General features: G+C 55.9%; 86 protein-coding genes and 2 pseudogenes (1 of these 88 cut by a window edge). 46 read left to right on the plus strand and 42 right to left on the minus strand.

Annotation, left to right across the window (positions count from 1 at the left end; all coding sequences use genetic code 11):
• From AC2FH6_RS18905 to AC2FH6_RS18945, 9 genes and pseudogenes are all read left to right on the plus strand, one after another.
• Positions 1-55, plus strand: the end of a protein-coding gene (locus AC2FH6_RS18905) for a hypothetical protein (RefSeq protein WP_496703932.1). It extends 398 nt beyond the left edge of the window; only the last 55 of its 453 coding nucleotides appear in the window; the start codon falls outside the window, past its left edge; its stop codon occupies positions 53-55.
• A gap of 71 nt (positions 56-126) precedes the next feature.
• Positions 127-816 carry a DUF2189 domain-containing protein gene (locus AC2FH6_RS18910; protein ID WP_496703933.1) on the plus strand — a complete coding sequence of 230 codons (690 nt, stop codon included), beginning with the start codon at positions 127-129 and terminating at the stop codon, positions 814-816.
• A 4-nt stretch (positions 817-820) separates the two neighbouring features.
• Complete coding sequence (locus AC2FH6_RS18915) at positions 821-1,123, plus strand: TehB family protein (RefSeq protein WP_496703934.1); 303 nt, start codon at positions 821-823, stop codon at positions 1,121-1,123.
• Positions 1,120-2,745: a cytochrome-c oxidase, cbb3-type subunit I gene (gene ccoN, locus AC2FH6_RS18920; protein ID WP_496703935.1), complete on the plus strand. Its 1,626-nt coding sequence runs from the start codon at positions 1,120-1,122 to the stop codon at positions 2,743-2,745. The genes AC2FH6_RS18915 and ccoN overlap by 4 nt, the downstream gene beginning before the upstream one ends.
• 4 nt (positions 2,746-2,749) lie before the next feature.
• Positions 2,750-3,481, plus strand: coding sequence for a cytochrome-c oxidase, cbb3-type subunit II (ccoO, locus tag AC2FH6_RS18925; protein ID WP_496703936.1), 732 nt, complete (start codon positions 2,750-2,752; stop codon positions 3,479-3,481).
• The gene (locus AC2FH6_RS18930) at positions 3,478-3,639 is read left to right on the plus strand and encodes a cbb3-type cytochrome c oxidase subunit 3 (RefSeq protein WP_496703937.1); all 162 of its coding nucleotides are present in this window, start codon (positions 3,478-3,480) and stop codon (positions 3,637-3,639) included. Before ccoO ends, AC2FH6_RS18930 begins: the two co-directional genes overlap by 4 nt.
• Positions 3,636-4,508 carry a cytochrome-c oxidase, cbb3-type subunit III gene (gene ccoP, locus AC2FH6_RS18935; RefSeq protein WP_496703938.1) on the plus strand — a complete coding sequence of 291 codons (873 nt, stop codon included), beginning with the start codon at positions 3,636-3,638 and terminating at the stop codon, positions 4,506-4,508. The genes AC2FH6_RS18930 and ccoP overlap by 4 nt, the downstream gene beginning before the upstream one ends.
• Complete coding sequence (locus AC2FH6_RS18940; protein WP_496703939.1) at positions 4,492-4,659, plus strand: hypothetical protein; 168 nt, start codon at positions 4,492-4,494, stop codon at positions 4,657-4,659. Before ccoP ends, AC2FH6_RS18940 begins: the two co-directional genes overlap by 17 nt.
• Positions 4,660-4,931: 272 nt before the next feature.
• Positions 4,932-5,048, plus strand: a pseudogene (locus AC2FH6_RS18945) (alanine dehydrogenase); the annotation flags it as partial.
• A gap of 212 nt (positions 5,049-5,260) precedes the next feature.
• Here AC2FH6_RS18945 and AC2FH6_RS18950 read toward each other — a convergent pair.
• Complete coding sequence (locus tag AC2FH6_RS18950) at positions 5,261-5,722, minus strand: Lrp/AsnC family transcriptional regulator (RefSeq protein ID WP_496703940.1); 462 nt, start codon at positions 5,720-5,722, stop codon at positions 5,261-5,263.
• A gap of 127 nt (positions 5,723-5,849) precedes the next feature.
• On the opposite strand from AC2FH6_RS18950, the gene putA reads away from it, so the two are divergent.
• Together putA and AC2FH6_RS18960 are read left to right on the plus strand one after the other, a co-directional pair.
• Entirely contained in the window at positions 5,850-9,323 is a 3,474-nt protein-coding gene (putA, locus tag AC2FH6_RS18955; RefSeq protein ID WP_496703941.1) for a bifunctional proline dehydrogenase/L-glutamate gamma-semialdehyde dehydrogenase PutA, read from the plus strand.
• Between the two features lie 10 nt (positions 9,324-9,333).
• Positions 9,334-10,761 carry a Glu/Leu/Phe/Val family dehydrogenase gene (locus AC2FH6_RS18960; RefSeq protein WP_496703942.1) on the plus strand — a complete coding sequence of 476 codons (1,428 nt, stop codon included), beginning with the start codon at positions 9,334-9,336 and terminating at the stop codon, positions 10,759-10,761.
• 335 nt (positions 10,762-11,096) lie between these two features.
• Here the strand turns inward: AC2FH6_RS18960 and AC2FH6_RS18965 are convergent, their stop codons facing one another.
• From AC2FH6_RS18965 to AC2FH6_RS18975, 3 genes are all read right to left on the minus strand, one after another.
• Positions 11,097-12,050, minus strand: a complete 954-nt coding sequence (locus tag AC2FH6_RS18965; protein WP_496703943.1) for an autoinducer binding domain-containing protein — start codon at positions 12,048-12,050, stop codon at positions 11,097-11,099.
• 188 nt (positions 12,051-12,238) lie between these two features.
• Complete coding sequence (locus tag AC2FH6_RS18970) at positions 12,239-13,528, minus strand: helix-turn-helix domain-containing protein (RefSeq protein WP_496703944.1); 1,290 nt, start codon at positions 13,526-13,528, stop codon at positions 12,239-12,241.
• A gap of 365 nt (positions 13,529-13,893) precedes the next feature.
• Positions 13,894-14,352, minus strand: coding sequence for a hypothetical protein (locus AC2FH6_RS18975; protein ID WP_496703945.1), 459 nt, complete (start codon positions 14,350-14,352; stop codon positions 13,894-13,896).
• A gap of 419 nt (positions 14,353-14,771) precedes the next feature.
• Here AC2FH6_RS18975 and AC2FH6_RS18980 point away from each other — a divergent pair, with 419 nt between their 5' ends.
• The 20 genes from AC2FH6_RS18980 (at position 14,772) to AC2FH6_RS19075 (ending at position 31,498) form a co-directional block, all read left to right on the plus strand.
• Positions 14,772-15,128: a hypothetical protein gene (locus tag AC2FH6_RS18980; protein ID WP_142638830.1), complete on the plus strand. Its 357-nt coding sequence runs from the start codon at positions 14,772-14,774 to the stop codon at positions 15,126-15,128.
• A 48-nt stretch (positions 15,129-15,176) separates the two neighbouring features.
• On the plus strand, positions 15,177-15,590 hold the full coding sequence (locus AC2FH6_RS18985) for a thermonuclease family protein (RefSeq protein ID WP_496703946.1): 414 nt from the start codon (positions 15,177-15,179) through the stop codon (positions 15,588-15,590).
• A 766-nt stretch (positions 15,591-16,356) separates the two neighbouring features.
• Positions 16,357-16,953 carry a lytic transglycosylase domain-containing protein gene (locus AC2FH6_RS18990; RefSeq protein ID WP_496703947.1) on the plus strand — a complete coding sequence of 199 codons (597 nt, stop codon included), beginning with the start codon at positions 16,357-16,359 and terminating at the stop codon, positions 16,951-16,953.
• Complete coding sequence (locus tag AC2FH6_RS18995; RefSeq protein ID WP_271951197.1) at positions 16,950-17,246, plus strand: hypothetical protein; 297 nt, start codon at positions 16,950-16,952, stop codon at positions 17,244-17,246. Before AC2FH6_RS18990 ends, AC2FH6_RS18995 begins: the two co-directional genes overlap by 4 nt.
• 3 nt (positions 17,247-17,249) lie before the next feature.
• Positions 17,250-17,528: a VirB3 family type IV secretion system protein gene (locus AC2FH6_RS19000; protein ID WP_496671821.1), complete on the plus strand. Its 279-nt coding sequence runs from the start codon at positions 17,250-17,252 to the stop codon at positions 17,526-17,528.
• On the plus strand, positions 17,521-19,887 hold the full coding sequence (locus AC2FH6_RS19005) for a VirB4 family type IV secretion/conjugal transfer ATPase (protein WP_496703948.1): 2,367 nt from the start codon (positions 17,521-17,523) through the stop codon (positions 19,885-19,887). The genes AC2FH6_RS19000 and AC2FH6_RS19005 overlap by 8 nt, the downstream gene beginning before the upstream one ends.
• Positions 19,884-20,018, plus strand: a complete 135-nt coding sequence (locus AC2FH6_RS19010) for a hypothetical protein (protein ID WP_496703949.1) — start codon at positions 19,884-19,886, stop codon at positions 20,016-20,018. Before AC2FH6_RS19005 ends, AC2FH6_RS19010 begins: the two co-directional genes overlap by 4 nt.
• Positions 20,018-20,764: a type IV secretion system protein gene (locus AC2FH6_RS19015; protein WP_496703950.1), complete on the plus strand. Its 747-nt coding sequence runs from the start codon at positions 20,018-20,020 to the stop codon at positions 20,762-20,764. Before AC2FH6_RS19010 ends, AC2FH6_RS19015 begins: the two co-directional genes overlap by 1 nt.
• A complete protein-coding gene (locus tag AC2FH6_RS19020; protein WP_496703951.1) occupies positions 20,761-21,261 on the plus strand; it encodes a hypothetical protein in 501 nt (166 codons plus the stop codon). The genes AC2FH6_RS19015 and AC2FH6_RS19020 overlap by 4 nt, the downstream gene beginning before the upstream one ends.
• Complete coding sequence (locus AC2FH6_RS19025; protein WP_496703952.1) at positions 21,258-22,310, plus strand: TrbL/VirB6 family protein; 1,053 nt, start codon at positions 21,258-21,260, stop codon at positions 22,308-22,310. The genes AC2FH6_RS19020 and AC2FH6_RS19025 overlap by 4 nt, the downstream gene beginning before the upstream one ends.
• A 17-nt stretch (positions 22,311-22,327) precedes the next feature.
• Positions 22,328-22,972: a VirB8 family type IV secretion system protein gene (locus tag AC2FH6_RS19030; RefSeq protein WP_496703953.1), complete on the plus strand. Its 645-nt coding sequence runs from the start codon at positions 22,328-22,330 to the stop codon at positions 22,970-22,972.
• Complete coding sequence (locus AC2FH6_RS19035) at positions 22,972-23,793, plus strand: TrbG/VirB9 family P-type conjugative transfer protein (protein WP_496703954.1); 822 nt, start codon at positions 22,972-22,974, stop codon at positions 23,791-23,793. The genes AC2FH6_RS19030 and AC2FH6_RS19035 overlap by 1 nt, the downstream gene beginning before the upstream one ends.
• The gene (locus AC2FH6_RS19040; RefSeq protein WP_170722696.1) at positions 23,793-24,476 is read left to right on the plus strand and encodes a hypothetical protein; all 684 of its coding nucleotides are present in this window, start codon (positions 23,793-23,795) and stop codon (positions 24,474-24,476) included. The genes AC2FH6_RS19035 and AC2FH6_RS19040 overlap by 1 nt, the downstream gene beginning before the upstream one ends.
• 11 nt (positions 24,477-24,487) lie before the next feature.
• Entirely contained in the window at positions 24,488-25,312 is an 825-nt protein-coding gene (locus AC2FH6_RS19045) for a TraB/TrbI/VirB10 family type IV secretion system protein (RefSeq protein ID WP_496703955.1), read from the plus strand.
• A gap of 203 nt (positions 25,313-25,515) precedes the next feature.
• Positions 25,516-26,529 (plus strand): ATPase, T2SS/T4P/T4SS family, encoded by a 1,014-nt coding sequence (locus AC2FH6_RS19050; RefSeq protein WP_496703956.1) that lies wholly within the window; start codon positions 25,516-25,518, stop codon positions 26,527-26,529.
• A gap of 12 nt (positions 26,530-26,541) precedes the next feature.
• On the plus strand, positions 26,542-26,700 hold the full coding sequence (locus tag AC2FH6_RS19055) for a hypothetical protein (protein WP_496703957.1): 159 nt from the start codon (positions 26,542-26,544) through the stop codon (positions 26,698-26,700).
• On the plus strand, positions 26,693-28,585 hold the full coding sequence (locus tag AC2FH6_RS19060; protein WP_496703958.1) for a type IV secretory system conjugative DNA transfer family protein: 1,893 nt from the start codon (positions 26,693-26,695) through the stop codon (positions 28,583-28,585). The genes AC2FH6_RS19055 and AC2FH6_RS19060 overlap by 8 nt, the downstream gene beginning before the upstream one ends.
• Positions 28,586-28,665: 80 nt before the next feature.
• Positions 28,666-28,863: a YqaE/Pmp3 family membrane protein gene (locus AC2FH6_RS19065; protein WP_496703959.1), complete on the plus strand. Its 198-nt coding sequence runs from the start codon at positions 28,666-28,668 to the stop codon at positions 28,861-28,863.
• A 460-nt stretch (positions 28,864-29,323) separates the two neighbouring features.
• A complete protein-coding gene (locus tag AC2FH6_RS19070; RefSeq protein ID WP_496703960.1) occupies positions 29,324-29,662 on the plus strand; it encodes a carboxymuconolactone decarboxylase family protein in 339 nt (112 codons plus the stop codon).
• A gap of 216 nt (positions 29,663-29,878) precedes the next feature.
• Complete coding sequence (locus AC2FH6_RS19075) at positions 29,879-31,498, plus strand: sigma-54-dependent Fis family transcriptional regulator (RefSeq protein WP_496703961.1); 1,620 nt, start codon at positions 29,879-29,881, stop codon at positions 31,496-31,498.
• A 66-nt stretch (positions 31,499-31,564) separates the two neighbouring features.
• Here AC2FH6_RS19075 and AC2FH6_RS19080 read toward each other — a convergent pair whose 3' ends face one another.
• The 16 genes from AC2FH6_RS19080 to AC2FH6_RS19155 all read right to left on the minus strand — a co-directional run bounded on the left by AC2FH6_RS19080 (position 31,565) and on the right by AC2FH6_RS19155 (position 47,436).
• On the minus strand, positions 31,565-33,142 hold the full coding sequence (locus AC2FH6_RS19080) for a GMC family oxidoreductase (protein WP_496703962.1): 1,578 nt from the start codon (positions 33,140-33,142) through the stop codon (positions 31,565-31,567).
• 12 nt (positions 33,143-33,154) lie between these two features.
• On the minus strand, positions 33,155-33,748 hold the full coding sequence (locus AC2FH6_RS19085) for a hypothetical protein (protein ID WP_372580200.1): 594 nt from the start codon (positions 33,746-33,748) through the stop codon (positions 33,155-33,157).
• 31 nt (positions 33,749-33,779) lie between these two features.
• Positions 33,780-34,481 (minus strand): lipoyl protein ligase domain-containing protein, encoded by a 702-nt coding sequence (locus AC2FH6_RS19090; protein ID WP_496703963.1) that lies wholly within the window; start codon positions 34,479-34,481, stop codon positions 33,780-33,782.
• Complete coding sequence (locus AC2FH6_RS19095; protein WP_496703964.1) at positions 34,478-35,167, minus strand: 2-oxo acid dehydrogenase subunit E2; 690 nt, start codon at positions 35,165-35,167, stop codon at positions 34,478-34,480. Before AC2FH6_RS19095 ends, AC2FH6_RS19090 begins: the two co-directional genes overlap by 4 nt.
• Positions 35,164-35,397 (minus strand): biotin/lipoyl-containing protein, encoded by a 234-nt coding sequence (locus AC2FH6_RS19100; RefSeq protein ID WP_496703965.1) that lies wholly within the window; start codon positions 35,395-35,397, stop codon positions 35,164-35,166. Before AC2FH6_RS19100 ends, AC2FH6_RS19095 begins: the two co-directional genes overlap by 4 nt.
• A gap of 70 nt (positions 35,398-35,467) precedes the next feature.
• A complete protein-coding gene (locus tag AC2FH6_RS19105) occupies positions 35,468-36,493 on the minus strand; it encodes an alpha-ketoacid dehydrogenase subunit beta (RefSeq protein WP_496703966.1) in 1,026 nt (341 codons plus the stop codon).
• A 21-nt stretch (positions 36,494-36,514) separates the two neighbouring features.
• Complete coding sequence (locus AC2FH6_RS19110) at positions 36,515-37,501, minus strand: thiamine pyrophosphate-dependent dehydrogenase E1 component subunit alpha (RefSeq protein ID WP_496703967.1); 987 nt, start codon at positions 37,499-37,501, stop codon at positions 36,515-36,517.
• Between the two features lie 382 nt (positions 37,502-37,883).
• The gene (locus tag AC2FH6_RS19115; RefSeq protein WP_496703968.1) at positions 37,884-38,921 is read right to left on the minus strand and encodes a hypothetical protein; all 1,038 of its coding nucleotides are present in this window, start codon (positions 38,919-38,921) and stop codon (positions 37,884-37,886) included.
• An 86-nt stretch (positions 38,922-39,007) separates the two neighbouring features.
• Positions 39,008-40,843 (minus strand): relaxase/mobilization nuclease domain-containing protein, encoded by a 1,836-nt coding sequence (locus AC2FH6_RS19120; protein WP_496703969.1) that lies wholly within the window; start codon positions 40,841-40,843, stop codon positions 39,008-39,010.
• The gene (locus AC2FH6_RS19125; RefSeq protein ID WP_496703970.1) at positions 40,840-41,259 is read right to left on the minus strand and encodes a hypothetical protein; all 420 of its coding nucleotides are present in this window, start codon (positions 41,257-41,259) and stop codon (positions 40,840-40,842) included. Before AC2FH6_RS19125 ends, AC2FH6_RS19120 begins: the two co-directional genes overlap by 4 nt.
• A gap of 472 nt (positions 41,260-41,731) precedes the next feature.
• The gene (locus AC2FH6_RS19130) at positions 41,732-42,148 is read right to left on the minus strand and encodes a hypothetical protein (RefSeq protein WP_496703971.1); all 417 of its coding nucleotides are present in this window, start codon (positions 42,146-42,148) and stop codon (positions 41,732-41,734) included.
• A 413-nt stretch (positions 42,149-42,561) separates the two neighbouring features.
• Positions 42,562-43,164 (minus strand): class I SAM-dependent DNA methyltransferase, encoded by a 603-nt coding sequence (locus AC2FH6_RS19135; protein WP_496703972.1) that lies wholly within the window; start codon positions 43,162-43,164, stop codon positions 42,562-42,564.
• Positions 43,165-43,411: 247 nt separating this feature from the next.
• A complete protein-coding gene (locus tag AC2FH6_RS19140; RefSeq protein ID WP_496703973.1) occupies positions 43,412-43,948 on the minus strand; it encodes a hypothetical protein in 537 nt (178 codons plus the stop codon).
• Between the two features lie 177 nt (positions 43,949-44,125).
• On the minus strand, positions 44,126-45,991 hold the full coding sequence (locus tag AC2FH6_RS19145) for a ParB/RepB/Spo0J family partition protein (RefSeq protein ID WP_496703974.1): 1,866 nt from the start codon (positions 45,989-45,991) through the stop codon (positions 44,126-44,128).
• A gap of 221 nt (positions 45,992-46,212) precedes the next feature.
• A complete protein-coding gene (locus AC2FH6_RS19150) occupies positions 46,213-46,617 on the minus strand; it encodes a DUF3768 domain-containing protein (protein ID WP_496703975.1) in 405 nt (134 codons plus the stop codon).
• Positions 46,618-47,142: 525 nt separating this feature from the next.
• A complete protein-coding gene (locus AC2FH6_RS19155; protein WP_496703976.1) occupies positions 47,143-47,436 on the minus strand; it encodes a WGR domain-containing protein in 294 nt (97 codons plus the stop codon).
• Positions 47,437-47,626: 190 nt separating this feature from the next.
• Between AC2FH6_RS19155 and AC2FH6_RS19160 the strand changes: the two genes are divergently transcribed.
• From AC2FH6_RS19160 to AC2FH6_RS19170, 3 genes are all read left to right on the plus strand, one after another.
• Positions 47,627-47,842, plus strand: coding sequence for a DUF6429 family protein (locus tag AC2FH6_RS19160; RefSeq protein WP_496703977.1), 216 nt, complete (start codon positions 47,627-47,629; stop codon positions 47,840-47,842).
• Positions 47,843-47,957: 115 nt separating this feature from the next.
• Entirely contained in the window at positions 47,958-48,365 is a 408-nt protein-coding gene (locus AC2FH6_RS19165) for a hypothetical protein (protein ID WP_496703978.1), read from the plus strand.
• Between the two features lie 142 nt (positions 48,366-48,507).
• Entirely contained in the window at positions 48,508-49,305 is a 798-nt protein-coding gene (locus AC2FH6_RS19170) for a hypothetical protein (RefSeq protein WP_496703979.1), read from the plus strand.
• A 152-nt stretch (positions 49,306-49,457) separates the two neighbouring features.
• Here the strand turns inward: AC2FH6_RS19170 and AC2FH6_RS19175 are convergent, their stop codons facing one another.
• From AC2FH6_RS19175 to AC2FH6_RS19235, 13 genes are all read right to left on the minus strand, one after another.
• Positions 49,458-49,775, minus strand: coding sequence for a bactofilin family protein (locus AC2FH6_RS19175; RefSeq protein WP_496703980.1), 318 nt, complete (start codon positions 49,773-49,775; stop codon positions 49,458-49,460).
• Between the two features lie 292 nt (positions 49,776-50,067).
• Positions 50,068-50,319, minus strand: a complete 252-nt coding sequence (locus AC2FH6_RS19180; RefSeq protein WP_496703981.1) for a ParB N-terminal domain-containing protein — start codon at positions 50,317-50,319, stop codon at positions 50,068-50,070.
• A 364-nt stretch (positions 50,320-50,683) separates the two neighbouring features.
• A complete protein-coding gene (locus AC2FH6_RS19185) occupies positions 50,684-51,577 on the minus strand; it encodes a dihydrodipicolinate synthase family protein (protein WP_299076695.1) in 894 nt (297 codons plus the stop codon).
• Positions 51,578-51,587: 10 nt separating this feature from the next.
• On the minus strand, positions 51,588-52,556 hold the full coding sequence (locus AC2FH6_RS19190; protein WP_281995180.1) for a D-2-hydroxyacid dehydrogenase: 969 nt from the start codon (positions 52,554-52,556) through the stop codon (positions 51,588-51,590).
• Positions 52,549-53,895 (minus strand): MmgE/PrpD family protein, encoded by a 1,347-nt coding sequence (locus AC2FH6_RS19195; protein WP_281995179.1) that lies wholly within the window; start codon positions 53,893-53,895, stop codon positions 52,549-52,551. Before AC2FH6_RS19195 ends, AC2FH6_RS19190 begins: the two co-directional genes overlap by 8 nt.
• Entirely contained in the window at positions 53,892-54,635 is a 744-nt protein-coding gene (locus tag AC2FH6_RS19200; protein ID WP_299076704.1) for a maleate cis-trans isomerase family protein, read from the minus strand. Before AC2FH6_RS19200 ends, AC2FH6_RS19195 begins: the two co-directional genes overlap by 4 nt.
• Positions 54,632-55,714, minus strand: coding sequence for a pyridoxal phosphate-dependent aminotransferase (locus AC2FH6_RS19205; RefSeq protein ID WP_281995177.1), 1,083 nt, complete (start codon positions 55,712-55,714; stop codon positions 54,632-54,634). The genes AC2FH6_RS19200 and AC2FH6_RS19205 overlap by 4 nt, the downstream gene beginning before the upstream one ends.
• The gene (locus AC2FH6_RS19210; RefSeq protein WP_281995176.1) at positions 55,711-57,360 is read right to left on the minus strand and encodes a hydantoinase B/oxoprolinase family protein; all 1,650 of its coding nucleotides are present in this window, start codon (positions 57,358-57,360) and stop codon (positions 55,711-55,713) included. Before AC2FH6_RS19210 ends, AC2FH6_RS19205 begins: the two co-directional genes overlap by 4 nt.
• Positions 57,357-59,456, minus strand: coding sequence for a hydantoinase/oxoprolinase family protein (locus AC2FH6_RS19215; RefSeq protein ID WP_281995175.1), 2,100 nt, complete (start codon positions 59,454-59,456; stop codon positions 57,357-57,359). Before AC2FH6_RS19215 ends, AC2FH6_RS19210 begins: the two co-directional genes overlap by 4 nt.
• A gap of 626 nt (positions 59,457-60,082) precedes the next feature.
• Positions 60,083-60,328 (minus strand): hypothetical protein, encoded by a 246-nt coding sequence (locus tag AC2FH6_RS19220; protein ID WP_496690100.1) that lies wholly within the window; start codon positions 60,326-60,328, stop codon positions 60,083-60,085.
• A gap of 14 nt (positions 60,329-60,342) precedes the next feature.
• Positions 60,343-60,813, minus strand: coding sequence for a hypothetical protein (locus tag AC2FH6_RS19225; protein WP_496703982.1), 471 nt, complete (start codon positions 60,811-60,813; stop codon positions 60,343-60,345).
• A gap of 757 nt (positions 60,814-61,570) precedes the next feature.
• Entirely contained in the window at positions 61,571-61,924 is a 354-nt protein-coding gene (locus tag AC2FH6_RS19230) for a hypothetical protein (RefSeq protein WP_496703983.1), read from the minus strand.
• Positions 61,925-61,983: 59 nt separating this feature from the next.
• Positions 61,984-62,235, minus strand: coding sequence for a hypothetical protein (locus AC2FH6_RS19235; protein WP_496690098.1), 252 nt, complete (start codon positions 62,233-62,235; stop codon positions 61,984-61,986).
• Between the two features lie 345 nt (positions 62,236-62,580).
• On the opposite strand from AC2FH6_RS19235, the gene AC2FH6_RS19240 reads away from it, so the two are divergent.
• Positions 62,581-62,997 carry a hypothetical protein gene (locus tag AC2FH6_RS19240; protein WP_496690097.1) on the plus strand — a complete coding sequence of 139 codons (417 nt, stop codon included), beginning with the start codon at positions 62,581-62,583 and terminating at the stop codon, positions 62,995-62,997.
• A 172-nt stretch (positions 62,998-63,169) separates the two neighbouring features.
• The gene (locus tag AC2FH6_RS19245) at positions 63,170-63,370 is read left to right on the plus strand and encodes a hypothetical protein (RefSeq protein ID WP_496690096.1); all 201 of its coding nucleotides are present in this window, start codon (positions 63,170-63,172) and stop codon (positions 63,368-63,370) included.
• 55 nt (positions 63,371-63,425) lie between these two features.
• Here AC2FH6_RS19245 and AC2FH6_RS19250 read toward each other — a convergent pair whose 3' ends face one another.
• Positions 63,426-64,157, minus strand: coding sequence for a Crp/Fnr family transcriptional regulator (locus AC2FH6_RS19250; protein ID WP_496690095.1), 732 nt, complete (start codon positions 64,155-64,157; stop codon positions 63,426-63,428).
• Between the two features lie 155 nt (positions 64,158-64,312).
• Between AC2FH6_RS19250 and AC2FH6_RS19255 the strand changes: the two genes are divergently transcribed.
• Positions 64,313-64,549: a hypothetical protein gene (locus AC2FH6_RS19255; protein WP_496690094.1), complete on the plus strand. Its 237-nt coding sequence runs from the start codon at positions 64,313-64,315 to the stop codon at positions 64,547-64,549.
• Between the two features lie 577 nt (positions 64,550-65,126).
• Here AC2FH6_RS19255 and AC2FH6_RS19260 read toward each other — a convergent pair.
• From AC2FH6_RS19260 to AC2FH6_RS19270, 3 genes are all read right to left on the minus strand, one after another.
• Positions 65,127-65,258: a hypothetical protein gene (locus tag AC2FH6_RS19260; RefSeq protein WP_268952749.1), complete on the minus strand. Its 132-nt coding sequence runs from the start codon at positions 65,256-65,258 to the stop codon at positions 65,127-65,129.
• Between the two features lie 98 nt (positions 65,259-65,356).
• A complete protein-coding gene (groL, locus tag AC2FH6_RS19265) occupies positions 65,357-66,979 on the minus strand; it encodes a chaperonin GroEL (protein ID WP_496703984.1) in 1,623 nt (540 codons plus the stop codon).
• 307 nt (positions 66,980-67,286) lie between these two features.
• Positions 67,287-67,538, minus strand: coding sequence for a hypothetical protein (locus AC2FH6_RS19270; RefSeq protein WP_496690092.1), 252 nt, complete (start codon positions 67,536-67,538; stop codon positions 67,287-67,289).
• 540 nt (positions 67,539-68,078) lie between these two features.
• Between AC2FH6_RS19270 and AC2FH6_RS19275 the strand changes: the two genes are divergently transcribed.
• Positions 68,079-69,335 (plus strand): class I SAM-dependent methyltransferase, encoded by a 1,257-nt coding sequence (locus AC2FH6_RS19275; RefSeq protein WP_496690091.1) that lies wholly within the window; start codon positions 68,079-68,081, stop codon positions 69,333-69,335.
• 407 nt (positions 69,336-69,742) lie between these two features.
• On the opposite strand, the gene AC2FH6_RS19280 is transcribed toward AC2FH6_RS19275, so the two are convergent.
• Positions 69,743-70,630, minus strand: a complete 888-nt coding sequence (locus AC2FH6_RS19280) for a LysR family transcriptional regulator (RefSeq protein ID WP_496703985.1) — start codon at positions 70,628-70,630, stop codon at positions 69,743-69,745.
• Between the two features lie 164 nt (positions 70,631-70,794).
• Between AC2FH6_RS19280 and AC2FH6_RS19285 the strand changes: the two genes are divergently transcribed.
• The 4 genes from AC2FH6_RS19285 (at position 70,795) to AC2FH6_RS19300 (ending at position 75,305) form a co-directional block, all read left to right on the plus strand.
• Positions 70,795-71,415: a glutathione S-transferase family protein gene (locus AC2FH6_RS19285; RefSeq protein WP_496703986.1), complete on the plus strand. Its 621-nt coding sequence runs from the start codon at positions 70,795-70,797 to the stop codon at positions 71,413-71,415.
• Between the two features lie 87 nt (positions 71,416-71,502).
• Positions 71,503-73,158 carry an FAD-binding oxidoreductase gene (locus tag AC2FH6_RS19290; RefSeq protein WP_496703987.1) on the plus strand — a complete coding sequence of 552 codons (1,656 nt, stop codon included), beginning with the start codon at positions 71,503-71,505 and terminating at the stop codon, positions 73,156-73,158.
• Positions 73,159-73,211: 53 nt separating this feature from the next.
• On the plus strand, positions 73,212-74,558 hold the full coding sequence (locus AC2FH6_RS19295; RefSeq protein ID WP_496703988.1) for a dihydrolipoyl dehydrogenase family protein: 1,347 nt from the start codon (positions 73,212-73,214) through the stop codon (positions 74,556-74,558).
• 42 nt (positions 74,559-74,600) lie between these two features.
• Positions 74,601-75,305, plus strand: coding sequence for an SDR family NAD(P)-dependent oxidoreductase (locus AC2FH6_RS19300; protein WP_496703989.1), 705 nt, complete (start codon positions 74,601-74,603; stop codon positions 75,303-75,305).
• Between the two features lie 167 nt (positions 75,306-75,472).
• On the opposite strand, the gene AC2FH6_RS19305 is transcribed toward AC2FH6_RS19300, so the two are convergent.
• Positions 75,473-76,396, minus strand: a complete 924-nt coding sequence (locus AC2FH6_RS19305; RefSeq protein WP_496703990.1) for a LysR family transcriptional regulator — start codon at positions 76,394-76,396, stop codon at positions 75,473-75,475.
• Between the two features lie 101 nt (positions 76,397-76,497).
• Between AC2FH6_RS19305 and AC2FH6_RS19310 the strand changes: the two genes are divergently transcribed.
• The 3 genes and pseudogenes from AC2FH6_RS19310 to AC2FH6_RS19320 form a co-directional block, all read left to right on the plus strand.
• Positions 76,498-77,484 (plus strand): sterol desaturase family protein, encoded by a 987-nt coding sequence (locus tag AC2FH6_RS19310; protein ID WP_496703991.1) that lies wholly within the window; start codon positions 76,498-76,500, stop codon positions 77,482-77,484.
• A 10-nt stretch (positions 77,485-77,494) separates the two neighbouring features.
• Positions 77,495-77,785 (plus strand): hypothetical protein, encoded by a 291-nt coding sequence (locus tag AC2FH6_RS19315; protein ID WP_496703992.1) that lies wholly within the window; start codon positions 77,495-77,497, stop codon positions 77,783-77,785.
• A 12-nt stretch (positions 77,786-77,797) separates the two neighbouring features.
• Positions 77,798-78,265, plus strand: a pseudogene (locus AC2FH6_RS19320) (3-methyl-2-oxobutanoate hydroxymethyltransferase); the annotation flags it as partial.
• Between the two features lie 92 nt (positions 78,266-78,357).
• On the opposite strand, the gene AC2FH6_RS19325 reads toward AC2FH6_RS19320, so the two are convergent.
• From AC2FH6_RS19325 to AC2FH6_RS19335, 3 genes are all read right to left on the minus strand, one after another.
• On the minus strand, positions 78,358-78,837 hold the full coding sequence (locus tag AC2FH6_RS19325; RefSeq protein WP_496688766.1) for a hypothetical protein: 480 nt from the start codon (positions 78,835-78,837) through the stop codon (positions 78,358-78,360).
• 651 nt (positions 78,838-79,488) lie between these two features.
• Entirely contained in the window at positions 79,489-80,079 is a 591-nt protein-coding gene (locus AC2FH6_RS19330; RefSeq protein WP_496703993.1) for an isochorismatase family protein, read from the minus strand.
• An 18-nt stretch (positions 80,080-80,097) separates the two neighbouring features.
• Positions 80,098-80,829, minus strand: a complete 732-nt coding sequence (locus AC2FH6_RS19335; RefSeq protein WP_496703994.1) for a pirin family protein — start codon at positions 80,827-80,829, stop codon at positions 80,098-80,100.
• Positions 80,830-80,919: 90 nt separating this feature from the next.
• Between AC2FH6_RS19335 and AC2FH6_RS19340 the strand changes: the two genes are divergently transcribed.
• A complete protein-coding gene (locus AC2FH6_RS19340; RefSeq protein ID WP_496694316.1) occupies positions 80,920-81,822 on the plus strand; it encodes a LysR family transcriptional regulator in 903 nt (300 codons plus the stop codon).
• The last annotated feature ends 184 nt before the right edge of the window (positions 81,823-82,006 follow it).

Genomic DNA, 82,006 nt, shown 5'->3' on the forward strand with positions numbered 1-82,006 from the left:
GGGTCTGTGGACTGCCTCTCGTTCTAACGCCTTTAAAGTACAGGTGGAGGCCTGAGGATGGATACGCCTGAAGTCCCAAATGAGTTTCAAAAAGCCCGGATCGTTGTTGAACCACCACATGAGGTCGTGCGCCGCTGGCTGACTTTGGCAGTAGCTGATTTCCGCGACCATCTTGGGGCGTCATTTTTCTACGGCGCTTGTCTGTTTGCCCTGGGTTGGATCCTACTGCTGGGGCTGTGGTTGTTCGACCTGGGGTGGATGATACTTCCTGCGCTGGCTGGTGGTATGCTGATAGGTCCGCTTGCGACGATCGGACTGTATCGGATCAGCAGTCGGGCGCAGGGCAGGGGAGATGATCGCGTCGCCTCACCTGGCCAAATATTTCTGGCCGGTACTATCCTTATGGTGTTTGCCTTGACATGGATAAGAGCAGCAACGCTGATTTTCGCTGTCTTCTTCGGTCTGGTTCCCTTTCCAGGTTTCGGCGAAACTATGAGAACCCTGTTTGCAACTCCTCAAGGCATCTCGACTGTTATTGTAGGCGGCATCATTGGAGGGCTGTTCGCGGCACTTGGGTTTGCGATTTCAGTTTTCTCCATCCCTATGTTGGTTAACAGAGAAATGGACTGCTTTTCGGCAATGGGTCTCAGTTTCAACGCCACGACTTACAATTTTAAGCTGATGATCTGCTGGGCGTTTGTCGTCTGTGTCGCAATCTTGATTGGATTGCTGACCGGCTTGGTGGGGCTGATCTTCATATTCCCAATCCTCGGTTATGCGACCTGGCATGCGTATTGCGATCTGTTTCAAGGATAATGTCATGAATCTCTCCCTGCCCAAAAACGTCGAGAAATATGCGCAGACAAAGGTCTTTACCCAGGAAACGGTTCCTGCCGCACTGTTGAAGGATCATAGTACCAAGCCCAAATCCTGGGGGTTGATCGTCGTATCTGAGGGTTCGCTTGATTACACGCGTATCCACCAGCAGCCCGAGCGGGTCGTAGAGGGCCAGACCGCCGTGATTGTCCCGCAAGAACTGCACAAAGTGAACCCTGTTGGAAAAATGAAGTTTCATGTCGAGTTTTATCGTGAGGTTTCGACCGTGCAGGAGACTGGGAAATGATCAGATCAGTGAGGTACTTTTCCCACGTTCCAAGTCTGCTAGCTGTCTCAGCAGTATTCATACTCGGTGTTGCGATCCTTGGTTGGGGGGTTCCGATCGGCTACGTTCTGCATGGATGGATCATTGCGATCACAGCAGGTTGGGGCCTTATTTATCTGATCAACAAGTTGTCGGACCCCGCTCCAGATATCCCGCTGGCTTATCAAGACGAGGTTATCAAATGGGGCGTTCTCGCTTGCTTTGCTTGGGGGTTGATTGGTTTTACAATCGGTGACGTGCTGGCATGGCAACTGGCGATCCCAGCACTGAATGGTGACATGTACTGGAGCAACTTTGGTCGCATCCGCCCGATCCATACCACAGCAGTTATCTTTGGGTTCGGCGGTAACGCATTGATTGCGACCTCGTTCTACGTTGTTCAGCGTACCTCACGCGCACGTTTGGCCAGTGAAACTTTCCCATGGTTCGTGTTTGGCGGGTATAATCTATTCGTTCTGCTTGCAGTGACCGGTTATCCGTTGGGCATCACCCAATCGCGCGAATATGCCGAGCCTGAATGGTATGCGGATTTGATCCTACTGGTCACATGGGTGGCCTATCTGTGGCTATATCTACGCACGCTTGCCCGCCGGGCAGAACCGCATATCTATGTTGCGAATTGGTATTATCTGGGCTTCATCGTTGTGATTGCGATGTTGCATATCGTCAACAATCTGGCGATACCCGTCTCGATCTCATACCCTAAAAGCTACTCGTTGTTTGCAGGTGTTCAGGATGCCATGACGCAATGGTGGTACGGTCACAACGCCGTAGGTTTTTTGCTGACTGCTGGCTTTCTGGGGATGATGTATTATTTTCTACCCAAGGCTGTCGGAAGGCCCATCTATTCATACCGCCTGTCGATCATTGGGTTCTGGGGTATTACGTTTCTCTATTTGTGGGCCGGATCTCATCACCTGCATTACACCGCTCTTCCAGACTGGGTGCAATATCTGGGCATGACAATGTCGATTATCCTACTGGTGCCCAGTTGGGGTTCGGTTTTCAACGGAATTCTCACACTGAACGGCGCTTGGGACAAAGTCCGTACTGACCCTGCCGTGCGATTCATGATGGTGGCGATCCTGTTTTATGGTCTCGCAACGTTCGAAGGGTCATTTCTGGCAATTCGACCGGTGAATACGCTTAGCCATTATACCGATTGGACAGTGGGGCACGTGCATGCCGGTGCGCTAGGATGGGTGGCATTTATCACCTTCGGAGCGATGTACAAAATGGTCCCCTGGGTCTGGCAACGCGAGGGCACCTATTCGTTGCGGCTGGAGGCCTGGCACTTCTGGCTCGCCCTATCCGGTACGTTGATTTACGTTGGCGCTATGTGGAACAGCGGCATCACGCAATCCCTGATGTGGCAGACTTACAATCCAAATGGCACCTTTGTTTATGCCTTCATAGACACTGTGGATGCGATGCATCCCTACTATGTGGCACGTGCGGTCGGTGGTTTCCTCTATCTGCTAGGTGCCTGCATCGGGGCCTACAATATTTACCGAACCGTTAGCGGTCCAAAAAAAGCAGAAACCAGCCCGGCCCAACGCCCGCTAATGCAGCCGGGAGAATAATAACATGAGCACACGCCATCAGAAACTAGAACGCAATTCCATTGGCTTTGCCATGGCGATCCTTTTCGTTGCTTCGTTGGGAGGGATTTTTGAAATCGCCCCGCTATTCACCATCGAAAACACGGTTGAAAAAGTTGACGGCATGCGACCATACACACCGCTGGAACTTGCGGGCCGGGACATCTATGTCCGCGAAGGTTGCTATGCCTGCCATAGCCAGATGATCCGGACTCTACAGTCAGACGTCGACCGTTACGGTCATTTCAGCCTTGCGGCAGAAAGCATGTACGACCACCCGCACCAATGGGGTTCCAAGCGAACTGGTCCAGATCTTGCGCGTGTCGGCGGCAAGTATTCCGACGACTGGCATGTCCTGCATATGGAAAATCCTCGAGAGGTGGTCGAAGGTTCAGTCATGCCTGGTTATGCATTTTTGTCGAACACCCGGCTTGCAACCGGGCATCTGTCCGCTTCACTAACCGCGCTGCAACGTACAGGCGTTCCCTACACGGATGAACAAATCGCCAACGCAGAAACAGACGCTAGAAATCAAGCCGATGTCGACGCCTATTTCGAAGATGACCTGAACGAGCGTTATGGCGGGCTGATTCAGGTCCGTGATTTCGACGGCCAACCGGATCGACTGACTGAGATGGACGCGCTTGTCGCTTATGTTCAGATGCTCGGTACTCTGGTCGATTTCGAAGCTGTGGACGTTGAGGAGATTGCTCGATGACACATGATGCGGTGCTTGTTTTCTCCAAGACCTGGGGGGCCATCTACCTGGCAGTTGTGTTTTTTGCGGCAGTGGTTTGGACTTATTGGCCTTCTCGAAAAGCCATGTATGACAAAGCGTCGGTTTCGCCACTATCCTCCGAGGAGATCGATAGATGACCTCAGAGTTAGACAAGAAAACCGGGCAGCACACTACTGGCCACGAGTGGGATGGTATCAAGGAACTGAACACCCCGGTACCACGGGCCATATCGATCTGGTTGTGGCTGAGTATCGCGGTCGCTGTGATACTGTGGCTCTTGTACCCGACATGGCCATCGATGAGCGGATATACAAAGGGTCTGCTTGGGTATTCTTCGCGCTCGGAAGTTTCTGCGAAGGTAGCGGAAGGACGATCGCTCAGGCGAGAAGCCTTTACCCTAGTTTCGCAAAGTGAATTGGCTGAATTGGTAGAAAACAGAAGGTTAAGGGATCGATATAGCGATACATTTGGTGTCCTTTATCGGGACAATTGTGCGGCCTGCCATGGGCGTGACCTGAAGGGTCAATACAGTTTCCCAGATCTCACAGATGGTCACTGGTTGTGGTCGGGAACTCCCGAGGAAATTGAATTCACAATTCAACACGGCATAAATCACACAAGCGATGAGACGCGGTACGCAGAAATGCTGGCGTTCGGGCGGGACGAGATGTTGCCATCCAACGAAATCGACGATGTCGTTGAATTTGTTCTGAACATCTCCGGGCAGGAGCATGATGCAGAAGCATCGGTACGTGGCACAGAGATTTTTGCGGATAATTGTGCGAGTTGTCATGGTGACAATGGCGCCGGAGGTTTGGAAATCGGTGCACCAAGTCTGACGGACCACGCCTGGATTTACGGCGGTTCCCGAGAGGCCCTACATGAAACGCTCGAATATGGGCGTGCAGGTGTGATGCCGGGATGGCAAAGCCGTCTGACGCCCGAAGAAATCAAAATGCTGACCCTCTATGTATTGTGGGCAGGTCAAGATGACCGACAGAACTGAAAAGGAGCCGAGGTTTCGGACTGCGATGTACATTTTGATCGCATGTCTGGCGCTAGCGTACTTTTCGATGAAAATCTGGCATATCTGGCTGGCTTTTGAAGCGTTTGAAGGTCAGGAACTGCATCAGGACACCAATGGGGCGGCCAAATGAATATGACGGCTCTCCCTATCAGGAACCAGTCCGATGGGTACAGACTTGGTTCATTGTTTGGTCCAAGGAAACATGTTCGCCAACAGTAGATCACGTTAAAGGATTGGGGTCAGTTCGGCTGCAAAATTTTTGAGTTGCTTGTTTGAGTTAGCTCTGAACGACATAATGTACGGAAAATCTTTCAAGCTGGCGCCTTACATGATCTCTTTCAAGCGGCGTTATTTTCAAAAACATGTTGTTCTGCAAACAGACTATTTCTACTAACGATATTCGGTCTACCGATTCTTAAGGCGATGAGTTAGGTTGCCGGCCGTATGTCCTTTCAGGTTGGCGCATCGGCTTTGGAGATATCTCACGGCGGTCGCGGCGTTTTATTGGGTGGTGTGCCTATGTCCGTCGTCAGAGTTTTTGGCACTAAGAGCGGCGTAAACTAAGGGAGGGTTTGGTTCATCTGGTTGATTTAATTATGCGGCGTGCATGCGGTGATGCAAGCGTCGCGCTTAGAGTGTCATTTCGCCCCGACCTACAAACGGAGCCTAGTTTTGAGTGCGCCGAAGTTGACATCGTTGCGTGTCGTCAAGACGGATGTATTGCGGTGGGCCTAGTAGGCGTTATCTTTGACAGCTTCCATTGAAATATGCGTCGAAGTGTTGCCGACAAACGGTAAGGAAGACACGGTTTCACCCAGAACCTTGCGATAGTTCTTCATATCTTTCGTTCGCACTTTCAGTAGGTAGTCAAATGCACCTGCAATCATGTGGCACATCTCAATCTCGGGCACATCGCGAACGGCATTATCAAACGCCTTTAGTGCAGGTTCAGTGGTATCTGTCAGTTTGACTTCTATGAAGGCCACTTGCTCGACCCCAAGCTCACGCGGGTTCAACACCGCGCGAAACCCTAGAATGACGCCATCCGCAATCAATCTTTTTAAACGCACCTGGCAGGGGCTTTTGGATAATCCGACTCTGTTGGCAAGCTCACTAACCGTTAACCGGCCATTTTTACTTAAGATTTTCAGAATCTCTATGTCGTGACGGTCAATTTTCCCTGAATTATCCACTTTTCAACCCTCTTAGTCTGCAAACTCTAGGAGATAAAACACTCTTACCCTGATTTTGCAAGAAATAAGGCACAAATACTGTTGAGTGGGCGGTATACAGAACATCACACCGCAAGGAGGGATGATCATGAGTAATTTGCCTGCAATTCGCGACGCGATCCGCGACGCGAACCTTCAAGACGACGCAAGAATCATTCAAGTCTTGCTGGACGAAGCCAACATATCCGCGGGCGAGAAAACAGGGGCGCATGTAAGAGCGGTTGAGCTGGTTCAATCCATTCGCTCCGATGACAATCCAGGCCTGATGGAAGTGTTTTTGGCCGAATATGGGCTATCTACGAATGAAGGCGTTGCATTGATGTGCCTGGCCGAGGCGCTGTTGCGGGTGCCAGATGCGGAGACCATCGATGCGCTCATCGAAGACAAAATAGCGCCTTCGGCTTGGGGAGAGCATCTCGGGAAATCAAACTCTTCTTTGGTGAATGCCTCGACATGGGCACTAATGCTCACAGGCAAAGTTTTGCAAGATGGAACCGGTGTCACCTCAGCGCTGAGGGGAGCGGTCAAACGATTGGGTGAACCTGTCATTCGTGTGGCCGTCGGTCGTGCCATGAAAGAAATGGGCGCGCAATTTGTGTTGGGCCAAACCATTCAAGAAGCAGTAAAGCGAGGGAAGAAGAAGGAAAGACAGGGCTATACCTATTCCTACGACATGTTGGGAGAGGCAGCGCTGACCGCAGGGGATGCGGAAGATTTCTTTACCTCTTATAAAAATGCGATCCAGGCTTTGTCGGGTGAATGCACATCCGCTGACATTCGCGAAAACCCTGGAATTTCCATCAAACTCTCTGCGCTGCACCCGCGTTATGAAGTCGGGCAGAAAGTGCGCGTGTTACAAGAGTTAGTCCCTCTGACTCTGGAGTTGGCGCAACAAGCCAAGTCGGCGGGCATGGGATTAAACATTGATGCTGAAGAAGCGGATCGTTTGGACCTGTCGCTCGACGTAATTGAAGCTGTCTTGCGTGATCCATCACTAGCGAATTGGGATGGTTTTGGCGTGGTGGTGCAAGCCTACGGTAAGCGTGCTGGAAAGGTGATTGACTGGCTAAACACATTGGCGACTGAACTTGATCGTAGAGTCATGGTCCGCCTGGTGAAGGGCGCATATTGGGATACAGAAATCAAACGTTGTCAGGTTGAAGGCCTGCAAGGTTTTCCTGTTTTCACCCGAAAAGTCGCCACCGATATTTCATATATTGCCTGTGCCAAAAAGCTACTGGGCATGACTGATAGAATTTATCCACAATTTGCCACTCATAATGCACACACCGTCGCGAGTATTTTGGAACTGGCGGATGATACCACTTGTTTTGAGTTTCAGCGCTTACATGGGATGGGCGGGTCCTTACATGATTTGGTGCTGTCACAACATGGCACACGCTGTCGGATTTATGCTCCGGTTGGTGCCCACCGTGACCTTTTGGCCTATCTAGTTCGCCGGCTGCTCGAAAACGGTGCCAACTCATCTTTTGTGAACCAGATTGTTGATGAGACAGTTCCAGCTGAAGTAGTGGCAGCAGATCCATTTGAAGAGTATTCCGCAGATGCCAAAAACGCGGCTGTGATCGAGCCCAAGGCGCTCTGGGGTGAAGAGCGTTTGAACTCCAGAGGTTGGGATTTGCACGATCTGGACGATATTGATGACATTGAAGCAGCCCGCTCGCCATTCCGTTCGCATATCTGGTCGACGGGCCCGATTATTGCAGGGGAAGTGAAAGGTGCCTCGACGCGCCAAGTGATCAACCCAGCTGATCACACCGATACGGTTGGTGAAGTCGTTCAATCTGCCCCTGAAGATGTAGAAATTGCGCTGGAAAGTGCGGCCAAATGGGATGCGCCAGCACAGAAACGCTCAGAAGTTCTGAACAAGACTGCAGACCTTTACGAAGAAAACTTTGGCGAGCTTTTTGCAGCTTTAACTCGAGAGGCTGGTAAGACTCCACTGGATGCTATCGCAGAGCTGCGCGAAGCAGTAGACTTCCTGCGGTACTACGCTGCCCGCGCCATTGAATTGACGCTGCCTGCTCGCGGTATCATCTCATGCATCTCACCGTGGAATTTCCCCTTGGCGATTTTCACGGGTCAAATCTCGGCCGCACTGGCGGCGGGCAATGCGGTCCTGGCAAAACCAGCGGATCCAACGGCAATTGTTGCCTCAATCGTCGTGCGCCTAATGATAGAAGCGGGCGTTCCGGCATCAAGTATTCAACTATTGCCGGGTCGTGGGTCGGTGGTCGGTGCGCGGCTGACTTCAGATGCGAGGGTCAGTGGGATCTGCTTCACCGGGTCGACAAACACTGCGATGACAATCAACAAGTCGATGGCAGAAGAAATTGCCCCTGCCGCGCCTTTGATCGCTGAAACAGGCGGGTTGAATGTCATGGTCGTGGACAGCACTGCGCTGCCGGAACAGGCAATCAAAGACATTGTCGCTTCGGCTTTCCAGTCTGCTGGGCAGCGTTGCTCGGCACTGCGGCTTCTATATGTGCAAGAAGATGTCGCGGCAACATTTGAGGCCATGCTCTATGGCGCGATGGATGAACTGGTGGTGGGCAATCCCTGGAATTACAGCACCGATGTTGGTCCAGTAATCAACGAGGGAGCCCAGATTGAGATCAACAATTACATTGCCGCAGCCCGTGCTGAAAGCAGCGTACTCAAACAGCTGGACGCCCCACGGGAAGGTACTTTCGTGCCCCCAACTGTTGTTCGCGTGAACGGCATTGCCGATCTGAGTAAAGAGATTTTTGGTCCGGTGTTGCACATTGCCACCTATCAGGCTTCCGAACTGGATGCAGTGATCGAGGCAGTCAATGCCTCAGGGTATGGTCTGACTTTTGGTATGCATACCCGCATTGATGACCGGGTCGAGCAGGCAACCTCACAGTTGAATGTGGGGAATATGTACATCAATCGAAACCAGATCGGGGCCATCGTTGGGTCTCAGCCTTTTGGCGGCGAAGGTCTTTCAGGCACCGGACCTAAAGCGGGTGGCCCGTCTTACGTTAAACGATTTGCCCAGCCAAAAGTTCGCAGCCTTGATGTTGGAGATGCTCCCGTCGCTAACCTTGCCGCTGTGCAAAAAGCCCTTGCAACAGCTCCAAGACCTGCGCGCACCCCACTCAACCGTCAAGAACTGCCGGGACCAACAGGTGAAAGCAACGTCTTATCGACCTATGGGCGGGGTGTGTTCCTATGCCTTGGGCCAACAGCTGAGGCCGCAGCAAAGCAGGCTAAAATGGCTCGGGAGAACGGATGCTCGGCGGTCATTGTGGCTCCTGGAGCGACAGGCTTAGGTGCAGCGGATGGCAGGCTTGATCCCGCTCAGTTGGCACAGTTGGTCGGGTTTGATGCTGTAGTGAGCTGGGCACCAGAAGATGACTTGCGCCAAATGCGTCGTGCATTGGTGAACAAAAAAGGTGCCCTCATTCCATTGATAAACGACGAGAATTTTGCAGACCGATGCCTGTTGGAGCGTCATATCTGTATCGATACCACTGCAGCCGGGGGCAATGCCTCACTGCTGGCACAGGCAAGTTAGGAAAAACCCAATGACTGAGACAGCGGCGAAAGCAAACTCGTTTCTGGAGAATGTAAATGCAATGTACGCTAAAGCGGAGGTTCTATGCGACCTTCCCGATGGCGTCTCGGAAAAGATCCGTGTGTGCAATTCGACCTTTGTAACCAGGTTTGGCGTACGCCTGCGTGGCAAGCTGTTTACGTTTGAAGGTTGGCGCTCTGTGCATTCCGATCACACAAACCCGTCCAAAGGGGGGCTACGGTTTTCGGCTGACGCCAATATGGATGAGGTCGAAGCGTTGGCCGCCCTGATGACCTATAAATGCGCATTGATGCGTCTGCCCTTTGGCGGCTCGAAGGGCGGATTGGCGGTCAATCCAAACGATTGGGATGAGGTCGAGATGGAAAAGATCACACGGCGTTTTGCCCAAGAGTTGATCAAGCATAACTTCCTCAGTCCAGCCATGAACGTTCCTGCTCCTGATATGGGAACCAATGAACTGAATATGATGTGGATCGCGGATGAATACCGCCGTCAGCGACCGCAAGATATCAATGGGCTTGGCTGCGTGACCGGCAAGCCCATTGGCGGCGGCGGTATCGAAGGTCGAACAGAGGCTACCGGGAGAGGTGTGATCTATGCCATCAAAGCATTTTTCAACTCGCAGCCAGATCGGGAGCGTGCCGGGTTTGCTAACGCTGAGTTGTCCGGACGTCCGGTTATTATTCAAGGGTTGGGCAACGTGGGCTACCACGCTGCGCTTTTCTTGTCAGAAGAAGAAGGCTGCCGCATTATAGGTGTAATTGAACGTGATGGAGCGGTGATCAATGAAGATGGTCTCGATATTCAGACGTTGAAAGCGCACATTACTGCAACCGGTGGGGTATTCGGATTTGAAGGGGGGAAGTTTGTTGAAGATGGAGCATCAGTTCTAAACCACAGCTGCGATATCCTGATCCCGGCTGCCAGTGAAGGCGTGATCACTTCTCATAATGCGCCGCACATAAAGGCACGGTTGATTGTTGAGGCTGCCAATGGCCCCACGACTTTTGCAGCAGATGAAATCCTGCGTGAACGTGGGGTCGAGATAATTCCCGACCTGTTCGCCAATGCTGGCGGTGTTGTAGTCAGTTACTTTGAGTGGGTCAAAAACCTGACGCATATCCCTTTCGGCCTGATGGAACGCCGTCACCACGCACAGGACCATCAGCTAATGGCCCGAACCATGGAACAAATGACTGGCATGGCATTCCCAGAAGAGCATTCTCGCGCGTTTCTCGCGGCCCGCCATGAGATTGATTTGGTGCGATCGGGGTTGGATGACGTAATGCAAACTGCCTTTGCAGAGATCTCGCGGCTTCGCAATGATGCAACGAATGGCGCACATGATTTCCGAACGGCAGCTTATGTGATGGCGATCAATGAAGTGGCGATGGCGTACAAGGCCAAAGGGCTCTGATGGCTTCAACGAATTTGGTGAGGATAGTTCGCGGGGCGGAGGCTGGAAGTTGCTTCTGTCCTCTGCTCATACGTTAGGGGCAGAAAGCGTCAGGGTTTTCAGTTTTTGACCACCCGTCGCGCGTCAGTGCCGCAAACGCAACGCCGCAATTTGGCTTCAAATTGCGGCGCCTGGATCAGCAAATTTTCCAAAAACGGCAAAGATCCTAAGCCCTTGAACTTTAAGGGTTACATTTAAGATTTGCGGCTACACGTACAGCCGATGATAAGGGAAATTATGTGAAGTCTGCACATCCTCACTTTCCAATAGCGCGAAGAGGGCACCGCCGACCGCGATCAAAGATATCTGATCCATAGGGCTTGATCGCCTGAGTCTCCGACCACTTCGGAAATTTCAGCTGGGTTTAGGCCAAATTCCACTACCAGATCCTCGGCCTGAGCCGATTGGAAGCTATCGAGACTTCGTACAATCCGGCCATCTTCGAATGCGATCAATTCGTGTGATCTGCCAGACCACCGGACGATCCCGCCGCAAAGCGTCCGGTGTTCCATATCAACCAGTTCTGCCACGGGATCGGCAAAGAAATCACTCCATTTGAGAAACCCCGTACTGACTGCACGCGCAACCGCTTGTTCGCTCGTCTGGCTCTTCAACTTGGTGGTGATCGAGGATATCAGCACATCCACCGTTCGGGAGGGCTTGCCCGTTTGGCTGGCAATGACAGACGGCACCAAACCCGACGCGAGCATTTTCAATACATCCAGCTCATCCCCAGACAGGGAGTCCGACGGGAAATTAAAAACGGTTTCGATGACGTCCAGCGCGAGCAGATGCAGAATTTGGGCTTCGTGGCGAAGGGCAGGGAGCATTCTCGTGATCAATGCCTCCCATTCGGGGCGAGGTGCATTGGATGTGACGGTAAACACACCACGCTCGCCAAAAGGATTGATGACCGGAATAGTCATGCCATTGCGACCAACGCCAAACCGTCTGGCAGCCTCAAAAAGCGCTGCATAGTCAATTTTGTTGTCGAATGCTGTCCAATCAATCGGAGCGATCATAGTGGCACCGAACCGAATGAGGGGATCGGCAAAGATCAGGTCGTTTTCGATATAGTGTCTGGTCCATTCAGCCGGAAACGTGGCGCAACCGTGAACGATGTTTTGCGACTTGTCGATATGGGCATAAGAAGCATTCTCAAATCCATACCTGCTGCAAATCTCCTGAAGGCGTGCCTCGCCGGTTTGCCTGAAATCCAGTTCAGAAGTGCCAATATCTGCAATTTTCATAGATCGTCTTTCTGTTCCGCGTTGGCGTCGAGGTCGCATAGCAACCTAAAGCTGAACAAACTACTCGGGAATTCCCGTAGCCAATCACAGATTTGAATACAGTTCTGTTCTGGAGACGGAAACAGAGCGGAAACCTGCCGATGAGGTACGTGAATTTGAGCATCGAGCGGTTCAAAAACCCGACACGGCTAAATTCGGTTCTTGTGGTCTTGCCGTTGCCCGTCTTCCTCCTCCCGGGCTCTTCGCGCCAGCAACCCTATGAAACTGGAAATCAGGTTCAGTTCACCTCGTTCATCGGCCTTAACCATGCCCCGGAGATATCCTCCCGGATTAACCACCGGTGGCAGTTTCGGGTCACTCAGCCTCGCATCCGTGATCACCCCAGCCAGGATTGCCCCCATGATGGTCAGACGATCAATCGCCGTAAGCCAGGCGGAGACATTGGTGCCAATCTCCGACAGCCGGGACCAAACACCGGTCTCAATTGCATAGAGGCTTGGACAGGAATTCTGCTCTCCACCGCCGGCGATATCGATGTGCATGCGCAACTCGGTTGATGCCAGTTCATATAGAACACGGTTATTCACCCGCGGTAGCTTTTGGGCCTTGCGCGGTTCAGTACCCGCCGGATGATTGCTTTCTAAGCAATGCGCAGGGCTGTGAGGCCCGGAGCCAGAACAAATTGGTTCCGAGGCTTCAGCCGCGGGCATTGTTGCTTCGCCATCGGCGTTACAGGACAAAATTTCTTCTTCAATTTGATCTTGTATATGGGACCCGATACCGGCTTCGGGCCCACCCGAAATTTCACCACGTTTAGCGACATGCCCTTCGATCCTTTTCCAAAGGTTGTGAGCTGCCTGAACATGTGCCCTGAGCTCATCCAACGACAGGTATTTAAGCTTGTCAGAACGTGGCCATGATCGAAATTCAACCATCATGCCCTCGACCTCTTCAGATGGGCAAGGGAGTGAATGAAGCACCGCCAGGCTGTGTTTAACATAACGGTAAAGCCGTGATCGATCCCCGCGCAACGCATCATGCTCTTTCTTCTCAGACCTATATTGCACCTCCGCGTCGAGCATCTCGGGAAAAAGGTTCAGGGCTGGGGTCAGGAAGAGACCAAGCCCCTTGCGCTTGCATCGCGCGCCATTTGCGCCAAGCCTACGTTCGATCAGGCCAAGCTTTTCTAGCTGGCGTTCGTGATTGTGAATTGTCCGATCTGTTAAGCCACGCCCGGCGATCAGCGTTTCCTGGCGCGCGTAGCAAAAGGGTTCCAGAGACGGGTCACGAAACGCGGAAGGAGCGATCATATCGATGATGATTTCGAAGGTGCGAATGCACTGGGCCGACACGCCTCTGATCTGGGCATAACTCACGCAGAGCTGCCGAAAACTGTCACGGTTCCAGCTCTCAGGAAGGCCGTTGTGGAAGCGCATTTTTTGGAGATTTCGGGCGGATGAGATGTGCCGAAAGCTCATGGTTTCGACCTCATTGAGCAGGGGCTGGGAAATTCACTGTCGCTTCTTGAAGTTGTGTTATCGGATTGGGTGAGATTTTTCATGGTGGGCTTCTCATTGTGGAAGCAAGGCGGGTCGAACCTCAGCGAAAGACAAAGAAATACCGTTCGCACAGGTGCGTTTATCCTTGTCAGAATTTTGGGAACTTCCTATAAATCAGGTGATCAAACGTGACTTAGGAAGATCCCCGCTGAGGCCCCGCCTTGCGGGGGTTTTTTGTTTTGGGATTGGGGGTTTCCTCTGGGCAAGACGGCCTGGTTTCCAACTGTGGCTGGCAAATTCACTGACATTTGCAGGCGAAACACGTCGTCCCGCTGATAAGCATGTCAGTACCGGATGAGTTCGTAATCGCTGAACCCAAATGTGTCGGTCCACTCGACACCAACGCCGCGGAAGTAGCTGGGAGGCTCACAGCGATTGCCAAGGGGCAGCCATGCTGGGATTGGCGCAGGAGCGCGATCTGACCAGTGAAAGCTCGCGTTGTCGTCATATGTGCCAACCACAAGATCAAGCGAGCGCTCGCAATCGCCCTCTCGCGAACGACGGCGATAGCTATAGTGGCGCACATCCCAAACTCTGATGGATCTGAAAACGTCGAAATCGGGTGAGGAAAGATCGACGCTGATCGGAGTAACCTGCGACGACGTAGTGCTTTGCCCGTAGACGGCTCGTGCAGCTTCCGAAGAAATTGAAACGTCCAATATCCTTGGCCCCAGAGCACTGTCAGATGGAAGCTCTGGAACAGGATTGGCACTATTGCGCTTGATGGCTTCCAACCTTTCCATAGGACTCACGCCTGAGGAGCTTTCTGACGCGTTCATCGGACAGCGCCACAGTTGGAGCGGGGGTTCGACCGGGTAGGGTGTGATGCGCCGAATGAACTCCGCCTTGGCTGCGACGCAGTCGGGCGAAGCGGGCCAGCCTCCGGCGAGGCAAAGGAATATGGCACAGTCAATTGGATAGGCACTGGCCTGCGTGGCCGGCAGTGCAGCGAGTGCAACTGCAAGGGCCTTTGCGCGAGTTCCATTTCCGGATTTTGAGTGTTTCAAGATGGTTTCTCCTGATTGCGAATCGCTTAAGCAATATCCGGCCGATATATTTCTGACAATCCTATATCGTATATTAGCGTACTTTGTTATATTGACGTAGATTGTGTTTTAGTCCACAACTTTTGGATGTAGAAGACGGCCCATAGGGGGTCGTCATGGCGGACAACAAGAGACAATACACTGTGGTAACCATCGAGATGGTCCGGGGCCTGAAAGAAGATCAGGTTCCCTTTACGTGCCGCTACGAATTTATCGGACTCGCTTCCCTTGGACGACCTAAGTACCACTGCATTTACAGCTCTCCGAACTATGTCGGAGCCTTGTGCAAGTCGAAGATCTCTCGAGCGGGCGCTGAGCCCAGAGAGTTCGATCTTTGGCCTGGGCTTTTTAAGCATCACCAGGAATTTGGCGACGGGCGTATTCTCTGCGTCAAATCAGATTACACGATCGAGTCGATTACCCCAGAGGGTCTCGAAGCAGCTCAGGCCTTGGACGCGAAATCCAAAACCTGATCGGTCACGTTCGAGAACCCGGCTCATCAAAATACTGGGGCAGGGCGCATGAAACGGCTCTTGCTTCTCAGCGCTACACTCGCGTCCTTGTTCTTTGTTGCGTTCTGGATTGAACCAACCAAGCGAACAGAGACTCTAAGCTCATCTGAGGTGATCGCCGTTGACGGTGACACAATCGACCATGGTGAAGACCGGTACCGGCTCGTTGGGTTTGATGCACCTGAAACCTTCCGTGCGCAATGTGAAGCCGAGAGAGCTTTGGGTCTGAAAACCAAGGACCGCCTGACGGAGATCATTCAGGCCAACGGGTACGTGGAACTGGAGATTGAACCGGAACTGGACAAGTACGGCCGCTTTCTGGCGATCGCACGCGCCGGCGGAAAACAGGTTGGATCCATCCTGATTTACGAGGGTCTCGCGCGACCATACAGCGGTGGTAAACGCCAGGCCTGGTGTAGCTGAAGGAGAGGGTCAAACAACGGCTTGATGACCAATAAACGAAACTAATGAGCAATGAGCGGTCCTGTCGATTGCGCCAACAACCGACAGGACAAGAAACGCCCCAAATCCATCCGGGCATTCCTCAAACATCAAGAAAGAACTGTACTATGGTAAAAACAGTGGTCCTAGATGCCGATCCTAGATTGGACAGCACCGCGCCAGAGTCAATGGGTGCAACCGCGGACAAAGTATCTGACGTCCGACCGCTTAGCGCTGTCTGACGATTGAGGCGAGCGGGACATCCCCGACACTTTGGTCAGACCTTCAGGCTGATTGATCCAAACTGAACGCTGGCATTCTACGAAGCCCGCGAAGGGCTCAGTGCTGTGTTCCGGCATCCAATTTCCTGCTGCTCAGATGATCTGACTCCGGGCCTCATAATAGTAATTATGTAAACTTTACTGACCCATTTTTGAAAGGCGGAAAGGCGATCACAGTGGCCACTGACACTCCAAAAAACTCCGAAATTGGCCCCGGTTTTCTTCGCGAAGCGCTCTCTTCGATGCAAGTGGTGTTACGCCGAAGAGAGAATGCGACCAGGTGGGGATGGAACTGCACCCGGCACACAACCGCCACTGACTATGAAGCAGGTGCGGTATCTCCAACGCTACTCGAGTCAAACCATTCAAAACAATGTGAAATCAATTCAGATAACATTAATGTCATTTTGACACTTAGGAAGTTTCGCCGGTTCTCAGTCTCGTTTCTCGTGCTGTGGGTCACGACGATGAACCCCGCTTTTTCCCAGGTCATCGAATACGAACCCGATGGCAGCGTGTTTCTGAACGGTGCGCGGGCAGAAATCGTTGATGGCGTGGTTAAACCAATACGGATGCGGGAATACGAGCTGGACGAACAGGCGCAACCGCCCAAAGCCAAGCCACAGGAAAAGATCGAGATTGCGGGCAAGGCACCGCGGCCTCGCAAAGCCTCTGGTGGCTGGTCGCAGGACCGGATCGTCAAAGAAATTCACGCAGCGGCGGAACGGCATGACGTTCCGACCGAATTGTTCATGGCACTGGTCTGGCAGGAAAGCCGGTATCGGGCTGATGCCCTGTCGCCCAAGGGTGCCATCGGTTTCGCGCAGCTCATGCCGGGAACGGCAAAAGACCTGGGCGTGGACCCAAAGAACCCTGCTGAAAATCTCGACGGTGGCGCTCGCTATTTGGCAGCGCAGTACCGTGAGTTTGGAGACTGGAAACTGGCGCTTGCTGCCTACAACGCCGGTCCCCATCGCGTCGTCCAGTATGGCGGCATCCCCCCCTTCACCGAAACCCGCGACTACGTGCGGATCATCCTAAGCAAAGTGAGTAAAGAACTATGAAAAGACCCCCCATGAAACGGCACCACTTCATCCAACAAGTGGCATTCTTTGCGCTGACAATGACCATCGTCAGCGCAGCACCGGCCTCCGCTGGCTGGCTGCAGGATGCCATTGGCGATTTCATCAACGAGACACTGGCCGACTCGAAGGTCGTAGGCGTGAGCCTTGCAGCAGTTGGCTTCATCTGGGGCTGTCTGGCCTACGTGTTCGGCTGGGGTTCGCTGAAAGGCCCCGTGATCGCAATCGTCGTCGGTGCAGTTATCGGCCTTGCTGACACCTTCATCGGAGCCTGATTCATGGCGCGCCGCAATACGGTCTTTCGCGGCCTGAGCCGCCCCGCAGAATGGGGCGGCCTGCCCGTGATCTATCTCTTGGTGATCGCGGGTATGACCATGCTTGCGTTCTTCTCGTTCGGAGTAGCGCCAGCAATCATTGCGGGCTTTGTTTTCTATACCGGGCTGCGCCTCTTTTACGAATGGGAACCGGCATTCTTCCGCATCCTGTCCGTGACGCTCTCCAAGACACCACGCACCAAAAACCGTCAGCACCACGGGGGAGATTTCTATAGTGCCTAAGCCTGCTTCAAAGGATCTGTTTACCCTCGCTCGCTCGTTGCTTGAGCCGAGCTGGCGTAAGGATGAAATGCACCTCTTTCAGATGTTGCCATATGGCTATGTCGTGGACGATGAGGTCATTTCCACACGTAACGGCGGACTGATCGCCGCTGCCGAAATTACCGGAATCAACGCAAACACTCTGGACGAAAACGAATTCGAGTTTTTGGCCGAGCGTTTTGAACGTGTATTGCGGACCACTCCAATTGAGGTCGCATTCTACGTTCATCGAGTGACCGTGCCCGCTGAGACAGGGCATGTCATCACGGACACAACCGGCTTTGCTGGTGCTGTGGCTGAAGCCATGCGGTCAGCCTCGCTCGATGCAGAGTTGAAAGAACGCAAGATCATCATCAGCGCCATTCTCCAAAAGGGGCAGAATGAGCGGGCAAGACAGATGTTCGGCATGTCGTCTGGAACGATAGACGAGGAACGCTGCGAAATGATCGAACAGCTCGACGGTGTTTTCACGACATTGGCGGGCACGTTGGGCGAGGCCCGTGTGCGCCGGCTGAAGCTCAGCGAGGGGCGTTGGCTGGGTTACTATGGAATGCTGTTGAACGGTCGGTATCAGCCGATCATTCACACGAACATTGCAGAACCCATCGCCTTCAACATGCCGCAAGAGGATGTGCTGTTTCAGGGCAAGACCGGCAATCTGGTCACGGGCGACGATCAGGAACGCTCTATCCGTGCGTATTCCCTGAAGAATTACCCGATGGCGTCGTTCCCCGGTATTTTCGACGGGCTGGACCTGCCGGTTGATGTCGTGATTTCCCAATCGTTCCTGCCGATCAGCCGCTCACAGGCGCAAGAAATGGAGCGCCGTAAATCGGGTCAGATGCGCTCAGCTGGTGACAAAGCGAAGTCGTTGGAAGAGGACTTGTCCATTCTGGCGGATGGCATTGCATCGGGCACGATGTCTCTGGGAAAGCACCACCTTTCGATCTGCGTGTTCGGGACTGAGGAAGATCTGAAAACCGCCGAAATACACATCATCGGTGAAATCCAAATTTCAGGCGGTACAGTGAAGCGCGAAGCGATGTCGGCGCGGGCGGTGTATTTCGCGCAGCACCCCGGCAATTTCGCGTTCCGTGCCCGTGAAGAACTGATCACAGATCAGAACTTTGCAGACATGGTTGCGTTTCACATGCGGCCAAAGGGTCTGCCTGAGAACAAGCTGCCTTGGCCTGGGCCTCTGGCGACGTTCCCGACAACGCATGGCGACAGCTACGATGTTTCGCTGCATTTGCCCAAGACAAGCTCGGATGCGGAAAACCTACCATCCGGCCATACCATCGTTCTCGGCCCAAACGGGTCAGGTAAGACTGTGATTGCGATGTTGCTGGCGACATGCGCTGTCGCTCAGGGCGCGCGGATCATTGCGTTTGACAAAGACCGGGCGATGGAATCCCCCATGCGTGCGCTCGGTGCGCAGTACACCCGCGTCCGAGTTGGTGAGCCAACCGGCATGAACCCGTTTCAGACCGAGACGGATGAGGCTGGGCAAAGCTGGCTGGCAAATTGGGTCACGGCTTTGATGAGCTATGACGAAAAGCTGACCGCCGAACAGAAAGATGAGATCACACAAGCCTGCCATACCAACGCAACCCTGCCCCCACAGCTTCAGAACTTCGATTCACTGGTGGATCGGTTCAAAGCCTTTGATGACGGCAAGAACCTATTCAAGCGTGCAAGCGAATGGGCGGGCAATGGGCGGCAGTCCTGGATGTTTGGCGAGGGAGGCACAGATCCTTTCGCCTCTGGCGACCGGCATCTTGTGTTCGACATTTCCGAGGTTCTGGATGACGAGCTGGTCCGGCTGGCGTGGATCAGCTACGTCATGCGGCAGATCGAGCGCCGGTGTGCCTCTAAGGTGCCGACTGTCTTTGTCATTGATGAAGCATGGGTGATCGCTGGCAATCCCTACGGCGCGGACATCCTCAAGAACGCCTACACCACATATCGGAAGCTGAACGTCATGATGATGATGATGACGCAGATCCCGGATCACATCCTGTCATCGGCGGCCAGTAAGTCGATCCTGGAAAACACCAGCACGCAGCTCTTGTTCCCATCCCGATCCGGCAATGAAGCAGATTACCGGGCAATCGGTCTGAATGATGCAGAGCTGGGCGCATTGCGGGCGCATTTTGGCGACCGCGTAATGCTCATGAAAAAGGGTGATGAGAGTGTCTGGCTCGATGTCGATGTCGGCGCACTCGGCCCCTTGCTTCGTGTTCTGAGCGGATCAGACGGCAAGTCGTTCCCTGATCCGGAATGGCGTCAAAACCCCAACTTCTGGAAGGAAATCACATGAAATCTCGTCTTGTAATCGCCCTCGGTGTTCTGGCCGCCGTCGCCGCCTGCACCAACACCTATTCGGGATATCGCAGCAAATGCGCCTGCGACTTCGAGCGCATGAACCCCACTGATTTGGAGCTTGTCTGATGAACGTCCTGAAAACCCTTCGCACCACTGCAACCGTCACCGTTCTGGCCGCCCTGCCCGTCATGGCATCGGCCCAGGGTGTTCCGACCATCGACGCCACAGCCATTACACAAGACGCCGCCAACTCGGCAAAAGAAGTTGCTGAAATGGTTCGCCAGTATGAGCAATTGTTGCAGCAGTATGAAAAGCTCGAACAGCAGCGCGCCATGCTGGAAAACTCCTTTAAAGCCATTACTGGCTTGACTGACCTGGACGAGTTCAACAGCCGCAGCTTTCTGAAACTGGCAACCGCAGCCGACACCTTCGGTTATGCGCTTGATGCGGCAGAGGGTGGTATCTCCGGCCTGCCCGATGTCGCTGCGCAGGCGATGGAACGCCGCTCCATCAATCTGGGTTTGGGCGACGGCATCCTGTCTGAGTTCAACGGCTCGGACGTACCAGCTCGTCGCATCCTCTCAGAACGTGGTGGTGCTGGCCTGATGGCGTCTGCTCTGGGTGAGAACGGTTACGACATGGCCGGTCAGCTTGCAGAAGATGCGGAAGAACTGCGCAGTGAAATCGGCCAGCAAGAAGATCTGAAGGAGGCCATCGACTACAATACGGCGGTTTTGATGAAACTCCTGCAAGTTGAAATTGAAATCTTGCGCGCAACCTCGGCTAATGCTGTAGCGACTGGCACGGATCTGGCTGCAAACGCAGCGGATCTAAAGACGCTTAGCAATTACGCAAGAGGAGAATCCCAATGAAAAGCCGCACAACATTCGCCCTGACCACACTGACGGCGGCGCTTTTAGCGTCGTCGGCCAGTGCTGAGGCCAGACTGCCGTTTCCCCCCAATGTTGATTGGACATTCGGGGAATATCGGACCTGTCTTGGTTACTCGGGCGTCCGAGCGTTCAAAAAGCCTTTGAAGGAATACGGGGTTGAACAACTCGCCAACGCTGGTCAGGGCGCAGATCAACAGTATGTCGTCGGCAACTGGACCGATGCCATTCTGAATGAGCAAGTGATTGCCGCACATGAATTTGCCATTGAGCAATGCCGCCTGCGCAAAGCCGATGAAGCATTCAGCACTGAATGCCCGCTCGGGAACCTTAGCCGCGAAGCTGCAATCGAGTTGGCGGGCGCGGACCAGGACGATTTCTGGTCGAAGCCATCCAGCGAACTCAAAACGCTCAAAGACGCGCAGCAAGAACGCTTGGAAGCGCTGCGCCCTGTAATTGAGGAGGCTTGTGGGCCGTGATTCAGGATTTCGTCAGCTCGATTGAAACAGCAATCAGCAACTTTTCTCAGCAAGCATACACCAGTCTTGCGGCGGATCTCGCATCCGCCCTCTGGGCAATTGCTGCGCTGATCTTCGTGGCGATGCTGATCAACGGCGTACTTCAGATCAGAGAAATAGGGTTCGGTGGTTATATCGGCTGGATCATTCGGGCGACGATAATCATCGGAATGGCCTCAAGCTGGTCCTTTTTTCAGCCAATCTATCAAGGCGTTCAAACCTTGCCGGACAGCATTGCTGGGGCGCTCACTGGCACCACAAATGTATGGCAGGCGCTCGATGAGATTGCGCTTCAATGCTTTATTATGGGTCAAACAGCCATCGAGAACGCCACGTGGGGCTTGAGTATTACAGGCGCGATCTTGTGGGTTGTCGGGGCGGTTATCGTCGCCTTTGGCACTGGCATGGCACTTATCGCCAAAGGCGGCATGGCAGTCCTTCTCGGTTTGGCACCAGTGTTCATCGCAACGCTCTTAAGCTCGGCAACAGCAAACATCTTTGCGGCCTGGGCAAAAACGACCGTGGGCCTCGTCATGGTGATTGTAGTGTTGACCGGGATTGTCTCGCTGATCCAAGCGCTTTTCGCTTCGGAACTTGGTTCCTTGTCTGATGTAAATGACATGGAAGCCAGCGGACGTTTTCTTGCAATCTGCATCGTGGCTATCGTCATGCTCACGCAGATCCCGTCGCTCGCGGGGGGAATGTCGGGTGCAATCGTGTCGGCATCCTCGGGTCTCGCCGTGGCAACCGGTGCTGTTGCAGCCGCAAGAAGTGCGTTGGGCACTGCCAGCGATGGCGCGCGTGGTGCTGTGGCCGGAGGCAAAACCGCCGCCGCAATGGCTTCCGCAGCACGCGACGGGACCGGGGTTCGTGATAGCGCCTCGCGCGCAATGCAAGCGCGTCGGGACATTGCACACAGAGCCCGCAATCAGGATGGGACGGCTCGTCAGAGCTACGCCGCTGATCGTTATCGGCAGAGCATTCGAGCTGCCCGAGAAAAATCTTCGTAAACAGAGGTACAGAGCAAATGTCACACGTGACAGATCACGAAAAAGAACTCTTTCTGGGCGCACGCCGCGATGCCTTCAAATGGCAGCTATTCGGCATGGTCGGCATGGCAATGGGCGTGGCCTCCATGATCGGGTGGGCAATGCTCCTTCCTCTGAAGGAAATCCGCGCGGTGCCATTCTCCATTGATCCGGATTCCAAACTGCCGGTTCTGCTTATCGAGAAGGTCGAGGAATTGGAACCTTCTGAGGCGATGGCGTTCCGCGAGGTTGCAAACTATGTGCGCGACCGGGAAACCTATGATGTCCAGGACAACAACGAGCGCCTGAAATCAGTTTTGCGTCGGTCTGATGAGCTGGCGGAAACGTCTTATCGGGATCTTTGGAACGGTTCGAACGATAGTCATCCCGACGAAATCTATACGCCCAAGACAAAGGTGCAGACCGAAATTCTCGGCGTGTCTCCCGTCAATGACGAGACGGTCCAGGTGGAGATCCGCAAGTCGCTGATCGTTCCGAACCAACCAGCCGCCTCGGCCCGGTACGTGGTCACAGTGACTTACGGGTTTGAGGAGAAAATCGTGACGTCGATGGATGAGCTTCTGGAAAACCCATTCGGCTTCGTCGTCACCAATTACCGCGTAGACGCAATGGGAGACATCTGATGCAGCGTGGTTTCAAGACACTCACAACCGCGACTGCCGCAGCCTTGGCTCTCTCTCTGCCTGTTCTGGCGGAAATCACGCCAACACCGGATGGGAAGAACGCGGATCATCGCATAACGCATTTCCACTATGTCGAGAACCAAGTGTACCGCATCCCTGTGGGCGAACGCCTGATCACATACGTCCATTTTCCGCAGGGTGAAACCGTCCGCAGCATTGGTGCGGGCGACACTGAAAGTTTTCAGATCACCCGCCTGCAGGAAGGTCGTGTGATCGCGTTCAAACCGGAAATCCTCAACTCGGATTCCAACCTTACGGTTTTGACCAATCGCGGCTCGTACAACTTCTATCTGGTTCCTGCTGAAACTACCGCTGAACGCAAAAGGGTGCCGTTCCGAGTCACCTTCTATAACAACAATAAAGGTGGAACCACGACGACCCGTGGCAAGGTGGCTCGAAGCGAACCCAAGCCAACCGGGCGGTTCGTGAACCAAAACTATTCGCGGTCGGGCAAAGCAGATTTCGCACCCACGGCGGTTTGGGACGATGGCGTTCATACGTACATGCAAATCCCGCAGGACGAGGAACTACCGGGTATTTTCCGTGTATTGCCTGACGGTCGGGAGCTGATGGTAAACACCACAGTGAAAGAGCGCGGCATTATCCAAGTGCAGGGTCTTTCCGATCTTTGGACGCTGCGCATCGAGGATAACTCGATTTGTGTTCGCAACGATGGCGACAATTACCAACAGGCAAGCGCACGCGGCCAGACTGGTAGACCTATCACCTCACAAACAGTCAAACCGGGGGGCAGCAAGTAATGAACCGCGAAAACACAATTGCGGCACGTGCGGCGGCTGAACAGCCGCCCCAACGTGTCCGAAAGAAGTTTGAGCCAAAGAAGCTCATGGGCGTCGCCCTCGCAGGTGCCGTATTCTTAGGTTTCGTGTGGTTTGTGCTGGGTGACGAAAGCAAGGGGTCACGTACAGGCGTAACAGTTGATGCCCTGCAACAAGGCGGCGGTGAGCGTTACGGGCTTATCACGGCTCGGGGTCCAGAGGTCGATGAACCGGAACCCGACGCACTGCCTGAGACAATCGCTGTTGCCACCCCGGACGCTGCGCCAGTCCAGATCGACTCCGAAGGGTTGAAGCAAGCTCTGAAAACTATCGAACAGCAGAATGGCCGGATCTCCGATCTTCAAGGCGAGCTGACCGACGCAAAAGTTTCGCTATCAGAAAAAGACAGTGAAATCGCTTCGCTCAATCTGACCAACGAGCGTTTGGAGGTCAGATATGATGAGCGCGAGAAGAAGTTTCAGACAGAGCTTGCCCAAGCTGTTGCTGATGCTGAGGCGCGGGCACTCGCCAGCATGAGCCATCTGCAAACCCAAGGTCTAACCGAGGACGAACGGCGCAGACTCGAAGAACTCAAGCGGATGCGCGAGCGCCAGAACCAGTCGGACGGAATTGTGTTCGATGAAAACCCATATGGCAGAAACTAATGGAGCTGACGATGAACAGAACAGCACTCTCCCTCGCCCTGGTCACGTTGGCCTCAAGTGCAATGGCCCAGGAACAAAATTACCAACCCATCAACAGCGGTTCGCAGCCGATCATTTTCCAGCCCGCGCAACCGGCACCGCAGCCTGTGCAGGTTCAGCCGGAAAGCACTCGCCTGCCTGAAGAACAGCGCGGCTATCAGGAAAACCCGAACACGACATGGCAAAACAACTTGGTCGAAGAATACCCGCCCATCGTGGGGGCCTCGATCATTGACGAACCGTCCCGCACGCTGACTCAGGGCACGGTTTTGACTGCCGTGTTTGGCGGGGCCGTAAGCTCGGAACTTCCGGGTAGTGTGGTGGCGACGATCACGCGCGGCGTCTATTCGATGGACGGTACAAGACTGCTCTTGCCACGCGGATCTAAACTCTATGGCGAATACCGCGCTGATACAAAACTGGCGCAAACGCGGATCGCTGTCGTTTGGAGCCGGGTTATCACGCCGGATGGTTTGTCTGCGCAAATCGGCTCAGCCGGGACGGATGGTCAGGGCCGGTCTGGCGCAACCGGACGCGTTGATACGCACTTTGGTGAACGGTTCGGGACTGCAGCGTTGCTCTCAATCATCGGGATCGCGCCGGTCGCGCTGGTGGCCGACAACGATAGCAGCAATTCGGTGCAAACAGATCTGGCAACGCAGGTCGGTTCAAATCTGCAGAATGCCACTGCAGCGGCGTTGGAGGACTATTTGCGGATCACGCCAACTATCTATGTGGATCAGGGAAGCCGCATCAACGCCATCCTGCAGCGTGACGTGGTGTTCGACAACTTCTGAGACAGAACCTCTGATGCGGCCGTATCGTCGGCCCTTCCGGTCGCTCCCTGCACAATTGAATGCTGTAGCGGCCTTTTGACGCGAATTCAGCACTTTTGGGAATCAATGAATCTTATGTGGGTGCGTTCGCGTTCGAGGCAAAGCCGAGAGGCAGCGAAGGCAACCTCCACTGTTCCAAAAAGTGCTCTGCCAAGGATAAAAATATGAGCGGGCGAAACGGCAACGGCCTTCTGGAATACTACACCGAACAGATCGAGCATCTGTTACATGACGAAAACCTGAGCGAGATTTCCGTGAACCCAGATGGAACGGTCTGGGTTGAGGAAATGGGCACTACCCACATGACCAGAACAGACATCACTCTGACCAAGGATGATGTTGAGAATATCGGGCGGTGTGTGGCTGGGTTCAGCGACGTGACTTTCGGAGAAAAAAAGCCAATTGCAACGGCCAATGTCCCGACAAAAGAGGGCAAAGCTCGGGTGCAGGTTGTTATCCCACCTGCGACAACCGGCGTCGGGTCAGTGGCGATCCGCCTGCTCCGCGTGAAAAGCGTTGACCTGGGCGCGTTCAGCTTCGCCAGCCAAAAGGCCGCATTGGCAGAAAACAACGACCACAGCGCACTTGAGAATGCTCGGGCGGCGCTTGCAGCGGGCACGATGGGCTTTGACGAGCTGGCCGACCTCTCGATGCAAAGCAAATGGAATGTGATTATTGCGGGCGGTACATCGTCGGGCAAAACCACCGTCTTGAATGCGATGTTGAAGCGCGTCGATCCAGGCGAGCGGATCGTGACGATTGAGGAAGTGGCAGAATTGGACATCGAGCAACCAAACTCGGTTGACTTGCTTGCTGATCGTTCCGAAGAAAATGGGCCTCGATCCCCGACAAAGCTGCTTGAATCTGCGCTTCGCCTCCGGCCTGATCGGCTGATTTGCGGGGAAATCCGGGGGGACGATGCGAATATGTTCCTGGAGCTGGTGAACACCGGCCACGATGGATCCGTTTGCACCATGCACGCAAACTCGCCCGTTGATGCCATTGGACGCATGAGCAAAATGGTGCGGCGCGGATCTCCGACTGTCCAAAAGTCAGAGGTGGTTGATGACATCAGAGCCACCATTCACATGATTGTTCACATGAAGAAAATCGGAGACGAGCGGAAGGTCAACGGCGTGATTTTCCCGCCTCTGATGACCGCTGACCAACTTATCTGAAGGAGAACCAAAATGAAGAAATTCGAGTGCCGCGACGCGCTATTGGCGGAAAGAGACAACACGCGCGAGACGTTTGCGGAGCTGGGAAAAGAGGGTTGGGAAATGATCGGCGTGGTGCGCGCCGAATTTGGTACCCGGTGCTTTTTCAAGCGTGAGCTGACGGATGGCTGAGTTTCAGGATCTACCAAAAGGCAAGAAGGTAGCGATAGCCGGCACAATGGGCTTTATTGCTACTTCAGCTTGTGCGGTGTTGGTGGTCGGCCTGGTCATCGAATACTTAAACACGAAGGGCTTCCGGGGGCTGGACATCTGGGCGATACCGGAAAAGTTCATGGCACGGCCTGCAGAAGAACAACAGGTCATCGGGCTTGTGGCCATTGTGGCCGTCTGCGTTCTGACATTTGCGTTTGTGGCCGCCGCTTTGCGCGGCCCGTCGACCAAATACGGGGATGCGGTTTTTGCGAAAGCGCCTCAGCTCGTCACAGAAGGATACGCGGCACCTCTGAAGCTGAAATCAAAACTGGACAGTGAAATCGTTTTTGCCAAGTTCGGGCCACCAAAAGAGAAAAACGCGATTTTCTATAAGCCCGGTCCAAGCGTGCAGAAACCACATGCGATGTTCATTGCGCCATCGGGTTCGGGTAAAACGAGCGGCTTTGTGATCCCCAACATTCTGCGGTTCAACGGCTCCTGTGTTGTCCTGGACATCAAGGGCGAGATCTTCCAGGCGACCGGCGCACGACGCGCGGCCATGGGTGATGAAGTCTTTGTGTTCGACCCTGAGCATCCCGAAAAGAGCAACAACTATAACCCTCTGCGCCGCGCGGCGCGGGCAGACAACCTGGACCGGCGTTGGGAAGAAGTAATCCAAGTCGCAACCCAGATGTTCGACACGCCCAGCTCGTCCGCTCAAGGCTTTCTAGGCGGCGTCGAAGGTATGTTTTGCGCAATGGCGATGTTGGCGATCAAGCGGAACCGTCCGTACATTTCCGAGATCCTGCGCCTGGTCAAAACGACCAAGCAAAAGGACTATGAGAAGATGGCCGAAGAAGTGGGCTATGCCCGGGCAGCAGATGAGTTCCTGAATCTTGCAGCCGAAGAATCCAAAATCCTGCGGTCAACGATTTCGGTTATGAACAACTCCGGCCTTCAGCTCTGGCGCAACCCATCTGTAGCAAGAGCCACGCAGGGCAATGACATCAACTTTGAGGATCTGCGTCGGCGCCCCACCTCGATCTACTTTTCTGTGCCGGGGAAAAAGGTCAAAGAGTTCCGGACACTCATTCGCCTGTTCTTCCTCGATCTGGTGAACACAATCGAAACCGTTGAGCCGGGCGAAGATGAGCCGTTCAAGGTGCTGATCCTGCTCGACGAGTTTCAGCGTCTCGGCCACCTTGAGCGCGTCATTGAAGCGTATGACACCATGCGATCGTTCGGCGGTCGGATCATCGTGATTTCGCAAACGCTGTCGCGCCTGCAGGACATCTATGGGCATGAAGGCGTGCGGGCGATGCTGGCAAACGCCGGGACGCAGATGTTTGCAGCTTCTGAGGATTCAGAGGTACGCGAACACGTTTCCAGGTCCATCGGTGACAAAACAGTAGTGAGCAAATCGAAGTCTCGAGCGCTCGGAAAAATGGAAATGGGCAGCATATCGGAACGCGAGGAAGGCATTCGCCTGCTCCGGCCCGAACACGTTGGTCGATTGCCGGAGAATGAGGTTGTGCTGATCCGAGAAGGCAAAATGCCGGTGATTGCAAACAAGATCAGGTACTTTGAAGATCCCTATTTCATGCAGTTCTTGGGTGGCGAAAGTCCGAAGATCAAAGGCACACACCTCAATCTTGCTGCAGAGCAGGCCAGGGACACAGCAAAGGCGTTGGCTGAAGCGAAACCGGCCCCTGCCCCGGTGAAAGAGGTTTCGGAAAAAGATCAGGAACTTCAGGCGGCATTTGATGCGCAGCGCACGGTCGCAATGCGGAAAAGCCGGTCAGCGAAAGATATGGCGATGGAGAAAATGAAAGCCAAACGGCCAGAAAGCAGTGCCTCCGCTTGACGGGGGTGCTGTTTCAGTAAATCTGCGTTTAACCATGATCGTGAGAACATAACGGTCTAACTATCAGAAGGTCATTTAAGATGAGATTGATACTCGCGATTTTGCTTCCGTTTGTGGTGTTCTTTACGATCAGACGCCCATTTCAAGGCTTTTTCTGCCTGCTCCTGCAACTGACGCTCATTGGCTGGATTCCAGCCGCGATTTGGGCTGTATACTCGCTGAGCCAGTACAATACGGACAAGAAGATCAAGGCTGCGACGAACAGGCTGGGTGATTAATTTTGTGTAGAACTATCGAGCTGCAATGACAGGGTAGTAAGGAATTTCTGAATAAGTTGTATTAAGAACCGACCCTTCATCACTTCAAAGACGAATTGGTAAGAAGCGGACAAACCGTTCTTTCGCCGCGTGTCCACCAATGGCTGGATCGGTCGGCTGACGGACATTGCGCGAACTTGTGTTAGCGCGAGCCAAATAAAATGGTGCTTTCTTGAAGACGGAGCATGGCGTGTTCCGAGGTTTCCACATCCGAATACAAATGTGGCTTTGTAGAACTGTCTCATTTGGCGCCGAATGAGACAGTTTCCAGCGAGCCTATGCAATACTCATTTCAGAGGTTTCGCGCTTCTAGGCGCCCGGCAATACTTGTTTAGTAAGATAGGGACAAGAGCGAGGCGCGATCGTATGCAGCGTTCATTTGCATCGTGCGTCTCCTAAAGTTTGATGGAGAACTCTGAAATTGACGGCGACTTATAAAGACAACGCAGTATCAATCGACAAGCGTGTGGGAGCTCTTTTCAAGGCCGCTCCATCAGTCATGACGCCCTACAGCCAGCTCGTTAAGGCTGCTTCCGCTGACAGCGCATTGGACAGCAAAACCAAAGAACTAATGGCGTTTTCAATATCGATTGCAATCAGATGTGAAGACTGCATCGTGTTCCACCTGCGCTCAGCATTGAACCATGGCGCCAGCCAGGATGAGGTGATTGAAGCGATTTCGGTTGCGATTGAGATGGGCGGCGGCCCTTCTGTTGTCTATGGCGGCCGTGCGCTGAAAGCGCTTGAGGATTTGGCATAGTTTCCCGCCGAAGAAGCGCCAAATTGGACAGGGCGCCCATTTTGAACAACAATTGCCCGTGGAGATGAAGTATTTTGAATGGCTGACAATCGAAAGGGTTTCGCCGTGTCAGGGTATATGGACAGGTCGTCGGTAGACAGTCTGCTCCGATCCTCAAAAGATCGGAGCCGGTCACAACATAACCTGTCTTCAAACGCCAAATCTCCTATCTTGCGGTTGCAGGCTGACGAAATTGCCTATCGCAACGAGAAGTTTCTCGATCAAATTGGCGGTGCTGTGTCTGAGGTCGACAATTCCGCCCTGCTGCCAAGTCGTTCGAGATATTGCCTACTGATCACCGACTCCGATGGGATTGTGATCGAATCCTATGTGCCGGAGGGTCTGGAAGCCGAGTTTCAAAGAAGTGGGCTTGTCCGGGGTGGGGTCTGGGATGAGCGTGTCGCCGGAACAAACGGTATCGCGATGTCGTTGCAGAGCGGGCGTGTTCTGACGGTGCTGGGTGATGAACATTTTTACAACTGCTTTCATGATTTCAGCTGCAGTTCGGCACCGCTGACCGATGCGGAAAACAACCTGATCGGCACCATAACCCTAGTCGGGGCCGCGCACCGTCGGCAGGAAGAGCATGCACTTTGCGAACAGGTGGTCAGGCGCGCGTCGCGGCAATTTCAGACGCGGCTTTTCCGAAATTTTCATGCCGACAAGCTAACGGGCCGGGTGTTGTCGCGCGATCTTAAAACACGGAGAAGTTTTGAAACTCTGGTGGCATGTGACGAGGATGGAATAGTGATCTCGCATTTGCCGCTATGGCGCGACAGCGCACTTCCTTCCGAGCATCAGAACCTGGCAGGGCAACACATATCCGATCTTAAAGATCTGGAAATCACGCTGCGAGGACCCGCCACGGTGCCACCACGACGCCGGGTAACGCAACCCAATACGCCACGCATCTCAGCCCGGGTGGAAAAAGAAACAACACTTGGTCGTTTGATTTCAGAGGGCGGTGGCCTTGCAGTTCTTGCCGATCGCGCGCGCAAAATTGTCGCCCATCGTGTACCGCTGCTTATCTGTGGTGAGCCGGGAGTTGGTGTGGATGGGTTTGCAAGAGCCCTGCTAGAAGAACAATCCCTGATCTCACCGATGGGGCTGACACTCGATGCGGCCAAAAGTGGAGTGGAGGCTGACCTGAAAGAAGCCCTAGAAAGCCTGGATTTCCTCAGTGAATATCCCGTCGACAACGTGGTTCCAACATTAATCTTGCGAAATATCGAGAGCCTACCGCCGCAAGCGCAGATCACCCTAGAACGCTTCCTTGATGTTGACCCGATGGTGGCACAAACGAAGGCAGAACCTCCTGTGGTGCTGTTTACGACAGACAAGATCTGGGCTGATCTGGAAAGCGACAGCACGATTCCCAAAAGCCTGCTCTACCTGTTGGGCCAATCGGTGGTGGAGCTGCCTCCGATCGCGGCACGGGACCTTGAAACCGTCCTTGAAAACGTTGCCGCGGAGAGTTTCTCAAACCCACTCGAAATTGCTGACAGCGCCCAGGATATGCTGGTCGGTTACCACTGGCCGGGCAACCGGCGTGAAATGCACTGCGTATTACGAGAGGCGGTGATCTGCGGCAATGGAAGACGCATCAATGTAACCGATTTGCCTGCGCGCCTGCTGGCAGAGCGCGAAGAAAACACCAAAACCCTGACGCGGGCTTCGCTCAAGGATGCACTTGACAGCACCAACTGGAACGTCTCAAAGGCGGCGCGTTTGCTGGGCAAGAGCCGTGCAACGGTTAATCGCTGGATTGCCTCCGAAGGGTTGCAACGGCCCGAATAGTCCTCGTCAAACAAATACGGCCGGGCACGAGGGCCCGACCGTATTCAGGGAGGTATTCTCCGACACTCAGATGTTCTGGGCGTTCATCTCCTGCGCGATGTATTCCGCCTGCCGGATGGCCAGGGCCACGATGGTCAGTGTCGGATTACAGGCTGCTGAAGACGTGAACTGACTGCCGTCCGAGACAAACAGGTTGTCGATATCATGCGCCTGTCCGTAGGCATTGACCACGCCCTTGGATGGGTCGGCATGCATCCGGTTGGTGCCCATGTTGTGGGTCGCCGGATAAGCGGGCAACTCATACACATCCGTGGCACCAACGGCCTCGTAAATCTGGGCCGATGTCTCGTACATATGAGCCGTCATCTCGTAGTCGTTGTTATGCGGTGTCTTTGAGATGATCGGCACCGGCAGCCCGTATTGATCCACCTCGCTGTCGTGAAGCGTGATCGCGTTGCGCTCCTGCGCAAGGTCCTCGCCCAGCACCCAGACGCCCGACATCCGGTCGTAGTTTTCCAGCGCGCCTGCCACGCTGCGGCCCCACCCGGTATTGCCAGGCTCCAGGAAAGCCGCCATGAACGGCAGGCCGAGCGACAGGAATTCGAGGTAATATCCGCCACTGAACCCGCGTCCTGCGTCGTGATAGACCTCGTCACCAACGATGCCAGCGACCGAGGTGCCGCGATACATGTGCACCTTTTCGGGCAGCACGGCGTAAACTCCTCCGGTGGTGTGGTTCATGTAGTTCTTGCCGACCTGACCCGAGGAATTGGCAAGCCCGTCGGGGAACATGTTCGACGCTGAATTCAGCAGCATCCGCGGGCTTTCGATAGAATTGCCCGCTACGCAGATCACCCGCGCCTTCTGGCGGTGTTGATTGCCGTCCTTGTCGGCATAGACAACCGCGTTGGCCTTGCCCTGATCGTCATGTTCGATCTTCAGCACCATAGCATCGGTGCGGACCTCGCAATTGCCGGTGTCTTCGGCGCGCGGCAGTTCGGTATACATGGTGGACCATTTTGCACCAATTGCACAGCCCTGCATGCAAAACCCAATCTGCTGGCAGGCGGGGCGGTCATCGCGCTCGACCGAGTTAATCGCCATTGGGCCCGACCGGTAATCGCTGCGCCCGGTCCGGCGGCAGCCTTCGGCGAGCACGCGAAACCCATTGTTCCAGGGCAGATGTGGCATGCCGGTGGTCTTGCCGGTGACGCCCATCTTCAGTTCGGCTTTTTCGTACCAGGGGGTCATTTCCTCCAGATCGACTGGCCAGTCTTCGACATTTGCACCGTCGATTTCACCGTAGGTGCTGCGGGTCTTGAACTCGAAATCCTTGAACCGCAGGGCCACGCCCGCCCAGTGGATTGTCGAACCGCCATAACCTTTAACCAGCCATGTGGGCAATGTGGGGTGGTTCACCGCGCCGTGCCAACCGCCACCGGAATAGCGTTTGTCGAGCCAGGAAATCTTCTGGAACATTGCCCATTCGTCGTTTTCGATATCGCCCAGATCAAAGCGTTTGCCCGCTTCCAGAACGACCGACTTGACGCCCTTCTGGGCCAGTTCGTTGGCCAGTGTGCCGCCGCCAGCGCCAGAGCCGATGATGACGACAACACTGTCGTCGTTGAGGTCAAATTGTGCCATTTTGCTTCTCCCTTAGCTCTGGACGTCAGCCATGCGCTCCTCAAGGGTCGGACCCTCGGGAACGAATGTGATGTCGGAAAAACCACGGTCGATGTAACCGCCATGCTCTGCGGAAGACCCCTCGTAGCCCAGCAGAGGCCAGACATCCTTGTTGTCGTAAATGCCGAAATAGGCCGTCCAGCGGACACCCTGGAAGAAGCCCTCATGCTGGAAATGCCTTAAAAGACCCTCGCGCGCGTCCGGATCTTCTATTTCGACATAGGCAACCCCGAAGAGTTCCTGCGCCTTTGCATCGATCTGATCTAGACCATCGGTAAGGCCCTTAGCCATGTCTGCATCTGCCTCGGCATTGGTCATGATGGTCGTTGCAATGGCTTCGTAATGCGACAGTTGCAAAATGTCGGGGTGCGGGTAGATATCCTGCACCATGCGCAGCAGGTTTGCACCCTGTGCCTCGTTCAACACGCTTGATGCCGCAAAAGCTGCGCCACTCAGCATGGCATTAGTGGTGATGCCGGCCATGGTTGTCGTCATCAGGAACATGCGGCGGCTCATAGCCACGCGGTCCTCGTCCGATTTGCCTAGCCGGTGGAAACGAATAGTCATTTTCTTCCTCCCAGTGGGTTTTATTGAGCGGTCAGGCCGCCTTTACTTCACGGGGCATTAATGCAGACAGCCGGTCCTCCGCGGCTCTGATCAATGCTCCGGGAAAGCTCTTTTGTTGAAGGGGTGCCCCCGACATGAGGGTGGTGATCGTGGTGTGGGCATCCGGTCGTAGAAGCAGCTCAGATGGGAAAGCCGCCTGATGTATCAGGCAAAGCTCGGCCCAGTGACCTGGATCAGGGAGGCGCAACAGGATCGCGGCATGCAGCAGCGCGACGCGGCAGTCTTGAGTGGCCCGTACCCTTTGCGCCGTTCCGGCAAGTTTGCATCCGTCCACCAACACGTTCCAGGTACCGTCACAGAACGAACCGGGGCGGGCACCTGTCTGTGCATCGATGTCAAAGCGGGTGAGCGTCTCGGCCAAGGTACCACAGATCAGGCGATATCCATCCTCCATGGTGAAGTCCGGCCCGCAGGGCAGAACCATCGCAAGGTTCAGCGTACATGGCCCTTGTGGAACGATGCCGCCACCACTGCCGCGCGTCACAACCTGGTACCCAGCGGCCCGGGTGTCGTGTATATGCGCCTTCATCGCCGCACGCCGCGCCAATGCTGCGGGAAGTACAAGCGCTTGATCTTCGGCCTGCCACAGCAGCATGGCGGGTTTGCACGCCTGAAACATGGCTGTCTCACGTGCGATCCCATCTTCAGCAGTGGCAAATGGGGCAATAATCATGGCACGAATTCCTCGATCGTTGTGCAAAGATCGGTCAGAAACGCGGCGGCAGGTGCACCGTCGATGGCTCTGTGGTCGAATGTCAGTGACAGGCCAGCATAGGGCTTCCAAACCACATTTTCTCCATCCCGTACTGGTGTGTCCACGGTGCGCCCGATACCCAGAATGGCGATTTGGGGCGTGTTGATGATTGGGGTGAATTGCTCCACCCGACTAAGACCTAGGTTGGAAATCGTGAAGGTGCCGCCAGTCATTTCAGGCACGGTCAGCTTGTTTGTTTGTGCTCGCTGCGCCAGATCGCGCCGCGCGGCACGCAGCTCCGGCAGGCTCATGCGGTCCGCTCCAAAGATCGCGGGCGCGGCCAGCAGGTTGCCCGGCAGCGCAATGGCAACACCAAGATCGACAGCATCAGCCAGATGCACTTCACGCCCTTCGACCCTGCCATTGATGTCAGTATGAGTTTTGAGAGTCCGGATCGTCGCCCCCATCAGCAAATCCTCGACCGATAGAGGATTCCCTTCACCCTTGAACTGCGTCTTGGCCGCCAGAAGTGCTGTCATGTCGGCTCGGGCATGGTGGGTCAGCTGGGCGGCATCCCGCAGTGAAGCGCTCATCTTGTCGGCAATCATGCCGCGCGCGCCGCGCAGAGGCACCACCGTTGGCTCTGTGACGGTTTGCACGGTCACGAGACCGCTCCGATCACATCGCCCTTGGCCGCAACCTCATCCTGCGCCTTGGCTATGCCTAGCGTGCCGGTGGCAGGGGCAGTGATCTCGTATTGGACCTTGGCTGTCATGATCTCGGCGATCAGCGCACCCTCGGTGACCTGCGCTCCGTCACTGGCCAGCCAGGCGGTGATGACGCATTCTTCGTCGCCGTCCCAAAGGTCGGATGGAATGATGATATCGGTAGCCAATTGGCAGTCTCCTCTTGCGGCCACCCCGCCATTCCAGGGTGGCATCTGCTTGTAATGGGTTTGTCCGAGGTCAGGCCGGAACCGGCGCTCCACAGATCTCACGCGCGGCGGCGGCGATCTTGTCCGCATTAGGCAGGCAATGCTGTTCCAGAACGCGGGCAAACGGGATCGGCACATCCGGATAGGCGATGCGCTTGGGAGGTGCCTTCAGATCCGCCATATTGCTTTCGGTCACGGTCGCAATGATTTCGCCCGACACTCCGTAGCTGTGGTAATCCTCGTCAACCACGATCAACCGCCCGGTCTTTGCGATGCTGGCGCGGATCGTGTCGCGATCCAGTGGCACCAGAGACCGCAGATCTACCACCTCGGCACTGATACCCTGATCGGCCAACCTTTCCGCCGCTTTCAGCCCGTGATGAACGCCTTGCGCAATCGATACGATGGTCACGTCGCGCCCTTCGCGGGCAATCGCGGCCTTGCCGATTTCGACTTCATAGCTTTCTTCCGGCACATGCACGATAGCGCCCGCTTCGGTGCCAAGCCAGCCCATACCCTGCAGCCCCTTGTGATACATGTAAATCACCGGATTCGGGTCGCGCAGCGCCGCTGTCATCAGCCCCTTGGCATCATAGGCATTGGACGGACTGACCACTTTCATGCCGGGTAGATGGGCAAAGCTGCCATAGAGACATTGCGAATGCTGCCCTGCATCGGAATAGCCACCCCCGGTCGAGGTCATCAGCACCATGGGTACGTTGAAATTCCCGCCCGAGAAATAGGTGTTCTTGGCCATCAGATTGTAAATCGCATCAAAGCAGACGCCGAAGAAGTCAACGAACATCAGTTCGACAACCGGCTTCATGCCATCCTGTGCCGCCCCCACAGCAGCACCGATAAACCCTGTCTCCGAAATTGGCGTGTCGCGGACCCGCTCCTTGCCGAACTCTTCCAGCAATCCTCGGGTGTTGCCAAATACGCCGCCTAGTTCCGCGATGTCTTCGCCCATGACGAACACGCTCGGGTCATCGCGCATTTCCTGTGCAGTGGCCTCGGCCATTGCTCTGGCAATTGTAAGTTTACGTTCATTTTCCATTATCATTTCTCCCTTGGCCTATCAGGCGAACACCGCTGTCAGCGCGTCTTCAGGTTTCGGATCGGCGCTTTCGCGGGCAAAACTGATTGCTTCGTCCACAGCGGCCTGTGCCTTGGCTTCCAATGCATCCAATTCCGCTTCGGTGAAGTCACCGTCAGCCAGGAGCTTGGCGCGCATTGCCGGGATCGGGTCCTTCTCGAAAAGTCCATCCTTTTCACCCTCTGGGCGATAGCCTTCGGCATCGCCCATAAAATGTCCGGCCAGACGATAGGTTTCGACCTCGATTAGCGTCGGACCTTCGCCGCGACGCGCCCGCGCGATCGCTTCACCGGCAACCTCGTAGATCTTCATTGGATCGTTGCCTGGAATGTAATGGCCGGGAATACCGTATGCCGCCGCCCGGTCCGAGTTGCGCTGTATCGCGGTCGAGGCCTCTTTCGACACAGAAATGCCCCAGGCATTGTCCTCGACCACAACGACCATCGGCAATTTCCAGACCGCCGCCAGGTTCAAGGCCTCGTGAAAGGCCCCCTGATTAGCAGCACCTTCACCGATAAACGACACCGCGACACCCGGCTTACCCTGGATCTGACGCGACAGCGCCGCCCCGGCCGCAGGCCCCATGCCTTGAGCGATAATCCCCGAACAAGCAAAGTTCACATCGGCGTCGAAGATATGCATATGGCCACCGCGCCCGCCAGACAGGCCCGTCGCCTTGCCGAAAATTTCGGCGGCCATCTTCTTCAGATCCACACCCTTTGCGATGGCCTGATGATGCGGGCGATGCGTCGCGGTCACGATATCTTCGGGATTCAGATGGGCACAGACACCAACCGCCACCGGTTCCTGTCCGTCTGACAAATGCATCTCTCCGGGGATTGGCCCGTCCGCCATGTTGAAAACCGGCGACTTGCCTTCCATGTAGATTTTCTCGATGGCGTTTTCGAAACGACGGCTGGTCACCATCTTTTCATACATCCATGCCAAGGTGTCTTTTTCTGGCTGCATTGTTCCTCTCCTCCTTGTCGAAGAAAAGGCTGATGCAATCTTTGTGGGTTGAGTATCGTTTTTCTACGGCGACGTGCCTCGTCGGAAAAACTGTCTCATCTAGTACGAATTGAGACACTCATTTGGACAGACATGCGCCAAACAGCATTGCAGTAAAGAGTATTCACTGATGAGTTTGGTCGACTGTTTTGTGAGTCGAGACCGTCCGCCATTCGGCTACGACCACACCACTGATGAGTTTTGTTCCCGCGTTTACAACTGCGTCCGCTGCGCAACGCACAATTCCCATTGGTGCACCGCGCAGCATCCGTTGGTATGGGCTCATTTGCCCCTTTCGCCGCGCGCTGCTTGAACGGCGGCTCTACCCAAATACTATGCTTCCCTAAAGTCTGTGACCGTCATCTTCATGGACGTGGGTGGCCTGTTCGTGGCTATGGGCAATCTCTTGTACCACTGCGGCAATCTTGCTGGATGAAACTTGGTGCAGCTCACCGACAACGGCCTCGGCGCGCTCGTAGCTGTCCGGAACACCTTGGCTGTTAAAATGGGCGGCAGCGGTGGAAATGTCCGCGTCTCGCCAAGTCGCCGTGGTGCCGACTGAAACGCTGTCATGATCGTTGTAGCGGGCCAGGAACTTGTTTCCATCGAGTCCGAAGCTGTTGGCGGTTGCAACAATGTCGTCACGCACTGCCAGCCATTTTTCGGCCTCGGACGGGTCCAGGTTGTCTAGCTCGGCTGCATTCATGGATGTGGTGTAACTGTCGTCAGCAACAGTGTACGCCTGCAGGTCGGTGTCGTATGGGCGTAGCTCGGCAACATCGCCCTTCAGCTCTCCGATCTGCACGTCCATTGCGGCACGCAGATGCGGATCTTCGACCTCTCGTGCAAGAGCCTCCATGTTCTCGATGGAGTTCACGATGTCCTTGGTCTGCTGTTCGTAGTTCTCGAAACCGGCCTGACCCAGAGCGGATTGCATATACTGAACATAGCGATCACCGGGCGACTGGTAGTCGTCGGAATCCTGAAAACCTTTGTCGCCGGACAGATCCGCAAGGGACGAATAGTAGGGGTGATACAGATCGTATTCCTGAGCATCGGTCATGTGCTGAGAAACCAAAGCCTGCATATCGTTCAGATCAACCGGCTCCCCTGACCGCTCCGCAGCCTCCAATTCGATTTTCAATTCTTCGACCAGATTTTGCTGCGCCATGTGTTCGTCAACACGGCGCTTGGCCTGGTCCTCGATGTCGAAGCTGTTTGAAGCGATGGCTGCACGATCATAGCCCATCGCCTGCTGCTCTTTCATGATGGTGTCGATCTGCTCTGAAACGCGATCCTCGCGCGGGGCGGATTGATCAAATTGGGAAAAGGGTGCGAAGTGTTCAACTTCGTTCAAAAGATAGTCTGTACGGGAAACCATAGTTTTTCCTTTGCGAGTTGATGGATAACTCAGTGATGGATCTGCCTACGGCGTTGGCGCACTCATCAGGCAGACCGGGTGATGTCCTATAGGCTGTGACCGTCATCGTCACCGCGCCCTTGCAAGAGCGGGTGCGTTGCGTGGGCGTGAACCTCTGAGAGTTCTTCTGAGATTGCGATGATCTTGGAAGAAGCAAGCTGGTGCAGCTCGTCAACAACGGCCTCTGCGCGGTCGTGGCTATCCGACAATCCTTGAGCCTTGAAGTGGGCCGCTGCGGTCGAAATGTCGTCGCTGCGCCATCCCATTGTAGTGCCCAAAGTGACGTTGTGATGGTCGCCAAAGCGGGCAACGAACGCCTCGCCATCAAGGCCGTAGCTGCTGGCCGTGTCGGTGACTTCCTTGCGGATCGCCGCCCACTTGTCGGCCTCTGGATAATCCAAGACATCCATTTCGGCGGCGCCCATTCCCATCATCGTTGAATAGCGGCGGTCCTCGATGATGAACGCTTGAAGGTCTGGGTCGTTAGAGCGCAGATCCGCGACATCGCCCTTCAGCTCTCCAATCTGAATATCCATCGCGACACGCAGATGAGGGTCGTCAACCTCACGGGCAAGCCCTTCCATCTTGTCGATGGATTGCAACAAATCTTTGGTCTGAGTCTGGAAGTCCTCATAGGCCCCCTCGCCCAAGGTGTCCTGCATATAGACCTCGTAGCGGCGTGCTGCCGGGGCATAATCAGCGGACGCCTGGAACTCCTTGTCATCGACAATATCAGCAAGGGCAGACAGATACGGATGGCTCTGTTCGTTGTCCCGAACGTCGCTGATATGGGCAACAACCTGAGCCTTCAGCTCGGGCGCGATTGTTTCCTCAGAACCGCCTAATTCGATGTGTCGCCGCAAGTTGCTCATGACATCGGGGGACACATAAGACGGGTCTCCCAGCTCACCGTAATCATCAAAATGATGGGCTTGGTCTAGTAGATGTTCCATTCTCGATACCATAGGTTCCTCTCCTTCAACGAGCATGATGGCGTACTCTTCGATCCGGTCTTTGACGGCGTTGGCGCGCTCGTCAAACAGATCCGACATTCTTGCGATGGATAGAGTCATCACATCAGCGGCCATGTCGCGGGCCGTAACTTCGACTTCCGGGGTGCTTTCAACAACCGACATTCCGGCCTGAACTTTCCACGTGTCGGTCACAACTTCCTGCCGCAAACCGCGCTCAAGACGGGTCGTTGCGGTCAGCTCAATTCCGTATTCCTCTGCAACCTCGACCTGGATAGCGCGCTGAACGTCGATGTTCATTTCACTGCTCATTCCCATAGCGAGCCACTGCCCATGCTCGACGCCTCGGTTGTTCACAACGATGTGGACATGGGGGTTGTCAGTGTCGTTGTGGAAGACGGTCAGATAGTCCCAGGTATCGCCAAAATCACCGCTTCCAAACAAACGATCAGCGAATTCCAAACCGGCCTCGTGAGCGGCGTCCGGATAGGTGCCTTCGGGAAAAGAAACGATCATGTGACGGGTGTAACCGTAGTTGGTTTTCCCGTTGAAATCCTCGGCCCAAGTCTCGATCAAATCACTGACCTGATCCGCATCGAGCGGGGTCACGCCATTGTCTCGAATGTCCAACACGCCCTCTGCCCTGACGGTCAGATAGTTGATCTGGCGGCGCAGCTCATGCGCGTTTTTTACCCCGCCTTTCCGGACGTGTTTCACAACAGCCTCGGGCTTGCCAACCACGGCACCAAGCCGCGCCTTGATGGATGAGGCCCGCGAGATCAGGAACTTCATACGCTTAGCTGTCTGCAGCTGCTGATTGATCCGCTTGGAACGATCGACACCTTTCTGAGCCTCACGGAAGGCAAGTTCCAGGAAGTCTCCGGCTGTCAGACCGTGGGCTGCGGCGTTCATTCTTCAGGTGCCCAATCGTCGTCACGCAAGATCCGGCGAATGGCGGAATCTGGCTCTCGGTTTCGGCGGGCCGCTGTGATCATCGCCTTCAGGTCTTGCCGGTGCTGGATGATCGCGCGATGGAGATTTTCGACGTCGCGCCGGTCGTCATCCGTCCAGATCACCGTGCCGCGCTTGGCAGATTTCGCAAGTTGATTGAGATTGGTGTATCCACCCTGAACCTGCCGCAAGTGCTTCTGCCAGAGATCGACAACAGCGGGGTCCGGATCGAGATAACCGATCAACCGGTAGATCAGACGCTGGATGATCTGATTGCGGCTCTTGGCCCCCAGCACGGTCACAGCCGATTCCAAACGCTCCAGCGCATCCAGTGGCAAACGCACGGAAAAGACGGTGGTGTCGGCGGGCTTGCTCAATGTATACCTATGGTTGTATTTTGAGTTTGTAACACAACTACCTTATCCTGTCATACACTCCAAGAGGAAACCGGGGGTGATTTTAGAAATCCGCATTTTCTCAAATCGCCCTCGGAGCAGTTTTGCTCTTGGAGGCAATCTCCACGCCGGGAAAAGGGTCCCGCCCCTTTTCCAGCCAGCAGGCGTGGGTGCCGGTGGACCGGCGCAGGGCAATCATGCACCGCATGGGCTGCACGAACAGCGCCCGTCACATACCGGCACGTTCAAGTTCAGTATGGCATTTTCCGCGCGCCTCAGAGCGCTCAGTTTCCCGCCGCATGCGCGGCGGGTGTGGCAGGGTTGAGAGCTGCCGCACCGCGGAAGGTCACCGCCCCTGCCCGGTCCTTGGACCGCGCGCCACACGTGGCGCATCTGTGGTCCGGGTTTTGGCCGGAGCAGAAGAAAGGGCGGCTTGTGCCGCCCTGCCCTTATGTCATTCGGTGACGGGATCGTCATCGGTGCGCTTCGGGAAGGCCACCATCTCGACGCCGGGGAACATGCTGTGCTTGACCTGGATCGAGGTGATGTTGCCAGTCTCATCGGTGTTGACGAAAAGAACCCCGCAACGATCCCAGAAGTTTTTGCCTTCTTTTTCACCGGTCTTGACGTTCAGTTTCAGAGTTTGAGTTGCCATTGTTTGATCCTCGCTATGACGTGTTTCGGTGAACATGGGAAAAGCGGGCATCAAGGGGACGTCAGCAGGGAATTTGGTCCGCGCGGAATGCGCCGCAGGCGCAGGGGAAATTCCCTGTTGAAGCGCGGCGCTCGGTCGGGCGCCGCGCGTATTCCCCGACGGCCCGCTTATGTTCATCCCTTCAGAAACACGGCAGCCGAGGATCATCTCAGGCAACGGGTTTGAACCTGTCAGACCAAGTGAAAGGAAGGACGTTCTGGGATCGCTGCGTGCGGGACATCTGAACAAAACGATGTGGTGAACGGCGGCAACATCACCTCGGTCCGACACGGGCGCGGTGTACAGTTCCAAGTTCGGGTGGCCTTTCTGAGCCAGTATGACCCTCGTAGCAAGGAATGGAGGACCGCCGACGGTGCAAGTCGCCCTTTTTAAATGGCGGAGGCCAAAGACCGGACGGTCCGGCCCTGGTCCGCGCATGTGCGGAACAGGTGATCAGACGGACTCAATTTGGCGAGGTGGAATCTGACCAAAAAACCGGCGCTAAGTCTCTAAGTTGAACTTTGCTGCCCGAGCCATACCAAAGGTCGGTTAATTGGAAGCAATGGTTGTTCACTCATCCAAACGCAAAATCATTCCGCATTTCGAATCCCCGCTCCAATCAGAACAGGCATGACCTTCTCATCAGATTTGAACTCGAATATCCGTTCGACCCGAATTGAACCAAGCCTTGCCGCCTCAAGCGCGGCCCTCATTTGATTCAGCGTCAATCCGAAACCGTCATCACCTTTCGCTTGCCAATCCCACTGCACGAACTGCCCGCCCTTATTGAGCAATCCCGCCAGTAGGGCCACGGCTCCACTGTAATCCGGGAGAAAAGCGCAAACGGAAGAGGCGCAGATCAAATCGAAACCTGAGAACCCGGTCTCCAAGCCCCGAACATTTCCCGCCAGCATATCTCCGTGAACGGCCCTGACATTGGGCAGGTTTTTTGCCTTCAGGACCGCGATCATGTTTTCTGAAGTATCAACCGCGACAACGTCCGCCACATGCGGTGCAATTTTCTCCGCCAGCAATCCGGTGCCACATCCAAAGTCGAGCACGCGCTTTGATCGCCAATCCGTCCCACGAATATCCAGATGCGCGTCAAGCGAGGCAAAAGCGCGACTGGCGTAAAATCTGACGTCGCTATTGTCGTCCCAACCATCGGCGTAGTCGTTCCAGTCGTCGGTCATATCGCTTGCGATTCCTTATGGATTTGGGTCGGCTCCAACCTATGTGCGCTGAGTCGGATGCGCCAATGGGAACCCGCGACATTGTCCAGATTGAAGACAACAGTCAATATGGGTTCGAAACGTTCATCGGAGGCAAACAACGCAGCCTCGGAGAGGCCTCTGCCGACGGTCTTGCACACAAGAAAGAGGCCCACCGAAGCGGGCCACACGTTTACCCAAAGGGAAGTCTCGAGGTATTGAAGACAGGCTAACGCTTGCGCGCGCGATCGACAACACCGTCGGCTGTGATCGTGGCAATGCGATCCTCGGTGCGTCGGGTCATTTCCACCCCGTCACCCGTCATATGCGCCTCGGCAAACTCGGTGAACTTGAAGATACTGCCATCAGCTTCAACATGGGTTTCATCTTCCGCTGAGCGACGCTTCACCGAGCCGTCATGGCGAATTTCAATGATCGTGTTGTCGGCCATTCGGACCGTCACGGAATGCGCGTCCACGGCCACACCCTGCCACCACATGTCTGCGTCCCGGCGCACAACGATACGGTTTGGATGCAGCTTGATCTGCACGTCTTGTGCAGCTTCCGGATCAGCGGCTTTGACAACAACGATGGCCTCTTGCGCGCTGGGGTCACCATGGATCGAGGCGCTCCCGTTCTTTGGCGGCCAGAGATTTGGCTGTTCGCGCGGCTTGCCCTTCTGATCCGTATGAAACCCGACAAACATCTGTGCGGATTTCCAGACGCGGCGGGCGGCTTTCTCGAGCTTGTTCGATGAGGTGTCCATGGGTCTATCCAAATCCATTTTGGCGAAAGTACCACCTTTAAAAGTAGGCTGGGTGGCCGACCTCTGATAGCTATGCGCGACGGAGTGTTCGCGCAATGCCACTTTGAGTTCTCATCATTGAGACTGACACAGCCAGAGATTGATAGGCAGGGCGCAACGCGCCCTGCCCTGTTGGGTTCAGAAGCAATCGGGCACCCACGCATCGATCCGGACTTTCTGTGCCTCGGTCACACCCAGTGCCGCCTGATGCTCACTGTCGTTGAACAACTTGTGCATCGCTTCGTTCTTCGCACCTTTCTTGGATTTCGCGAAGGCTTTGAACATGTCGGTGTCGACATGCAGGTCCAACAGGTCCTTGTAGAGATCATCAAGCTGCCAGCCTTTCAGGCGCTTGAAGCAGTTCTCAGCCGAAGGGGTCCAGATCGCGCGGATGCCGGCACCAATCTCAGCCTCGATTTCGCCCATGAACTCCGGGCGTTGGGTCAGGAACCGCCGAGCAAGAAAAACTGTGATCTCACCATTGCGGGTCTTCTTGCCCAGATCACGAAACGCCCTGAACGCCTCCACGCTGCCTTTCGCGGCCATCTTGTGGAGTTGGTCATAAGCTGCCTCTGCAGCCTCATCCCGCTCCCCGCCAAGGCGTGGATCAAGACTGAACAAATCGTCGATCTCAGGTGTGTTCCGCTCAGCGCCACCATAGCCGAACCCAAACAGGGTGCTGGTCCGACCGGATGCCGGGGTTGCGGAGAAGGCAAACAGGCTCAACACATAGTCGGGCTTGTCCAGAAGGGCCGTTTGAACCGCCGCCAGCCGGATCGCCACCATGTCGTCGATGAACTTCTGCGAATAGGTCGATTTTGGTGTCTCTACGGTCTCTGGCTCTTTGACTGGGGTCAGAACACCGGCCTCAATGGCGGCCTGCACTTGCTCCGCCGCGACATAGGCCGATGACGTTTTGATCTCACCATCGTTGCCGACATAGAAAAACACGCCGGACAGCTTGCGTTGATCTTCGGAATAAAACGGTGCGGCATAGTCTTCGAGCGCGGCTAGTTCCTTCTCGCCACCCGCGTCCAGAGCCTCACCCTCATAGAGTTCGGCAAGTTCGTCATACCGCTCGGCCTGTTCTGTGGTGAACTCTCGGCTCACCATCTCCAAACGGTGCATGCCTTCACTTCCCGAGAACCCATAAGGAATGTAGCTGTCTTCATGGGTGTCCACCCAGTCCCAGCCATCCGCTTCACGCAGCTTCGCTGCTTCTGCCGCAAGCTTCTCAGCAAATAGGCGGTCCAGTAGCGCGCCTTCATTGAATAGGGTTTCATCGGCAAAAAGATCAGCGGTGACCGTGCCACCGGCTTTAACATAGGCTTCCTGCCCCACAAACACAGCCTTGCGGCTGGTGCTGCGGACAGCCTCAGATGTTAGGGCCTGTTTGACATCATGTTCACTGAACCACCGACACTCTTTTGCCTGTTCCAGCACGTTCAGAATTTCCTCTTCTTCGGTGCTGACGGTCATGGCCTTGGCCAGACCCATACTGATCTCGCCCGCCTTGAGCGCGTCCAATACAGCGACGGGCAGACCGGCCAGTGCGAGGCGGCGGCGCACATGGGCTTCGGTCACACCAAACGCATTGCTGATCTTGGCGACAGACAGGGATTTCTCGGCCATCCTGCCATAGGCGCGGACCTCGTCCACCGGTTCCAGTTCCTCGCGGGCGGTGTTTTCCGCATTGGCCCATTGTTCGGCCACAAACGGGTTGTCTGTGACTTTCACGGGGACCTGTGCCAGATCGGGGCGTTCAGTCACGGCGATATTCAGAGCCCGCAAGCGGCGACCACCGGCGACGATGGCGACTTTGCCATCCGCATCACGCAGACCGCTGAGGTTCTGGATCAGGCCGCACATGACCAAACTGTCAGCCAGCAGAGCTATGCCTTCGTCGGCAACCTCCTGTCGTGGGTTCAGATCAGACAGGTAGAGATCGGGCAGGGCGATGGTTTCGATGGTTTCCGGTGCGGTGAATGTTTCAACTTTGCTCATGGGGCAAATCCTTGTTTGCGTGTGTTGCTTCGTGTTAAGGGTGCCCTACCCCTTCCGGGGTAGAGCGGGGCCGCTTAGGCGGCTGCGTGTTGTTTCAAGAAGGCGAGGCCGATCTTGGCGGAGAGACCTCCCTTCTTGACCAGCTCAACGGCTTCGCGCCGTCGTTGCTGCAAGGTTTCCTGACTTATTTTCATCACCCCCTTTCCGAGTTGCGTTGGAAATCAGTATTCGCTGGGGCACATGATGGTCAGGACGCGGCGGGTCACTGCGGGATCAAACGGGCGGTCAGAGCCGTATGTGTAGTCCGTGTCGTAAAGATCGATTTTCCAAAACAGCTTCTGGCCGCTGATCGTCACCGTTCCGAATGTGTGATCGCCATAGGGGTCATTGTCCTCATCAAACTGGTCATCCGACGCCACTGCAGCCAATGCCGCAGTCTGAAACTCCACCCCTTCGCCTGACACGCCGGACGTGACGAAGACCTGTCCCTGAATGCCTTTGGAGTGCATCTCAATCGCCGCATTTGGATCAATCAGGGCTTTCCGAAACAGGTCATTCTGGGCCGCAATCTCTGCCGCCTGAAGGTTCGTGTCGTTCTCGATGTCTTTTGTTGCTTCACTGTTCAAAACCGTCTCTCCTTTTGTGGCGCGACCTCCGGGGTTGATCCCCTTTTGGTGCTGGTTTTGAGCCGAGCCCTGAAAGGGCGTCGTCTCTAAAACCTGCCATGTGGCGAACGCGGAGAGGGGCGAGACAGAACAAATCGACAAGGGTGGTGCGGCCCGCAGCGCCCCGCGCGAGGACACGGTCTTGTCTATTTGTCTTGTCCGAGGGGGGAGGCCGCGCCTTCCCCCTGACGTCGGGTGGCGTTTGGCTTGTCCAAATCCCGCCTGACCAACAGAAAAGCCAAAGGATCTTGGATCCCGCGGGAGCGCAAAAGGGATCGAAACCCGATCGGGCAGATCACCACGGCATGGACCGACCATGATCCAAAGCCCCTGCCCCGGCTCGCTGGAGACGGTTCAGGGGCTACTGGCTCAGGGAGATCATGCTGGGGTGTTCTGGGTGAAAGCCGGCATGCCAGCTGGAACCTAGAGCCCGGTCACGAGCCGACAGGCTCGGGATTTGCTATGGAAACAATTTGCAGCCCGAAGTCACTCACCGACCGTTACGTAGCCTCGTCTGCGCTTTTGCTTTTCGAGGTTATGGAGCGCCGCAGCAGCCTGGGCTTCGTCTTCGTACGTCACCATCATGGCTTGCCCGTTTGTGCCAATACGTCCCCATGTACGAAGAACGGACACTTCCCCAAACAGCGTCGGCTGCAGCTCTATTCCGTAGTACCGTGCCATGTTGACGTCCGGGTCCACATGGATCAGGTGGACAGGTGTGGTGTCTGACAGCTCCATGCTCCCAGTATTGCTTGGCACAATCCAGCTGTCCAATGACATTGCGATATCTATTCTCTGGGAGCGATTCATACCCGTGGTGTGAGGCGGCACGGGTTTCACCCGGCCTTATCAATCTGGTCGCACCATATGCGAGCTGAAGATCTTTGCAGTCCCTCCGTTCGCCGGATCAGGGTTGACGAGCCCGGCCCTTGTCGCGTCCGCTGTAGTTATGGACATAGATGAGAACAAGGTGGATGAAGCAGTCCTGGCGCTGCTCTGGTTGACGCTGCATGACGAGCGCCGCGCGTGGAAAGGTTTTGACTGGGACGCGCTTGATCGCCTGCACCGCAACGGGTTGATCCTGGACCCGGTTGGGAAGGCAAAGTCGGTGGTGCTTACTGATGAAGGCCTACGCCGCTCCGAAGCACTTTTTGCGGAGCTTTTTGGGCGGGAGTCAAAGAAATAGCATTCACCGCGACAAGACCATCCATGTAACGCAGATCTGCACAAGCTTGTGGTCTGGCTGGCGGTTGCAATCTGCGCTAAATCGCCCCTGTCCGGCGAACAGGGAGAAGCTGACGATGACAACGGGGAACGATCTTGGTGGGCTCATCGGATTTGTCACCGGTGATGAGATTTGGCACGAGCGGCTCGCGGACGTGTTGGACGAGCATTTTCTGCCAGCGCTCGAAGCCTTTGATCTCGATTTCGAGGATTTGGGCGACCTGCTGGGCGATGACTGGCCAATGGTTCTGTGGGGCGGTGGCCTTGAAGACTTGCTGGGCAGGACATTCGGACCGGACGCCGAAAACGCTGCAGATGCCTATCTGAAAGGGAGAGGTTCCAAGGAGAGTGCGCAGACCCGCGCCTATATCAAAGGATTGCGGGACGCGCCGGTCAGCCGTTATGAGGTGAGCGAGATAGACCCCGGCAGATCCATGGTGCTGAAGGACCTGCTTTCGGGCGCAGAGCCAGTCACCGTCCAGTAACGCAGCGCGACGCAGATGTTGCAGCGGTGGGATCGCATCGCAGCTCGGGTTGTCACGCAGGGGGGGTCATAAAGTGATCTCGGGGGCGCGGCTTCCCTTCGAGCCAGAAACTGTCGCTTTTTTTGAAGATGGGCTCCGCTCCGTGTTGGAATTGAACCTCGACGATGAGCTGAGGCTGACACAGGATCAGCTACACCGTTCCGCACCCCTTTTCACAAATGCCTGGCTCTTCGCACATCTGCCGAACTTGCTGGACCCGGAACCACCACAAATCAGCAACATCGATGGTGACGACCTTCTCTTTCACGAGATGCGCTTCCCGCTCGCCAGTAAGGTGACGCAAAGCCCGAGCTCGCAAAGACTGTCCCAGTCCGCAGAACTCGTGGTCTCTGGTCAGAAGGATTGGACCTGGCTTGACGTCGGCAACCCGTCCGGCAACACCCGTGGCACCGGCCTTGTGTTGGACAGGTCAATGTCAGGGGCCTCAGTGCTTGGGTCCCTGGACCTGAAAGGCAAGACACTCACACTTTCTGTAAATTCTGCAGCGCGCGCCGATCGCGGCGAAGCCTTGGTCCGGGACCTCCTGGAGGATCTGGTAAAGTCACCGCTGACATCAATCCAGACCGTCGAACAGATGATGGCGGATGACAGCCTGAAAAGCGAAGTGGCAGAAGAAGAGGACATCCCCCCTGCCCTTGCCCGTCAGATTGCCCACGAACATCTCGACCATCACTACCGCGACACGCTTGATCAGCCGATCCCGGCCCTTGGGGACAAAACACCGCGCCAGGCCGCTTGCAGCACGGCGGGCAGGAAGAAAGTCATCGACTGGCTGAAGACATTCGAAAACCGCAGCGCCCGTCAGACTGGCTCCCCTGTTGCAGACTATGATTTCAGCTGGATGTGGGACGAGCTGGACCTGTCAGACCACCGAAAATGACAGATAGACTGAACAATAGAGCCATTCTACGGAAGCAGTTTGTTAGGCAGCTTCCCTGAAGATACGCATCGAGCCATTCAAGTTTCACTCTGAACCAGGCAATCGCATTTGTCTGAAGTGTAACCATGATACTGGTCGTTGGCAGGCATGCCCTACTGCCCGCCCGCGATGTTAACTTTGCCCACAACCTTCGCTCCGCTTTCAGTTGCCATCGTCTTGGCCGCTACATCAGCTCGAATTTGTGCGCTCGATGCAATCTTCAGATCGTCGCATTTCAGGCTTCCCTGGTGCTTGCCATCAATAATGATCTTCTTGGCCGATAGTTCACCGTCGACCGACCCGCCAACCTGAACAATGATTGTCTCAGCGCTAACGTCGCCAACCACTTGCCCTTTGACCTGGATGCCTCCCGCACTTGAGTTGAGATTGCCTTCAATTGTCAGATCTTCTTCAATGATTGAGCTTGCCACGTTGAAACCCTCTGGATGAGACGTTGGCAACCTTAGAAGGAAAGTCGCTGCTTGAACACCTTCCAATCCTAACCATCGTCGTGCTGCTCAAGCGTTCATTTTTTTGGCGAGTTCCACCTAAAATCGAAGGTTTCGGAACGGTCGTCGCGACATGTACCGTATTTACCGATCGGCCAATTCAGCCGCTCATCACTTGATCTTGCGCTGCGGTACGGCTTCCTCAGAACGGACTTTCGCGCTCAGCGTATCAATTGGTTAGGTTTTCAGGATGAAACCTGCAATTTGGATACATTCAGTGTAGCTGAGCGTGAACCAGAAATCCTTCGACTTCAACTTCACCAATAGCGCGCAAAGCCTCAAGCCGGTGATATCCTTCGACAAGAATGTAACCGCCGCCCTTATCGGCGCGCAGGCGTATGGGCGTGGTTTGGCCGTTTTCCATTATATCGTACGCGATGCGTTCGACTTTGGCGGGATCCAGAGTTTTTCTCCGTTTGACCGGAATGCGAACGTCACAAATGGCATATTTTTCTTTTATAGGCATGATCTCAATTTGCGCGAGAGGGCAGCGTATAGGCAAGCACTTCGGCCACGATATCCACCAATTTCCAATTTTGTCTCATGGCGCCGCTAGATAACAGCCTATGTATAAGCGGCCATGAGTTCGTAATTTACCGAGCATTTAGCCAAATCGAGGGCATCTTGGTGAACCGCCCAGAGCCGACTTTGAGCAATGTGTCTAATTGCTGCGGTCGAGCCCGCTTAGCGGCCATTCGTTGCGCTGCCAAAATTTGTGTCTGTTCCAACTCACAGTCTGCGGACGTAACTGCCACCCAACTGGAATAGGTAAATGCCGGGTATCGCGCAATCACGGACATTGCCCTTGGCTCTTTAGGGAGGTCCTGCGGTTAGCGCGGAAGTGTGGTGGCCAGTCTCGGTCCGGCGGCCGGATCGGCATTCATGTGCGGGGGGCGCAGGTTGAGCCAGCGCTGGTCGTTTGACCGGTGGGCCACCAGGCTTTTCAATCCACAGATCAACCCTTCCTCCTGTGCTGCTTTGCGATGGGTTTCCAGTCCCGGTTGCAGCGTGTCTGCTCCGCTCTGGTCACCATCCCGCACAGCTTCATACATGGCCCTGATCGCAGTGATGTTCGAATTGCAGCTTGCCGAAATGCAGCCGCCTGCGCCGAGCGCCATTGCTCTGGCCAGCAGTGTTTCAGAAGCAGGAAAGACGGATAGGCCCGGCGCCGCCCGGATGACGGAGGCGGTATTGTCCCAGTCACCCGAGCTGTCCTTGTAGGCCACCACATGGTCGGGAAAGGCCTCGTTTAACCGGGCGGATAGGGCCGGCGATATCGGCACCCCCGTGTTCTGCGGGATGTTATAGAGGATGATCCGCGGGGCCTTGTCCCCCAGGGTTTCGATCAACTGGCCGTAGTAACGATACAGCCCCTCGTCGTCGGGCGGGTAGAAAAACGGCGGCAGGACCATCGCCGCAGCACAGCCCAGATCAGCCGCATGACGGGTAAGCGTGACGGTATCTTCGAGATTGCATAGCCCGGTGCCCGGCATAAGCTGTTCGGGCGGCACTGTGCCTGATGCAACAAGCTGTTCGAGCACGCCCATGCGTTCACTCATGGTGTTCGAGCTAGCCTCGCCGGTGGTCCCGAAAGGCGAGAGGTAATGTGCACCGCCCTCCAGACAAAACGCGGCATGGTCCAGATAAAGGCCCTCTGCGATGGAAAGGTCATCCTCATAGGGGGTGAGCAGCGGGGTCACGACCCCTGTCAAGCGGGCTTTCAAAGCGTTTCCTTCAATACCCACGGGCCGGGTCCACGATATTGACCAGCCCCTCGCCGCGCATCCAGCGGCCGAGGTTTTGTAGGAATAGTTCGAACGAGGCTTCTTCCCATTCGGCAAAGACTGACGAACAATGCGGTGAGATGATCACATTTTCCAGCGCCCATAGCGGGCTTATCTCGGGCAGGGGTTCGGTCTCGAACACGTCGAGTGCCGCCGCCGCCACATGCCCGACGCTCAGTGCATCGTAGAGGGCGGTCTGATCCACCACGCCGCCACGCGAGACATCGGCGAAGATTACGCCGGGTTTCATCGCCGCGATCTCCTGCGCGCCGATCAACCCGCGCGTTGCGGGGATAAGCGGGGTCGAGACCGCGATGAAATCCGCGTGCGGCAAAAGGTCGTGCAGATCATCCGCCGCGTGCACCTCATCGACATGTTCCATCGGCTCTGGCCGGGCGCGGGTCCCCAGAACCTTCATACCGAAAGCCCTGGCGCGCGCCGCCACCGCCTGACCGGTATGACCCAGCCCGATAATCAGGAGCGTCTTGCCCGCCAGCGGCCTGACTGTGCGGGCATTCCAGACCCGCGCGTCCTTGTCCTGTTGCAGGCCCGAGATATCCAGCGTGAAATGCAAAAATCCGCCGAAGATGTATTCCGCCATCATCCCGGCCGCCACGCCCGCAGCATTTGTAACGGTGGTCTTCTGAGGGTCCCATTGGCCGAAATGGTCAGTACCCGCCCCGCCATTGGCGACCCAGCGCGGGCCACCCGCGCCAAACAGCGCGTCGCGCGGAAAGCCCGGAGTGCCTGCGAAGCGAACCGAGTAAACAATTTCGGGCCGGTAGCTGTCGATCAGGGCGGGAAGCGTTTCGTAACTGTTGCACTCACGATATTCCGCCTGCGGGAACGCGGCGCGCAACCATCGGGCAAGCGGCGCCGTATTGCTGTTATGCAGAACAATACGCGGCGTGTCAGACATGGTTTTCCTCCATAGACGCACGAACAAGTGCTGTCAGTTCACTGAATTTGGCTTCCGGCTGCATCAGCCGCTCGCGCATCTCCCAGAGCGCCGTGACGCGGGGCTCTGGGTGTGCGGCGGTCATCATGCGGAATTTTGCCTCGACCTCGCTCATGTCCATGGGCGCTTCGGGTCCGCCACGCGCGTGCACGTCGCCTGAGGCAAGCCTGCTGCCGTCCTTCAGCGTCACAATGACATCGGACCACCGCCCGGCGGGAAAGCGTTTGCTGTGCCGATCTTCCTCACGCACTGCAATCAGCGCCAGCATTTCGGCCACCTTCGGGTCGCTCAGGGCTGTACCGGTAATGTGCCCCGGCCCGATCCGGCCATGCACCAGCATCACGGCCAGCGCGAAGGGAAGGGAATACTGGGCCTGCGATGTGGTTGCGGGCATGCCGGGGAACAGCGCCGCGGCCTCGGAAAATGTGTTCACCTCGATCCGGGTCACGTCGCCTGCGGAGAAACCGTGATCCCGCATCAGACCGGACAAAGCATCAAGCGCCGCATGCGCCCAGCGGCAGATCGGATAGGGCTTGATGTAGTTGTGCTCGATGGTCCAGACCTTGCCCAGATCAGACCAGCAATCTTCCACCTCATCAGCCTCGACAGTGATAGCAGGCGCACCGGTAAAACCGTCCATCGCCAGCAACGCCGCCATCGCCCCCACCAGCGCGCCCATACCTGACCCATCGTGCAACATCGTCGGATTGGCGATCTCGCGCATCATCTGGCTGCGCGGGCCGTGGTACTCGGCAATCCCGAGCGCCTGGCGCAGCTGGCCGGGATTTGCGCCCAGCAGACGGCACCCCAGCGCCGCCACGCCCAGCGCGTTCCATGCCCCGGATGTGTGATAGTCGCTAACTGTTGCATGCAAGGCAAAGGCTGCTCGGGAAGCGACCTCATAGGACATGACGAGCGCAGATAGTGCATCGCGCGCGGAAAGCTCTGGTCGGGCTTCGGCGAAGGCAAACAGTGCGGGCACCACAGCGCAGCCGATATGACCCTTGGTTGGATTGAGGCCATCGTGGGCGTCGAGGTTGTCGATCTGGGTCGCAGCGGCAAAGACGGCACCGGGGATTGAGGCGCGGCGGCCATCGAACATCAAATGGGCCGCGTGTTCCGGGGCACCTGCGCCGTGAAAGGCAAAGGCGTGATCGCGCGCAATCCGTCCCGCCTCCATATGCGCAGCCCCTGCCGCCACGCCGAATGTGTCGATCAGCAGCGTCGCGGCCACGTTAAGCGCGCTTTGCGGCATGTCTTGGCCCGCAAGCACGAATTCGGCGATCCGGTCAAAGTTCATAGCCGTTCCCTTTCCAGTAACTGGCCATATCCCGGCAGGGCTTCGCTGATACCGGCAAGCTGCATGGCCTGAAACATCATCGCCTGGTTCGAGCTGATCACCGGCTTGCGCACTTCAGCCTCCAGACGGCCAATGCTCTCGACACTCCGCATGTCGGTGCAGGACAGCACAATTGCTTCGGCCTCTGGATGGTCGGTGGCAAGGCCCAGGTCGAACACCGCCTGCGGGTCCAGATTGCCCTGTCCGTAGTTGTCCAACGCATCGCTGACCTCGGACCGGGCCACGGTTTCAAAACCGGTCTCGGCCAGAAATCCGACGGCCAAGTCGTTGATCGCAGATACGTAAGGCGAGGCAAAACCGATGCGGTTCACGCCCAGAGTTTGCAGCGCATGCACCAGTGCCCCGGCTGCCGTTACGGTCTCGGCCCCACTATCGGCCTTGATCCGTTCGGCAAGCGCACGGTCGAAGGCCGGGCCATGGGTCAGCGTGGCCGAGGTACAGCCATAGAGGATCACATCCGGGCGCACACCCTGCAACAGGTGCAGCGGTTCATCCAGATCAGCCGCGCCCAGCCCGTGCATCTGGTCCGCATCCGGGATCTCGTCCTGATCATAGCCCCCCATACGGGCAAAATGCATGGACACGCCGTCAGGGCGTAAAAGCGCCATGTCAGGTTCGAGATTTGTATTGGTGAAGGGCACCAGAATGCCGAACCGGGCACGTCCGCGCGATTGTGTCATGTCTTTTCCCCCTCTGCCCTGCGTTCCAGAATCCCGGCGGCGATGTCGATATCTACCGCGACACCGATGGTCGCGCGTAGGCAATCTGCAAGCCCAGCCCCGCCTTGCGGACGCAGAAACACACCCTCCGCACGAAGGGCTTCGTCAGCGCGGTGCGCCTTCTCCGGGCTTGCAAATCGGATCAGGATGAAATTGGTGAAACTCTCTGGCACGTCCAACCCGGCCTGCATCAGCCGTTGGCGCAACCCATCGCGCAGTCTCACCGTTTTCTGACAGGTCGCACGCATATAGCCCTGATCCAAGAGTGCGGCTTTTGCGGCCGCCTGACCGGCAAGCGAGATGTTGTTGGGGTTCATCACCTTGCGGATCTCGCCAGCAATCTCCGCCGGGAACAGCCCCCAACCCACCCGCATACCGGCCAGCCCATATGCCTTGGAGAAGGTGCGCAGTACCACCGTATCGCCATGTTCGACCAGATCGAACATGGGCTCACCCAGATGATCGGCAAATTCGCCGTAGGCTTCGTCGATCACCAGCAGGGTATCGCCCGACAAGCCCTCGCGCAGACGAACAAGGTCTGCGCGTGAGATACGGGTGCCGGTGGGGTTGCCGGGATTGGCAACGAATACGATGCGGGTGTCGGGCCGTACAGCAGCCAGCAGAGCATCGACCGAAACGCGCCCGTCGCATTCAGGGGCCACATCAAAGCGCGCCTGCACCAGCTGCGCGGCTGTTCGGAAGAAGGGATAGGCGTGCTGCGGGGCCAGCACCGCGTTTTGCTCATCGGCAAAAGCCTGCACGAGGCAGGCGATCAGCTCCATCGAACCGTTGCCGCACAGGATACCTTCTGCGGGGATGCCGTGCAGACCAGACAGCGCCAAACGCAATTCGCCCCAGTCCGGATCGGGATAGAGATGCCCTGCCTTCAGCGCTTGCGCACCGGCCTCGATGGCAAGCGGGCTGGGTGGGCGTGGGCTTTCGTTCTGAGACAGCGAGATCAGGCGCTTTACCTCGGGCGCGTTCAGTTGAGCCAGGGCATAGGGCGACATGGAGGCTATATGGGCAACGGGGCTGATCATGGCTTCATCCCATAGACTTCGCGCGCCACCTTCCGGCTTATCAAACCTTCCTCAAGGTCACGCTGAACATCTTCGCGCGGGCGATCCTGCGGATTACCAAAACCGCCACCGCCCGGGGTTTCGAAGATCAGAGTTTCACCTGCCTTCACCCGGACCTCGCCCTTGCCGGGCAGGTCAGGCCCTTCCTGGCCAATGCGGATGCGTCCCGGCGCACCGTTTGCTGCGCCAAACCGCCCGCGTGCGGGGTTCAGAACCCGTTCGACCGAAAGAAACAGCATGAAATCCTCATCTACCGCAGATCGCATCTCGATATGCTGACCCAGCCCGCCGCGTGTCCGCCCGGGCCCACCACTGTCGGGCTTGAGCTCGCGCCGGGTGATCAGAACCGGCGCGACCGCCTCGGTGGTTTCCACCTGCGAGCCCCAGACGCCCGAGGGAAAAGCGGTGGCCGACAGCCCGTCCAGACCAGGCCGTGCGCCAGTTCCGCCGCTGAACACCAATTCCAGCGCGAATTGTGTGCCGCCCTGCGAAACCGCCTCGGGAGTGTGGCGCAGCGGCAGGTTATACATGCAGGATGCGCCCTCGGCAGGCACCTGATCCGGCAGAACCTGTGACAGGCAGCCATAGACCAGATCGGGTGTCATCTGGCCCAGCGTGTGGCGCATGGCCACCGGCGCAGGCGGCTGTGCGTTCAGGATGCAGTTTTTTGGCCCGATGACACGGAAGGGTGCGAGCGAGCCCGCGTTGTTGGGAATATCCGGCCCGATGATGCAGCGAAGGGCAAACACTGAATATGCAGTGGCATAGTTGAGCGGCACGTTGATGCCCTTGTTCGACAGGCCCGATGTGCCGGAGAAATCCAGTGCAACGCGATCCTCGGCAATGGTCAGGGCAGCATGCAGATCAATCTCTTGCTCATATCCGTCCACTTTCAGAACATTGTGCCATGTCCCATTGGGCAATTCCGCGATGGCCTCAATCGTACCGCGATATGAGGTGTCGATGATGTAGTCGGCCAGTTCATCCAGATGGTCGATGCCGAACTCATCCATCATGCCCGCAAGCCGCTCCGCGCCGGCCTCGCAACAGGCGATCAGCGCATAGATGTCGCCCTCGTTGGCGACGGGTTCGCGCGAATTGGCTTTGACGATCTCCATCAGGAGGGAGTTCAACATACCCTCGTCCATCAGTTTGCAGGGCGGGATGAGCAGCCCCTCGTCATAGATATCCGTGCCCTCTGGCCCCATGCCAAGCCCGCCCAGATCGACCAGATGCGAGGTGCAGGAGGTAAAGCCGACCACGCAATCTTTATAAAACACCGGCATCATCAGCAGGAAATCGTTCAGATGCCCCGAGGCAATCCAGGGATCATTAGTCAGATAAATGTCGCCGGGCTTCATATCCTGAAGCTGAAACCGGCTGCGCAGGGTCTTTACCGCCTCGGCCATGGTATTGATATGACCTGGCGTGCCAGTCACGGCCTGGGCGAGCATCCGGCCTTGCAGATCAAAGATGCCGGCGGAAATATCGCCGCATTCGCGCACGATGGGGGAAAAGGCGGCGCGGATCAGCGCCTGACCCTGTTCCTCGACCACGGCCAGAAGCCGGTTCCACATGACCTGCAGGCGGGTGTCGGTGGTGCTCATTGGTCGCCCTCCCGGTTGCGTGTGAGCCAGATATTGCCGCCGCCATCCACGTGCGCCGCGAAATCGGCACTGACGAATGTGGTAGTCTGCGGCTCGATGATCAGGGCGGGGCCATCAAGATGGTCGCCGGGTCTGAGCACCCCGCGCTCATGGATTTCCGCCTCGCGCCATTCACCGGTGACATCGCACAGGACGCGCCGCTGCCCGGACGGTTGCGCGGGCTGTTTCACGAGGATTTCGGGGTAATGCTCCAGCGCTGGCGGTTCGGAAGCAACCTCAAGCGCCCAGTTCAGGATCTCGATCTTCATGCCCGGCACAGCGCGGCTGAACTGGCGGCTGTATTCCTCCTCGAAGGCGCGGCGAAGTGCAGGAATATCCGTCTCTTCCAAAGCCCGGTCAGGCAGCGGGATTTCAATCTCGTGCCCCTGCCCGTGATAACGCATGAAAGCCTGCCGCCGCCGGGTCAGCAGGCCCTCTGGCGCACCTGCCCTCACCACGGCCTCGGCCTCGACGATCATTGCGCCAAAAAAGGCGTTGAGCCCATCCAGATCAAGCGTCTCAAGTGTGCTATAGCGCGAGCGGATGATCTCGAAAGAGACCGGCGCGAACAGGAACCCCACTGCCGAGCCGACCCCGGGATCGCGCGGGATCAAAATGCGGTCAACCTGCGCACGCCGCGCCACCCGGGTGGCATGCAGGGGGCCATTGCCGCCAAAGGCGATCATCAGCCACGCGTTCAGATCCTTGCCCGACTCCACCGCGTGCATTCGCCCTGCGGCGGCCATGTTCTCATCCACGATCTCGCTGACCCCATAGGCGGCCTGTACGGCCTCAAGCTCCAGCGTCTGCCCGACGCCCAAGGCAAGCGCCCTTTCCGCCGCCTCCATGTCGATCCTGAGCCGCCCTTCGGCAAAGCGTCCGGGTTCGATCAGCCCCTGCATCACGTCGGCATCGGTCACCGTCGGCTCGGTTCCGCCCTTGGCAAAGGCGGCGGGTCCGGGCTCGGACCCCGCGCTCTCTGGTCCGACCTGCAGGCGGCCCAACCGATCCACATGGGCGATCGAGCCGCCGCCCGCGCCGATCTCGATCATTTCGATCACCGGGATGCGCACCGGCATGCCCGAGCCCTTGATGAACCTCGCCGCGCGCGCGATTTCGAACTTGCGCGCGGTCTGCGGACGGTATCGGTCGATCAGACACAGCTTGGCCGTCGTGCCCCCCATATCGAAACTCAGCACCTCGCGCTCGCCGGTCTCGGCAGCGATGCGCGCGGCCAGAATGGCCCCTCCAGCAGGGCCGGATTCCACCAGCCGGATCGGCAGACGCGCGGCGGTTTCCATCGTCGTCATGCCACCGCCCGCGGTCATCATCAGGATCGGGCAAGTCAGCCCCTCATTACTGAAACGTGCCTGGAAATCGGTCAGGTAGCTGGCCATCTGAGGCTGGATATAGGCGTTGGCGATGGTGGTTGAGAGCCTGTCGAATTCACGCGCCTCGGGGCTGACCTCATGCGATAGCGAGATCACCAGATTGGGCATTGCCGCCAGCAGAAGATCGCGCAGCCTCAGTTCATGTGCCGGGTTGGCGTAGGCATGCATCAGACAAATCGCTACGGCTTCGGTGCCACAGGCCGCTAGTTCCCCAGCCAGTCGGGCAACGCCCTCCTCATCGAGCGGTTGCAACACCTGCCCACGCGCATCCATCCGCCCTCCGATGGTAAAGGCACGCGAACGCGGCACGATCAGATCAGGTTTGACCAGGTTAATATCATACTGGCTGTAGCGGCGTTCATAGGCGATCTCGAGAATATCGCGGAACCCCTCACTCGTCACCGTGGCCACAACCGACCCGCGCCGCTCGATCAGAGCATTGGTGGCCAGTGTCGTGCCATGGATGAAGCCGCCGATTTGCGACCAGTCTGCCCCTGTCGCGGCCAACACATGTTCGGCACCCGCAAGCGCCCCAAGGGTCGGGTTTTCAGGGGTGGTCGGTGTTTTGGTGGTGGCAAGGATATGCCCCTGCCCATCAACCAGGACTGTGTCAGTGAAAGTGCCACCAATATCGACGGCAAGGCGTAACCCGTTCGTGTTGTGCATGTAGAGAAACCAAAAAAGCGGGAAAGTCAGAAGAGGTGTGGATACCCGGTTCAGCAACTGCTGAATCGGCCAATAGGCAGCTTCACGTCATACCACGAGATCACAGCCGATTGCCCGACGTCCCTGGTTTACCATCATGCATTGCGCCATATTTGGCCGCTCTCGCTCTTTCCAACTTCAGAAAGGCTGCCCGAGCACAGGACGGGCTGTCAACAGAAATGTGAACCTGTCCAGCAGGCACTCGCGATCGCAGTGTTACTTGCAGATGGCAGCAACCAACTCACATATCAGTGTTCGTTCTCAGGAAATTTTCCCATGACTAATGTCCGGTTTCACCAGTATTTCACACCTTCGGGCAAGCTGCAGCATTTGTTATTTTGGGCTCACGGCCGCCGTTAGATCGATCGCAGCATCTTGGCCAGAAAGTGCCACAGCCCCTAGCAAGGACGGCCCAAAGCTGCCATTCATCGGGTCAGGCCACGCCGCAACGCAGCTTCATCAAACCGGCCATTCGCTGCGCGGGCGAGATCCGTGCGTCGTGATAGGTAAGCACCGCGGACGAAGGGGGCTTTCGCATTATCTCGGACAACGACGCCAGGCAACCCTAAAAACAACCAAGGGATCTATCACGACCGGCCGCCAGAGCGGCGGCGACCTTGACCGACGCCTTCCGGCACAGCCGCGCGCCAAGCTGAGGTGCCCTTGCAGCGGGAACAGATGCGCTCGCCAAAACCTTCACTCCAGAAAGAGGATTTGCAGCGCAAGCAGAACCGTTCCTTGGGCGCATCTGCAAGCGCACGCTTTGGCGGTTCCGAGACGATGAATTCCTTCTTCTTTTGCATCAGTTCCTCGCGTATCGTTGATTCAGGCATTCGCTTCTTCAACCTCATTCGGGCATAGGCGAAGTGGACTGTTGGCATGGCATCCCTTCATTTTCGGCGTTCTGAATTTCAGAGCTGTCCTGCGAAAAAACTTGCGGGGTATCGTCTTTGGAACTTTGGTCAACGAGATCGATATTCTCCCGTGTTGTCCGCGATCCCGAGTAAAGATGGCGCAATTGGGCCTCGGATACCCCGTCGGCCTGCATCACAAGCTGCACCATTGGGTCTGCCAGCATTTCTTCCAGAAAAACATCAGACAGCTCTCTTCCTGAAAGCTTGTCCTTCGCGCGGGCATTGTCGAGATCAATCAATGAAACGGTTAGGCTCCGGGTTAATCCCGGATGGGAAAAGCGTGGATGCAGGTGGACAACAACCGAAGCCTTCCAAGCTTCCGGGTTTTGGTGATCCGGAGGCGAGGCGAGTTCGGTCTCGATTTCATACTCGCCGGCGGGGAGCGTTTCTGCGAAACCGGGCACTGTGAATGGCCCGTCGAAAACTGCGATGGTCTTGCTGAATTGGTCATCCATTGCGGTGGTCCTTTCGATTAAGGGCCAGGTAGGGCTCGTCAGCCCGCTCCGGCGCGACTCTCGGGATTTTTCGAGATTGGCTGAACCGGCCTTTGCCGCCCTGATTGTCGGTTTCCTTATTCGACGGTTCAGCAGGACGGCAGACCTAATAGCCAGGTCATTGAAAGACTTGATCCCAATCGATTTCGGATTTTCCACTGAGACCTCGGTGCGTCGGTCAGACCCGAAAATTCGCACGTAGCCTATCAGTATATGGGGTTTGAAGTGCCGATTTACTACGGCGCGTTGCCAAGCAAATCAGCACACGAGGCTCGGTATCGGACCAAGGAGCGCTATTTGAGAAGTTACAACAACTTCAAATTTAGGCAGGCTTCGCTATCCCCGTTAGTTTTGGCAAGTTTTCCTTGCATAATCGAATTCTCGCGACATCCGGCGCGTTTGTTTCCCCAATAAGAGCGCTGTAGTTCATGCCTATTTTCATTTCGGACCTGACGGGCCCGGTTGGTTTGGCTGAGCCGGTGTGATCGCTTGTTGCGCTGCGATAGATTGTACCTGAGGGAAATTTCAGACTGCTTGCATCGGTATCCCGCTTTCTAACATCAAGGGTCGAACAGGTTCCATGGTCACTTTCCAGTTGCAATCTAAGCATCCCACTGACCGTAGCAAACCAGTGTAAATTGATGAGGGCGGCATTAACGCAATCATACTAAGATGCATCAAGGTTCAGTCCTTCAATGCACGCTTTGGCGAGATCGCGGTTCGGGGAATCGGAACCAGGCATGGTCGCCCAACCCGCATCCATCACGGCGTCGCGTCGCTTGTACGACGTGGCAGCCTGGATCGTCGCGAGCTTTGCTAAACGCTGATTATCCGTGCGGGACATGTCGTGGCAAATTGGCACGAGCGCCGCGATCACCTGGTCCCGCGCCATTTTGCTTGCCAACTTGTTCGCGCTTCCGCCGGTCATCCAGCCGCCCCAAGAGAATCCAACGACGCCGACAAACACCGCGCCGAGCAGTGCGCCATACATACCGGGTTTCAGCCATTCAGGATTGGTCATATCAAGTCCTCCAGCGGAGAAAGCGCCGCTTCGCTATGTTGAATTGTTTCACAACGGGCCTAGTCGCAGGCAATGGCGTGCTCCAGATCCTTTTGTGTTGTCATGTGCATCGTTGTTTGACCGACATGACTCCCTCGACCCCTGACCATTAAGTAGGTCGCAGTGCGTCGGTAAGCCTCAAAGCTGAGGCCCTGCAGCAACTCCTCCTCGAAGAGAATTTCATACGCGCCAGCCGGAAACACGATGTCGCTGTTTCCCAACCTGAAGGCATTGGTGAACGTCACCTTTGACCTGATCGAACGCGTGAGCATCCCATACCTCCGTTGAATTGATCGCTGGATTTCCGGTACCGACCATGGTCGGCCGCATCAGTCCAGATGCCCCGTCAAGTCACAGCACTTAGGGCTATATTATTCCCAACCCATGGGCTTTATGCTGATCGAAGTTAGCACCCATCAGGTTCTTTACTGTCAGGATGTGAGCAACAGCCTCACCCCCAACAACCGGGGCTTGAAGGTGGCGCATTCAGGTAGATGCAAGTCTGTGCGCCTTGCAGCAATCAAGCAATATTGAATGCGGTATCCAACGCGTTGGTCGGTATCTTTGTCCCAACGATTTTTGTCGAGCGCCGCTCCCCTAGTCCGAAAGGAAAAATCATGTCTGTATCAGATGTTCTTCGCCCGGATGGCTCCGACTACGACCCTTTCCTGCTTGCAGAAGTGGGTGAAGACAAAACCGGTGCAACAGTCACGGTTTTGTCAGCCCTTGCGCGTCTCGGGCTCGAGCCTTGGACCGAGGCTCGTGAGCTTGCACTTCTGGGCCGCGATGCAGCGCATGCCCGGCTGAAAGCACATCTTTCAACAGTCAGGGATGTACCCACGCTTGATCATGCGAGCGGCAGTGTGGCGACAAAGTTGGTGGCCTTGTTACCTAAGCGCGTGTCGCATCGCGTTTCGAAATTGCCTGAGACAATAAAGTATACCGGCCCCCGGATCCCGATCTATTGGATGCTGATTTCACTCATGGGCGCTCTGATACTTGCGCGGATCTTTTATCTGGCTCAAGCGGGCTAACCTGCGTCAGTACGAAGGCGCTCCGAAACCCGTTAGGTAACATGTGTCCGCTGTGTATTTGGTTGGCATTTTTTTTGAGTATCTGAGGGGCGCGGGGAACATGGAGTTCCCCAAAAGAGCTGTATGAGTCTCGTGCTTCTTATTCTCGGACCGTCCAGGAAAGGACATTCCAATGAATGATGAAGACCAGAGTCAGGAAAACCACACCGTCAAACACATGGCCTCCGTCAAGGCCGCCTGGGACCAAGCGCCTGAAGGCCCCAAAAAGGCGACGGCATTGAAACACTATCAGGCCGCTGAAAGTGCCCATGAAGCCGAAAATGACGAAGAGGCTCACAAGAAACTCAAGGAAGCCAGTCGGGCGCTGATGTAACGTCACGCGTTGGAGATGTAAGCAGGATCGTCCAAAACCAGATTGTGGGACCCAATCAGGCCAGAAGTGGCCGCTTCTGATCCAGATACGCTGGATCGAAATCCGCCAGTTTAACCAGACCCTCATAGTTATTGAACGTCACAAACCCATCCCGAAATGTAACCAACTCGTCCTCCCTGAGTTTGCGCAGGACGCGGTTGACGTGAATGGCGCTCAATCCCAGTGCATCGGCAAGATGGTACTGTGTGAGCGGGCAGGCATAGCCTTTCTTGCTGCCCATCCCTACAAGCGACAGCCTGACTCCTAGTTCCAGTAGGAAATGTGCCATGCGCGCATCCGCATCACGCCGTCCAAGCCCGACAAGATGTTCGACAACCATCGCTTCGTCGCGTGACACGGCCCATAAAATTGCAGTGGCCAGCCGAGGTGTCTCTGCGAAGGTTTGCAAAAGATCACTCACCAGAACCTCGGCGGCTTCGATATCAACAATCGGCTCAATGCCATGGTCTGACGTGTGCAACAAAACGCTGCGCAGCCCAAGGAAATCCCCTGGAATCTGGAAATCGACGATTTGGCGTGATCCGTCAGGCTGAATCTTATATGAAACAACCCAGCCAGCGGCGAGGATATAGGCAGCCTGTTCCGATTGTCCCTGATGAACAAGATCTCGGCCAGCCTCAAAGGTTCTCCTCCGCTGGTGCAATTGTTCCAAAACGGCCAGTTCCGCCTCTGCCAAGGCAACAAATGCCGAGAGTTTCTGTGTTAGCGGGCTGGTGTTGGTGTTCATCGTTGGATTTCCCCGAGCCTGCAAAGACTCTACGAAGAATTTGGTATTGAGGCTACTTTCGATCAGTCCAAAATACCAAAACTCATGTGACAATAGAAAAACCATCACCACCTCGCCTGGTCACGAATCCAATGACTTTAAAAGGAATGACCCCAATGTCAGACCACCAAGATCCCGCAGGCATGGCTGCACTCTCGATCTGCGAGGCTCTTCTACTTGCCTTGAACGATCTCAATCTTCTTCAGGAACGTGAGATCGTCGGGGTTTTGCGCGATGCTGCCGTGACCCACGAGTGTGCCAATGGTTCGGAATTAGAGCTAGAAACCCATTCGGCAGTCGCCAAATTGATCAACGAGATTATTATCAGCGGTAACTTTTCGCGCCGATCTTAGATCACGCGGCCGGGTACTTGGACGTCCTGTTGTTCGTGTTTCTACCGACGATGCTCCTCGCTGCAATTGCCGGCATGTGGTTCTTTTACATGCAGCACCAGTTCGAAAAAGCCAGTTGGCAGCGGGAGCATGATTGGAACGTTCAGAATGCGGCGCTTGAAGGTAGTTCAAACTAAGCACTGCCCGGAATGCTGAGCTGGATCACCGGGAAAGTCTGAGTTCACCATGTTCATAATCTGGCCAGCCGTATCCCGTTCTATCGTCTTCTCGAGGTCCTTCGAGGTCATGACGTCCTTGCCAACACCCGGCGCAACACTCTCTGCGATAGCTTGCGCTTCACAAGCCTCGCGCTCTGGGAGGAATCCTAACGCATCGTTATAGTGAGTTTTGAATCAATCCGGGTATAGATCAGAAACTTCAGAAACCAAATTGCGAAGCATGCCAAAGCGGCGCTCCAATGGCCTTCGGACACCATGGGCCGGAGTTGCGGCTATTACCCATGTCTCCATCCCTTCCTGACGACGCGAATCCTGCACGCTCCGCCTTAGTTGCAATCTTCGTCTTGCGACTATGAAAATTACTTTTTCTTACTCCCTATCTTGACCGGCTTCTGACCCTTTGAGAAATCGGCCGTCGCCACGATTTTTTCCTTTGCTTTCTTTGGCTTTTTAACCTCGCGGTTGCCGCGCCTCTTGTCACCTTTTGACATCTGAGTTCCTTTCAGGTTGGTTTCTCTCAATACGTTTGCATGTTACAGATCGACCGACTGCATTGAGGTGGTCCCGTAGTTGGGTCAAAAGACCTGCGTCACGCCCTCAAGGGTCCCAAATCTGATGCAGTTCCAGACCTGTAGGGTTTTTGTGCGACCATCGCCTCGGTTGTGATCAGAAGGCTTGCAATCGACGCCGCATCTTCCAGAGCAACCCGGACAACTTTGGTGGGGTCAATGATCCCCGCTGTCAGCATGTCGACATAAGTTTCCGTTTGAGCGTCGAACCCGAAGGATGGGTTTTCGCTTTCGATGATCTTTGCCGCGACGACCGATCCGTCCACGCCGGCATTTTCGACAATCTGACGCAGCGGTGCCTGGATTGATCGCCGGACGATCCTGATGCCGGCATCCTGGTCGGAGTTGGCACCTTCAAGGGTCGCAAGCGCTTTGTCTGAATGGAGCAGCGCAACACCACCGCCTGGAACAACACCTTCCTGAACCGCCGCGCGAGTGGCGTTCAACGCGTCGTCAACCCGATCTTTGCGTTCCGTTACCTCAATCTCCGTGGCCCCTCCGACCCGGATGATGGCGACCCCGCCTGTCAGTTTAGCAAGACGACTCTGCAGCTTTTCCCGTTCGTAGCCGGTCGTCGTATCTTCGATTTGGGAGCGAATCTGGGCGACCCGTGAAGTGATTGCTGATTTGTCGCCCGCGCCATCAATGACGGTCGTATCGTCCTTGGAGACGACGACTTTCTTTGCGGCACCGAGCATGTCCAGCGTGACGGTTTCAAGTTTGGTCCCCAAATCGGTCGAGATCACTTGACCGCCCGTCAGGATCGCGAGATCCTCCAGCATCTCCCTGCGGCTATCCCCAAACCCAGGCGCCTTCACGGCGGCAACTTTCAATCCGCCACGAAGCTTGTTGACCACAAGCATGGCCAGCGCATCGCCCTCCACGTCCTCGGCAAGAACCAGAAGCTGCTTTTCGGCTTCCATGACTGCTTCGAGCAACGGCACCATGTCGGCAAGAGACGACAACTTGCTCTCGTGGAACAGGATAACGCAGTCTTCCAGCTCTACGCACATCTTGACCACATTTGTTATGAAATATGGGCTAAGGTAACCGCGATCGAAATTCATACCTTCGACCACTTCGGTTTCGGTCTCCAATCCCTTGCTCTCTTCAACCGTGATTACGCCTTCAGTGCCGACCGCAGCCATCGCATGGGCGATCTGACGGCCAATCGCTACATCTCCGTTGGCGGAGATAGCCCCTACCTTCGCAATTTCAGCACTGTCGCCAACCGGTCGGGACAGGTCCTTGATCTTTGCAACGACGACCCGGACAGCTTGTTCAATACCTCGCTTCAGATCCATCGGATTCATGCCAGCGGAAACGGCCTTCATCCCTTCCTTGACGATTGCCTGAGCCAGAACGGTAGCAGTGGTTGTGCCATCGCCAGCCTCTTCGTTGGTGCGGGACGCGACTTCCTTCACCATCTGGGCTCCCATGTTTTCAAAGTGATCCGGAAGCTCGAATTCTTTGGCAACAGTAACGCCATCCTTAGTGATACGCGGGGCACCGTGGGATCTGTCCAAAATGACGTTACGACCTTTGGGACCAAGAGTTATCCTGACGGTGTTCGCCAGCATGTTGATCCCTGTTAGGATTCGGTTGCGCGCATCAGCACTGAATTTGACGTCTTTGGCGGACATGTCGGGAACTCCCTGAGACAAGGATTGGATGATGGTCTGCAGCGTCGGAAAAGACCGACTGGTCCATGGTCTTTTCGTCTTCGTCGAAAAGGCGACGTCGAGTGAATGGCCTCGAAGCACTTTTTTTTAGGTTTGCCGAGCAGAACAGCACTGGACGGAGGCGTGCTGATCGAGTGAGTTTCATTCGGGCGGGAGCGGTGGCGGTTTCTTTTTCGGGTCCACTTCAAAGGTCGGGAGCCAAACCACTACCGCGCGGTGTCACAAACATCGAACCGTGTTTTTGGTGACTATGATCGCGTTAATCAAGTCAGCAACGGCCTGATGGCATTTTGTTTCCAATCCTATTGTTGGAGCGTTTTCGTGAGCCGTCGCCGCGGCGCGTAATACCCTCGCGACATGGCGTTCCGGAAGCAATTTTTTGATTATTCAAGGAGAGCGACGGTGCCTCGCTGGTCGAGAGTGCCGCCATTCCTGCAAACTCTGTTGGGTCAGACATCATGGGCGGTTCCTGTTGCGTGAATTCATCAGGATCAGAATTGGGCCCGATGAATTCAAACATCGTTGCAGAATTTTCTGCATGTTGGACTGATTGAAAGCAGCTTCACGGCGAATTTTCTTATGAAATTTTCGTCGCACTTAGAGTACTCAATAAAAACAAGCGAAAACAGGCCTCTCATTCGAAAACTATCTGCAATCGTCGCTCTTTCGGGTGCTGAACGGTTGTTTGCAAACTTTTAAAACGGCCAGAGTTAGCGACATGCTGGACACATTTGTCCAGCGATCACAGCAAACAACCGAAAGCCCGAAGTTGTAGCGCTAGAGAACTGCTTCATTCAGATCATATGGACGACTTCGATGCCATCCGGCTTAGCGGGTGCGGATGCGAAGGATCCGAACACACACATGCGCGGAACACACAGATATGTTTAGTCCATGCGGCAGGAATTCAGCGCAGGGCGCTTTTTCGATTATGCTCGCGCGGCGATCATCGGCGAGTATTTGGGAACATACCTAATCAATGTGGCATGATCTACGCGCATGACCGACTGCTCTGCGGGCTAAGCGGACATAATATGCTCCTTCAACTTGTGCCATCGCCATGGAGTGTAGTCTAATCTTGGGAGCATTGGAGGATGTCACATTGTGGGTGTCGTTGCTTGACCGCCTTTTGAACAAGATCATCCAGGAAGGTGAGCTTGCGGTGACTTGGCCGGATGGGCGTTGTAGCACCTATGGCCGCGGAAAAGGGCCCAGTTCAGCCATAACCCTCCACGACAAAGCGCTTCCGCGCAAATTGGTAATGAACGGCGATCTCGCATTGGGCGAAGCCTATATGGATGAGACTCTAACAATTTCGCAAAACGATTTACGCGGCTTTGTTTCGCTAATTGTGCGCAATGCAAACAACTATGGTGGTGGGCGTTACGGCACGTCGGTTACAGGGCTGCGCAAGTCACTTAGACGTATCGCACAGTATAATCCCGTTCATATCGCGCGCAGAAATGTCGAACATCATTATGACCTTTCCGCTGATCTCTATGAGCTTTTTCTTGACCAGGACCTTCAATATACCTGCGCCTATTTCTCAGACCCGGGGCAAAGCATCGAAGAGGCACAGGAAGCAAAGAAGGCGCACATAGCTAAGAAGCTCTTAATCGAGCCCGGAATGACAGTGATGGATATCGGATGTGGTTGGGGCGGCATGTCCATTACCTTGGCGCGAGACTATGGAGCGAAGGTGGTTGGTGTGACCTTGTCCAAAGTGCAGTTGGAATATGCAAAAAGCAGAGCCGAAGCGGCAGGTGTCGGGAATATGGTCGAATTCCGCCTGATCGACTATCGGGACGTCAACGAAGAATTTGACCGTATCGTTGTGGTCGGAATGATGGAGCATGTTGGTCGGCCCCAATATCCAACTTTTTTTCGCAAGCTGCGTGAGAATCTGAAACCGGATGGCGTCGCATTGGTGCATACAATCGGTCGATCCACCCCACCCGGTCGAACGTCACCATGGATTCACAAATACATTTTTCCCGGCGGATATGCACCATCAATGTCCGAAGCCATGAAGGAGATTGAAAAGCAGGACTTGGTGACCACAGATGTTGAAGTCTGGCGCGGCCACTACACGCGAACGCTTCAATGTTGGCAGGAAAAGTTCGAGGCCAATCTGAAATCGATCCGCGACCTCTACGATGATCGGTTTCTGCGAATGTGGCGATACTATCTGATCGTATCCGAGATGGCCTTTTCGGAACAGGGCATGGTAGTCTTTCAATTTCAGCTAAGCCGAGGTCAGATGGTTGTACCTGTAACCAGGGATTATCTGAGCAAAACGTCTAATCACTCGGGTTGAGGGTCGTGGGAGTCAGCGGTTCTAAGATACGGCGAAGGAGCCTGTGCGGGCATCGAGAACAATAGAACTTAACGTGAAAACATCGAGAAAAAAGGGTTCCGCTTTGGGCTTAGATCGGTCATCGACAGGCAGTACAACTTCACCTTTCTCAGACAAAACCTGACTGTCGCGCACCGGCCCAAAGGAGACCTTCACCGATCAGTTGCGCGCTGCGGTGCGGCTCCCGCATTGCGGACATTCGTGCAAAGCGCAGCATTTACGAGGGATTACACATTTGGTTAGCGGGGAAAATTTAGCTTTCGCCTCAAGTACCCCAATGACTGTTTACTGCAGGGAACTAGATTGCAGTGAACACGGCTGACGTCGAAAAAACCTCCCATTTCAAAGCGGTGTGACTTCGCCTTTCCTCAATAGGACCTGAAATAGCTTGCCAGATGATCTATTAGCGCTCGTACACGTGCGGTCAGATGGCGATTGGGCGGATAAAGCGCGTAAAGCCCGAAAATTTCTGTCTCATACTCGGGAAAAAGCTGTTCCAGCGATCCGTCCACCAGACTCCGGGCAATGGCATATTGCGGACAGCGCGCGATGCCGAGCCCCGCAAGCGCCATGTTCGCAATCGCGGCCGGCGCGTTGGCATGAAAGGCACCGGCCGTCTTGACCACAAAATCCCGGGCACCGGTGCGGAACCGCCAGGCGGTGGCATCCGCCGGGTTTTCGTCGATCAGGCAGCTATGGGTGGCAAGCGCCATCGGATCGCCGGGATGGCCGTTGGCGGCCAGGTAGGCCGGTGATGCGCAGACTATCAGCGGCATATCCGCCAGTTTCCTAGCGATCAGGGTCGAATCCGGCAGCACGCCGATCCTGACGGCCAGGTCAAAACCCTCCTCCACCAGGGCGACCCTGGCATCAGAGAGCCTGAGATCGATGTCGACATCCGGATGCGCCTTCATGAAGGGTGCGAGGGCCTGGGTCAGATTGGTGCTGCCGAACCCGGTCGGTGCGGTCAGGCGGATCGGGCCGGCCAGGGCGGATTGCCTTTCTTGTACCAAGTCGTCGAGTTCGTCGATCTGTTCGACGATCGGTCGGCAGCGTTCAAGATAAGCGATCCCAACATCCGTGAGGGCGACGCTTCTTGTCGTCCGGTTGAATAACTGGGTCGAAAGCCTGCCCTCGAGCTGCGCCACATATTTGCTGACCAGCTTGGTCGAGAGGCCAAGACGTTTGCCCGCGGCGGTGAACGAGCCCTCCTGCGCCACGGCCAGAAAGGCGCGCATCGTATCAATCGTATCCACTGCAACGCTCCTTCGTCGTTCTGTTGATGGATTATTATACCCAATTTGTTCATAGTTATTGAATAAGGTATGCGATTATCAACGAATGGGCCATATGGCATGTTTCTACCTGTGAGTACTGCACCAGTGCTCAGCCAAGGAAACCCCTCCGAAAGGTAAAACCCATGCCAAACGCCATCCGCATTCACCGTCATCCTCTTTCCGGCCACTCGCACCGGGTCGAGCTTTTCGCCAAGCTCGGCGGCATCAATCATGAACTGGTCGATGTCGACTTGATGGCTGGCGAGCACAAGAAGGAACCATTTCTGTCGCTCAATCCGGCCGGGCAAGTTCCCGTCATCGAAGACGGGGACGTGACCGTTGGGGATTCCAACGCCATACTGGTCTATCTCGCGCGGAAATATGCCCCCAACTGGCTGCCCGCCGAACCCATCCGCGAGGCCGAGGTCCAGAAGTTCCTGTCTCTGGCTGCCGGCGATATCGCCCATGGCCCGGCAGCCGCGCGGCTGGTCACCGTCTTTGGCGCCCAACTGGACGTCGAACGCCCCAAGGCGGTGGCCAAAGCCGCCTTCGCGCGTCTCGAAGCGCATCTGGAAGGGAGCGACTGGCTGGTCGGTGGCGCACCGACAATCGCCGATGTCGCGATTTACAGCTACACGGCGCATGCGCCTGAGGGGAACGTCTCGCTTGCCGACTATCCCAATATCCGCGGGTTGCTGAGCCGTGTCGAAGCCTTGCCGGGCTTCGTCCCCATGCAAGGCACCAAGGTCGGCCTGGCCGCCTGAGGAATCCATGCGCCCGGTCCGATGACCGGGCGCAGTCTAACTCGTCTGCAGTCACCAGAACGCCATCCCGGCGCAAGGAGAATTCCGATGCCTGACACCATTCAGAGCGACATCAGCATGTCCCCGTTCCACCAGGGCGAACACCTGGCGCAGGAGCGGCTAGGTGTCCGCGGCATCGAAGACTGGGCCCGACAGGTTGTCCGCGATCACCTGCCCGAACAGCACCGCGAGTTTCACACTGCCCTACCGTTCCTGGTCGTCGCCGCGCGGGACGGGCAGGACCGGCCCTGGGTCACCTTGCTGGAAGGGCCCGAGGGATTTGTCACGTCACCCGACAATCAGGCGCTTTCGATCAGTGCATTGCCCGGACCGGGTGATGCCCTGCACGACAACATTCTGCCTGGCAGCGATATCGGCATTCTCGGCATCGAACTGGCCACCCGGCGCCGCAACCGTGTCAATGGCCGCGCGGCCGGGGTCACCGCCACCGGGTTCGACTTTCGCGTCGACCAGAGTTTCGGCAACTGCCCGCAATACATTCGCGAACGAAACTGGCACCGTGAAGCAGGTGCTGTTCGCTGCGAAACCACAAGAGGCAGGCGGCTGACAACCGAGCAGGCCCGATGGATTGCGTCCGCGGACACGTTTTTCATCGCCAGCGGCTATCGCGGCGAGGGCGAAAGCGCGACCTTCGGGATGGACGCCTCGCATCGCGGCGGCGACCCGGGTTTCGTCGCGGTGCCGGATGACGGGCGGCTGCGGTTTCCGGATTACGCGGGCAACAACCATTTCAACACGATCGGCAATATTCTCCTTGATCCCAAGGCCGGGCTTCTGTTCGTCGATTTCGCAAGCGGCAGCTTTCTTCAACTGACCGGCAAAGCCTCGATCGACTGGGACAGCGATGCGCTCGCCCGGTTTCCCGGCGCGCGCCGGCTGGTGACGCTGGAGATCGACGAGGTTGTCGAGACACGATCGGCAGTCAGCCTCAGATGGGCAACGGATGCGGATTCGGTCCGCTCAATCCGGCTTGTCGAAAAGGCGCCCGAGAGTGCCGATGTCACCTCTTTCGTCTTCGAGGCGCGGGACGGCGAACCCCTGGCCGGGTTCGAACCGGGTCAGCACCTGCCGATCGAGCTTGACATTCCGGGGATCGGCGAACCGATCAGCCGCACCTATTCGCTGTCCAACGGGCCGAATGAATATCGCTACCGCATTACCGTGAAACGCGAACCGAAAGGCATCGCCTCCCGGTTTCTGCATGACCATCTCGAACCGGACGCGATCATCAACAGCCGCCGGCCCGCGGGGGATTTCGTGATGACCTGCTACAAGTGCCCGCTGGTTCTGGTCAGCGCCGGCGTCGGCGTCACGCCGATGATGAGCATCCTGCAGGCGGTTGCGAGCGAGCGAGGCAACCGCCCGGTCTGGTTCGTGCATGGCGCAAGAGACGGACAGCATCACCCGCTGGCGCAGGAGGTTCGTGACCTGGCGTCTAGCCGCTCGGGCATCACCGTGCATGTCGCCTACAGCCAGCCCGGCCCGGAGGACGATATCGCGGTCGATTATGACAGTCACGGACGCATTGACGGAGCGCTGCTGGCGCGGCTGATCAACAATGTCGACGCGCATTACTTCATCTGCGGGCCCACAAAATTCATGGGCGCTTTGCAGGCGGATCTGCAAGGCCGTGGCGTACTCCCGGAACACATTCACACCGAAAGTTTCGGCCCCGCGGGGTGATCGCGCCCGATCAACCAAGACGGCCGGGGCCATAGCTCCAGGAGAAAAAGAAAATGGCTAAATCATATGATATTGTGATTATCGGTGGCGGCAATGCCGGGTTCGGCGTGTCGGCCATCGCCCACGAGACGGGCAAGTCCATCGCCTTTGTCGAAGCGCGCGATTTCAGTGGCACCTGTCCCAACCGCGGCTGCACCCCTAAGAAAGTGCTGGTCGCCGCTGCCCACCCCTTGCATGAGATCAAGCAGGCCCCGGTGCACGGTATTAACGTCGGCGAACCAAGGCTCGACTGGGCCCGGCTGATCGAGCGGGAAAAGGACCTGATCGGCTTCATCCCGGACGCTATGCTCGGCCTGGCCGAAAAGCGCGGCGACGTTTATCGCGGTTTTGCCAGTTTCACCGGCCCTAACAGCGTCGCGGTCGACGGGCAGGTCATCACCGGCAAGGATATTGTCATCGCGACGGGATCAAGACCCAGGCCGCTGCCGATCCCCGGCGCCGAACACATGATCACCTCGGACGAGGTTCTGTCGGACCCGACGCTGCCGGGCGAGGCCGTGTTCATCGGCGGCGGTGTCATCGCGATGGAGTTCAGCCATGTCTATGCGCGCGCGGGCGTCAAGGTGACGATCCTCGAAGCGCTGCCGCAGCTCCTGCCGCGTCTCGATGCTGATGCCGTCGCCGCGCTTCGGGCCGAAACCGAACGCCTCGGTGTGAGCGTCAAGACCGGGGTATCGGTCACGGCGATCGAGAAGAAAGGCGACGGTCTCACGGTGCAGTTTTCCCATGATAGCTGCGATCAAAGCTTCAACGCCGAGCGTGTCGTCAACGGCGCGGGCCGCATCGCCAATATCGACGGCCGGAACCTCGAGACCGGGGATATTGCTCATGACGGGCGTCGCATTCTCATCGACGACACGTTGCAATCGACCTCGAACCCGTCGGTCTGGGTTGCCGGTGATGCACTGGAACACTCCCCCGAGCTGTCTCCGATTGCGACTTACGAAGGCCAAATTGTCGGCCATAACATCGTCAACGGACCAACCAGAAATCCGGATTACAGCGTGATCCCCAGTGCGGTCTACACGGTCCCGACACTCAGCACGGTCGGGCTGAGCGAAGCCGAGGCCAAAGAAAAAGGCCTCGATGTCGCCGTGACAGTATCAGACATGTCGGGCTGGTTTTCCGCCAAGACCTATGCCGAAACAGCAGCCTTGTCGAAAGTGCTGGTCGACAAGATCAGCGACCGGATCGTGAGGGCCCATGTTCTGGGTCATCACGGCGAGGAACAGATCCATCTCTTTGCCATGGCCATGCGCCACGGCATTTCCGCCAGCGACCACAAGTCCTCGCTCTATGCCTTCCCGACCTTCGCGGCGGACATAAAGTCGTTGATCTAGCGGAGCCGTCGGCGGAGCAGCCATCGTAGAAGGAGAATTCTCATGGAGAACAAAGTCTGTCTGATCACCGGTGTCGGCGATGGCACCGGTTCATCCGTCGCCCGCCGGTTTGCGCGCGACGGCTATCGCGTGGCCCTGCTGGCGCGCAACAAGGACCGGTTGCGCGATCTTGAAAGAGAGTTGCCCGGCTCGAAGGCCTTTGCCTTCGACCTGGAGGATCTCGATCAGCTTGCCCGCGTTTGCCGCCAAGTGAAGGAGAAGATGGGCACGCCCGAAGTGATCGTGCACAACGCCGTTCGCGCCACCTTCAAACCCTTCATGGAGGTCGACCCCACGGAACTGGAACGCAATTTCCGGGTCAACACCACAAGCCTGCTTTACATGGTGCGTGAATTGACCCCGGCAATGGTTGAACGTGGCAGCGGTGCCATCGTGGTCACGGGCAATACCTCGGCCTTGCGCGGGGTCCCCAATTACGCGCTCTTTGCCCCGACAAAGGCGGCCCAGAGGATCTTTGCCCAATGCCTGGCCCGGGAACTGGGGCCAAAGGGCATTCATGTAGCCTATGTGGTCATCGATGCCGCCATCGACACGCCCTGGACCCGTATGCCCTTCAACCCGGACGCGCCCGAAGATTTCTTCAGTAAACCCGATGCCATAGCAGAGGAGGTGTTCCATATCGCCCATCAAGACCGATCTACTTGGTCGTTTGACATAGAACTGCGACCCTACGGTGAAAAGTGGTGAGCGACGGACGGCCCGTTCCTGCTGTTCGTTTCCCTATCTCGCTGCCGCGGTGCGGCTCGCCGAAACAGCCATTCGCTGCACGCGCAATTATGGAGGCCTGTCAAACTCACACATCGCGGACACAGCACCATTTCGCTGCATGCGCCCCAATGGTCGCTTATCTCGGACTAGCTCGAAATAACACATCGAGTTGGCCCAGATGCAGTGAAGTGATCGCGGCAGGCTTGCGCGAATTCTTTAACGATCCGCCTTGGGCGCGCGCGGTCGTAACCGAGGGCCAGCGTCAATGGTGGCAAGGTATCTGAAATCGGACGGGCGACGACGGGCGAGCCTCCGTAGGTTTCGGATGTCAGCGGCAGCATGTTCAGGATGGCGCACCCCCTGCCTGCGGCGACAAGGCAGCGTACCATTTCGGTCGAGTTCGCATAGGCCGAGACGGGCGCTTGCCGTGTTCCAGATTGAAACAGACCTTCGTAATAGGAGGCGGCCACGGGACGGTTCAGCACGATCAAGGGTTCCTTTGCAATCTGAGCCATCGTGACTGCATCCTGGCCTGCCAATGGATGGGACTCTGGCAGCAAGCAATACGGGGGTGCCGCAATCAAAGTGTCAAATTCGATGGAAGGCCGAACACCTTCAGCCACAAACAAACAAACATCATATCTCCCCTTGAGCAGCCCATCCTGTGCCTCATCATTGTTACATTCTTCCAGCTCAAGGGTGATATCAGCTCGGTTTGGCAAGAGCGCATCAAAAACTTGCGGGAGGAACGCGGGCGCGATGGGAGCATAGTAACCAATCTTCAACGTTCCGCTTTGCGACTGTTTCAGCTCCGTTCCTTCAATCAGAAGAGACCGATAGTCCTCCAATAGGTGTTCGCATTTTCGCGCCACATCTCGCCCAGCCGCATTCGCCTGGATTCCTCGCGCGCGCTGGCGGATCACAAGGGTCAGATCGAATTCCGCTTCGACCTGATCAATCGCGCTGGAAACTGCGGAGGCCGCAATGTTCAGCTCCGCCGCCGCTTTTACGATGCTCCCATGACGCAGGGCAGTCGTGAAATACTCCATTGCTTTAAGGGTCAGTGGCATTTCTATCTCTGAATTTGTGATAATGATGATCTTTTAATACTATTTTTCCGTCGAAACAAATCGTGCAAAAATATACGTGCTGTTAATATCGGAGGCGACTGATGTCTGACGCACCACTCAAAGGCTGGAACCACACGCCAAACGTGCCGCTTCAAGTGTCACCCTTCTTCAGTTGGCCGCAGCGCCCAATGGCGATGGTGAAGTGGTTCTGGAACTCTTGGTTCTTCATCACCGAACGATTGATCGTGGTCGCGATCGCCTGCATATCGTTCTATTGGTTTCAGCCACCGTTAGAAGAAACGCAAACGCTTGCCGTCGGGTGGATTGCACAGATGTTCATCCGCAATGTTGCGTTGATGACTCTCGTGGCCGGAGGATTGCATCTTTATTTCTACACCTTCACCAAACAGGGGCAGAAGCTGAAGTACGACCCGCGCCCCCTGATGAAAAACGGGCGGCAGTTCACGCTAGGCGGGCAAATCCGCGACAACATGTTCTGGACCATCGCCAGTGGCGTGACAATTTGGACATTCTATGAGGTGCTGATGTTTTGGGCGATGGCCAATGGCTATGCCCCTATGCTGACATGGGCCGCGCACCCGATCTGGTTCATTGCCCTGTTCCTGCTGATACCGGTCTGGGAGAGCTTTTATTTCTACTGGATTCACCGGTTTCTGCACATCCCGTTCTTGTACAAGCACGTGCACGCGTTGCACCACCGTAACATCAACGTCGGCCCATGGTCAGGCATGGCGATGCATCCCGTCGAACACCTGATTTTCCTTGGGTCAGTGTTGATCCATTTTGTGGTTGCCGCACACCCGCTCCACATCCTGTTTCACCTGCAATACTACGCGCTGACGGCTGCGACAACACATACGGGCTTTGAAGGCATGTTGGTAAAGGACAAGAACCGCCTGAAGTTGGGGACGTTCCATCACCAGATGCACCACCGTTATTTTGAATGTAACTACGGATCGCTCGAACTGCCGTGGGACAAGTGGTTTGGCTCGTTCCATGATGGCACTGTCGAATCTGACGCGAAAATCCGCGAACGCCGCAAGAAATTTACAAACGGGGCCAAATGATATGGGTGGCATGACGGTTAAGGACCTACTGGACGCTAAAGGCAAACGCACAATTGCATATGTGCAAGTTGCCCGTGAGGAAGAAGCGATTGCGGCCGCGCAGGCAGGCATAGACATGATTGGCACAGCCTTTGTGTCAGAGCGGTCCCATTTCGCCAAAGTTGTGCCTGAAACGCATTTCCAATTTGGCCTGCCTTGGGGCAAACATGCAGATGCGACAGAGGCTTTGCGCGATACTATGGACGCAATGATGGCAGGTGCGCAGTCGGTCTATTGCGGCTACAGCCCGCGGATAGTCTAGGCACTTGTTCGCGAAGGTATTCCCGTCATTTGCCACGTCGGACTTGTGCCACCCAAAGCCACATGGACAGGCGGCTTCAAAGCTTTCGGCAAGACAATGGAACAAGCCAAGATGATCTGGACGCAAGTTCAGGAGTTCGAGAACGCCAGTGCGTTCGCCGTAGAAATGGAGATCGTGGCCGCAGGTCTTGCAACCGAGATCACCAAACGCACATCAATGCTCACGATGTCGCTGGGTTCGGGCAGTGGATGTGATGCGCAATATCTGTTCTTGGCTGATCTGTTGGGCGAAAACCGTGGCCATATCCCGCGCCATGCGAAAACCTACCGTAACTTCGCCGCGGAGAGGGACAGGCTGCAAGATGAACGTGTCGCCGCCTACCGTGAATATATCGCAGACGTCACGAACGGAGGGTTTCCTAACGCCAACCAAATCATGAACATTGACGATGAGACACTCGCGAAAGTCTTGGAGACGTAAACTCGAATGCTTCAAAGCGGCCATTCATTTGCCGTGCATCATTTTGAAGTTTGGGCTCTCAGCGGACATTCGAGAGTTCACAAATAGGAGGCCTAGTGGAAGCCAAAAACCTTTGTTAAAGCCGCAACAGCGGTCGCCAAGAAAATAAGTAGCCAGAGCCTACTTGGCCGATAGTCTGTCGAGAAGTACCGAACTCTTCTTTGGCTTGCTGCAAATCGCTCTTGCTCCCAACCACCTGCTTTTGGACCGATAACAGGTTCGATATTCGCTCGGATGTATTCACTGATACTTTCTATGAAAACGCGATGCAGAAAGGTTCTACGCAGCGAGAATAGCGAGACAAAAGGTGGCGCAAACCATACCCATGTTTCGAACTCGTTGCTAATCAGGAAGCTATCGCTGAAAATCAATCCGTAGATGACCACTAGCGCTGCGAAGGCCCCTCGTTCGAGACGAAAGTTTCTTTCAGTGTCTGCCTCGATTGAAGCCCTTAGCGCTTTGTACTCTTCGAGAAGGTAGTTTGCTTCGCGGTCACTCAACGAAGCCTCTGCCTCAGACTTTTCAACATCCAATACATTCCCCCCAATCGCAATCCAAAATTCCCAACGCGACTTCGTTATTGAAAATACCAACTGCTATGTCTAGCAAACTTGAAACAAATCCGAAAATCTTAGCACCAGTTGCCTGTGCAAAGCCCGTAGCACGCCTTCAACCACAAAAGGCTCACCAGATCGCGGCCAGTATGAGTGCCAGAAGAAGGAGACATAGTTCATCGTATTGGCGATCTCCAATAGTGATAGCGTAGTCTTAGATTGGATCGCGTGACACTTCGAGACCGGACATTCAATCCCTCCGCAGAATTTGTCAGGAAGGGCTCTCAGCGGACATTCGAGAGTTCACAATAAGGAGCGCCTGATGTCGGCTCTGTGGGACAAAGCGGACTTGTGCAGTCGCAGCTATTGCTGACGCAGAAAGCATTTGCGTCCGCAGCGATTGCTGTTTGTCGGCGCAACGAATTTCCCGTTTTCAGACATTCGGACAGGCACAAACCTGTGAAATCCAAGCAGCGCAGGAAGCCAACATGGTCTCTCTGTTTGAAATGGGGTCGAAAGAACAAAGAATGTTCATGGACTTCGCACGGCGCTTCGGCGCGGCCTTGAGGAACGAACAGCTACATTGAAGGGCAATCGATGGACAGCGAACCCTCCATCGATCATCGACCTTTAACCCCGGCTGAGGATTTCTTCCCCCAACACCGCCAATATCTTCTGCCCGTCCTCGCTGGTCCAATTGACCGCGAGATCGGCGAGAAGTGCACTCGTCGTGGTCAATTCGACTCCGCCGCGCTCCATCTTCCGAAATGCCATCTCATCTGTCAGCGATGTGGGCGAGCCAGAGGCATCCACGACAGCCGTCACCTCAAAACCCTCGGCAGCAGCATCAATGGCGGGAGGTGCAAGGCACACATCGGTGGTGATCCCCGCCATGATGAAATGCTTGCGGCCAGTACCACGCACTGCATCTGCGAACGCACTGTCATCCCAAGCATTCACCACACCGGGGCGTTTCACCCGGGCCGCATAAGCATCAGGTGCAAGCTCTTCCAGCGCAGGCATCAGCGGCCCTTGCATGTGTTCTTCCATGCTGGATGTCATCACAAGAGGCATTCCAAGATCAATAGCAACCCTTGCAAGCGCACGTGTGTGTGCTTCGATCAGATCCCGATCAACAGAATTGGCCCAATTCATTGTACCGATTTGATGGTCAATCAGCACCATGGCGGCATTTTGGGGGCTCGGTTTCTTAGCGGTCATCACTTTTTCCTTTCAGTTTCAGTTTGATAGCGTGAGAGGTGGTAAGTCGAAAATCAGCAGTTCCAGATCTGGCTGTGTCACAAGCGACAGCGTCTGTGTGTTCACAATCCCGACCCCGTCACCCTTGGTTAGGCGTTTTCCGGTAATTTCGCCGGAGCCGTTGATGACAAAGGCGTAGATGCTGCGCCCTTGATCTGCGGGTTGAAATGAGAGCGTCTGAGAGGTCGTGAACAGCCCGTAATTCATGCGAACATCTTGCTGTGCAACCAAAGACTCCTTGTCCCCCGTCGGCGACAGGACAAGTTGGAAGGCATCGGTGTAATCCCCCGGATCAAGTTGCTTGCGCGCATAGTCGGGGTTCAGACCAAGCGAGTGGGGCTCAAACCAGATCTGCAACGCGCGCATTGGGTCGCTTGAAGAAGCATTGACCTCATTGTGGACGATGCCTGTCCCTGCAGTGATCACTTGGATGCCTTTTGAAGACATCCGGCCATTGTGGCTCGGAACATTTGGATCAATGTGTTCCACGGAGCCGTCGACCAGAAACGTCACCACTTCAACATCTTTGTGCGGGTGAAGGCCAAACCCCTGAGCACCAGGTGCAAGCGTGCCGTCGTCGATCGTGATCAATGGGCCAAACCTTTGCCGGTCGGTTTGCAGATGCGGCTTGAAAGACAGCTGGGCAGTCATGAATCCAAAGTCTTTGTGCTCGCGACTATCGGCTGGATGGAATATCAAATCTTGTCTCACGATACGGCTCCTGTACGTCCTTGTTGCGAAGAACCTAGCTAGGCCGTTAGTTCTGGAAAATAGCTCTTTTTTAAACTATCGTTCGAATTTATGAACGATAGGCATTTCTCCTGCACCAAGGCCTTTGTCGCCACGCTCCGAGCCGGATCAATGAGCGCTGCTGCAGCTGATCTGAAAACAACAAAGTCGGCTATCAGCCAGAAGATTGCCGTGCTCGAAGCCGATCTTGGACTCACTCTGCTGGATCGATCTGGCCGATCGGTCATGGCAACGTCTTCGGGCAAGCGGGTTTTCAACATTTGCGTCGCATCGGTTGACGCCGCAGCGCAGGCCGAAGCTGAGCTTGGCCTTAAGAGAGGCGACAGGGTTGAAGGGCGCGTTTCGCTCTCGGGACCGAACAGTCTCCTGGAGACAATTTTCCTGCCCATGATTGAGGGGCTGCAGCGCGAATATCCGGAAATTGAGTTGGAGTTACACGCAGACGATGCCAGATCGGATTTTTCAACCGACGATATAGACCTTTCATTTCGGACGGGCGAACGAGATAGAGGACGAGACGTGGCTGTGTCTCTCCCGGTTGCGCCGCGAGCGCCATTCGCAAGCCCGAAATTTCTACATCGTTTCGACGCCTTGAGAACACCATCAGACTTGCCAGGCCTGCCGGTCATCTTGCGTACTCAGGAAGCGCCAATTTGGTCGTTTCGAAACTCAGACGGAGTGCAACAAGACATTTGTCCAGAGCCCGCCATCCGAGTCAATACAATGGAATTGGCCCGTGCGGCGGCAATGTTCGGGACCGGAATCGCGATGTTACCTGAGCAACTGGCAAAGTCAGACGTCTCAGCCGGAACACTTTTTCGTTTGCTGCCGGATTGGTCGCTGAAACCGGTCAAGGTCACATTGCTTTGTCGTGCGCAGCGGCTTTCAATGCCCGCTGTCGCTGCTGTCCGCAAGCACATCATCGAGCAGTGCCGATCTCAATCAGGTTCGTAGTGCACGGAATGGTCCGCTTTTGTACCGCTCAGCGGCGCTAGCAATGATGCGGTCGCGGCGGTTTCCGCGCTGCGAGCGCACGCAGCGAGAAATAGACATGTCGGCTGTGGGCTCAGAGCGGACCTCGGAGGCAGCGCAGCGTGTCGTGATAAAATGCTCCGGTCAACGTCGGGTTGTCGTTTTG

Source organism: Ruegeria sp. CDSC045, assembly GCF_059610725.1.

What these genes read in the sequence shown, in the direction of transcription:
- AC2FH6_RS19030 (WP_496703953.1), top strand. Translation starts at nt 22,328, where the DNA reads ATGTCACACGTGACAGATCACGAAAAAGAACTCTTTCTGGGCGCACGC.
- ccoO (WP_496703936.1), top strand. Translation starts at nt 2,750, where the DNA reads ATGAGCACACGCCATCAGAAACTAGAACGCAATTCCATTGGCTTTGCC.
- AC2FH6_RS19120 (WP_496703969.1), bottom strand. Translation starts at nt 40,843, where the DNA reads ATGAACGCCGCAGCCCACGGTCTGACAGCCGGAGACTTCCTGGAACTT.
- AC2FH6_RS19180 (WP_496703981.1), bottom strand. Translation starts at nt 50,319, where the DNA reads ATGCCTATAAAAGAAAAATATGCCATTTGTGACGTTCGCATTCCGGTC.
- AC2FH6_RS18985 (WP_496703946.1), top strand. Translation starts at nt 15,177, where the DNA reads ATGAAACGGCTCTTGCTTCTCAGCGCTACACTCGCGTCCTTGTTCTTT.
- putA (WP_496703941.1), top strand. Translation starts at nt 5,850, where the DNA reads ATGAGTAATTTGCCTGCAATTCGCGACGCGATCCGCGACGCGAACCTT.
- AC2FH6_RS19110 (WP_496703967.1), bottom strand. Translation starts at nt 37,501, where the DNA reads ATGCAGCCAGAAAAAGACACCTTGGCATGGATGTATGAAAAGATGGTG.
- ccoP (WP_496703938.1), top strand. Translation starts at nt 3,636, where the DNA reads ATGACCTCAGAGTTAGACAAGAAAACCGGGCAGCACACTACTGGCCAC.
- AC2FH6_RS19305 (WP_496703990.1), bottom strand. Translation starts at nt 76,396, where the DNA reads ATGCCACTGACCCTTAAAGCAATGGAGTATTTCACGACTGCCCTGCGT.
- AC2FH6_RS19200 (WP_299076704.1), bottom strand. Translation starts at nt 54,635, where the DNA reads ATGACACAATCGCGCGGACGTGCCCGGTTCGGCATTCTGGTGCCCTTC.
- AC2FH6_RS19195 (WP_281995179.1), bottom strand. Translation starts at nt 53,895, where the DNA reads ATGAACTTTGACCGGATCGCCGAATTCGTGCTTGCGGGCCAAGACATG.
- AC2FH6_RS19055 (WP_496703957.1), top strand. Translation starts at nt 26,542, where the DNA reads ATGAAGAAATTCGAGTGCCGCGACGCGCTATTGGCGGAAAGAGACAAC.
- AC2FH6_RS19105 (WP_496703966.1), bottom strand. Translation starts at nt 36,493, where the DNA reads ATGGAAAATGAACGTAAACTTACAATTGCCAGAGCAATGGCCGAGGCC.
- AC2FH6_RS19240 (WP_496690097.1), top strand. Translation starts at nt 62,581, where the DNA reads ATGTCTGTATCAGATGTTCTTCGCCCGGATGGCTCCGACTACGACCCT.
- AC2FH6_RS19045 (WP_496703955.1), top strand. Translation starts at nt 24,488, where the DNA reads ATGAACAGAACAGCACTCTCCCTCGCCCTGGTCACGTTGGCCTCAAGT.
- AC2FH6_RS18990 (WP_496703947.1), top strand. Translation starts at nt 16,357, where the DNA reads ATGAACCCCGCTTTTTCCCAGGTCATCGAATACGAACCCGATGGCAGC.
- AC2FH6_RS19135 (WP_496703972.1), bottom strand. Translation starts at nt 43,164, where the DNA reads ATGACCGACGACTGGAACGACTACGCCGATGGTTGGGACGACAATAGC.
- AC2FH6_RS18930 (WP_496703937.1), top strand. Translation starts at nt 3,478, where the DNA reads ATGACACATGATGCGGTGCTTGTTTTCTCCAAGACCTGGGGGGCCATC.
- AC2FH6_RS18915 (WP_496703934.1), top strand. Translation starts at nt 821, where the DNA reads ATGAATCTCTCCCTGCCCAAAAACGTCGAGAAATATGCGCAGACAAAG.
- AC2FH6_RS19205 (WP_281995177.1), bottom strand. Translation starts at nt 55,714, where the DNA reads ATGATCAGCCCCGTTGCCCATATAGCCTCCATGTCGCCCTATGCCCTG.
- AC2FH6_RS19015 (WP_496703950.1), top strand. Translation starts at nt 20,018, where the DNA reads ATGAACGTCCTGAAAACCCTTCGCACCACTGCAACCGTCACCGTTCTG.
- AC2FH6_RS19215 (WP_281995175.1), bottom strand. Translation starts at nt 59,456, where the DNA reads ATGCACAACACGAACGGGTTACGCCTTGCCGTCGATATTGGTGGCACT.
- AC2FH6_RS19115 (WP_496703968.1), bottom strand. Translation starts at nt 38,921, where the DNA reads ATGGTTTCCCGTACAGACTATCTTTTGAACGAAGTTGAACACTTCGCA.
- AC2FH6_RS19140 (WP_496703973.1), bottom strand. Translation starts at nt 43,948, where the DNA reads ATGGACACCTCATCGAACAAGCTCGAGAAAGCCGCCCGCCGCGTCTGG.
- AC2FH6_RS19300 (WP_496703989.1), top strand. Translation starts at nt 74,601, where the DNA reads ATGGAGAACAAAGTCTGTCTGATCACCGGTGTCGGCGATGGCACCGGT.
- groL (WP_496703984.1), bottom strand. Translation starts at nt 66,979, where the DNA reads ATGTCCGCCAAAGACGTCAAATTCAGTGCTGATGCGCGCAACCGAATC.
- AC2FH6_RS19020 (WP_496703951.1), top strand. Translation starts at nt 20,761, where the DNA reads ATGAAAAGCCGCACAACATTCGCCCTGACCACACTGACGGCGGCGCTT.
- AC2FH6_RS19285 (WP_496703986.1), top strand. Translation starts at nt 70,795, where the DNA reads ATGCCAAACGCCATCCGCATTCACCGTCATCCTCTTTCCGGCCACTCG.
- AC2FH6_RS19210 (WP_281995176.1), bottom strand. Translation starts at nt 57,360, where the DNA reads ATGAGCACCACCGACACCCGCCTGCAGGTCATGTGGAACCGGCTTCTG.
- AC2FH6_RS19235 (WP_496690098.1), bottom strand. Translation starts at nt 62,235, where the DNA reads ATGCTCACGCGTTCGATCAGGTCAAAGGTGACGTTCACCAATGCCTTC.
- AC2FH6_RS19050 (WP_496703956.1), top strand. Translation starts at nt 25,516, where the DNA reads ATGAGCGGGCGAAACGGCAACGGCCTTCTGGAATACTACACCGAACAG.
- AC2FH6_RS18995 (WP_271951197.1), top strand. Translation starts at nt 16,950, where the DNA reads ATGAAAAGACCCCCCATGAAACGGCACCACTTCATCCAACAAGTGGCA.
- AC2FH6_RS18940 (WP_496703939.1), top strand. Translation starts at nt 4,492, where the DNA reads ATGACCGACAGAACTGAAAAGGAGCCGAGGTTTCGGACTGCGATGTAC.
- AC2FH6_RS18960 (WP_496703942.1), top strand. Translation starts at nt 9,334, where the DNA reads ATGACTGAGACAGCGGCGAAAGCAAACTCGTTTCTGGAGAATGTAAAT.
- AC2FH6_RS19155 (WP_496703976.1), bottom strand. Translation starts at nt 47,436, where the DNA reads ATGTCATTGGACAGCTGGATTGTGCCAAGCAATACTGGGAGCATGGAG.
- AC2FH6_RS19315 (WP_496703992.1), top strand. Translation starts at nt 77,495, where the DNA reads ATGACGGTTAAGGACCTACTGGACGCTAAAGGCAAACGCACAATTGCA.
- AC2FH6_RS19310 (WP_496703991.1), top strand. Translation starts at nt 76,498, where the DNA reads ATGTCTGACGCACCACTCAAAGGCTGGAACCACACGCCAAACGTGCCG.
- AC2FH6_RS19250 (WP_496690095.1), bottom strand. Translation starts at nt 64,157, where the DNA reads ATGAACACCAACACCAGCCCGCTAACACAGAAACTCTCGGCATTTGTT.
- AC2FH6_RS19190 (WP_281995180.1), bottom strand. Translation starts at nt 52,556, where the DNA reads ATGTCTGACACGCCGCGTATTGTTCTGCATAACAGCAATACGGCGCCG.
- AC2FH6_RS19275 (WP_496690091.1), top strand. Translation starts at nt 68,079, where the DNA reads ATGGAGTGTAGTCTAATCTTGGGAGCATTGGAGGATGTCACATTGTGG.
- AC2FH6_RS19255 (WP_496690094.1), top strand. Translation starts at nt 64,313, where the DNA reads ATGTCAGACCACCAAGATCCCGCAGGCATGGCTGCACTCTCGATCTGC.
- AC2FH6_RS18975 (WP_496703945.1), bottom strand. Translation starts at nt 14,352, where the DNA reads ATGGAAAGGTTGGAAGCCATCAAGCGCAATAGTGCCAATCCTGTTCCA.
- AC2FH6_RS19010 (WP_496703949.1), top strand. Translation starts at nt 19,884, where the DNA reads ATGAAATCTCGTCTTGTAATCGCCCTCGGTGTTCTGGCCGCCGTCGCC.
- AC2FH6_RS19040 (WP_170722696.1), top strand. Translation starts at nt 23,793, where the DNA reads ATGAACCGCGAAAACACAATTGCGGCACGTGCGGCGGCTGAACAGCCG.
- AC2FH6_RS19270 (WP_496690092.1), bottom strand. Translation starts at nt 67,538, where the DNA reads ATGTTTGAATTCATCGGGCCCAATTCTGATCCTGATGAATTCACGCAA.
- ccoN (WP_496703935.1), top strand. Translation starts at nt 1,120, where the DNA reads ATGATCAGATCAGTGAGGTACTTTTCCCACGTTCCAAGTCTGCTAGCT.
- AC2FH6_RS18980 (WP_142638830.1), top strand. Translation starts at nt 14,772, where the DNA reads ATGGCGGACAACAAGAGACAATACACTGTGGTAACCATCGAGATGGTC.
- AC2FH6_RS19220 (WP_496690100.1), bottom strand. Translation starts at nt 60,328, where the DNA reads ATGCCTGAATCAACGATACGCGAGGAACTGATGCAAAAGAAGAAGGAA.
- AC2FH6_RS19245 (WP_496690096.1), top strand. Translation starts at nt 63,170, where the DNA reads ATGAATGATGAAGACCAGAGTCAGGAAAACCACACCGTCAAACACATG.
- AC2FH6_RS19060 (WP_496703958.1), top strand. Translation starts at nt 26,693, where the DNA reads ATGGCTGAGTTTCAGGATCTACCAAAAGGCAAGAAGGTAGCGATAGCC.
- AC2FH6_RS19000 (WP_496671821.1), top strand. Translation starts at nt 17,250, where the DNA reads ATGGCGCGCCGCAATACGGTCTTTCGCGGCCTGAGCCGCCCCGCAGAA.
- AC2FH6_RS19035 (WP_496703954.1), top strand. Translation starts at nt 22,972, where the DNA reads ATGCAGCGTGGTTTCAAGACACTCACAACCGCGACTGCCGCAGCCTTG.
- AC2FH6_RS19290 (WP_496703987.1), top strand. Translation starts at nt 71,503, where the DNA reads ATGCCTGACACCATTCAGAGCGACATCAGCATGTCCCCGTTCCACCAG.
- AC2FH6_RS19085 (WP_372580200.1), bottom strand. Translation starts at nt 33,748, where the DNA reads ATGACTATTCGTTTCCACCGGCTAGGCAAATCGGACGAGGACCGCGTG.
- AC2FH6_RS19295 (WP_496703988.1), top strand. Translation starts at nt 73,212, where the DNA reads ATGGCTAAATCATATGATATTGTGATTATCGGTGGCGGCAATGCCGGG.
- AC2FH6_RS18965 (WP_496703943.1), bottom strand. Translation starts at nt 12,050, where the DNA reads ATGAAAATTGCAGATATTGGCACTTCTGAACTGGATTTCAGGCAAACC.
- AC2FH6_RS19090 (WP_496703963.1), bottom strand. Translation starts at nt 34,481, where the DNA reads ATGATTATTGCCCCATTTGCCACTGCTGAAGATGGGATCGCACGTGAG.
- AC2FH6_RS19230 (WP_496703983.1), bottom strand. Translation starts at nt 61,924, where the DNA reads ATGACCAATCCTGAATGGCTGAAACCCGGTATGTATGGCGCACTGCTC.
- AC2FH6_RS19340 (WP_496694316.1), top strand. Translation starts at nt 80,920, where the DNA reads ATGAACGATAGGCATTTCTCCTGCACCAAGGCCTTTGTCGCCACGCTC.
- AC2FH6_RS19260 (WP_268952749.1), bottom strand. Translation starts at nt 65,258, where the DNA reads ATGTCAAAAGGTGACAAGAGGCGCGGCAACCGCGAGGTTAAAAAGCCA.
- AC2FH6_RS19080 (WP_496703962.1), bottom strand. Translation starts at nt 33,142, where the DNA reads ATGGCACAATTTGACCTCAACGACGACAGTGTTGTCGTCATCATCGGC.
- AC2FH6_RS19065 (WP_496703959.1), top strand. Translation starts at nt 28,666, where the DNA reads ATGAGATTGATACTCGCGATTTTGCTTCCGTTTGTGGTGTTCTTTACG.
- AC2FH6_RS19165 (WP_496703978.1), top strand. Translation starts at nt 47,958, where the DNA reads ATGACAACGGGGAACGATCTTGGTGGGCTCATCGGATTTGTCACCGGT.
- AC2FH6_RS19330 (WP_496703993.1), bottom strand. Translation starts at nt 80,079, where the DNA reads ATGACCGCTAAGAAACCGAGCCCCCAAAATGCCGCCATGGTGCTGATT.
- AC2FH6_RS19145 (WP_496703974.1), bottom strand. Translation starts at nt 45,991, where the DNA reads ATGAGCAAAGTTGAAACATTCACCGCACCGGAAACCATCGAAACCATC.
- AC2FH6_RS18970 (WP_496703944.1), bottom strand. Translation starts at nt 13,528, where the DNA reads ATGAGCTTTCGGCACATCTCATCCGCCCGAAATCTCCAAAAAATGCGC.